The organism is Trinickia camelliae (assembly GCF_053525655.1).
In genome coordinates this window covers 1-112,414 of the sequence record NZ_JBCHAA010000023.1, presented here as the reverse complement: position 1 = coordinate 112,414, position 112,414 = coordinate 1, and the positions used below count along the sequence as shown (strand labels likewise).

At 63.8% G+C, this 112,414-nt stretch carries 107 protein-coding genes and 1 riboswitch (1 of these 108 cut by a window edge); of the genes, 48 read left to right on the top strand and 59 right to left on the bottom strand.

The features are described 5' to 3' along the window. On the top strand, positions 1-296 hold the end of the coding sequence (gene cobJ, locus AAHK20_RS30315; protein ID WP_449185194.1) for a precorrin-3B C(17)-methyltransferase. The gene continues 1,534 nt to the left of window position 1, outside the view; the window shows 296 of its 1,830 coding nt (coding positions 1,535-1,830); the start codon falls outside the window, past its left edge; it ends in the stop codon at positions 294-296. On the opposite strand, the gene AAHK20_RS30310 is transcribed toward cobJ, so the two are convergent. Beyond that, positions 297-695: a DUF427 domain-containing protein gene (locus AAHK20_RS30310; RefSeq protein WP_449185193.1), complete on the bottom strand. Its 399-nt coding sequence runs from the start codon at positions 693-695 to the stop codon at positions 297-299. Between the two features lie 363 nt (positions 696-1,058). Next, complete coding sequence (locus AAHK20_RS30305) at positions 1,059-1,424, bottom strand: BON domain-containing protein (protein ID WP_449185192.1); 366 nt, start codon at positions 1,422-1,424, stop codon at positions 1,059-1,061. 503 nt (positions 1,425-1,927) lie between these two features. Between AAHK20_RS30305 and AAHK20_RS30300 the strand changes: the two genes are divergently transcribed. Continuing rightward, positions 1,928-2,698, top strand: coding sequence for a ParA family protein (locus AAHK20_RS30300; RefSeq protein ID WP_449185191.1), 771 nt, complete (start codon positions 1,928-1,930; stop codon positions 2,696-2,698). A 41-nt stretch (positions 2,699-2,739) separates the two neighbouring features. On the opposite strand, the gene AAHK20_RS30295 is transcribed toward AAHK20_RS30300, so the two are convergent. From AAHK20_RS30295 to AAHK20_RS30275, 5 genes are all read right to left on the bottom strand, one after another. Beyond that, positions 2,740-3,045: a HigA family addiction module antitoxin gene (locus tag AAHK20_RS30295; protein WP_449185190.1), complete on the bottom strand. Its 306-nt coding sequence runs from the start codon at positions 3,043-3,045 to the stop codon at positions 2,740-2,742. A gap of 67 nt (positions 3,046-3,112) precedes the next feature. After that, complete coding sequence (locus tag AAHK20_RS30290) at positions 3,113-3,427, bottom strand: 4Fe-4S binding protein (RefSeq protein ID WP_449185189.1); 315 nt, start codon at positions 3,425-3,427, stop codon at positions 3,113-3,115. Continuing rightward, the gene (locus AAHK20_RS30285; RefSeq protein ID WP_449185188.1) at positions 3,415-3,738 is read right to left on the bottom strand and encodes a hypothetical protein; all 324 of its coding nucleotides are present in this window, start codon (positions 3,736-3,738) and stop codon (positions 3,415-3,417) included. Before AAHK20_RS30285 ends, AAHK20_RS30290 begins: the two co-directional genes overlap by 13 nt. A gap of 12 nt (positions 3,739-3,750) precedes the next feature. Next, entirely contained in the window at positions 3,751-4,323 is a 573-nt protein-coding gene (locus tag AAHK20_RS30280) for an RNA polymerase sigma factor (RefSeq protein WP_449185187.1), read from the bottom strand. A 122-nt stretch (positions 4,324-4,445) separates the two neighbouring features. Beyond that, positions 4,446-5,120: a peroxiredoxin-like family protein gene (locus AAHK20_RS30275; protein ID WP_449185186.1), complete on the bottom strand. Its 675-nt coding sequence runs from the start codon at positions 5,118-5,120 to the stop codon at positions 4,446-4,448. 334 nt (positions 5,121-5,454) lie between these two features. Here AAHK20_RS30275 and AAHK20_RS30270 point away from each other — a divergent pair, with 334 nt between their 5' ends. Then, positions 5,455-5,796 carry a superinfection immunity protein gene (locus AAHK20_RS30270; RefSeq protein WP_449185185.1) on the top strand — a complete coding sequence of 114 codons (342 nt, stop codon included), beginning with the start codon at positions 5,455-5,457 and terminating at the stop codon, positions 5,794-5,796. Positions 5,797-5,849: 53 nt separating this feature from the next. On the opposite strand, the gene AAHK20_RS30265 is transcribed toward AAHK20_RS30270, so the two are convergent. Both AAHK20_RS30265 and AAHK20_RS30260 read right to left on the bottom strand, forming a co-directional pair. Beyond that, complete coding sequence (locus AAHK20_RS30265; protein ID WP_449185184.1) at positions 5,850-6,683, bottom strand: NHL repeat-containing protein; 834 nt, start codon at positions 6,681-6,683, stop codon at positions 5,850-5,852. Positions 6,684-6,796: 113 nt separating this feature from the next. Continuing rightward, the gene (locus AAHK20_RS30260) at positions 6,797-7,711 is read right to left on the bottom strand and encodes a LysR family transcriptional regulator (protein WP_449185183.1); all 915 of its coding nucleotides are present in this window, start codon (positions 7,709-7,711) and stop codon (positions 6,797-6,799) included. Between the two features lie 122 nt (positions 7,712-7,833). On the opposite strand from AAHK20_RS30260, the gene AAHK20_RS30255 reads away from it, so the two are divergent. From AAHK20_RS30255 to AAHK20_RS30230, 6 genes are all read left to right on the top strand, one after another. Continuing rightward, the gene (locus AAHK20_RS30255) at positions 7,834-8,178 is read left to right on the top strand and encodes a hypothetical protein (RefSeq protein WP_449185182.1); all 345 of its coding nucleotides are present in this window, start codon (positions 7,834-7,836) and stop codon (positions 8,176-8,178) included. 147 nt (positions 8,179-8,325) lie between these two features. After that, entirely contained in the window at positions 8,326-9,234 is a 909-nt protein-coding gene (locus tag AAHK20_RS30250; protein ID WP_449185181.1) for a flagellar brake protein, read from the top strand. 413 nt (positions 9,235-9,647) lie between these two features. Then, positions 9,648-10,472 carry a transporter substrate-binding domain-containing protein gene (locus AAHK20_RS30245; protein ID WP_449185180.1) on the top strand — a complete coding sequence of 275 codons (825 nt, stop codon included), beginning with the start codon at positions 9,648-9,650 and terminating at the stop codon, positions 10,470-10,472. A 43-nt stretch (positions 10,473-10,515) separates the two neighbouring features. Beyond that, entirely contained in the window at positions 10,516-11,271 is a 756-nt protein-coding gene (locus AAHK20_RS30240) for an amino acid ABC transporter permease (protein ID WP_449185179.1), read from the top strand. Beyond that, positions 11,268-11,924, top strand: coding sequence for an amino acid ABC transporter permease (locus AAHK20_RS30235; RefSeq protein ID WP_449185178.1), 657 nt, complete (start codon positions 11,268-11,270; stop codon positions 11,922-11,924). The genes AAHK20_RS30240 and AAHK20_RS30235 overlap by 4 nt, the downstream gene beginning before the upstream one ends. A gap of 44 nt (positions 11,925-11,968) precedes the next feature. Continuing rightward, complete coding sequence (locus tag AAHK20_RS30230) at positions 11,969-12,694, top strand: amino acid ABC transporter ATP-binding protein (RefSeq protein WP_449185177.1); 726 nt, start codon at positions 11,969-11,971, stop codon at positions 12,692-12,694. Positions 12,695-12,726: 32 nt separating this feature from the next. Here the strand turns inward: AAHK20_RS30230 and AAHK20_RS30225 are convergent, their stop codons facing one another. The 7 genes from AAHK20_RS30225 to AAHK20_RS30195 all read right to left on the bottom strand — a co-directional run bounded on the left by AAHK20_RS30225 (position 12,727) and on the right by AAHK20_RS30195 (position 21,583). After that, a complete protein-coding gene (locus AAHK20_RS30225; RefSeq protein WP_449185176.1) occupies positions 12,727-13,341 on the bottom strand; it encodes a vWA domain-containing protein in 615 nt (204 codons plus the stop codon). Positions 13,342-13,397: 56 nt separating this feature from the next. After that, entirely contained in the window at positions 13,398-14,510 is a 1,113-nt protein-coding gene (locus tag AAHK20_RS30220; RefSeq protein ID WP_449185175.1) for a magnesium chelatase ATPase subunit I, read from the bottom strand. Next, positions 14,507-18,307 carry a cobaltochelatase subunit CobN gene (gene cobN / locus AAHK20_RS30215; RefSeq protein ID WP_449185174.1) on the bottom strand — a complete coding sequence of 1,267 codons (3,801 nt, stop codon included), beginning with the start codon at positions 18,305-18,307 and terminating at the stop codon, positions 14,507-14,509. Before cobN ends, AAHK20_RS30220 begins: the two co-directional genes overlap by 4 nt. Positions 18,308-18,342: 35 nt before the next feature. Then, the gene (cobW, locus tag AAHK20_RS30210; protein WP_449185173.1) at positions 18,343-19,419 is read right to left on the bottom strand and encodes a cobalamin biosynthesis protein CobW; all 1,077 of its coding nucleotides are present in this window, start codon (positions 19,417-19,419) and stop codon (positions 18,343-18,345) included. 15 nt (positions 19,420-19,434) lie between these two features. Next, positions 19,435-20,529 carry a HoxN/HupN/NixA family nickel/cobalt transporter gene (locus AAHK20_RS30205; RefSeq protein WP_449185205.1) on the bottom strand — a complete coding sequence of 365 codons (1,095 nt, stop codon included), beginning with the start codon at positions 20,527-20,529 and terminating at the stop codon, positions 19,435-19,437. A gap of 121 nt (positions 20,530-20,650) precedes the next feature. Next, a riboswitch (cobalamin riboswitch) is annotated at positions 20,651-20,918 on the bottom strand. 71 nt (positions 20,919-20,989) lie between these two features. Further along, positions 20,990-21,292 (bottom strand): HigA family addiction module antitoxin, encoded by a 303-nt coding sequence (locus AAHK20_RS30200; protein WP_449185172.1) that lies wholly within the window; start codon positions 21,290-21,292, stop codon positions 20,990-20,992. Between the two features lie 12 nt (positions 21,293-21,304). Beyond that, a complete protein-coding gene (locus AAHK20_RS30195) occupies positions 21,305-21,583 on the bottom strand; it encodes a type II toxin-antitoxin system RelE/ParE family toxin (RefSeq protein ID WP_449185204.1) in 279 nt (92 codons plus the stop codon). Positions 21,584-21,799: 216 nt separating this feature from the next. On the opposite strand from AAHK20_RS30195, the gene AAHK20_RS30190 reads away from it, so the two are divergent. Genes AAHK20_RS30190 through bluB form a run of 4 tightly spaced genes read left to right on the top strand, consistent with a single transcriptional unit; the run spans position 21,800 to position 24,763 of the window. Further along, positions 21,800-22,219: a cobalamin biosynthesis protein gene (locus AAHK20_RS30190; RefSeq protein WP_449185171.1), complete on the top strand. Its 420-nt coding sequence runs from the start codon at positions 21,800-21,802 to the stop codon at positions 22,217-22,219. Next, positions 22,216-22,818, top strand: coding sequence for a cob(I)yrinic acid a,c-diamide adenosyltransferase (cobO, locus tag AAHK20_RS30185; protein ID WP_449185170.1), 603 nt, complete (start codon positions 22,216-22,218; stop codon positions 22,816-22,818). The genes AAHK20_RS30190 and cobO overlap by 4 nt, the downstream gene beginning before the upstream one ends. 3 nt (positions 22,819-22,821) lie before the next feature. Further along, positions 22,822-24,123, top strand: coding sequence for a cobyrinic acid a,c-diamide synthase CobB (locus AAHK20_RS30180; protein ID WP_449185169.1), 1,302 nt, complete (start codon positions 22,822-22,824; stop codon positions 24,121-24,123). Next, positions 24,107-24,763 carry a 5,6-dimethylbenzimidazole synthase gene (bluB, locus tag AAHK20_RS30175; RefSeq protein WP_449185168.1) on the top strand — a complete coding sequence of 219 codons (657 nt, stop codon included), beginning with the start codon at positions 24,107-24,109 and terminating at the stop codon, positions 24,761-24,763. The genes AAHK20_RS30180 and bluB overlap by 17 nt, the downstream gene beginning before the upstream one ends. 183 nt (positions 24,764-24,946) lie before the next feature. On the opposite strand, the gene AAHK20_RS30170 is transcribed toward bluB, so the two are convergent. Further along, positions 24,947-25,192 carry an H-NS family nucleoid-associated regulatory protein gene (locus AAHK20_RS30170; protein ID WP_137335111.1) on the bottom strand — a complete coding sequence of 82 codons (246 nt, stop codon included), beginning with the start codon at positions 25,190-25,192 and terminating at the stop codon, positions 24,947-24,949. A 329-nt stretch (positions 25,193-25,521) separates the two neighbouring features. Between AAHK20_RS30170 and AAHK20_RS30165 the strand changes: the two genes are divergently transcribed. Further along, positions 25,522-26,322, top strand: a complete 801-nt coding sequence (locus AAHK20_RS30165) for a hypothetical protein (protein ID WP_449185167.1) — start codon at positions 25,522-25,524, stop codon at positions 26,320-26,322. A 208-nt stretch (positions 26,323-26,530) separates the two neighbouring features. Here AAHK20_RS30165 and AAHK20_RS30160 read toward each other — a convergent pair whose 3' ends face one another. After that, positions 26,531-27,457: a hypothetical protein gene (locus AAHK20_RS30160; protein WP_449185166.1), complete on the bottom strand. Its 927-nt coding sequence runs from the start codon at positions 27,455-27,457 to the stop codon at positions 26,531-26,533. Positions 27,458-27,582: 125 nt separating this feature from the next. Between AAHK20_RS30160 and AAHK20_RS30155 the strand changes: the two genes are divergently transcribed. The 6 genes from AAHK20_RS30155 to AAHK20_RS30130 all read left to right on the top strand — a co-directional run bounded on the left by AAHK20_RS30155 (position 27,583) and on the right by AAHK20_RS30130 (position 35,885). Next, positions 27,583-28,476 carry a M15 family metallopeptidase gene (locus AAHK20_RS30155; protein ID WP_449185165.1) on the top strand — a complete coding sequence of 298 codons (894 nt, stop codon included), beginning with the start codon at positions 27,583-27,585 and terminating at the stop codon, positions 28,474-28,476. Positions 28,477-28,581: 105 nt separating this feature from the next. Further along, positions 28,582-32,547: a type VI secretion system membrane subunit TssM gene (gene tssM / locus AAHK20_RS30150; RefSeq protein WP_449185164.1), complete on the top strand. Its 3,966-nt coding sequence runs from the start codon at positions 28,582-28,584 to the stop codon at positions 32,545-32,547. Further along, positions 32,544-33,533 carry a type VI secretion system-associated protein TagF gene (gene tagF / locus AAHK20_RS30145; RefSeq protein ID WP_449185163.1) on the top strand — a complete coding sequence of 330 codons (990 nt, stop codon included), beginning with the start codon at positions 32,544-32,546 and terminating at the stop codon, positions 33,531-33,533. The genes tssM and tagF overlap by 4 nt, the downstream gene beginning before the upstream one ends. A gap of 13 nt (positions 33,534-33,546) precedes the next feature. Further along, positions 33,547-34,488 carry an OmpA family protein gene (locus tag AAHK20_RS30140; protein ID WP_449185203.1) on the top strand — a complete coding sequence of 314 codons (942 nt, stop codon included), beginning with the start codon at positions 33,547-33,549 and terminating at the stop codon, positions 34,486-34,488. A 276-nt stretch (positions 34,489-34,764) separates the two neighbouring features. Then, positions 34,765-35,316 carry a hypothetical protein gene (locus AAHK20_RS30135; RefSeq protein WP_449185162.1) on the top strand — a complete coding sequence of 184 codons (552 nt, stop codon included), beginning with the start codon at positions 34,765-34,767 and terminating at the stop codon, positions 35,314-35,316. After that, positions 35,313-35,885 carry a hypothetical protein gene (locus AAHK20_RS30130; RefSeq protein WP_449185161.1) on the top strand — a complete coding sequence of 191 codons (573 nt, stop codon included), beginning with the start codon at positions 35,313-35,315 and terminating at the stop codon, positions 35,883-35,885. Before AAHK20_RS30135 ends, AAHK20_RS30130 begins: the two co-directional genes overlap by 4 nt. 179 nt (positions 35,886-36,064) lie before the next feature. Here the strand turns inward: AAHK20_RS30130 and AAHK20_RS30125 are convergent, their stop codons facing one another. From AAHK20_RS30125 to AAHK20_RS30060, 14 genes are all read right to left on the bottom strand, one after another. Beyond that, positions 36,065-36,322, bottom strand: coding sequence for a PAAR domain-containing protein (locus tag AAHK20_RS30125; protein WP_449185160.1), 258 nt, complete (start codon positions 36,320-36,322; stop codon positions 36,065-36,067). Positions 36,323-36,386: 64 nt separating this feature from the next. Continuing rightward, on the bottom strand, positions 36,387-37,022 hold the full coding sequence (locus AAHK20_RS30120; protein ID WP_449185159.1) for a hypothetical protein: 636 nt from the start codon (positions 37,020-37,022) through the stop codon (positions 36,387-36,389). Positions 37,023-37,032: 10 nt separating this feature from the next. Then, on the bottom strand, positions 37,033-38,796 hold the full coding sequence (locus tag AAHK20_RS30115; RefSeq protein WP_449185158.1) for a LysM peptidoglycan-binding domain-containing protein: 1,764 nt from the start codon (positions 38,794-38,796) through the stop codon (positions 37,033-37,035). 11 nt (positions 38,797-38,807) lie between these two features. Then, positions 38,808-39,347 carry a hypothetical protein gene (locus AAHK20_RS30110; protein WP_449185157.1) on the bottom strand — a complete coding sequence of 180 codons (540 nt, stop codon included), beginning with the start codon at positions 39,345-39,347 and terminating at the stop codon, positions 38,808-38,810. A gap of 4 nt (positions 39,348-39,351) precedes the next feature. Beyond that, positions 39,352-42,375: a type VI secretion system Vgr family protein gene (locus AAHK20_RS30105; RefSeq protein ID WP_449185156.1), complete on the bottom strand. Its 3,024-nt coding sequence runs from the start codon at positions 42,373-42,375 to the stop codon at positions 39,352-39,354. 91 nt (positions 42,376-42,466) lie between these two features. After that, complete coding sequence (gene tssA / locus AAHK20_RS30100) at positions 42,467-43,588, bottom strand: type VI secretion system protein TssA (RefSeq protein ID WP_449185155.1); 1,122 nt, start codon at positions 43,586-43,588, stop codon at positions 42,467-42,469. A 1-nt stretch (position 43,589) separates the two neighbouring features. Further along, on the bottom strand, positions 43,590-46,283 hold the full coding sequence (gene tssH / locus AAHK20_RS30095) for a type VI secretion system ATPase TssH (protein ID WP_449185154.1): 2,694 nt from the start codon (positions 46,281-46,283) through the stop codon (positions 43,590-43,592). A 40-nt stretch (positions 46,284-46,323) separates the two neighbouring features. After that, positions 46,324-47,418: a type VI secretion system baseplate subunit TssG gene (gene tssG, locus AAHK20_RS30090; protein ID WP_449185153.1), complete on the bottom strand. Its 1,095-nt coding sequence runs from the start codon at positions 47,416-47,418 to the stop codon at positions 46,324-46,326. Continuing rightward, on the bottom strand, positions 47,382-49,217 hold the full coding sequence (gene tssF, locus AAHK20_RS30085) for a type VI secretion system baseplate subunit TssF (protein WP_449185152.1): 1,836 nt from the start codon (positions 49,215-49,217) through the stop codon (positions 47,382-47,384). The genes tssG and tssF overlap by 37 nt, the downstream gene beginning before the upstream one ends. Before the next feature lie 44 nt (positions 49,218-49,261). Next, positions 49,262-49,741, bottom strand: coding sequence for a type VI secretion system baseplate subunit TssE (gene tssE, locus AAHK20_RS30080; RefSeq protein ID WP_449185151.1), 480 nt, complete (start codon positions 49,739-49,741; stop codon positions 49,262-49,264). A gap of 86 nt (positions 49,742-49,827) precedes the next feature. Next, positions 49,828-50,331: an Hcp family type VI secretion system effector gene (locus tag AAHK20_RS30075; RefSeq protein ID WP_449185150.1), complete on the bottom strand. Its 504-nt coding sequence runs from the start codon at positions 50,329-50,331 to the stop codon at positions 49,828-49,830. 138 nt (positions 50,332-50,469) lie between these two features. Further along, positions 50,470-51,960: a type VI secretion system contractile sheath large subunit gene (gene tssC, locus AAHK20_RS30070; RefSeq protein WP_449185149.1), complete on the bottom strand. Its 1,491-nt coding sequence runs from the start codon at positions 51,958-51,960 to the stop codon at positions 50,470-50,472. A gap of 22 nt (positions 51,961-51,982) precedes the next feature. After that, positions 51,983-52,519, bottom strand: a complete 537-nt coding sequence (tssB, locus tag AAHK20_RS30065; protein ID WP_449185148.1) for a type VI secretion system contractile sheath small subunit — start codon at positions 52,517-52,519, stop codon at positions 51,983-51,985. Between the two features lie 33 nt (positions 52,520-52,552). Next, on the bottom strand, positions 52,553-53,242 hold the full coding sequence (locus AAHK20_RS30060; protein ID WP_449185147.1) for a tetratricopeptide repeat protein: 690 nt from the start codon (positions 53,240-53,242) through the stop codon (positions 52,553-52,555). 359 nt (positions 53,243-53,601) lie between these two features. On the opposite strand from AAHK20_RS30060, the gene tssJ reads away from it, so the two are divergent. From tssJ to icmH, 3 genes are all read left to right on the top strand, one after another. Then, positions 53,602-54,216: a type VI secretion system lipoprotein TssJ gene (tssJ, locus tag AAHK20_RS30055; RefSeq protein ID WP_449185146.1), complete on the top strand. Its 615-nt coding sequence runs from the start codon at positions 53,602-53,604 to the stop codon at positions 54,214-54,216. A 195-nt stretch (positions 54,217-54,411) separates the two neighbouring features. Beyond that, positions 54,412-55,758, top strand: coding sequence for a type VI secretion system baseplate subunit TssK (tssK, locus tag AAHK20_RS30050; RefSeq protein ID WP_449185145.1), 1,347 nt, complete (start codon positions 54,412-54,414; stop codon positions 55,756-55,758). Beyond that, positions 55,755-56,534 (top strand): type IVB secretion system protein IcmH/DotU, encoded by a 780-nt coding sequence (gene icmH / locus AAHK20_RS30045; protein ID WP_449185144.1) that lies wholly within the window; start codon positions 55,755-55,757, stop codon positions 56,532-56,534. Before tssK ends, icmH begins: the two co-directional genes overlap by 4 nt. Positions 56,535-56,867: 333 nt before the next feature. Here the strand turns inward: icmH and AAHK20_RS30040 are convergent, their stop codons facing one another. After that, positions 56,868-57,137 (bottom strand): hypothetical protein, encoded by a 270-nt coding sequence (locus tag AAHK20_RS30040; protein WP_449185143.1) that lies wholly within the window; start codon positions 57,135-57,137, stop codon positions 56,868-56,870. 266 nt (positions 57,138-57,403) lie between these two features. Between AAHK20_RS30040 and AAHK20_RS30035 the strand changes: the two genes are divergently transcribed. Next, positions 57,404-58,069 (top strand): DUF3455 domain-containing protein, encoded by a 666-nt coding sequence (locus tag AAHK20_RS30035; protein ID WP_449185142.1) that lies wholly within the window; start codon positions 57,404-57,406, stop codon positions 58,067-58,069. Positions 58,070-58,140: 71 nt separating this feature from the next. Here AAHK20_RS30035 and AAHK20_RS30030 read toward each other — a convergent pair whose 3' ends face one another. Both AAHK20_RS30030 and AAHK20_RS30025 read right to left on the bottom strand, forming a co-directional pair. Then, a complete protein-coding gene (locus AAHK20_RS30030; protein ID WP_449185141.1) occupies positions 58,141-59,508 on the bottom strand; it encodes a polysaccharide pyruvyl transferase family protein in 1,368 nt (455 codons plus the stop codon). Beyond that, positions 59,508-60,626 carry an aromatic ring-hydroxylating dioxygenase subunit alpha gene (locus AAHK20_RS30025; protein WP_449185140.1) on the bottom strand — a complete coding sequence of 373 codons (1,119 nt, stop codon included), beginning with the start codon at positions 60,624-60,626 and terminating at the stop codon, positions 59,508-59,510. The genes AAHK20_RS30030 and AAHK20_RS30025 overlap by 1 nt, the downstream gene beginning before the upstream one ends. A gap of 489 nt (positions 60,627-61,115) precedes the next feature. On the opposite strand from AAHK20_RS30025, the gene AAHK20_RS30020 reads away from it, so the two are divergent. Continuing rightward, complete coding sequence (locus AAHK20_RS30020; protein ID WP_449185139.1) at positions 61,116-62,102, top strand: response regulator transcription factor; 987 nt, start codon at positions 61,116-61,118, stop codon at positions 62,100-62,102. 58 nt (positions 62,103-62,160) lie between these two features. Here the strand turns inward: AAHK20_RS30020 and sctC are convergent, their stop codons facing one another. The 3 genes from sctC to AAHK20_RS30005 all read right to left on the bottom strand — a co-directional run bounded on the left by sctC (position 62,161) and on the right by AAHK20_RS30005 (position 65,957). Beyond that, positions 62,161-63,957 (bottom strand): type III secretion system outer membrane ring subunit SctC, encoded by a 1,797-nt coding sequence (gene sctC / locus AAHK20_RS30015; RefSeq protein ID WP_449185138.1) that lies wholly within the window; start codon positions 63,955-63,957, stop codon positions 62,161-62,163. Positions 63,958-64,006: 49 nt separating this feature from the next. Further along, entirely contained in the window at positions 64,007-65,482 is a 1,476-nt protein-coding gene (locus tag AAHK20_RS30010; RefSeq protein ID WP_449185136.1) for a helix-turn-helix transcriptional regulator, read from the bottom strand. Positions 65,483-65,687: 205 nt separating this feature from the next. Then, positions 65,688-65,957, bottom strand: coding sequence for a hypothetical protein (locus AAHK20_RS30005; protein ID WP_449185135.1), 270 nt, complete (start codon positions 65,955-65,957; stop codon positions 65,688-65,690). 110 nt (positions 65,958-66,067) lie between these two features. Between AAHK20_RS30005 and AAHK20_RS30000 the strand changes: the two genes are divergently transcribed. Both AAHK20_RS30000 and AAHK20_RS29995 read left to right on the top strand, forming a co-directional pair. Further along, positions 66,068-66,946: a LysR family transcriptional regulator gene (locus AAHK20_RS30000; RefSeq protein WP_449185134.1), complete on the top strand. Its 879-nt coding sequence runs from the start codon at positions 66,068-66,070 to the stop codon at positions 66,944-66,946. Positions 66,947-66,983: 37 nt separating this feature from the next. Then, entirely contained in the window at positions 66,984-67,631 is a 648-nt protein-coding gene (locus AAHK20_RS29995; RefSeq protein ID WP_449185133.1) for a glutathione S-transferase family protein, read from the top strand. 39 nt (positions 67,632-67,670) lie between these two features. Here the strand turns inward: AAHK20_RS29995 and sctT are convergent, their stop codons facing one another. The 9 genes from sctT to AAHK20_RS29950 all read right to left on the bottom strand — a co-directional run bounded on the left by sctT (position 67,671) and on the right by AAHK20_RS29950 (position 74,809). Then, the gene (gene sctT / locus AAHK20_RS29990) at positions 67,671-68,492 is read right to left on the bottom strand and encodes a type III secretion system export apparatus subunit SctT (protein ID WP_449185132.1); all 822 of its coding nucleotides are present in this window, start codon (positions 68,490-68,492) and stop codon (positions 67,671-67,673) included. After that, positions 68,489-69,004 (bottom strand): type III secretion protein HrpB7, encoded by a 516-nt coding sequence (locus AAHK20_RS29985; RefSeq protein WP_449185131.1) that lies wholly within the window; start codon positions 69,002-69,004, stop codon positions 68,489-68,491. The genes sctT and AAHK20_RS29985 overlap by 4 nt, the downstream gene beginning before the upstream one ends. Positions 69,005-69,021: 17 nt before the next feature. After that, positions 69,022-70,371 carry a type III secretion system ATPase SctN gene (gene sctN / locus AAHK20_RS29980; RefSeq protein WP_449185130.1) on the bottom strand — a complete coding sequence of 450 codons (1,350 nt, stop codon included), beginning with the start codon at positions 70,369-70,371 and terminating at the stop codon, positions 69,022-69,024. Beyond that, positions 70,368-71,186: a type III secretion system stator protein SctL gene (sctL, locus tag AAHK20_RS29975; protein WP_449185129.1), complete on the bottom strand. Its 819-nt coding sequence runs from the start codon at positions 71,184-71,186 to the stop codon at positions 70,368-70,370. The genes sctN and sctL overlap by 4 nt, the downstream gene beginning before the upstream one ends. Beyond that, positions 71,171-72,004 carry a type III secretion protein HrpB4 gene (locus tag AAHK20_RS29970; RefSeq protein ID WP_449185128.1) on the bottom strand — a complete coding sequence of 278 codons (834 nt, stop codon included), beginning with the start codon at positions 72,002-72,004 and terminating at the stop codon, positions 71,171-71,173. The genes sctL and AAHK20_RS29970 overlap by 16 nt, the downstream gene beginning before the upstream one ends. 103 nt (positions 72,005-72,107) lie before the next feature. Then, entirely contained in the window at positions 72,108-72,941 is an 834-nt protein-coding gene (gene sctJ, locus AAHK20_RS29965; RefSeq protein ID WP_449185127.1) for a type III secretion system inner membrane ring lipoprotein SctJ, read from the bottom strand. 51 nt (positions 72,942-72,992) lie between these two features. After that, positions 72,993-73,391 (bottom strand): type III secretion protein HrpB2, encoded by a 399-nt coding sequence (locus AAHK20_RS29960; RefSeq protein WP_449185126.1) that lies wholly within the window; start codon positions 73,389-73,391, stop codon positions 72,993-72,995. Positions 73,392-73,430: 39 nt separating this feature from the next. Beyond that, a complete protein-coding gene (locus AAHK20_RS29955; protein WP_449185125.1) occupies positions 73,431-74,036 on the bottom strand; it encodes an HrpB1 family type III secretion system apparatus protein in 606 nt (201 codons plus the stop codon). A gap of 182 nt (positions 74,037-74,218) precedes the next feature. Further along, on the bottom strand, positions 74,219-74,809 hold the full coding sequence (locus AAHK20_RS29950) for a hypothetical protein (protein WP_449185124.1): 591 nt from the start codon (positions 74,807-74,809) through the stop codon (positions 74,219-74,221). 282 nt (positions 74,810-75,091) lie between these two features. Here AAHK20_RS29950 and sctU point away from each other — a divergent pair, with 282 nt between their 5' ends. The 11 genes from sctU (at position 75,092) to AAHK20_RS29895 (ending at position 85,067) form a co-directional block, all read left to right on the top strand. Continuing rightward, the gene (gene sctU / locus AAHK20_RS29945) at positions 75,092-76,210 is read left to right on the top strand and encodes a type III secretion system export apparatus subunit SctU (protein WP_449185123.1); all 1,119 of its coding nucleotides are present in this window, start codon (positions 75,092-75,094) and stop codon (positions 76,208-76,210) included. A gap of 21 nt (positions 76,211-76,231) precedes the next feature. Next, on the top strand, positions 76,232-78,328 hold the full coding sequence (gene sctV / locus AAHK20_RS29940; RefSeq protein WP_449185122.1) for a type III secretion system export apparatus subunit SctV: 2,097 nt from the start codon (positions 76,232-76,234) through the stop codon (positions 78,326-78,328). A gap of 14 nt (positions 78,329-78,342) precedes the next feature. Beyond that, positions 78,343-79,068, top strand: coding sequence for a type III secretion system protein SctP (gene sctP / locus AAHK20_RS29935; RefSeq protein ID WP_449185121.1), 726 nt, complete (start codon positions 78,343-78,345; stop codon positions 79,066-79,068). Positions 79,069-79,091: 23 nt separating this feature from the next. After that, positions 79,092-80,438, top strand: a complete 1,347-nt coding sequence (gene sctQ, locus AAHK20_RS29930; RefSeq protein WP_449185120.1) for a type III secretion system cytoplasmic ring protein SctQ — start codon at positions 79,092-79,094, stop codon at positions 80,436-80,438. Beyond that, positions 80,422-81,072 carry a type III secretion system export apparatus subunit SctR gene (gene sctR, locus AAHK20_RS29925; RefSeq protein ID WP_449185119.1) on the top strand — a complete coding sequence of 217 codons (651 nt, stop codon included), beginning with the start codon at positions 80,422-80,424 and terminating at the stop codon, positions 81,070-81,072. Before sctQ ends, sctR begins: the two co-directional genes overlap by 17 nt. A gap of 15 nt (positions 81,073-81,087) precedes the next feature. Beyond that, complete coding sequence (gene sctS / locus AAHK20_RS29920) at positions 81,088-81,351, top strand: type III secretion system export apparatus subunit SctS (protein ID WP_449185118.1); 264 nt, start codon at positions 81,088-81,090, stop codon at positions 81,349-81,351. 15 nt (positions 81,352-81,366) lie between these two features. Then, the gene (locus AAHK20_RS29915) at positions 81,367-82,359 is read left to right on the top strand and encodes a hypothetical protein (RefSeq protein ID WP_449185117.1); all 993 of its coding nucleotides are present in this window, start codon (positions 81,367-81,369) and stop codon (positions 82,357-82,359) included. A gap of 159 nt (positions 82,360-82,518) precedes the next feature. Further along, positions 82,519-83,772 (top strand): type III secretion protein, encoded by a 1,254-nt coding sequence (locus tag AAHK20_RS29910; RefSeq protein ID WP_449185116.1) that lies wholly within the window; start codon positions 82,519-82,521, stop codon positions 83,770-83,772. 77 nt (positions 83,773-83,849) lie between these two features. Continuing rightward, on the top strand, positions 83,850-84,098 hold the full coding sequence (locus AAHK20_RS29905) for a type III secretion protein (protein WP_449185115.1): 249 nt from the start codon (positions 83,850-83,852) through the stop codon (positions 84,096-84,098). 153 nt (positions 84,099-84,251) lie between these two features. After that, complete coding sequence (locus AAHK20_RS29900; protein ID WP_449185114.1) at positions 84,252-84,419, top strand: hypothetical protein; 168 nt, start codon at positions 84,252-84,254, stop codon at positions 84,417-84,419. A 192-nt stretch (positions 84,420-84,611) separates the two neighbouring features. Beyond that, the gene (locus AAHK20_RS29895) at positions 84,612-85,067 is read left to right on the top strand and encodes a CesT family type III secretion system chaperone (RefSeq protein ID WP_449185113.1); all 456 of its coding nucleotides are present in this window, start codon (positions 84,612-84,614) and stop codon (positions 85,065-85,067) included. A gap of 8 nt (positions 85,068-85,075) precedes the next feature. On the opposite strand, the gene AAHK20_RS29890 is transcribed toward AAHK20_RS29895, so the two are convergent. Beyond that, positions 85,076-85,495: a hypothetical protein gene (locus AAHK20_RS29890; protein ID WP_449185112.1), complete on the bottom strand. Its 420-nt coding sequence runs from the start codon at positions 85,493-85,495 to the stop codon at positions 85,076-85,078. 315 nt (positions 85,496-85,810) lie between these two features. Between AAHK20_RS29890 and AAHK20_RS29885 the strand changes: the two genes are divergently transcribed. The 3 genes from AAHK20_RS29885 to AAHK20_RS29875 all read left to right on the top strand — a co-directional run bounded on the left by AAHK20_RS29885 (position 85,811) and on the right by AAHK20_RS29875 (position 92,932). Then, positions 85,811-86,422, top strand: coding sequence for a GNAT family N-acetyltransferase (locus tag AAHK20_RS29885; protein ID WP_449185111.1), 612 nt, complete (start codon positions 85,811-85,813; stop codon positions 86,420-86,422). A 160-nt stretch (positions 86,423-86,582) separates the two neighbouring features. Beyond that, complete coding sequence (locus tag AAHK20_RS29880) at positions 86,583-89,591, top strand: ATP-binding protein (protein ID WP_449185110.1); 3,009 nt, start codon at positions 86,583-86,585, stop codon at positions 89,589-89,591. A gap of 80 nt (positions 89,592-89,671) precedes the next feature. Continuing rightward, a complete protein-coding gene (locus AAHK20_RS29875) occupies positions 89,672-92,932 on the top strand; it encodes an autotransporter (protein WP_449185109.1) in 3,261 nt (1,086 codons plus the stop codon). A 24-nt stretch (positions 92,933-92,956) separates the two neighbouring features. Here AAHK20_RS29875 and AAHK20_RS29870 read toward each other — a convergent pair whose 3' ends face one another. Then, on the bottom strand, positions 92,957-93,766 hold the full coding sequence (locus AAHK20_RS29870) for a hypothetical protein (RefSeq protein WP_449185108.1): 810 nt from the start codon (positions 93,764-93,766) through the stop codon (positions 92,957-92,959). Positions 93,767-94,114: 348 nt separating this feature from the next. On the opposite strand from AAHK20_RS29870, the gene AAHK20_RS29865 reads away from it, so the two are divergent. Further along, on the top strand, positions 94,115-94,534 hold the full coding sequence (locus tag AAHK20_RS29865) for a type II toxin-antitoxin system HicB family antitoxin (RefSeq protein ID WP_449185107.1): 420 nt from the start codon (positions 94,115-94,117) through the stop codon (positions 94,532-94,534). On the opposite strand, the gene AAHK20_RS29860 is transcribed toward AAHK20_RS29865, so the two are convergent. Next, entirely contained in the window at positions 94,531-96,033 is a 1,503-nt protein-coding gene (locus tag AAHK20_RS29860; RefSeq protein WP_449185106.1) for a PQQ-binding-like beta-propeller repeat protein, read from the bottom strand. The genes AAHK20_RS29865 and AAHK20_RS29860 overlap by 4 nt on opposite strands. Positions 96,034-96,284: 251 nt before the next feature. Between AAHK20_RS29860 and AAHK20_RS29855 the strand changes: the two genes are divergently transcribed. Beyond that, positions 96,285-96,557, top strand: coding sequence for a hypothetical protein (locus AAHK20_RS29855; RefSeq protein WP_449185105.1), 273 nt, complete (start codon positions 96,285-96,287; stop codon positions 96,555-96,557). A 97-nt stretch (positions 96,558-96,654) separates the two neighbouring features. On the opposite strand, the gene AAHK20_RS29850 is transcribed toward AAHK20_RS29855, so the two are convergent. Both AAHK20_RS29850 and AAHK20_RS29845 read right to left on the bottom strand, forming a co-directional pair. After that, the gene (locus AAHK20_RS29850) at positions 96,655-97,149 is read right to left on the bottom strand and encodes a cupin domain-containing protein (RefSeq protein WP_449185104.1); all 495 of its coding nucleotides are present in this window, start codon (positions 97,147-97,149) and stop codon (positions 96,655-96,657) included. 72 nt (positions 97,150-97,221) lie between these two features. After that, a complete protein-coding gene (locus AAHK20_RS29845) occupies positions 97,222-97,545 on the bottom strand; it encodes a thioredoxin family protein (RefSeq protein ID WP_449185103.1) in 324 nt (107 codons plus the stop codon). A gap of 469 nt (positions 97,546-98,014) precedes the next feature. On the opposite strand from AAHK20_RS29845, the gene AAHK20_RS29840 reads away from it, so the two are divergent. After that, the gene (locus tag AAHK20_RS29840) at positions 98,015-98,884 is read left to right on the top strand and encodes a DMT family transporter (protein WP_449185102.1); all 870 of its coding nucleotides are present in this window, start codon (positions 98,015-98,017) and stop codon (positions 98,882-98,884) included. Between the two features lie 93 nt (positions 98,885-98,977). Here AAHK20_RS29840 and AAHK20_RS29835 read toward each other — a convergent pair whose 3' ends face one another. From AAHK20_RS29835 to AAHK20_RS29825, 3 genes are all read right to left on the bottom strand, one after another. Beyond that, on the bottom strand, positions 98,978-99,208 hold the full coding sequence (locus AAHK20_RS29835; RefSeq protein ID WP_449185101.1) for a hypothetical protein: 231 nt from the start codon (positions 99,206-99,208) through the stop codon (positions 98,978-98,980). Positions 99,209-99,262: 54 nt separating this feature from the next. Then, positions 99,263-99,403, bottom strand: a complete 141-nt coding sequence (locus AAHK20_RS29830) for a hypothetical protein (RefSeq protein ID WP_449185100.1) — start codon at positions 99,401-99,403, stop codon at positions 99,263-99,265. Between the two features lie 765 nt (positions 99,404-100,168). Next, complete coding sequence (locus tag AAHK20_RS29825) at positions 100,169-101,380, bottom strand: MFS transporter (RefSeq protein WP_449185099.1); 1,212 nt, start codon at positions 101,378-101,380, stop codon at positions 100,169-100,171. A gap of 179 nt (positions 101,381-101,559) precedes the next feature. On the opposite strand from AAHK20_RS29825, the gene AAHK20_RS29820 reads away from it, so the two are divergent. The 4 genes from AAHK20_RS29820 (at position 101,560) to AAHK20_RS29805 (ending at position 106,872) form a co-directional block, all read left to right on the top strand. Next, positions 101,560-103,257, top strand: coding sequence for a VRR-NUC domain-containing protein (locus AAHK20_RS29820; protein WP_449185098.1), 1,698 nt, complete (start codon positions 101,560-101,562; stop codon positions 103,255-103,257). Then, complete coding sequence (locus AAHK20_RS29815; protein ID WP_449185097.1) at positions 103,254-105,536, top strand: ATP-dependent DNA helicase; 2,283 nt, start codon at positions 103,254-103,256, stop codon at positions 105,534-105,536. The genes AAHK20_RS29820 and AAHK20_RS29815 overlap by 4 nt, the downstream gene beginning before the upstream one ends. A 62-nt stretch (positions 105,537-105,598) precedes the next feature. Further along, positions 105,599-106,084: an SRPBCC family protein gene (locus AAHK20_RS29810; RefSeq protein WP_449185096.1), complete on the top strand. Its 486-nt coding sequence runs from the start codon at positions 105,599-105,601 to the stop codon at positions 106,082-106,084. Between the two features lie 515 nt (positions 106,085-106,599). After that, positions 106,600-106,872 carry a hypothetical protein gene (locus AAHK20_RS29805; protein ID WP_449185095.1) on the top strand — a complete coding sequence of 91 codons (273 nt, stop codon included), beginning with the start codon at positions 106,600-106,602 and terminating at the stop codon, positions 106,870-106,872. 454 nt (positions 106,873-107,326) lie between these two features. Here the strand turns inward: AAHK20_RS29805 and araH are convergent, their stop codons facing one another. The 4 genes from araH to AAHK20_RS29785 form a co-directional block, all read right to left on the bottom strand. Beyond that, the gene (araH, locus tag AAHK20_RS29800; protein WP_449185202.1) at positions 107,327-108,259 is read right to left on the bottom strand and encodes an L-arabinose ABC transporter permease AraH; all 933 of its coding nucleotides are present in this window, start codon (positions 108,257-108,259) and stop codon (positions 107,327-107,329) included. Positions 108,260-108,395: 136 nt separating this feature from the next. Beyond that, positions 108,396-109,940: an L-arabinose ABC transporter ATP-binding protein AraG gene (gene araG, locus AAHK20_RS29795; protein WP_449185094.1), complete on the bottom strand. Its 1,545-nt coding sequence runs from the start codon at positions 109,938-109,940 to the stop codon at positions 108,396-108,398. Positions 109,941-109,946: 6 nt separating this feature from the next. After that, complete coding sequence (locus AAHK20_RS29790; RefSeq protein ID WP_449185093.1) at positions 109,947-110,954, bottom strand: arabinose ABC transporter substrate-binding protein; 1,008 nt, start codon at positions 110,952-110,954, stop codon at positions 109,947-109,949. A 79-nt stretch (positions 110,955-111,033) separates the two neighbouring features. Beyond that, entirely contained in the window at positions 111,034-111,960 is a 927-nt protein-coding gene (locus tag AAHK20_RS29785) for a dihydrodipicolinate synthase family protein (protein ID WP_449185092.1), read from the bottom strand. Positions 111,961-112,414 lie beyond the last annotated feature (454 nt).

Here is a 112,414-nt window from a genome sequence, read left to right as displayed (position 1 = left end):
CCGATCTCGTGATGGCGTTCTACAACCCGATATCGCGGGCGCGTCCATGGCAACTCGATAAAGCGCTCGACATCGTGCGCGAACACCGGTCGCCCGCGACGAAGGTCGTGCTCGGACGCGACATCGGCCGCCCCGGCGCCGCGCTCACGACAACGACGCTCGGCGAACTGCGCTCCGAGCAAGTGGACATGCGAACGATGGTGATCGTCGGATCGTCGACGACGCGCGCGTTCGCGCGCCATGGCGGACTCGATGGGCGCGGCGAGTGGGTGTACACGCCGCGATGGTATGAGTGACTAGTCCGCGTGCTCCACAATCGCGTCGACGCGGTCCGGATAGAACGCCACATGATCCTTGATCGCCGCAACCGCTTCGTACGGGTGCTCATACGTCCACACTGCGTTCACCGAGCGCTCGCCACCTAACGGAATCGAGTAGTACGCGCATTCGCCTTTGTATGGGCAGTAGGTGGCATGCGCGGTGCGCTCCAGAAGCGCCATGTCCACGTCCTTTCTCGGGATATAGAAGACCGGCGGATAGGCCGCCTCACACAGCGTCAGCGCGTCGCGCGTATCGGCGATCACGGCCCCCGCCAGCGTGACCACCACGCGCGACGGATTGCGCTCGATCGAAATCGGATGATCCGGGCCCGGAATCCTGACGGTCCGGGTCGTCTTGGTGTCGTTGTCTGACATGGTCGAACTCCTGGTAGTTGACTCCATGATCCTGCAAACAGACGTTCCTTGCTCAGAGCTTGGAGCCGCCGTCGACGCGCACGCCTTTCGCGCGGAGCGTGGACGCGAAGTGCCGCGCGAGCGTATCGATTGCGCCCTTGGTAACGGCATAAGCCGTCAGCGTGCTCATCGACGCCTTGAGCCTTAATCTAACGATTGCTTACTCAAAGGGAAAAGACTTTTTAGGCTGGCTTGCATGCCTCGTAGGCATGGCCTTCAATTTGACGGCGTCTGTTCAGACAAAATCGCCGCGATCGGCGATGGGCGAGAAATGCAAAGGGGACGCAATGCGTCCCCTTCTTCTGCGTTCAGGTGCAGCCTGGCTCAGCCTCCGCCGCCGCCTTGCACGCCAAGCGTGATCTTGTTCGAGACCGAGGTCACACCCGGCACGCCCTTCGCGACTTCTTCGGCTTGGCCGATCTGCGAGCTGTCCGGCACCGTGCCGGTCAGCGTGACCGCGCCGCCGCGCGCGCGCACGAAGACGTTCGATACGTCGAAGCCTTGTGCATGAGCCAACGCTTTGCGCACGGCAAGGCCAAGCTTACGGTTGGCCTTCTTGACGTCCTTCGCAGACGGTGCGGCCATCGTGCCCGAAGCGGCCATGGCGTCACTCGACTGAGCATAGGCGCTCGATGCCACGGCAATACACACGACCACGCCCAGCGCTTTCAATAGATCGATTGCTTTCATGATTCTCCTTTTGCTTCGCTTGAAAACTACGCGTGTTGCAGATGGAAGAAACGAACAAACGACTGCCAGGCCGGGCATCAATATTTGCACTGCGACTCAAATATTGAAGCGGTGACATGCGCCCTGTCCTGCCCCGGCCTGTGAAATCAAAGCTTGTGCGCAAGGGCGCTGACCCTACTGCGGCGAAAGCCAATGTAATCCAGCCGGACGATAAGCGCAAAGAATTTAATGGGGCGCGCAACGCGCATGTAAATTGCGCGCGACACGGCACGGCATGGCGCAAGCGGTTGGCGTGCCGGCCTCGGGAGCCTCAGCTTAAGCGTTCACTTCATACGAATCGGCTTGCTATCGGGACGTGTAAAGCCACTTTGAATGCCGCTTGGGCTGAACGATCGACTGTCTTCGCACTGCGACCGAGTTAGCCACACGAACGTCCCAATTGCTAAGGTATGCTGCTGCCTTTAGCACGTTCATATTCAGCACGTTCATATCGAGAGGGACAGATGCGGCGCGTCGTATTCAATCAGAAGGGCGGTGTCGGCAAATCAACCATTGTCTGCAACCTCGCGGCCATCAGCGCCGTCGAGGGCCTGCGCACTTTGGTCATCGACCTCGATGCGCAAGGCAATTCGAGCCAATACCTGTTGGGTGCAGGCGCTAGCGAAGCGAACCCGAATGTCGCGACGTTCTTCGAAACGGCCTTGGGGTTCAGCTTTAAGCCGGTCGATGTCGCGTCGTTCGTGCATCCGACGCCGTTCGAGAATCTCGACGTGATGCCGGCGCATCCCGATCTCGACTCGCTGCACGGCAAGCTCGAATCGCGCTACAAGATCTACAAGCTGCGCGATGCGTTAAACGAACTCGACGAGATTTACGACGCGATCTACATCGATACGCCGCCCGCTTTGAATTTCTACACGCGCTCCGCATTGATTGCGGTGGAGCGCTGCCTGATTCCGTTCGACTGTGATGATTTTTCGCGCCGTGCTTTGTATGCGCTGCTCGATAACGTCAAAGAAATCCAACAGGACCACAACGCAGAGCTGGAAGTCGAGGGGATCGTCATCAATCAGTTCCAACCGCGCGCGAGCCTGCCGCAGCAACTGGTCGACGAGCTGGTTAGCGAGGGATTGCCTGTGCTGGATTCGCGGTTGTCGTCGTCAGTGAAGATTCGCGAGTCGCATCAGTATGCTAAGCCGATGATCCATCTGGAGCCGAAGCATAAGCTCGCTCAGGAGTATCTGGCTTTGCATCGGGAGTTGGTTGGGGCATAGGCCGGTTAAGCGGCCTTAATAAGCGTCCCCGATAAGCGGCCTTAAAACAGCGCCGCTTGCTGAGCGGGCACCATCGGCACGACATCGAGCTCGCGAAACCGCACGCGCGCCTTGGCAAGATCATGCAGTAGTTGTCTCTGCAACCACATTTCGGCGCCGCCGCCAAACGCTTTATCGAGTCGCAGCGCCATTTCCGGCGAGATTCCCGCCTTGCCGCTCAGCAAGTTCGTCAAAGCCTGACGGCTGACGCCAAGAATCTTCGCGCCTTCAGTGACGCTCAAGTGGAATCGAGCGAGACAGTTTTGCCGAACGGTCTCGCCGGGATGAATGAATTCGGAATCGGCCATGGGTCGAAACAATATCGGCGAAGGCTAGACCCGTCAAGCGACAAGGATCGCTTGTCGCTCCCTGGCTTCACACCCGCGCCAACGTAATCGCCCGCTCCGGACACGCCGTCACACACGCCCCGCACGCGCGGCACGCATCGGCATTCGGCGTATAAGCGACCTTCATCCCATGCACGCGCAGCTTCAGTTTCTGCAGCGGCCCGAATTGCTCATAGTCCGCAGCATCGATCCGGCGAACCTCGAAGACCTGCTCGGGGCACACCACTGCGCAATCGCCCTTGCCTTCGCATCGCTTCAAATTGACCACCGGGGCAAACACGCCGGGGTCCTGCTTGCATGCAGGCGTTGCTTGCGTCGTTGCTTGTGTCGTTAACCGGCCCATGGCTGATCCTCCGGTCGCTTGCCGCCGCTGGACGACGCGTCTTTCAGAAAGCGCTCGCGCTCTTCCGGCGTCATCCGTTCCCAGCGGCGCCAGTGCCGATGTCCGCGCCAGCCGCCATGTCCGCGAAATCCGCCGAACAGTATCCGGCTCAGGACCAGCAGACCCAACGCCTGCAAATAGCCGATTGCACGGCCGCCCGCGAATACCGCCGGCACGATCCAATTCCACAGCAGCATCACCACGAGCCCCAGCACGGCAACGCCCGCCAGAATCAACAGCACTTTGCCGAAACATCTCGCTTTGAATTTCATCCATCGACTCCTTCAGATTTCCAAATCGTCATAAACCGTCTGCAGACGTGCGCGCAGATGCAACACCGCATAGCGCTTGCGCGCGAGCAGCGTGTTCACGCTCAGGCCGCTTTCGGCCGCCAAATCTTTGAAGCTGCGCCCTTCGAGTTCGTGCGCGACGAAGACGTCGCGCTGATTCGCCGGCAATTCGTCGAGCGCCGCTTGCAGCGCTTCCAACAGCACGGATCTCGCATAAGCCGCTTCCGGGCCGGCAGCGGTGGCCGGCAGCGCGAGATCGAGCCGGTACTCGCCGTCGTCGTCGTGAGCCGGCTCGGGCAAGGGCTGCTCTCTCTTCTTTCGAAAGCGGTCGATGATGCGGTTGCGCGCCGCGCGAAACAGCCACGCCCCGACCTGTTCGATCGGCTCCGGAAGCCGGTACGCCTGCACGAAGTCGTAAAAGACATCCTGCAAGATGTCTTCCGCCTCGCCAGGATCGCGCACGCGGCGACGGATGAAATTGCCGAGCCTCGTGCGCTCGCGCAAGACGGTCTCAGCGATATCGCTGTCTCGTTCGATCATCCGGTTCGGGGTGTGCGGCGGTTCCATGCGTGTGATGACGATTCACATCCGCGAATATTGTCGCGAGCCGCAAAAAAATTGCTCGCGGTTCGCGAGCAATTCCAGATATCGAAGACGGGCGCTCATCCGGCGTGCATCCCGCCGCGCGATTACACCACGCGCGCTCCGGCGCTGCGCAGTGCCGGCAGCATATCCGCCGGTTCCGGCCGATGCGTGTAGTCGGGGTTCACTTCCGAATACAGAATCGTGCCGTCCTGGCCGATCACATAGCGCGCCGGCATCGGCAGCGTCCAGCTCGGGTCGCCGTTGAACGCCGGCAAGTCGTTCTTCAGGTTCTTGTAGAGCTCGACCAGATAGTCGGGCAGCGCGAAGCGCAGGCCGAAGGCGGCGGCGACGTCGTTGTGCGTATCGCTCAGGATCGGAAAGCCCAGTTGGTTCTGGCGCACCGACTTGCGGCTGTTCACGGCGTTCTGCGGCGAGATCGCGACGAGACTCGCGCCGAGCGCCTCGAACGACGGCAGCGCCTCCTGCAGCGCTTGCAACTCCATATTGCAGTACGGGCACCACACGCCGCGATAGAAGCTGATCACGAGCGGCCCTTTGGCCAGCAGTTCTTCCGACGATACCGGCGTGCCATTCGGATCGTTGAGCGTGAAGACCGGCGCCTTGTCGCCCGCCCGCAGCGCGCGCTCAGCTTGCCCGGATGCGATCAGTTCCGCGGTGGCCCGCTCCATGACCGGATGAATTTCCGGCGGCGCGAAAAACGGCGCTTTGCCGCCCTTGAAGTCTGCTTTAAAGGCGTCGAGTTTGTCTTGCAGTGACATGGTGTGGCTCCTTGGATGAGAGGGTCGTTTTGCGATGTCGAACATCACGGTGTTCAGGTTCTTGCAAAACGGCCTCGCACAGTAGGCGGCGCGCACGCGTAACTGTCATTCCCATGGGGAATATGGCATTGGCACAAAACGAAACACACTATTTCGGACTGGCCCCATTGTTCTCGAATCCGCGACTGTGTTTTCCGATTGCCGGCATGGATATTGTCGGAATAACGCCTAAATTGTTACCCACGGCCCAGCCCTTTCGGGTGAGGGCCATTCATCCAACTACGCGGCTAGGGCGCCAAGCGCCACGCCGGCGGTTCAAAGAAGGGGTAATGCCATGGATATCATGCGTCATGTGTTTGAAAGCGTCGCTTTGGTGGCCGCATTGATTGTGTATCTGATGCCGGCAATCGAAGCGGACGCGCGTGAGCACGAGCACGCGCTCGCGATCACGCTGGTCAACGTCTTTCTTGGCTGGACACTCGTAGGCTGGTTCGCCGCGATGCACGCGGCGCATTCCCGGTCGAACGAGAAGCGGGTCGCGCGCGTCGCCCTCCGCATTCGTCACGCGGCCGCGCACGCGACCGTCGACAAAATCGTTGCACACGCAACGAACTGCGCGCCGTTCGAGCGTCAGTCGAAGGAAGCGGGTCTCGCGCTGGCGGGCCGCTGCGTGTGATGTCGAATGCTTGACGCTCGCGACGATCCCATCGAAACGCGAGCGTCAAAGCGTCAAGCGAAGAACGCGATGGCTTGGGCGTTGAGCCTCGGCATGTCGATGATGGGACCGAGGCATCGTCCGTCGGCGAAGTCGAACGCAAGCACGTTGTCGCGCGCGACGCAGAACAAATGTCCGCCGGGACCGAAACGCAATCCCCTGGGTCTTTGAAAACGCGTGTCCGGGTCCGCAGCAAACACGCGGACCAGTCGGCCAGTCGTGCCGTCGTATTCGCGTATCGTGGCGACGGCGTCGGCGTTGCCGAACGGAAATTCGCTGGACACCAGCACGTTGCCGTTCGGCCCGACGATGAGATCGAGGGGGCTGACCGCATCGTCGGAGATGAAGCGAGGGTTCAGCAACTGGCCGCGCGCGTCGAACACCGCGATGGTGTTCTCTCCCTCGCCGCCCGGCCCGATGCCGGAAGCCAGAAAGAGCCTTCCATCCGCATCGAACGCAAATCCGCGAGGAAACGGCACGACGCCGCCCGGCAGGACCGGCTGCGGTTGACCGTCAAGCGCAGGGGAAAACGCCGCGATGCTGCGTGCGCTGCGCAACCCGACGTAGTAACGTCCGTCGGCCCCGAAAATACCGCCGCCCGCATTGAGCCCAGGCACGAGGCCGCTGTCGCGCGTAACGATTCCGCGCTCATCGAGTGCGAGCACACGATCGCTTCCGCTGTTCACGTAGAGATGCTGCCTATCGGGGCTCACGCTCAAGCCGCGCGGATCGGCGATACGCGGGTCGTCGCTGAACCGGCCAAGCGGCGTGCCGTCGAGTGCGAACGACAAAAGCGCGCCGTAGCCGTCGCCATTGGCGCCGGAGGCGCTGGTCACCAGAACACGCATGTCGAAACCTTCCAGATAGATCGAACGGGATGCGATCGAGTCTATCCATGCGGCAGGTCCCGCCCTACGTGCTTTAAGCGCATAACACTTATTGCTGGAAAGAATAGCGAGCGTTAAACGGCCGCTGCGGATTGCGCCGCGCTTGCCGACTCAAGCGTCTCTTCGACGAAGCCGACGAAGGCGCGAGCCTTTGCGCTCACCATGCGGCCCGCCGGAAACACCGCCCATAGTTCGATCGGCGGCAGGATCCAATCCTTGAGCACAGCGCACACCTTGCCGCTCTTCAGCTCGTCGGCAAACATCCATTCGGACGCCACCGCGACGCCAAGATCGGCCAGCACCGCCTCGCGCACGCCTTCGGCGGCGCTCACCGTCATGCGCCCCGATACCGCTACCGACACTTCCGAACTGTCGCGCCGGAACGTCCACGCCGTGCCGCCGTAGCGCTGGCCATAGACGATGGCCTGGTGCGTCGCGAGATCCGCGGGCGTGGCCGGCACGCCGGCCTTTTCGAAGTACGCCGGAGTCCCGACGACGACCCGGCGCGACTCGCTCAGCTTGCGCGCCGTCATGCCCGAATCGTCGAGCTTGCCCATGCGCAGCGCGACGTCGACGCCCTCTTCGAGCAAATCGACATTGCGATCGTCGAGCACGACGTCTAGCGTGAGATCCGGGTACTGTTCGAGAAAACGGCCCATGGCGGGCACGATATGCAATCTCGCGAACGTGACGGCCGCGCAGACTCGCAACCTGCCTGATAGATTCGCACCCGCGCCGCGTGCTGCAAGCTCGGCTTCATCCGTCTCTTCGATCGCGCGTTTTGCGCGTGCGTAGAAAGCGAGGCCCGCCTCGGTGGGCGTCAAACCGCGCGTGGAGCGCAGCAGCAATCGAACCGCGAGCCGTTCTTCGAGCAGCGCAATCGATTTCGAAACGGCGGGCTGCCCTACGTTGAGCAACCGCGCCGCCGCCGAGAAAGACCCCGACTCCACTACGCAAACAAACGTCTCCATCGCCGTCAGACGGTCCATGATCGCTCCTCCTTATGCGAATGATGGTAGCAGCCCGCGAATCTGCATGCCCCCACCCGCCTGCCCTACAATGCTCGGCGGAAACACCATAAGCACAAAAGGGCACAAGGAAGGACCCCATCATGCAGATTCGAACCACCGCGCTGGCTTTGCTTACGGCATGTTTCGCCGTCAACGCTCACGCCGAAATGACCGCGGCGCAGTACAAGCAATGGGCGCACGTCGATAACAACTCGGTGTACGCCGCCTACATCACCGGCACGATCAACGCGTTCGGCTGGGCCAACGGCGATTTGATCGCGAAGAAGCGTCCGCCGCTCTATTGCCAGCCGAAGGAGACGATCATCAGCAATCAGAACGTGTACCCGCTCTTGGACCAGTTCTTCCAGAACCACCCCGACCTTCCCGACACTTTCCCGATCGGTCTCGCGATCCTGCGCTCGCTGCAGTCGGCGTTTCCGTGTTGAGCCAGTCATGGCTAGGGTCAGCCCTAGCGCCAAGCCCCTAAACTTTCTTGTCATCCTGACGTAATACGTTCATAGCTAAGCATCCCCTTAAAAAGCGCCCGCCGAATTCGCGTGCGGCGCTTTCAAAAACACGGGAGCACCGAGAGCATGGATACACCAGGAATGAGCTTGAACCAGGAAGAGGTACCGGTCGGCGCGCCGCTCGAATGGGCGATCGTCGATGAAAACGGCGCACTGCTGTTCGATCGCGGCGTCGCGATCTCCGGCGAGCGCGATCTCGCGTTCTTGTTTGCGCATTTTCGACCGCGCCGAATGGCGCAAGAGGATGGCGACGCGCCATGCACGCCCCCTGACGAAGACGGCGAGTCCGACGCCTCGCAGCCCCCGACGCTCAAAGATATGCACCTGGCGATCGGCGGCCTGCTCGGCATCCGCTCGCGCGCGGGCGGCAGCGCGATGCAGCCGAGCCGGCTTATCGGCTTCTCGCCGAACCACGCGCTCTTCGTCACGCCGCCGCTCGCGGGCGGCCGTCCGGCGCCGTTGATGGCGGGCGAGAACGTCGACGTCGTCGCGATCGCGAGCCAGGCGGTATTCCGCTTCTCGTGTACGGTGGAAGCGCTGTGCAACCATCCGTTCGATTACGTGGTGCTGTCCGCGCCGGGCGCGATTCGCCGCCTGCGCGAACGCAAGTCCATCCGCGTTCGCACGCGGCTGCCGGTGCGCTACGCGACCAACGAGGCGGGCGACGTCTACGGCGGCCTCGCGCTGGCCAGCGGAATCAGCGCGTCCGGCATGTCGTTGATCGCCCCGCGCGTGCTCGGAGCGGTTGGCGAACGCGTGCAGCTGGCGTTCCAACTGTGCTCGCACGACCTCGACGCGCGCATCGAAACGGCCGCCGTCATTCGCAATGTGCAAAACACGCCGAATGCCGATCGGATGACCACGACGCATGGCCTCGAATTCGATCCGCTCGAGCCGGCCCAGCAAATGGCGCTGAAGTCGTTTGTGTTCGATCGTCAGGAAGACGCCGAATATTGGGCCGGCGCAGCGCGCTGACCTGACCTGACGGGGCTCCGCAAGGCGCCCCTCGCGCCCCAAGCGGCGCGTTTGCCCGGCGATTCGCGCCGCCTCGGGTTTTCCATAGGCCATGCATGAATGTCATGCGCGCCATGAAAACATATCGATTGCCGCTGGTTTTCTAGCCACCCAGAATTTGTCTCGTGGAAGCACGATTTCCGGCAACCGCGTCCGGGAATCGCCCCCGCGTTCCGAGATGGCTCAAGAAGCTCTATTTCGGATTCCCTATCAAATCGACAGGATCGCGCGACCTCTTCGTCATCCCCTGACCTGAGCGTCGACTTGCAAGCGTCCACCGATTTGCCCGCTCACGCGTGCAAGCGGATCGCCGCGCACCGATTCATCGATCCTTCACTTTCGACTGCATCTCGCAGATAGAGGAGACGTAGCAAATGAGCCACTCCACGCAAACCACTGGCGCAGTGCAGCGCTTGTTCGCCCATGCCGCTTTGGCGCTTGCCTTGACGGGCGTCGCCGGCCTGAGCGCCTTCGCACCGGCGGCGCATGCCGATGCGCTCGACGGGATCGCGAAGTCCGGCGTCGTGCGCGTCGGCGTCTTCGAAGACTATCCGCCCTTCGGCTCGATCGGCCCGGACATGAAGCCGCAAGGCTACGACATCGAAGTCGCGAACCTGATCGGCAAGGCGCTCAACGCCAAAGTCGAGCTGGTCCAGGTGACGGGCGACAACCGCATGGCTTACCTCGCCGATCACAAGACCGACATGCTGCTTTCCGTCGGCCAGACGCCGGAACGCGAGAAAGTGATCGACTTCTCGCAGCCCTATGCGCCGTACTACCTCGCGGTATTCGGGCCCAAGTCGCTGGCGGTGAAGAACGCCGGCGACCTCGCCAACAAGTCCGTCGCGGTCGCGCGCGGCACGCTGGAGGACTTGAGCGTCAGCAAGATCGCGCCGCCCTCGGCCACGATCAAGCGCTTCGACGATCCCAATGGCGCGATCTCGGCGTTCCTGTCCGGTCAGGCCCAGTTGCTGGTCGTCGGAAACGATGTGGGCGCAACGATCATGGCCCGCCATCCGGCGAACGATCCGGAGCAGAAATTCGAGCTCTTCAGCTCGCCCGACCACGTGGGCCTGAACAAGAACGAGCCGCGCCTGATGCAGAAGGTCAATGACGCCATTGCGACCGCGAAGAAGGACGGCACGATGAACGCGATTTCGCAGAAGTGGCTGCGCACGCCGCTGCCGGCCGATCTGTGATGCGAGTCGTCTTCCAGCCAACCACACGAAGGACGGCGCCGCGATGACCTATACATTCGATTTCAGCAGCTTCGGTCTGTATGCGGGCATGCTCGTTCGCGGCATCGAAGTGACGCTCGGGCTGACAGCGGTGTCGACGGTGCTCGGAGGCATCGTCGGTATCGCCGGCGCGAGCGTCGCCGTGGCGGGCCCGAAGTGGGTCCGCGCGCTGGTGGCGGCCTACGTCGAGCTGATTCGCAACACCCCGTTTCTCGTCCAGCTCTTCTTCGTGTTCTTCGGGCTGCCGAGCCTTGGCGTGCATATCGACGAAATGCAGGCGGCCGTCCTCGCGATGACCGTGAACCTCGGTGCGTACGCCGTGGAAATCGTCCGTGCGGGCATCGACTCGATTCCGCGCGGCCAGGTTCAGGCGGCGCTGGCGCTCGGTCTGCCGGGCCGGCAGGTGTTTCGCTACGTCGTGCTGCCGCAGGCGCTCGCGAACGTGTTTCCGGCATTGCTCGGGCAGGTGCTGATCGTGATGCTCGGCTCGGCCGTCGTGTCGCAGATCTCCGTCCCCGACTTGACCTACGCTGCGAACTTCATCCAGTCGCGCAACTTCCGCTCGTTCGAAAGCTACTTGATCATCACCGCGACGTATTTGCTGCTTTCGATCGCGTTGCGACTGTTGATCAACTGGCTCGGCAAGGGGCTCTTTGCGGGACGTGCAGCGCGTGGCAACAGCGTCGCGCCGCGCGGCAGGCTGCGCGCAATCTTTGCTTTCCGCGTTCGCGCGGCAGCGACAGAGGAGCCTTCACGATGATCGAGTTCACGCTTTGGGACATCGCGCGCAATCTGCTGCTCGCCGCGCGCTGGACCTTACTGCTTTCGCTGCTTGCGTTCCTCGGGGGCGGCGTCATGGGCCTCGTGCTGCTCGCGATGCGGGTCTCGCCGCTCGCGTGGCTGCGCCGGATCGTGATGTTGTACATCGAGTTGTTCCAGGGCACGCCGCTGCTGATGCAGCTCTTCCTCGGCTTCTTCGGCCTGCCGATGCTCGGTGTCGAAGTGTCGCCCTGGACGGCGGCAACCGTCACGCTCACGCTGTACACCAGCGCCTATCTAGCGGACATCTGGCGCGGCTGCGTCGAGGCCATACCGCGTGGCCAATGGGGTGCGGCGGCGAGCCTCGGCATGACCTGGACACAGCAGCTGCGCTACATCGTCTGGCCGCAAGCCTGGAAGATCGCCGTCCCGCCGACGGTGGGCTTTCTCGTGCAAGTGGTGAAAAGCACCGCGCTGACATCGATCATCGGTCTCACCGAATTGACCAAGACCGGCACGATGATCACGAACGCCGTGTTTCGCCCGTTCCCGATCTACGCGATGGTGGCGCTCCTCTACTTCGCGATGTGTTTTCCGCTGACGTGGTATGCGCGCGCGCTCGAGCGCCGGTATCGGTTCGGCCGGCATCGCTGAAATCGCACACTGGTACAACACTTTCAGAAGCTGCAAATCTCATCATGATTTCCATCAGCAACGTATCGAAGTGGTACGGCCACTTTCAAGTTCTCGCCGACTGCTCCACCGGCGTCAAGAAGGGCGAGGTGGTCGTCGTCTGCGGCCCTTCCGGTTCCGGAAAGTCGACCCTCATCAAGACGGTCAACGGGCTCGAGCCGTTCCAACAGGGCGAGATCACGATCAACGGCGAGTCGGTGGGCGACAAGAAAACGAACCTGTCCAAGTTGCGCTCGAAAGTCGGGATGGTGTTTCAGCACTTCGAGCTGTTCCCGCACATGTCCATCACCGACAATCTGACCCTCGCGCAAATCAAGGTGCTGGGCCGCTCCAAGGATGAAGCGGCGGACAAAGCGCTGAGCCTGCTCCATCGCGTCGGGCTTCGCGCGCATGCCGGGAAGTATCCGGGACAGTTGTCGGGCGGCCAGCAGCAGCGGGTGGCGATTGCTCGCGCGCTATCGATGGACCCGGTCGCCATGCTGTTCGACGAACCGACCTCGGCGCTCGATCCGGAGATGATCAACGAAGTGCTCGACGTGATGGTCGAACTGGCTCAAGAAGGGATGACGATGATGTGTGTCACGCACGAAATGGGCTTCGCCAAGAAAGTCGCGCATCGCGTGATCTTCATGGACCAGGGGCGCATCGTCGAGGATGACAGCAAGGAGGCGTTCTTCGCCAATCCGCGCTCAGAGCGGGCCAGAGATTTTCTGGGGAAGATTCTGCATTGATGGGCCCACCGGTTCACGCGGTGCGCCACATCTCAGCGCGCAATCAAATCCTCGGGACGGCAGAGCCTTGCTCCCCACTCGTTCGCAAGGCGCTCGCAGCGGTTGAGCCTGAGCGCGCCGGCTTCGAAGTCCACTACGACGATCTGATCGGCCGCGTCGGGGCGCGCCGGCCAATCGCGGCTGCGGCCGTCCGACAGTATCCATAGCCAGCGCGCCTGCGCAGGCTTGCGCCGCTTCGTCTGTTCGAGCAATTGCGCCGCGCGGCGCACGCCCAGCGCGAGCGGCGTGCCGCCCCCGCCGCCCACCGGCTGCAGCCAGCGCTCGTTCCACCAGCGCGGCACGAGCGGCCCGAAGCGCACGTCGGCGCGCGTGCCGCCGAAACATACGAGCGCGGCTTCGGCACGCGTCGTCGCGGCATGTTCGAACATCGAGAGCAGCATCCCTTTTGCGAGCGCGAGCCGCTGACCCGTCAGCATCGAGCCGGAACAATCGAGCACGAAGCAGTGCAGCGCGCTGTCTCGCGACGCTTCGCGCGCAAAACGTAGATGGTCGGCGCGCAAGCGTTCGGCGCGCTTGGCCGCGAGCGTTTGCGGCCACGCGATGCGCGTGCCCGCTACGCTGCCGCGTGCAACGTTGCCTGCGCCCATCAGCCATCGAAGACCGCTCGTCGAGTTCGAGCGAGCGGCGGCGCGTTTTCGATGGCTCAGCTTTTTTTTGCTTGGTGCGTGGGCAGCGGAATGACGCCTTTGACTTTGGTGAGCCCGGTGGGCTCGGGCGGCAGGTAGCCCCAGTCGCCGTCGTGTTCATCGGGCTCGGGTGGTTGTGAGTGGTTCGGCGAGTTGTTCGAAGAGTGAGCGTGGGATTGCGGCGGCTGTGTCGGTGCATGCGCCCGCGATTCATCGTGCTCGCGCCGTCGATGGCACAGCACCGCTTCGGCGACACGCTCCACATGCCCGGTCGTCACGGCAGCGCTTTGTTCGAGCGCGGCGAGCGCGCGCGCCGCGCGCAGCATCACGAGGTCGGCACGCAAGCCATCGACGGCCGCCGCGATGCAAAGCTCGCTCACGCGCGCGTGCACGGCATCGTCGAATGTCAGCAGCGGCAACGCGTCTCGCGCCGCACGAATGCGCTCGGCGCACGTGGCCTGCTGCGTCGCGTATTGCGCGCGCAACGAGTGCGGATCGATATCGAACGCGAGACGTGCCTTGACGATCTGCTGCCGCACGTTCGGCTCGAAACAATTCTGCAACTCGACGGCCAGACCGAAGCGATCGATCAGTTGCGGACGCAACTCGCCCTCTTCAGGATTCATCGTGCCGATCAGCACGAAGCGCGCGTCGTGGCTGTGCGAGACGCCATCGCGCTCGACGGTGTTCACGCCGCTCGCCGCCGCATCGAGCATCGCATCGACGAGCGCGTCGGGCAGCAGGTTGATTTCATCGACATACAGCACGCCGCGATGCGCATGCGCGAGCAGGCCCGGCGAGAATTTTACGGAGCCGTCGCGCAACACCGCTTCGATATCGAGCGTGCCGATCAAGCGGTCTTCGCTTGCGCCGAGCGGCAGCGTCACGAGCCGTCCGTCGGGCAGCAGCTCGGCGAGCGCACGCGCGGCCGTCGATTTCGCCGTGCCGCGCGGCCCGCTGACGAGCACGCCGCCGATGCCAGGGTCGATCGCCGCGAGCAGCAGCGCCTGCTGCAACGGCTGCTGGCCTACAAGAGCGGTAAAAGGAAATGCTGAGCGCTCAACCGATGCCATGTCTGCGTGATTCGCACGTTCGGCGTTCATCTCGCCCCGGCCATTCGATGTGTTCATTGCCTTGATCCTTCGATGTGCTGTTCACTCGCGAGCAGATGCTGCTCGACTTGCTCGCGATACGCGCCGGGCGCTTGCCACAGCCCGCGCTGCATCGCTTCGAGCAGCCGCTCGCAAACCGAATGCAGCGCGTGCGGATTATGGCGTTGCAGGAAGGCGCGCGTGTCGTCGTCGTTCAGATAAGCGTCGGTGACGAGCGCGTATTGATGGTCGGCGATCACGCGTGCGGTCGCGTCGTACCCGTACAGGTAGTCGACGGTCGCCGCGATCTCCGCCGCGCCCTTATAACCGTGGCGCTTCACGCCGTCGAGCCACTTCGGATTGACGACGCGCGAGCGGATCACGCGCGCGATCTCTTCCCGCAGCGTGCGGATGCGCGGCGCGGCCGGGTTCGCGTGATCCGCGTGATAAACGTGCGGCTGGCTGCCCGCGAGATGCCGGACCGCTGCCACCATGCCGCCTTGGAACTGGTAGTAGTCGTTCGAATCGAGCACGTCGTGCTCGCGGTTGTCCTGGTTCTGCAAGACCACGTCGAGCGTCGCGAGCCGCGTGCCGAACACCTGCCGCGCTTCGACACCCGCGCTTTGCTGCGCATATGCATAGCCGCCCCACGCCTGATACGCGCCGGAAAGATCGGCATCGGTCTGCCATTGCTTCGTGTCGATCAGTTCCTGCAGGCCCGCGCCGTATGCGCCGGGACGCGAGCTGAACACGCGCCAGCCCGCGCGGCGCCGCGCTTCGCCCGCTTCGATGCCGCGTGCGATCAGCGCGTCGCGCTCGCGCAGCACGCGGGCGCGTATCGGATTCAAGTGCTCGGGCTCGTCGAGTTCGGCGACCGCTTGCACGGCTGCGTCGAACAAATGCATGACGTTCGTGAACGCATCGCGGAAGAAGCCGGAGACGCGCAGCGTCACGTCGATGCGAGGCCGGTCGAACGCCTCGATCGGCATGATCTCGAAGTCGGTCACGCGATGGCTGCCCGGCGCCCATTTCGGCCGCACGCCGATCAGCGCCATCGCCTGCGCGATGTCGTCGCCGCCCGTGCGCATCGTCGCCGTCCCCCACACCGAGAGGCCGACCGCGCGCGGATAGTCGCCATGTTCCTGCACGTGCCGCTCGATCAACTGCTGCGCTGATTTCAAGCCGAGCACCCACGCGGATTGCGTCGGCACGGCGCGCGTGTCGACCGAATAGAAGTTGCGGCCGGTGGGCAGCACGTCGGGGCGACCGCGCGAGGGTGAGCCGCTCGGCCCTGGCGGCACGAAGCGTCCTTCGAGTCCGCGCTTCAAGTTGCGCATTTCGTGCGCGCCGCAAGCGTCGAGGCGCGGTAAGAGATCGTCGCGCACGCGTTCCAACACGCGTTCCGTGTGCGGCAGCGCGCCGGGAGCGGGCGTTACGGCGGTAGCCTCATCGCCGCATAAGTTCTTCAACAATTCGGCGGCCAGCAATTCGAGCCGTTCACGCGTGTCGCCGTTGTGGCGCCAAGGCGCGTCGCTCACTTGCCGCAGCGGCTCGGGATGCGGCCCCTCCCACTCAGCCGACCAATCCGGCGCCAGCGGATCGAAGATCGCATCGACCTGCAGGTCTTTCGCCAGCGCTTCGATCAACCCGGCATTCGCGCCCTGTCCGCCGCTCACCGGAAAGCGCGCGAGCGCGAGCAGCGTATCGCGCCGCTGCTCGCGCTCCGGCGACTCGCCGAACGTGTGCAAGCCATCGCGGATCTGCGCCTCTTTCAGCTCGCACAGGTAGGCATCGGCGCGCGTGAGCAACGCGTCTTCCGCGTCCTGATCGGCCGGCAAGCCGACGCTCAATTCCTCGTGCAGCCGATGCTCGACGATCGTCGCGAGGATCGTCTTGCGCAACAGCTTCGCTCGGCGCGGATCGACCATCAGCGCTTCGTAGTATTCGTCGACTTGCCGCTCGAGGTCCTGCAGCGGGCCATAGTTCTCGGCGCGCGTGAGCGGCGGCATCAGATGATCGATGATCACCGCCTGCGCGCGGCGCTTCGCTTGGCTGCCTTCGCCGGGATCGTTGACGATGAACGGATAGAGATGCGGCATCGGCCCAAGCACGAGATCGGGCCAGCACGTGTCGCTCAACGCGACGCTTTTGCCCGGCAGCCATTCGAGATTGCCGTGCTTGCCGACGTGGACCACCGCGTCGATGCCGAAGCGGTGCCGCAGCCAGAAATAGAACGCGATATACGAATGCGGCGGGACGAGTTCGGCATCGTGATAGCTCGCGTAGTCGCCCTCAGCGCGCGTGCGCGCCGGTTGAATGCCGACGAACACCTGAGCGCAGCGCCAGCCCGCGATCATGAAGCGGCCGTGGCGGATCGTCGGATCTTGCTCGGGCTGTCCCCAGCGCGCGTTCAACGCATCGCGCGTCTCGGCGGGAAGCTGCTGGAAGTACTGCAGGTAATCGTCGAGCGCGAGACTCTGCAGCGCGGGCCGCAAGTCGCGCACCACAGGATCGTTCGTCACGCCCTGCGTGAGCGTGCGCATCAGCGCGTCGCCATCGGCGGGCACATCGGCTACGCGATACCCCTCGTCGCGCAGCATCGCGAGAATGTTCACGACCGATGCCGGCGTATCGAGCCCCACGCCGTTGCCGATGCGCCCTTCGCTCATCGGATAGTTCGCGAGAATCAGTGCGAGCTTCTTGTCGGCGTTGTCGGTGCGCCTTAACCGGCACCAACGGCGGCTAAGCTCGGCGAGAAACGCGATCCGCTCGAGATCCGGCTGATAGCGAACGACATCGACTTCGGTATGCGGGCACCGGTACGCCAGCCCCTTGAAGCTGATCGCGCGCGTGATGATGCGGCCGTCGACTTCCGGCAGCGCGACATGCATCGCGATATCGCGCGAATTCAGGCCGTGGTTGTCCTTGAGCCAATCCTCGCGGTTGCCGCCGCTCAGGATCACCTGCATGACGGGCGCGTCGCCGGCGAGCGCGAGCGGCTCGGGATCGTCGATCGCCGATGCCGCGAAAGCCGTCGTGTTCAACACGAGCGCCGCATGATGCTGAGCACACAGCTGTTGGACCACGTCGCGGCTCAACGCATCCTTGAGCGAGGTGATCGCAATCGGCAGCGGGTTCATCCCTTCGTCGGCGAGTGCCTTCAAGAGCGCGTCGAAAACCGCCGTATTGGCCGCTTGCAAATGCGCCTTGTAAAACAGCACAGCAACGACCGGCGCGCCTGCGAGCCAATCCGCCTGCCAGTGCTCGATCGTCGCCAAGTCGTGCGCCGGATGATAGAGCGCCACCGCAGGCAGCGGACGCGGCGGCGCCGGTTCCTCGCCCCATCCGAGGCCACGGTACGCGATGCAACGCAGAAACGCCTCCGCGTTCTGCGCGCCGCCCTCGCGCAAGTAGCGCCATAGCTCGTGGCAAAGCCCGGCATCCGCCGTGCTCTTCACGAGCAGGTTCGGGTCTTCCTGCAAATCGCCGGAGAACATCGCCAGCAACTGCCCGTTACGCTCGGCAAGCGCGACCACCTGCTCGATCCCATACGGCCAATACGCCTCGCCGCCAAGGTGATCGACCACCACGACGCGCGCGTGCTTGAGCACGTCGTCGATGTAGAAATCCACCGACGCCGGCTGCCGCAGAAACGTCACGTTCGCGAGCCGCACGCTCGGAAAGCCCTCGCCCAAGCGCGGAAACACGCTTGCGAGCAGCGACAACGTCGTATCGGCAGAACTGAGCACGACGATGTCGGCGGGACGCTGATCGATGCGGATCACGCCCGCCGTGTCGTCGACGAAACCGCCGGGCGTGGTTCGCAGCAAGTGCATGGCGAGTTCTTTCCTGTGATGGCGGTTAGCGGTGGTTAGGCCTGTTGAGTCTCGGCCGCCGCGAGCGCGGCGCTGAACGCGGCCTGCAACGCCGGTTGATCGAGGTCTTCGCCAATCAGCACGAAGCGGCTCGTCACCGCCTCGCCGTCCTGCCAGCGACGGTCGAAGTAGCTGTCGAAGCGCCGCCCCACGCCTTGCACGACCAGACGCATCGGTGCGCCGGGCAGCGCCGCGAAACCCTTCACGCGATAGATCGTGTGCTGCTCGACGAGCGTCTGCAGCGCGGCGAGCGCCGCCTCGCGCGAACGCGTCTCGCCTTGCACGACGACCGAATCGAACTCGTCGTGGTGGTGATCGGCGTCGTCGGCGGAACCGTGATGATCGTGGCGCAAGTGAATCGTTTCTTCCGACGCTGAAGCGAGCCCAAGCAACGCGTGGACATCGAGCTGGCCCATTTGCGCGGGCACGATCTTCACCTGCGGCGGAATCTCTTCGCGAATCGCAGCGACGACCGCTTCGTGATGCGCGCCGTCGAGCAAATCGGTCTTGTTGAGAATCACGAGGTCCGCAGACGAAAGCTGATCGGCGAAAAGCTCGTGCAACGGCGATTCGTGATCGAGATTCGGATCGGCCTTGCGCTGCGCATCGACGGCTTGCGGATTCTCCGCGAACTGCCCGCTCGCGGCGGCGGGACCGTCGACCACCGTCACGACCGCATCGACCGTGAAGCTGTTCTTGATCGACGGCCAGTTGAACGCCTGCACGAGCGGTTTCGGCAACGCGAGGCCGGACGTTTCGATCAGCACGTGATCGATGTCGCCGCGCCGCTCGACCAACTCTTCCATCACAGGAAAGAACTCTTCCTGCACGGTGCAGCAGAGGCACCCATTGGCGAGCTCATAGAGCTGACCCGCTTGCTCGTTGCCTTCGTCATCGCAGCCGATGCCGCAACCCTTGAGGATCTCGCCATCGATGCCGAGCTCGCCGAACTCGTTGACGATCACGGCGATGCGCTTGCCGTCGGCATGTTTGAGGATGTGCCGCAGCAACGTGGTCTTGCCGCTGCCGAGAAAGCCCGTGACGACGGTTACGGGAATTTTGCGCGTTTGCATTCTGCTGACTCCAAATCAGGTGGACACCGTGACGTCGATCTCGTCGTAGCGTTTCAAGCGATACACGAGCGCGGACACAATCCAGCTCACGAAGAAAAGACCGATGACGATATAGCCGAGCGTGCCGAAGTGGTCGGACAGCATGCCCATGTAGTCCCAGAACGGCCCCTTCAAATTGAGCTGGTCGGCGAGCAGTGCGAGCGTTTCGATGCCGCCGATGACCACGGCCACGAGCACCGAGACGAATGTAATCGTCATGTTGTAGTAGATCTTGCGGATCGGCCGCACGAACGCCCATTTATAGGCGCCCATCATGAGGATGCCGTCGGTGGTGTCGACGAGCGACATGCCCGCGGTGAACAGCACCGGCAGCACCAACACCGACCAGAACGACACGCCGCTCGATATCTGCGTCGCAGAGATGCCGAACAGCGCGATCTCGGTGGCCGTATCGAAGCTGAGCCCGAACATGAAGCCGATCGGGTACATGTGCCAGCTGCGCGACGCGAGCTTGAACAGCGGCTTGAAGATGCGCGCGAGAAAGCCGCGATTGCCGAGCAGCAGATCGAGATCTTCCTCGACGAGCGGCTCGCCGCGCTGCACGGCGCGGAACGTGCGGTACACGCCTCGCAGCACGATGAGGTTCGCTGCGGCGAGCACGAAAAGGAAAAACGCGGATACGCAAGTGCTGATCACGCCACCGATATCTTTCAGATCGGAAAAGTGGGTCGAAAGCGAAGCCGTCGTCATCGCGACCACGACCGTCATCACGATCACCACCGTCGAATGCCCGAGCGAAAAGAAGAAGCCGACGCCGAGCGGATTGCGTTTTTCCTGCAGCAGCTTGCGCGTGACGTTGTCGATCGCGGCGATATGGTCCGCATCGACCGCATGGCGCAAGCCGAACGTATAGGCGAGCAGCGCGGTGCCGAGCAGCACCGGATGGCCGTGAAAGGCCGCGAAGGCCCAGATCCACGCACCGACATTGAACGCAACCAACAACATGTAGATCCCGACGATCTTGCCGCGCAATTCCGTCGGACTGTCATTGAACAACTGGGAAACAGACTTGAGCACGATTGCCCCTTGATGAACGGTCGACAAACCCATGATTGCCAACACGAACAGCACCGGCGAAAACCCCCGCGTGCGAAGCATCGTTCGTCACAATGTCGTCACGTAGTCGGGAAAGCGCGGTGCGGTTCGTGGCAGTAACGCCGCATCCCCGCGGCGCCAACCCCTTGCTCTGGCCGGTATCCGGGCTGGCGAAAGCGCCGCTTCACCTTCCCGCACGAGGAATTTCTCGCGCAGTGGCTAATGTGGGCACGGCCTTGCGTACACACATTGAAGTCGGCTCTGCATCGCGTGGTGCGATGCCTTCGCTTACCGTTGCGGGGGCAGCACAGGTTGGCTCGGCCGATGTGGCTTCGCGCCCTGTTTCCCGTTTAACTGCATGCGCGATGAGCGCGCATACGAGCACCAAAGTGCGTGGGAGTGTAGGCGGGCCATAACGGAGCGTCAAGGTGACGTCCGGGACAACGTCGTGACCAATCGATCAGGTCCGTCTCAATCAGGTATGCGCTGCCTCGCGAGGCTCGACCTTACGGTCAATCTCGGCCCGCGTCGATAGCGTCTTAAGGTCATACGCGGCTTGCAGATTCAGCCAGAATTCGGGCGTCGAATCGAAGTAACGCGCAAGCCGGTACGCAGTGTCGGCTGTGATGCCACGCCGTTCCTTCACGATCTCGTGAAGTCGCGTTGCCGGCACGTTCAGTGCCAGCGCGAGCGCATTCACGCTCATTTCCAGCGGAACCAGATACTCCTCCCGCAGGATTTCGCCCGGATGTACCGGACGCATTCCATTCTTGACCATATGAGCTCCTATTCAGTGGTAGTCGACGATTTCGATCTCGGTCGCACCGTCGTCCGTCCATACGAAGCACAAACGCCATTGACCGTTGATGCGGATGCTGCACTGGCCGCGCCGATCGCCTTTGAGCGCCTCGAGCTGGTTGCCAGGCGGCGAGCGCAGATCTTTCAATTCCTTGGCCGCCTCCAGCATCTGAAGCTTGCGTATCGCGGCGGCCTCGATTGCACGAAAGCGTTTCGGCGATTTACCGGCGTAAAGGGCTTCGGTGTCTTTGCATCGGAAGGACTTAATCATAACGCCCATGGTATTACGTAAAACGTAATACGTCAAGACGACGATTAGTGGGTGACGTAGGCGCTTTTAAATACGACGGCATGCCGCGCGACACGCGAGCCACCTCATGTAGTAACTGCCGAATAGGCATGTGCTATCGTATGCGCGCGTTTTTTGGCACCTTTCCCGCACCTTTCCACGCGTTAATTCCCGCCTTGCTCATCACCGCCACGTCTGATGCAATCGCATAAGCCGCTCACGCTCGGCATCGGCTGCCGGCGCTTCGCGTCGGTCGAACAGATCGACGCTGCCGTTCGCGCCGCGCTCGGCGCGCATTCGCTCGATGAAGTGCGCGCGGTCGCGACGATCGATGCGAAAGCGCAAGAGCCGGGGCTCGTGGCGTTTTGCGCGCGGTACGGTTTGCCGCTTGAGGTTTTCACGCGCGCGCAGATCGAGGGGCTTGCCGCGACACCAACGCTAACGCCCTCGCTCACGCCTTCGCCCGCGGCGCTCGCTCATCTCGGCGTGGAGGGCGTCTGCGAACCTTGCGCGCTACTCGCGTCGCAAGGCGGGCGTCTCCTCATCGGCAAGACCGTGCGCGACGGGGTGACGATAGCCGTTGCCAAGCACGAATCACACGACCAGGACATACGATGAAAACCGACCCCGAATCGCACCAACGCATGACCCAGCGCCGCCGCGAAGGCCATGAGAAGAAGCAGGCCTCCGCCACCGTCGAGAAAGGCCTCTTGATCGTCAACACCGGCACCGGCAAGGGCAAGAGCACGGCCGCTTTCGGCATGGCCGTGCGCGTGCTCGGACACGGCATGCGGCTCGGCGTCGTGCAATTCATCAAGGGCGCGCTGCACACCTCGGAGCGCGACTTCCTCGGCGCGCAAGCGAACTGCGATTTCGTCACGATGGGCGACGGCTACACGTGGAATACGCAAAACCGCGATGCCGACATCGCCACCGCGCGCAAAGGCTGGGACGAGGCGCGCCGGATGATCGATAGCGGCGAATACCAGATGGTCGTTCTCGACGAGCTCAATACGGTGCTGAAGTACGAATACCTGCCGCTCGACGAAGTGCTCGGCGTGCTCACGTCGCGGCCCGAGATGGTGCACGTCGTCGTGACGGGGCGACATGCGCCCGACGCGCTGATCGAAGCCGCCGATCTCGTCACCGAGATGCGGCTCGTCAAGCATCCGTATCGCGAGCAAGGCGTGAAGGCGCAGCGCGGCGTGGAGTTCTAAACGATGTCTGCGTGTCCCGCGCTTTTCATCAGCGCACCGGCGTCCGGCCAAGGCAAGACCACCATCACGGCAGGGCTCGCGCGGCTCCATCGGCGGCAAGGACGGCGCGTGCGCGTCTTCAAGACCGGCCCCGATTTTCTGGACCCGATGATCCTCGCACACGCGAGCGGCGCGCCGGTCGAATCGCTCGACCTGTGGATGGTCGGCGAGAACGCGTGCCGGCAATTGCTCGCCGAGGCCGCGCGCGAAGCGGATTTGATTCTGATCGAAGGCGTGATGGGGCTTTACGACGGCACGCCGTCGAGCGCCGATCTCGCGACCACGTTCGGCGTGCCCGTGGCCGCCGTGATCGGCGCGAAGGCGATGGCGCAGACGTTCGGCGCAATCGCGTTCGGCCTCGCGAATTTCCGGCCACAGGTGCCGTTTTTTGGCGTGTTCGCCAATCGCGTCGGCTCGGAACGCCACGCGCGCATGCTCGAAGAAGCGGTGCCGCAAGGCATGCGCTGGCTCGGCTATATCGCGAGCGCGAGCGAAATCGAATTGCCCGAGCGGCATCTCGGCTTGCATACGGCGGGCGAAATCGGCGACCTCGACGCGCGGCTCGAACGCGCCGCCGATGCGCTCGCCTCGACGCCGCTGGCCGAATTGCCCCCGGCGGTCGAATTCGCCGAGCCGCAAACGCCTGTGGCGTTGCCGCGCTTGCTGGACGGCATGCGGATCGCCGTCGCGCGCGACGCCGCGTTTTCGTTCATCTATCCGGCCAATATCCGGCTGCTCGAAACGCTCGGCGCGAGCGTGCGCTATTTCTCGCCGCTCGCCGACGAACCCGTGCCCGATGCCAGCGACGCGCTCTATCTACCGGGTGGTTATCCCGAGTTGCACGCGGCGGCGCTTGCCCGTCACACTCGTAGTGCCGATACGATCCGCGCGCACGCGGCATCCGCGAAGCCGATCTACGCGGAATGCGGCGGCATGCTGTATCTGCTCGATGCATTGACGGACAGCACCGGCGCGACGACGCCGATGCTCGGCCTCGTGCCTGGGCAAGCGGCGTTGCAAGCGCGTCTGTCGGCGCTCGGCATGCAGCAATTGAACGGACTGCACGGCGCGATGACCGGCCACACATTCCACTATTCGCGCGTGAGCACGCCGCTCGCGCCGGTGCTGACCGCCGTGCATCCGCATTCGGGTGCGGCGGGCGAAGGCGTGTTTCGCTCCGGCTCGATCGTCGCGACGTATATGCACGGCTATTGGCCCTCGAACCCGGCCTTCGCGGCCGCACTATTTCATGGCAATACAATTTGACGAATCCGAACGAGCCGCTGTCTACCGCGCCATCTACGAGCGGCGCGACATGCGGCACTTCGTACGCGAGCCGGTCGATGCGGACGTGCTGCGGCGCCTCATCGACGCGGCGCATCACGCGCCGAGCGTCGGTTTCATGCAGCCGTGGCGCATCCTGCGCGTGACCGAAGAGCGCTTGCGCGCCTCGTTGCAGGCGGCGGTCGAGCGCGAACGCGTCAAGACCGCCGAAGCGCTCGGCGAGCGGCACGACGAATTCATGAAGCTCAAAGTCGAAGGCATGCGCGACTGCGGCGAACTGCTCGTCATGGCGCTGATGGATGGCCGCGAGAAGCACGTCTTCGGGCGGCGCACGCTGCCGGAGATGGATTTGGCGTCCGTCGCCTGCGCGATTCAGAACATGTGGCTCGCGGCACGCGCGGAAGGGCTCGGGATGGGATGGGTGTCCCTATTCGACGTCGACGAAGTGCGTGATTTGCTCAAGATGCCGCCCGGCGCGAAGCCGGTTGCGATTCTCTGCCTCGGGCACGTGGAGCAGTTCTATCAAAAGCCGATGCTCGAAATGGAGCGCTGGGCACAAAGAATGCCCGTCGCCGAATGCGTCTTCGAGAACTATTGGCCGTGCGCGGAAAACGGTCCCTGACAGGCGCTATCCGTGTTGATAGGCGCTGCTGTACAAACGAAACAGGAAAAGAAAAGACCAGAACGATTGCCGTTTAGCCTGCGGCGGCGATGCGGATTGATCAGAACATTCCGGCTGCGCCGCTTGAACGCGCGGTCCGGCGATCCGGCATTCAATTCAAACCCTCGAAAACGCGACGATTTTCTAACCGCCGATTCGAAAATGTTCGACGTGCTGCCCGGCCGCAACGGCGCGGCGCAGCCAGTCCGGCAGATCGCCGTGACCGTCCCAGGTATTTCCATAGGCATCCCGGTAAAGCACTTCGCGCTCCGCCTGGCGGTCCGCCATCACGGATGCGGCGAGCGCCTCTTCGGTAATGCCATACTCTTCCATTCGGCGCCGCAGCCAGCGAATTAGCCGGTCGCGTGCTTCGCCATTGAGCTGTTCCATCGATGATTCCGATACGGTTGATGCGGGAGCGCGTGGGCCCCAACGGAGTAGAGCCGAATCATACTCGACGCGCGGCGAATGAGCGTTACCGATCATTTAATGCGACTCAAGACACTGGCGGCTGCCGTGCGCGCGCAAGCGAAGCGTCGCTTGGGAAATCCGCGCATGCGGCCGTTGGACTTTCTTAGCGGAGAATACCGAGGCGTTCTTTGGACGACGCCGCATTGCAGCACGCCAGCGCCCTCACGATCCCCGCAAATAGATAGACAATCTGAAACCGCAGTCGTGCCGCGATCATGCTATTTACACATTATGCGCGCCGAATTAGTTTGCTGCGCTTTCAGGTGCCAAAGCGTATATCGAATCGCCAAGGTTTCGCAACACGATGTTGCACATCTACATTCATAAAAATGCGCCCATCCGCAGATCAAAACCAACGCGCCAAGCTGACCAGCCGCGCCGTCATGTTGGCCACGTGCTTGTCGGCACTGTTTGCCTCTGTCACGTCCAACGCGCAGGTAGCCGCCGCTTCTGCCGCTTCCGCCTCGCCAGCGCCTCAGCAAAAATCGGTTCAAACGATCACGCCGATCTTCGGGCAACTGGTCGGATTTACGTTGCCGGCCGGTTTCAATGCGGCCGACTTCGAAAAGACTCAGGGCGATAACTACATTCGCGAATCGGTCCTGAAGGGTGAGACCGTCGATCGCTGGACGCAGATGATCACCGTAACGGGCATCAAGGGGCTCGCCAGCAACCCGAACGCGAACCCGCGCGTGCTGGCCGAAACCATCGCGGGTGGATTTCATCGGGCGTGTCCTGAGACGTTCACGGTCAACCCGTTCGGCGACGCGAAAGTTGCCGGCTTTTCGGGTTTTGTGGCGGTGATGCGCTGCGGTTCGATCGCCGATGGCGCCTCGACGCATAGCGAAACCGCCATCGTGCTGACGCTCAAAGGAACATCCGACTACTACACGATGCAGTGGGCAGAACGTGGACCGGTGGCGACGGACGATCTCGCATCGGAGAACAGCAAATGGCTGGACCGCTTACGCCAACTGAGCCCGATCAGGCTGTGTCCGATCGTGCCGGGCGAGCGCGCGCCCTACCCTAGCTGTCTGCAATCTCACTAGCTGGTGTTTGCGGGGCCGAACGCATACTCCCGAAAACGCTCACCTTTGGACGCGAGCGGCGCTTTTTCTGCCCTCGCAAACGCCCGTCCAGCAAGGGTTTGCGACACGGCTGGGAGCGCTGAACCACGCGCTCCCGAAAAACCTCACCTTAATTGACGATTCATCACGCGGCGCCGCGCATCACGCCTGCCGCGCACTTCGCGTCATGTCACGGCTGCTTGGCCTGCGCCGCATTCGGACAAGCCGGGTCCTTGCCCCAGTGACCGTCGCACACGCGCCAGCGGCACAACTGATCCTCGAAGAAGCCGCGCGTGCCGCAGTCCTTGACTTGATCGGCGAGGCTCGCTGACGGGCGCGCTTTCTCGCCGGCCTGGGTGGCCGGCACGGCCGGTTTCTTCGCGCTATACGGTGGCGTACGCGCGACCAGCGCGGCAAGTAGATCGGCATCCGAATCATTCTTGGATGCGACCTTCTTGGTCTCCGCGTGTTTGGCGGCGTGCGCGAGTTCGACCTTGCTCGCGTGACGATCGCTTGCCGCTTCGCGTTTGGCACGCGATGGCGAAGTGTTCGACGGCTTCGCGCTGTTGACCGGCTTCGCCGCCGCCACCACGGGCGCCGGAGCGACCGTTGGCGCCATGGCGGCCGGCGTTCCGCCGGGCGGCGTTCCGCTCGCAGGCTCCGCACCATCGGCAAGCGCACGCGACAAGCGATTGTCAGCGACCCCGCTCGCGCCCGCGAGCGTCCCGCCCTTGGTATCGGCGTCGCTGTTGTCTTCCGTGATGATGGTCGCGGCATGTGGGGCGCTGGCGGCAGCAGCAAGCGTGGCCGCACTGCCCGCAGCGGGCACGGCGGCCTTCTGCTCCGCATCGCCCGCCGCCGGCGCGACCGCCGCAAGCTCGTGATCCGTCTGCTTGACCTTCTGCACTTGCCACGCCGCGATGCCGCCGCCGGCGATCGCGATCAATCCCGCCAGCACGAACGGCAGCTTCGAGCGCTTCTTCGCAGGCGCAGGCTGCGCTGCGACTCGCCCTTCGAGATTGGCAAGAATGCGCGCATTGTTCGCTTGTGCGCCCTTGGCCGCATCGGCTAGCAAGCTAGGCGGCGCTTTTGAATTGGAACTGTCCGGCGCATTCATTCACTGCCTCATTGAATCCTTGTTTAATTCGCCGTGATAATACGCTTCGGCCTGCCTCTTAGCAGGCCCGATTCTAAGAGCAAGCATTACAAAATTCAATTATTTCGAATTTCCGGGGCTTACCCTTGTTTGTCGTCGCACTGATCGCCTATTTCGCCGTCGCCGTCACCGTGGCCGCAATGCTGCTATTGCCGCCGATACGCGCGTCAATATTGAATGCCGTGGCCGATTTGCACGGCCGTGTAAGCCGTCGCGCATCCAATAGCGCGTCGCGCGCTCGCGGACATTTAACAAAATCAGTAAAAACTTCGCAAAACATTTTAGTCGACGCGCAAAAATTACTGTTTCGCCGGCGCTTGCTGATTTTCATAACGGCAGGTATTCTTGCGACGCCGCCGTTAATCGCAATTGCATTACGCGGCCGTCAGCTTTTATTTCAGTATGACGACACGACCCGTGTTCCCGACGAGAAAATTGCCGCGCTGTTGAACGGCGAACAGCTGGTGCCGCCGCCACAGCTGCCGCCCGAGGTGTTTGCGACTCAGGAAGTGGAACAGGTCCGGCCTGCATTACAGGATGCAAGCCGCGACTGGAATTTGCTCGACGCCGACTTCAGAACACGATTGCTGCTCGTTTATAAAATCATGCGCGAGCAATACGGCTATCAAATGGCTTTGCTGGAAGGTTATCGCAGCCCGGCGCGGCAAAACCGGCTGTCGCAATTGGGGGGCGTCACCAATGCCGCAGCATTTCAGAGCTATCACCAATACGGGCTGGCCGCGGACAACGCCTTTTTGCGCGACGGCAAGCTCGTCATTTCCGAAAAAGACCCCTGGGCCATGCGCGGATATCAGCTATATGGGCAAACGGCCGAGCAATGCGGCCTGGTTTGGGGCGGACGATGGAAGTTGATGGATCTCGGACACGTCGAATTTCACAAGCCCGGTTTCGTAATGGGGAAGAGCCCGGTGCCTCCGCAATTGCAAAACATTGAAAACCGCGCCTCCTTACGCCAATAAACCAATCAGACGCAATTCCTAATGCGCACTTAATGCCACAAGCAGCCACAACTAGCCACGCTTAGCCGCAATTAGCCACGCCTAACATCAAGACCAGAACGCCTTATGCAACGCTTTCTCAGTTGGTTGACTCATAAACGCACGCTGACGGTGGTCGGCCTCATCGCGCTCGCGGCGGTGCTGTTCATCGGCGCCGATGCATTGCAGATCGATGTGGTCTGGCCGGCCGCGATCTTCGGCGCAGTCGTACTGCTGATGCTACTGGTCTGGCTATGGCGAAAGCTGCGCACGCGGCGGGCGAACAACAAGCTCGGCGAGATGCTCGAAGCGCAGGCCGAGCAAAGCAGCGGCGCGACGACGTCCGCGGCCGCCGCGCAAAAGCAGCCGGAGCTCGACGTGCTGCGCACCCGGCTCGTCGAGGCGGTCAAGACGATCAAGACGTCGAAGATCGGCCAGATGTCCGGCGGCTCCGCGCTTTACGAACTGCCTTGGTACATCGTCATCGGCAACCCGGCAGCCGGCAAGAGCAGCGCGGTGCTGAACTCGGGGCTGCAGTTCCCGTTCGCCGACAAGAGCAATGCGGTGGTCCACGGCATCGGCGGCACGCGTAATTGCGACTGGTTCTTCACGACCGAGGGCATTTTGCTCGATACCGCGGGCCGCTATTCGGTCCACGAGGAGGATCGCAGCGAATGGCTCGGCTTCCTGAACCTGCTCAAGCGTTACCGCCCGAAAGCGCCGATCAACGGCATCATCGTGACCGCGAGCATCGCCGAGCTGACCGGCAACCGCCCCGAAGCGACGATCAACCTTGCAAAAAACCTGCGCCAGCGCGTGCAGGAGCTGACTGAAAAGCTGGAAGTGTTCGCGCCGGTCTACGTGATGTTCACGAAGACCGACCTCATCACCGGCTTCACCGAATTCTTCAGCGGCAGCGACCGCACGGAATACGACCGCGTCTGGGGCGCCACGCTGCCTTACGAACCCGACGAGAAGCGCGACATCGTCGCCCTCTTCGACGAGCGCTTCGAAGAGCTTTACGACGGGCTCAAGGAGATCAGCGTCGCGCAGATGTCGATCAGCCGCGGCAATAAATTGTCGCCGGGGCAGCTGAGCTTCCCGCTCGAATTCTCGACGATCAAGCCCGCGCTGCGCGTCTTCCTCGCCACGCTGTTCGAGAACAACCCGTTCCAGTACAAGCCGATTTTCCGCGGCTTCTACTTCACGAGCGCCCTGCAGGAAGGCGAGACGAACAGCGCCGCCGCCGAGCGCATCGGCCACCGCTTCGGCCTGAACACCGACAGCATTCCCAAGCCGCAGAGCGCGTTCTCGAAGAACGGCTTCTTCCTGCGCGACCTGTTTTCCAAAGTCATCTTTGCCGACCGCCAAACGGTGCGCCAATTCGCGAGCCCCGCAAAAACGAGGCTGCGCTACGCGACGTTCTTCGGCTTCGTTGCCGTGCTCGCGCTCGCGCTCGGCGGCTGGACGTGGTCGACGATCGGCAACCAGCAGCTCGCCTCGAACGTGCAGGCCGATCTCGACAACGTCGTGCGTCTGCAGCAGAACCGCGAAGACCTGCAGTCGCGCCTGCAGGCGATGGACATCCTCGAAGACCGCATCGATCAGCTCGAGCAGTTCCGCCGCGACCGGCCGCTGTCCGTATCGCTTGGGCTCTATCAGGGCGATCAGATGGAGCAGCGCTTGCTCGCCGAGTATTACAGCGGCGTGAAGCAGCTGATGCTCGATCCGGTCTCGCAGAATCTCGTCTCGTTCCTGAAGGACGTGGACGCGCATCCGGACCAGCTCGCGCCGATGACGCACGCGCCCGATTCCGGCGCGATCCAGGTTGTCGCGAAGACGACGGGCGCATCGGGTACGCCGGCCGCCACGGCTTTGTCGAACGCAACGAGCAGCCAGGGCAGCCTCTATAGCGACGCGTCGCCGACCAACGTCGAAGACGCCTACAACGCGCTCAAGACCTACCTGATGCTCTCCGACAAGCGTCACGTCGAGCAGGCTCACCTGACCGACCAGATCGCCCGCTTCTGGCGCGGCTGGCTCGAATCGAATCGCGGCAACATGCCTCGCGACGAGATGATCCGCAGCGCCGAACGCATGATCACGTTCTATCTGGCGCGCGTGAACGACGACGATTGGCCGATGATCGAAGCGAACCTCTCGCTCGTCGACCAGACGCGCGAGAACCTGCGCCGCGTCGTGCGCGGCATGCCGGCGCGTCAGCGCGTGTATGAGGAGATCAAGGCGCGCGCTTCGACTCGCTTCGCGCCGATGACGATCGCACGCATCGTCGGCGATCAGAACACGAGCCTGGTCGGCGGCAGCTACGCGATTCCCGGCACCTTCACGCGCGAAGCGTGGTTCCAGTACGTGCAGCCTGCGATCCGCGATGCCGCGACCAAGGAACTGCAAGCGAAGGACTGGGTGCTCAACACGGCGTCGCAAGACGACCTGACGCTGGAAGGCAGCCCCGAGCAGATCCAAAAGGCGCTCGTCGGCATGTACAAGGACGAGTACGCGCAGCACTGGCAGAAGTTCATGCAGGGCATCGCCGTGCAGAGCTTCGGCAGCTTCAATCAGGCGGTCGATGCGATGAACCGCTTGGGCGACCCGCAGGATTCGCCGATCAAGAAGGTGCTGCAAACGGCCTACGACCAGACCTCGTGGGACAACCCCGCGCTCGCGAACTCGGCTCTGAAGAGCGTGCAGGGCGGCGTCACGAACTGGTTCAAGAACCTGTTCTCGCGCGCACCGTCGGGCACGGTTGCCGCGAACATCGACATCAACGGCAATCCGGTCGAGCTGGGCGTGGGTCCGATCGGCCAGCAGTTCTCGGGGCTCGCACGTGTGGTCGCGACGCAAGATGGCGGCAACTCGCTGTTGCGCGGCTACATGGATACGCTCTCGAAGGTCCGCACGCGCTTTAACGTGCTGAAGAACCAAGGCGATCCGGGACCGGGCGCGCGCGAGCTGATGCAGCAGACACTCGACGGCAATGGCTCCGAACTCGCCGATTCGCTCAAGTTCGTCGACGAGCAGATGCTCACGGGCCTCACCGATTCGCAACGCAAGGCGCTGCGACCGCTGCTCGTGCGGCCGCTGATGCAGGCGTTCGCGGTCGTGATCCAGCCGGCCAGCGCCGAAGTCAACAAGGTGTGGAACGCGCAGGTGTATCAGCCGTTCCAGGGCTCGCTCGCGAACAAGTATCCGTTTGACGGCGGCGCAAAGGTGGAAGCCGGTGCGAGCGAAATCGCGCAGGTGTTCGGGCCGGACGGCTCGGTCGCGAAGTTCGTCAATACGACGCTCGGGCCGCTCGCCGTGCGCCGCGGCGATACGCTGACCGCGCGCACCTGGGGCGACATGGGTCTCACGCTGACGCCCGACTTCACGACCGGCTTCGCACGCTGGGTCGCACCGCTCGCGGGCGGCGCGGCGGGCGGCGGCGGAGCGTCCGAGGCGCAAACCGTGTTCCAGATCCTGCCGCAGCCGAGCACGGGCACGACCGAGTACACGATCGCGATCGACGGCCAGCAACTGCGCTACCGCAATACGCCGCCGCAGTGGACCAACTTCGTGTGGCCGAATCCGCAAGGCGCGCCGGGCGCGACGCTGTCCGCGACGACGTTCGACGGCCGCACGATTCAGCTCGTCAACGAGCCGGGCCGCTACGGCTTGGAGAAGCTCATCAACTCGGCGCAGCGCAAGCGCCGCCCGGACGGCACGTTCGATCTGTCGTGGACGCAGGGCAACGTGACGGTCGCGCTGTCGATGCGGATCATCAGCACGTCGCAGCCGACCGGCGGCGGCAGCAGCGACCAGCCGCAACAGCAGAGCCTGCGCGGCTTGAAGCTGCCGTCGTCGGTGGCGGATATCGGCGCGGCGAATGCGGCGCTCGCGATCGCGAGCGGGAATGTCGGCGGGGCTTCGGCTTCCGCTGCCGGCGCGGGCGCCAGCACGGCGGCAAATGCACAAGCGGGCGCGCCGGTGAACGTCTCGGCGAATGCGAACGCGCCGGCCGCCCCGGCTGCCGGCAATACTGGAGGTGCGCAATGACGCAATCGGTTCAGGCGCAACTCGCCTACTTCGGCAAGCTCCCTTCGCGGGGCGATTTTGTGAAGAGCGCGCACAACCCGCAGCTCTTGCAAACGCTCGACCGCTGGGTCGCGCAAGCGATGGAACTGCTCGCCGACGATCCGCGCTGGAAGATCGTCTACGAGAACTCGAAGCCGATGCACTTTGCGTTCCTCGGCTCGCAAAGCAAACTCGCGATCGCGGGGCACATCATGGCGAGCCACGACGTGTCGTCGCGGCGCTTCCCGTTCCTCGCCGCAACCGCGCTCGAAGTCGACCGGCCGCTGCCATTCCTCGCGCGCAGCCCGCTCGCGTTCGCGCGGCTATGGGGGCGCGCCGCGACGCAGATGCGCTCGCTGCTCGATGAAGCCGAACCGACGGCGGCGCTGCAAGCGCTCGGCGAAACGCAGGTACCGATCGATGTGGGCGGTCCCGCCAATCCGCACGACGGCACGTTCGCCGATTTCGTCGATCATCAGACGATGGCGGGCCTCGAACAGATGCTGCTTGCGAGCGGCCATCCGGTGCGCTTGCGCGGTGCGATGCTCGCATTGGGTTCGTTGCTCAGGCCCGTGATGCAGAGCAAGTCCTCGCATCTCGAACGCGGCCTCACGCTGCCGCTGCCGAACGACACGTTCTATCGCAGCCTCGTCGCCGCGTTCTGGCTCGAGCTGATCGCGCCTTTCGTTTCGCAAGCCGACTTCGAGCTCGCGATCTTCATCGGCACGATCGCGGAGCGCGAACGGCTCGTCGTCGGCTTCAACGGCGCGTCCGCGAAAACGCTGCACAGCGTCCTCGATCCGCAAGCGTACGCCGCGCACAACATCGACATCGACGATCCCGAATGGATCGACGACCACGCACAGAATGATCATGGAATCAGCAAGCTCGTCAGCTACCTTGAACAACCGCAGCTTTCGTTGCGTGTCGGGATCGACACGTTTCGCGAAGCGTTTGTTGGGGCGTGAGGTGATGGCGATGATGAATTTTTCGCGGGTGGGTAAGCGGCATTCGGTAACGGTGGCGGTGTTGCTGGCTTGTTTTGCTGCGAATGAAGCGGCGCTTGCCGACAACGCTGGGCCTGCGACTGTGACGCCGATTGATAACAGTGGTGTCACGGTGAAGATGACGGTTCTGCCGGCGTCGGGGGGGGCGAATGTCGGTGCTGCTGCGCCTGCTGCGGGTAATCGCGCTGCGACTTCGTACACGCCGCCCACGGCCAATGCGACGCCTGGGCAGGTTGTCGTGAGCGGCAAGGTGCCCGATGAAGCGACTCGCGCTGCCGTGCTTCAACGTCTGCGCGATACGTATGGCGCCGCGAACGTGGTCGATCAGATCGAAGTGGGCAACGTCTCGACGCCCGCGAACTGGGCGGGGAACGTGCAGAAGCTGATCGGTCCGCAGCTCAAGCAGATCAGCAAGGGGCAGTTGAAAATCGACGGCACGTCGATCGATGTGAAGGGCGAAGTGAACAACGAAGCGCAGCGCCAGCAGATTGCGAGCGATATGGCGAATGCGTTGAACCCGACTTATACGATTCGCAATGGCTTGCGTGTGAGCGCTTCGGAACAGGGGCTGCTGGATCAGACGCTCGCGAATCGCACGATCGAGTTCGAAACCGGCAGCGCGACGCTGGCGCCGGAAGGCCGCGCGATTCTCAATCAAATGGCGACGGTGCTTTCGAAGATGCCGGGTAAGTCTGTCGAGATCATCGGGCATACCGACAACTCGGGGAACCGGTCTTCGAATATCGCGTTGAGTCAGGCGCGTGCGGATGCGGTGAAGGGGTATCTCGTCACGCAAGGGATTGCGCCGCAATCGATGGCGACGATGGGGGTCGGGCCGGATCAGCCGATTGCTTCGAATGATACGGCGGATGGACGGGCTAGGAATCGACGGATTGAGTTTCGGGTGGGGCAGTAGGCTCGATAGCTCGATGAAGGTACTAATTATCGGCTCGCTTCGGCGAGCCGATTTTTTTATAAGTACCCACAATCGGGCACTCGAGTGAATTGCAACGCCCCTAAAGATTTCCGTTAGCCCTGCCGTAATAAACGGCAATGCACCGCCCCGGGCCAGATGATCTGCTAATCAAACGGCGGCATGTAAAGACCAAGAATTGACAAAATAGAGGGGATTCTCGTGTACCTTACAAAAATAAGACGCCTGCTGGTTATCGCTTCGATCGCGATTGGCACCTTGCAACTTTCAGCGTGTATTTCCGCGCAACATTACGTCGACCCGACGCTAGGGGACACGCCCGCAACCGATCTGAAGAAGCCGGACAATCCGCAACCGATCCAGCTGCTTTTCGAATTCAGAACCAAGGGCGTCGCAAATGCCAACGTCACGACTTCGAGCAAGCCCTACGTTTCCGACCGCGTCGCGAAGTCCGGACTGTTCAGCACCGTATCGCCCGTACCGGTGCCGTCAGGTCGCAAGCTGTCGATCGTGATCGACAACGTTCCGCAAGCCGACGCGGCTAAGCGAGGCTTTACTACCGGGCTGACATTTGGCCTAGCCGGCGACACGGTCACTGACGATTACGTTTGCACGTTCACCTACATGGAACCGGGTCACGACCCAGTCACCAAGGAAATCCACCATGCAATCGTGACGACCATCGGCGTCACCAAGGGACCAGAAGGACTTAAACCCGTCCCGTTGCACGACGCTTTCACGACGGTCATCAAGCAGGTCGTCGACCGGGGACTCGAGAATCTCGAACAAGCGTCGGATATTGCCCAATGAGGAGCGTCGCCCTTCGCTATCGGCAAGCGATGCGTTGGTTCCTGGTGGCGATAGGTGCCACATGTGTGGTTACCGTTGCGGGTTGTGTCACGCGCCCCCTTCCACCATACCAGCCAAGCATTGCCAACCAGCAATCGCTGTCGAAATTGCCGCGTGGATCTGTTTACCGCGTCGACGTTGGAGACAATCCCGCCACCGTATCGAACCAAGTGCGCGCGTACTCCATTACAGCGCCGAATGGAGGTTCGTGGGCAACGTATCTCAGCGAAGGGCTCCGCAACGAGCTGATCACTGCCGGCAACTACGATGCGAACGCGGCGTCGACGATCAAGGCTTCACTGCTTACGGTACAGCTCGCCGACGGACACGCTGATGTAGCCGCCCGATTCGTCGTCGAACGCAACGGGGCAGTCCAATACGAAAAAGTGCTGTATGGGCATGGCCGCTGGCGCACGTCCATGGTTGGCGGCATTGCCATTCCGGCGGCCTATCGAGGCGCCGGCGCGGTCTTTCAGGATCTCGTGAGCCAATTCTTCAATGATCCGGAATTCGTGAAGATAGGCTCATAGATCGAAAGCCTTGCTCGAATAGACGCCAGTCAAGGCAACCATTCGGTATCGAGGTTCATCCGGGGGATGACGAGTTCTCGAGCTCACGCCGCAGGGCTGCAACGACGCGACGATACATGAGAGGCTTCGTCTGCGCGTAGGTTCGATCAGCCGCCGCCAGCTGGCGACATTCTCCCAAATTACTTAGGGCCACCCGAAGGCAAGGACGAAACAAGCGTGCACCCGCATTCGCATGTATCGCCATGCTGGGCTACTTCCCGTCCGTTATCGAGCGCTTGCGAAGTAGCACTCGAAATGTGGTTGTCGCCATGCTTCGGGCACGAAACCGGATCGCCGATTCTTGCCACGCCTTTACCCATGAAAAAACAGGTTTCTGATCCACGCAGCACTTCCCCATTCGAACTGGTGCGATCACCCACACGGATTACGCCTGGCATGTTTCGTCCTTGGTCAAACGCTCAATCTGCGGAGGCGAGCCTCCGCTTTCAAAAAATGTAGCTATCAATCAGGAAAGCCCACTTCAGTCAGCGTCACCGGCTTCCCGTTGATCAAGAATTTGTATGAAATGACACCAGTGTCCTGCGACGCTCGCATCGAATAGGTGACGTCCGTACCGCCCACCTTGAATTTCTTGTCGATTAGCGCAGCAGGAATCTTCCCCGTCATCACGGGAGCAGGAAGATTTCCGGAAATCACAGGAGCGGTGTACGGCGACAAATCCTGAGGATTGCTCAAGCTTCTGACCACATTCCGCATCCCCGCGTTTTGCTCACTCGAATCGACGACTCTCGCTTCGTATATATATTTCCAGCCAGTGATTTTCTTGAGATGATCAGCAGTATCTGGATCCCACGGATACTTCTTCAACAGATCAGGCAATGTAATCAAAGCGCTCTTGCTCACCTTGATACAACACAAAACCTCCGCTTTCGTACCTACATCGAAAAGACCGCTAAACCGGGTATCCTCGTCAATTTTTCGATCAACGAATACAACGTTAACGCGCTGAATATTGACTGGAGTACCACCCGTATCACCGGCAGCAAGTTGCTCCCACAAACCGACAACCGGGGGCTGCTCTGCAAAAGCAAGCTGGCATGTCGACGCCATCAAAATACATACCGCAATCTTTCTCATAGCACCCTTATTAAGAACCGTTGTCAGACCAATGCATATTTTCTTTTGGAAAATATATCACCCCATAGTCAATTCCAACCTTCTTCAAGTCCTCAAACGACTTGAGCTCGACATCATGCCCACTCGAGTCTTTCATCTTTTTCCCGGTGTAGCCAGTGATATTCAAGTCAACTGCCGCGCCCGAATTGTGCCGGGATTTTCCAGGCCGTCCTACTGCCTGCTTGGCCGAGTGAATGTTAATCCCATAGCCCGCACACATCTCTTTCGCGGCCTTGACTGAAGCATCGAGATCCATGCTGCCATCAGCTTTACGATGCACCCAGTCGATGTTGACGCCCGTATATGACGGTACTTTGTCCGGGCTTTCCTTTCCTTTGGCAATTTGGAACGCGTGATACATCAAGTACGAGCGTTGAACGGGGCGAAGCGCAGCATTGATCTTCACCGTGATATTGGCATCCTGCATTGCGCCGATAAATGCGCTCGCCGCTGCCTTGAACGATGCATTCAACGAATCGAGCGACGCACTACCCGGATAGCGATCACACCACGCCGCGCCGCTACACTCCAGCGCAGGCGAACTCACAACGGTCTGTGGGTGGCCGCTCGGTGCATGTTGATGCACGACGCCCGATGCACCCGAATTCGAACCCGCGCTGGATGACGGCGCTGAATTCGCATGGGTTTGCGCCGAATTCCCGGAAGACGCGTTCGCCGATGGCAATTTTTCCGTCGCAGGCGCGGGAGTCAAGGTGTTGCCTGATGACGCAGGCGCGGCCTTCGTGGCAGTTGCGTCCGCTGCACTCGTAGATTTCGGCGTAGTCGCTGCTTGCGTTTCCTGCGCCGACTGCGTTTCGGATGCCGCCGGAATCGTAAGATGCTGCCTTGCGTATATGTGGTTCGCGTCCTTCAATCCGTTTGCCGCGACCATCGCATCGACAGTCATGCCGTACTTCGCCGAGATCGTGGAAAGCGTCTCTCCAGACTGAACGATATGAACCCGTGGACGCGAGTGCTCGTTATTGTCGTGCAGCCGTGGGCGCGTAGGAACTCGATAGTATGGGGCGTTGAATGTGTAGGCTTTGGACGCATCGGATGATGTCACCTGACCAACGGGCTCGGCACCATCCTGACCACGCTTGTACTGAATGTTGACGCTTTCCCCCAGTAGTCCGCTATAAATCCAGGGCAACTCACCATTGGCGTTCGTACGCGCGTCGATGGTCGCGTGTTCGCCGCTGAGTTGCATCGTCTGGCCGGCAAAGGGCTGGTTCAGCTTGTCGAACATCTGAACCTGAACCGGCTTTCCGAGCGGTTTGATGATGCCTGGAACCCACCCCTCCTTTTGCTCCATCGCCGCGCTGACAGCTTTGAACTTGTCGTCGCTCAAAGAGCCGACGACGTCGGTCGACGAAACGCCCGCCTTCTTCGTTACGAAGTCGATGTACCCCTGCGTATCATTTTCTGACGGCGGCGCATATTCCGTGATCATGCCGTGGATAGTCTTGTCGCCGTAAATTTCCTTGAGCAGCTTTTGATGCGCCTGTTGGCCGGTTGCTCGATCCGGAAAGATGATGAAAGGGACTTTGGATTTACTGGTTCGCAATGCATAGCCAATCGCCGACTTCATGACGTAGCTACTCGGCTTGGTCAAATTGCCGGGGTTACTCGTGCGCCATGCAAACGATCCACCGATATAGAGCGTCTCGTTGTCTTCTTCATCGAAGTAGTGAACCGTCTTCTTTTCCTGGTCATAGGTCGCTCTCACGAACATACGCATTCCCTTTAGTGAGAAAAGAACTCTTTGGCGAGCGCATCCCCCGCGTTCATGTACGCCGCGTGGCTATGCGAAGTTTGCACGAGCTTGAAGCGCGCTACGTCGAGGTTGCCATTGAACCGATAAACCTTGAATGTGACCGTCTCCGGTTTCAGATAAAGATCTGGCGCTTCGGCTCCGCTTTTCGTAGCCTGGACAGCGTAAAGTGCATCACCAGATCGATACATTGCGATGGCCTGCACAGTCGAATCAGCAGACTCGACGGTCCTGAGTTCGGGATCGCTGCTGTCGGGCTGATCGACAAGAATCTGTAACCAGTTCCCACCTGCCGTCTTCGGCAATACGTAGCTCGTGAACGATTCGTAGCTATGTGCCGTCAAGGTCCCGACATAACCTTTCACAACGCGCACGGTCATGCCTGCAAAGGCAACATCGGTTGGCCCCTCAACCAATCTAAGCTCCGCACTAGCCGGAATATGTCCGGCGGCGTCCGCGGCATGCGCTCCTGAGAAGCAAAGCGCCAAGCACAGTCCTGCAATAATCTTCATCGCGTTAGTCCTCACCATCCTGAATCGCCTGTTCAACTTTGGGATCTTTGAATACCAAATGCTCGATCAAGCTCCGTTGAAATTGGATCGCTTCGGCATCGACGCTCGGTGCCATCGCCGGGTCGAACGTCGATTGAAGCGAACGCCCTTCATCATTTACCTCGTTGCCGTCTTGGGGCGAGTTATTAGCAAGTTGCGCAAAGCCCGGGGACGGCTGAGCGGCATGATCAATTCCGCAGCCACAACCATCGCCATCCGGATGCTCCGTCATGCTCCATTCACCTTTCTCGCCCAACAACACATCCATGGCTTCGGTATTGGGATGAAATACTCGTTGCGTTGCCCCGGTTTCATCGATCGCTCCCTTCGCTACCACATCGCCGCTCTCGCTGATGAACTGATATGGAATAGCGCCGGTAGCCCCAATTCGCTCCTGGAGTTGCTTATCGAGGACGACTTTCGCACTGTAATTTGCCGGAATTTGCCCCGGCCAGAGGTTTTCCGAATCGGCGAGTCGCGCGGGCCCCTCCCAGTGGAAGTTGCCAGACTTCAACGTGATGCTGCCCGGGCAACCTAGTTCGATGTTGCCATCCGCGATCTTCACATACGCATCGCCGCTGGTTAGCGTGATGCCTTGCTTTGCTGCGATAGTAATTTGACTTTGCACACTGGTGAGTTTGACATCCTTCGCCGCCGCAAGCGCCAACTGGGCGTTGGTGCTTCGAACCGTTACGTTTTTAAGAGCACTCAGTGCCATTTCGTCATTTTGGGCGTCGATATCAATCTTGCCGCCGGCAGCGAATATCTTGATGCCGGTTTTTTGCACAAACAGGCTTATCTTTTCCACCACACTCATTACGAGCGATTTGCCCGTCGCAAGATAGGTATCTTTACTGCTGATCACGTTGACGTGCTGGTCTGCACTGATATGGGCCGACTCCGGTGTTGACAGCGCGATACCCGAAGGGCTTGCCATCAACATGATCGGCGTAGAGAAGCCATTTGCGTTGCCGGTACCGCCGCCTGCGGTTCGCCCTCCCGTCCCTCCGGCGCCTGCGACGCTGTGCTGCGTCGCAGTGGCAAACTTTGTCAGCGCCTCCTGACCAGCTTTCAAACTTTCCGCCTGGCCAGCCACACTAGCTTCGGAGACCGCTTCAATGACACTTCCTGCGTTGCTTAGTTGATCAGTAGCGGGTTGTGTGCCTAAAGGTTGAGCCTCTGAGGTTGGATGCGTCGAAATATATAGGCCCTGTCCAGCACGAATGGCACCATACGCATCGGACTTCAGGTCAAAACCGCTGCCAAGATACGCCCCCCGCGTATTCCCGCTTTGATCGATCAGATACCCGAGATGCAGCAGCGTGTTGCCACTGCTGCTCATCAGCCGGACTCGGTTTTGCCCCGTTGCGTCATCCAACGCCAGTTCGTTAAAACCAGCCCCCGCATATTCCTTCGTCCGGTACCCAGACATAATCCCGTTGCTGTGCCATTGAGGCTGCACCGAGCCGTTGAAAACGCGATGTAAAACGATCGGCCGGTCGCAGTCTCCTCCGACGTACCCAATGATGACCTCTTCGCCGACGCGCGGAACGTGCACGCCGCCATATCCCCCGCCCGTATCCGATTGCGCAACACGGACCCAGCACGACGCACGCTCATTACCTGGATTCAAGCGATCCCAGATGTACTGCACCTTGATCCGGTTCAGCGAGTCCGTATAAACCTCTTCGCCCTGCGGGCCCACCACCATCGCAGTCTCGAGATGCATCTCGGGCTTCTCGTGCTCGAACGGGCTGCGATACGGAACGGTAATCCGCTGCGCTTCGACCTCGACCAGAAAGAAACCTTCGCTACCGTCGGAATGGCGCGCCTTGAGCGATGCATCACCCGAGTAGCTCGCCTTGGCTTCAGCAATGCGTCCATTCAGGCTATGCGGGAAATTCGCTTCTCGTCCGGTAAGCGGAAGATTGTTTTCGACGTACCGCGACACCTTGATCGCGGCGAATTCCCGCTGATTCGCCGGATCGCGATCGTGCTCGGGATGGTTCGCCAAGTTGAAACGCAGCCCGGCGTCGATGCCACGCACACCGCCCGCGCCGTGAAAACGCTTCGCGCGCGATTCCCATTCTTCGAGGTGGATTTGCGTCAAGTGGTCGCCGCGATCCTGATCCGAATAGGTGTATGCCCCCGTGTACGAGTAAATCTCAAGTTGGTTGGGCAAATCCCCTTGATTCGGCCGCGTCGGCAACGTCGTGCCTTTGGGATTGGACGATGACGCGGGCGCCTTGTAGTCGAACGATCGAGTCGTGTACGTCACGCTTTGCAGCGTGCGCGACGCCGACCACTGCGTGAACGCGTTGGCTTCGCTGGCTGCACCCGAGCGGTAGAAGTCCACCGTTTCCGGCGACATCTTGTCGAGCGTATGGAGATCGTCGGTGATGACGAACGTGTGCGATTTGCCGTCTTGCGCCTGTCGCCAGAAGCCGAAAAGCCCCTCCGACTCCAGCAGCCGATGCACGAAATTCCAGTCCGTTTCGCTTTGCCGGCAGTACGAGCGCGACGGCAGCGGCTTGGACAACGCGAACTGAAAGTGACCTTGTGCCTGGGGATGGATGTTGAATACGTCGGTGACGATCTGGTCGACCGGCTTGTCTTGCCAGATCCGCATATCGCTGCGGAACTTAAGGAAGTGCATCCATGAGGCGAAGCTCAGCTGATAGGCGGTCAAGCTGCCATCGGCGCCGAGTCGACGAGCCGTATGAATATAGCCGTTGATCGGCAGATAGGTCTTGTCCGCCTGCTGAATCCACAATGTGATTGGCTGTGCGATCAGCTTCTTTAGCTCGATGTCGGCAGCCGTCGATACCATGTCGAGATCGACGGCGAAATCTCGCCCCAACTCCGCATGCGTGATTGCCCTGCGAGGTATCAACGCATTGCCCGGTAAGCTCGGAATATCTGTTTTCAGCAACCGGTCCTGCTGAATCAAACCACCGCGAATGGCCTGTGCCAGTTCGGTCATGTCCATACGTTATCCGCTTTGTTTTCTCAGGTTCTTTATTGCGACTTTTTAGTACCGCATTTGCCAGCGTCCAAGCATCCAAATGTGCGGCCGACTCTCACTCCGCCTTCACCCCCAACAACTCCCTCAAATGCGCAAGCGACCCATCGTCCTTCACCACGGTCTCAAGCCACTGATGCAACGGCATATCCGCCCACTCCGCGGCCTTATCGGCGAGATAGGCAACCGGACTATGCGGCTCAGTCGCCCTAAAAAACTTCGCCACCGCACGCAATTGCGCAACCGCTTGCGCGCGGTTCTGAAGTCCGGCTACCGCTTGCGGCGTCGTAATCAGCATGGGTTCCTCGCGTTGCGTTTGCGTCGGCGTCTTGAACACCGGTTCGGCGCGTTCGCCGGCTTCGTTGTGCGTCGTTTGATCAGCCTGCTGCGCAGGCAAAGCCACAGGCTCAGCAGCACTCACCCCAAGCTCACGCGCAAACCGCTCGGCAAGCCGATACACCGCCTCATACGCGTCCTTCGCCTGACGGAAGCTCGGCGCCGAATCACCCGCGCGCTTATCCAGCTCCTTCTCCAGCGCAAGCATCGCCACTTCGAAGCGCGTTAAATCGCCTAAAAGCGCGCGATAAAACGCCACCGGTGTCGACCGCTTCGCCGCATCGATCTGTTCGATCGACGGCTTGCCGCGCGCAATGTCGTCCGCGTGTTCGGGATCGCGCTTCATCGCCTGCGCGACGTGCGTCGCCACTTCCAAATCGAGCGCCGTGAACGGCGCGCCGCCCGGCGCCTGCGCAAGCGGCACCTCGCGCAGCAATTGCGCGGTACGGCCGATGAGCCACGCGACGTTGCCGAGCCGGTACTCGGCGTCCTCGCCCTCGGGCAGCGGATGCAGGTGGTCCCAATAGCGCTCGCTCAATCCGCTGAGCAACGCGTAGCCTTGCGCGAGTCCCGGCAGGCCGTCTTCGATCGCCAACGCTTCCGTCAACCAAGCGGCAAGCCGCAAGTCCTTCGTCTGCGATTTCAAAAGCGCCGCGCTGCGCTCAATGACTAAATTCCAGTCGGCCTCTTTGATTTCGGTGATCCATTCGCCCTGGTCAAGCGATGGATCATCGAAGCGCCGTGCGTGCTGAATCGCGTCGAAATCCGACGAGAACAACAGGTCCTCGCCGCAAGGCGACGCGTCGGAAACCGGGGCCAGCAAGGTGTTCAGATCGATCGCCATATCAAGCCACCGTGTATTCGAATTCGCCCGCATCGTTCGCATGCACGGCAATCCTTCCGATCGACTCGCCTTCCGCGATCCGCTCCAGCACCTGCTCCGCGATCTCAGGCAGCAACGTGCCGCTCAGAATATGGTCGACGTTGCGCGCGCCCGAATCCACTTCGGTGCAGCGCGCAAGCACGGCATCGATGAGCGATTCGTCCCATTCGAACGCCGCTTTGTGATTCGCGGCGATGCGGTTCTTGATGCGATCGAGCTTGAGCTCGATGATCTCGGCCAGCACGTCGTCGGGAATCGGGTAGTACGGCACCACTTTCATGCGGCCGAGGAACGCGGGCTTGAACGCCTTGTATAGATGCGGACGCAACGTTTCGGCGAGCGCGTCGGCGTCGGGCAGTTCCTCGGCGCTCTTGTTCAAGCACGCCTGCATCACGGCCGACGATCCGACGTTCGACGTCAGGATGATCAGCGTATTGCGGAAGTCGATCTCGCGGCCTTCGGCGTCGTCCATCGCGCCTTTGTCGAACACTTGGAAGAACATTTCGAGCACGTCCGGGTGCGCTTTTTCGACTTCGTCGAGCAACACCACCGAGTACGGATTGCGCCGCACGGCCTCGGTCAGCACGCCGCCTTCGCCGTAGCCGACGTAGCCCGGAGGCGAGCCCTTCAAGCCGGAGACGCTGTGCGCCTCCTGGTATTCGCTCATGTTGATCGTGACGAGCTTGCGCTCGCCGCCGTACAGGATGTCGGCGAGCGCGAGCGCGGTTTCGGTCTTGCCGACGCCCGAAGGCCCGACGAACATGAACACGCCGCGCGGCTTGTTCGGGTCTTCGAGGCTCGCGCTCGCGGTCCGTACGCGCTGTGCGATCGCTTCGAGCGCGTGGTCCTGGCCGATCACGCGCGCGGTGAGCAGCGATTGCAGGTTCAGCACGGTCTGGATTTCGTCCTTGACCATGCGGCCCAACGGAATGCCGGTCCAGGCAGCGACGATTTCCGCGACCACGTGAGCGTCGACTTGCAGCGGCACCATCGGTTGCGTGCTTTGCAGCGCTTGCAGTTTCGAGGTCTCCGCGGCGAGCGCCTCGCGTACGTCAGCGGTTTTCGCGGTCTGCTCGACGTCGCCTGCCGTACCCGTCTCGCGCGCCTTGTCGATCTCTGCCCTTAGCGTTTCGATGCGCGTAACGATCGCGCGCTCTTCTTCGTATCGCGCTTCATCACGCGCAAGCGCGGCGAGGTCTTCTTCGCGCTCCGCTCGCAATTGCGCGAGACGCTCCTCGTGCGAAGCGCCCGTTGCCGCTTCCCGCTCCAGCGCAGCGACCTCGGCATCGATACGCTCGACACGCTTTCTCGTATCGTCGATCGCAGCAGGCGTCGAGCTATGTGCGAGCGCAACCTTCGCGCATGCGGTATCGAGCACGCCGATGGCCTTGTCCGGCAGCTGACGCCCCGTGATATAGCGATGCGACAGGCGCACCGCATCGACGATCGCCTCGTCGAGAATCCGCACGTTGAAGTGCTCCTCCATCTTCGTCGCCATGCCGCGCAGCATCGCGGCGGCGAGCGTCTCGCTCGGCTCCTCGATCTTCACGACCTGGAAGCGCCGCGCGAGCGCCGCGTCCTTCTCGAAGTACTTCTTGTATTCGCTCCAGGTGGTCGCAGCGATGGTGCGCAGCTCGCCGCGCGCGAGCGCCGGCTTCAAGAGGTTCGCCGCGTCGTTCTGCCCTGCCTGACCGCCCGCGCCGATGATCGTGTGCGCTTCGTCGATGAAGAGAATGATCGGATGGACGCTCTTCTTTACCTCGTCGATCACGTTTTTAAGGCGGTTCTCGAACTCGCCCTTCACGCTCGCGCCTGCCTGCAGCAAGCCCATGTCGAGCACGTGCAGCGCGACGCCGCGCAACGGCTCGGGCACGTCGCCCGCCGCGATACGCAGCGCGAACCCTTCGACCACCGCCGTCTTGCCGACGCCCGCCTCGCCCGTGAGGATCGGGTTGTTCTGGCGGCGGCGCATCAGAATGTCGATCGTCTGGCGGATTTCCGCTTCACGGCCGATCACGGGATCGATCGCGCCGTCGCGCGCGCGTTGCGTGAGATCGGTCGTGTAGGTGTCGAGCGCGGGTGTTTTCGAAGGACCCTTCTGCTGCGCTTGCGCCGCGCCGCTGTCTCCATTTGTCGCTGCATCATCGCTCGCGGCAGTTGCTGATGAACGCACACGCTCGCTTTCGCACGACCCTTCCGTCGTCTCATCGAACTTGTGCTTCAAGTCCGGCACCGAAATGCTCGCAAAGAGCGGCGACATGCGCTGCGCGAATTGCGCGAGGTCAGGTGCGCTCAGCAACGCCAGCAGCAAGTGCCCCGAGCGGATGCTGCCGATCTGCGAATCCAGCGACGCAATCAGCCACGCCTGCTCGAACAGCGCGATCAGATGCGGTGAGAACACAGGCGTGCGCGTATTGCCGGTCTTCAGGCGTTCGAGCTCGCGTTCGAGATCCGAGCGCACCGCGTTGGCGCTCACGCGATTCGCTTTCAGCACGACCGCGAAGTCGCTCGCCGTTTCGTCGAGCAGCGCGATGAACAGATGCTCCAGATCGACCTCGTAGTGGCCGCGCGCGAGGCAAATATTCGCGGCGCGCGACGCGGCGTCCCGGCAGGTGGCGTCGAGCTTCGCGATGAGGGTCTTGAGGGGCGTGCTCATATCGTGCGGTCCGGTTCTCGTGTTGTTGTGTTGTGGTCAGTCAGTGAATGACGTGAAGTTCGTAGCGAGCGTCCGAGCGGTCGAGTTCCGCATCGCGCGTGCAGAGGAAGGCGTCCCAGCCCAGGCGCGCGCCGCGCCCGAGGTGGATCGAGCCGACTTCCGAGCGGCGCAGCACGAGCTTCACTTCATATTCGAGCGTCACGCCCGCGAGCAGCGTCAGCATCCGTTCGAGCGCGACGGCGCGCTCGGCGCCGGGCAAGAACGCCTCGTAGTCAGCCATCTTGAGCGGACCGATGACGAGCCGCGCGCGCATGTCGCGCTGCCAGACGCGCGCACCGGCTAGCGCGGTCGCGCCCAACGTGGCGTTGACGTTGCCGAGCAACGTCACTTGATCGGGCGGCACGTCGTACCACTTGCCGACGAATTGCTCGACGCGCACCGGCACGTCGAAATACTCGGCCAGCGTGCGCTGCAAGTAAGCCGCCGACATCGGCCGATGCCGCGCCGCCATCGCATAGCCCGCGATCGCTTCGTCTTCGAGCGCACCGCGGCCCTGCTGAACGCTCGCGCGCGACGGCGAATCGGACACCCCCGCGAGCGCGAGCAACAGCGGCAGATAGCGCTCGTCCTTGTCGAGTTCGTAGTGGAACGGCAGCCGGTATTTCTTCCACGCCGCATAGAAGAGCGCGGTGGCGCGATTCGAAAAGATGTCGAAGAACTCGCGCGCCGCGTGGTCGCGCTTCATCTCGCGCGCAACCATCTGCTCTGTGTAGTGAAGCGGCAGCGCGCCTTGTCCGCCTAACAGGCCGAAGAACATCGGCGTGAGCTCGATGCGCGCCAACTCGCCTGCCTCGATCGCTTGGGCGCGCTTCGCGCTATCGGCAATGGCATCGCCCGCCTTGTCGTAAGGCGTGGCGTGGTGGAGTTCGCTCGCCGGAAACGAGAGCGACAGCGTGTTGCGAAACGCAATATGGCGCGCGAGCACGTCCCCGGGCCGCGCACTCGCGTGCTCGGGCGCCTGCTGCGTGAACCACTTCTCGAGCATCCGCACCGCCTGGAAAAATTCGAAGCGATACGGCTCGTCGAGCAAGCGTTCGACTACGCCAGGATCGATTCTCCGCTGCGCGGCTTGCATCGCATGATCTCCTCGCCAGTGCGCTTCGACACGACGACCAGTTGCACAAAGCTGTTCAAATGCACGTACAGCCCAAAAAACGTGTCGATGACCCGCACGAACGACGCGAGGCTCGTGCCGACGAAATGCTCCTCGTCGATCGTCAGCTGAATCTCGATGCCGCGCACGAAAGTCGCGAACGGCTTGCCGGGCAGCCACTGCACCGCGGCGCGCTGCTCGATGCCGACGAGCCCGTCGATATGCCGCGCCGATACCGCCGTGCGCCGCAAGTCGTAGAGCACGAGCATTTCCTTGAGCGCGGCCAAGCCGCTGCTCGCGAGCGACACGTGATTGAGCGCCAGATGCGAGACGAGCCGCCAATGCGCGGCGCGGCCGCGATCGAAGCGCACGGTCGGCGTCGGCCGGCGCAACAGCGCAATGCTGCCCGCGAGCGAGCCGCCTTCGTAGAAGAGGTCGCCGCCTTCGAGCCCCACCGCCATCGATTCGGGCAGGTCGCGGTTGGTGCACGTCAGGTCAAGCGACAAGGTATCGGTTTGCGGCGCAGCCGGCTCGAAGTCGATATCGACGACGGAGATTTCCGTCTCGTAGCCGGGGCTGTTCTGCGCGACCCAATCGTTGCGGCGCGCAAACCAGTAGTGCCCCTCGCGCGCCGCCTCGCCGTGATGCAGCGAATAGAACGGACGAAACTCCGTCACCGTTTCCTCATGCGCGCGCTGCTTGACGAGCTTGACCGAATCGATCGAGTAGATCTCGTACGCGAACGCACGGCGCGCGTCGGCCACGACCGGATACGACACCGCTTGATGATTCACGCGGATCGGCTCGCCGTGCTGCTGGAACAGGTTGACGACAGGCGTGCAGAACAGCCGCAAATGTTGCGCGGACAACGATTCGAGCAGGCGCGCGACGTGCGAATCGCTGCGCACGTCCTTGAGCACGACATGCAGCGTGACGCGCCGGCAGCGGCCGCTCGCACGCGTCATCGCGGCAAGATCGAAGTCGACGAAGTTGAATTTCTCGGGAAACGCGAAGTATTCGGTCAACAGGCGATACGCAGGGTGCGATTTCGCCGGGTAGTCGATCAGCGCGTCGGCCTCGTCGAAGCCCGCTTGCGCGAGCGGCGCGGTGCGCAGCAGCTTCCATTGGCCGCTGCGGTCCGCTTCGACGTAGGTGGCCATCGAGTTGATGAAGAGGCTGTCGGCGAGCGCCGCGATGAACGACTGCTCGCCGTGCATGTGGGCGCGCAGCGTGTTCAGTTTCAACGCGCCGACGTCGAGCTGTGGCGCGGTCGATTCGAACGTGATCGACACGATCGCCGTCGCGTTGTTCGGCAAAAGCGCGGCGCTCGGCGCCATCGAGATCGGCACGCACCGCGCCTCGGCGATGCGAATGGGCACGAGCGTCACGTCGTAGGCGGTGCGAAAGCGGCACTGCACGCCGCGCAATGCGCGGCTTCTGAGCTCGGTGCCGCGGGCGATCGTGGCCGGTTCGGTCAGCTGGTGCGCGTCGGCCGCGCCGAACTGCGCAATCGAGCACGACGGAAACGGCCGCAAATAATGCGGGTAAAGCACTTCGAGCAGTGCTTCGGTGAATTCGGGGTAGTCGTCGTCGAGCTTCTTGTTGATGCGCGCGCCGAGCAGCGCGAACGATTCGATCATCCGCTCGACATGCGGATCTTCGCAATGCTCGCCCGAGATCGCGAGGCGCGCGGCGATCTTCGGGTAACGATCGGCGAAATCGCGCGAGCCGCGCCGCAAGAAGGCCAGCTCGCGCTCGTAGTAAGGCAGCAATTCTTCCATCAATCGTTCCCCGGTACGGCTTGGTTACTGCCTTACGAGCGCGCTCAGAGTTTCGCTCGCGAGCGCGTCACCGAATACTGCAACGTCGAAGGTTGCAGCATCGCGTCAAAACTGACCGGCTCTTCGGCCGGATGCACGACGAGCAGCGCCGAGATCGCGAAATACAGCGCATTGGTCGACTGCTCGTTGAGCTCCAGCTCCACCGACACCCGTTGCAAGCGCGGCTCATGACGCGCAATCGCCTGCTGGATCGACTTGCAGATGAACGCGCGGTCATAGTGGCTCGCGAGGCTCAGGCCCGCGAAATCGTTCAGGCCGTAAGTGAGCACCGAACGCTGACACTCGGGCAGCGTCGCAAGCTCGCGTTCAGTCAGCGCGATCCGCGTGTTCAAGATGGCCTCGACATCGCGCGCGACGGTGCTCTTCAGCTCATCCAACGACAATTGCCGCATCGTGGCCGTGGCAGGCACGTGCGGTTCGTCATCGAACAGCTTGTCTAGGAAGCTCGGTTCGAAGCGTTTCATCAGCAGTGGCAATCCGCGATGCGAAGCAAAGAGCGGCCACGCCTTCAGGGTCAAGCTAAAGGCGCGCCGCTCTTTACGTCACAACGTCAGACCGCGTAGGTCTTGTCGTTCTTCGTCAGGCTCCATGCGCCTTGCGCATTGCCGCCTTGACCGCCGCCGACCTTCTGCTGCGTGTACTTCCACTGCACCGCGGCGTACTTCAGCGAGAAGCTTTCCGTCGGCAGGCCTTCACCCACGACGCTCGGCGCAACGCTCGAGATGATCACGTACTTGAGCTTCACTTCCAGGTACTTGACCCGGTTGCCTTCGCCGTCCGAGCGCATGAATTCGATCGTCGCTTCGTCGAACGTGGTGCCGCCCGAAGCGTGCTGGTACAGGAGCGGGCTCACGACGTCGATGTCCTTCGTGAACTGCATGTCGTCGTGCTCGCAACGCTCCGACGTGTGGCCGCCGGACGTCGACGCGGTCGCCGAGCGCGGCTGCGTGATCGCGTGGGTCCACGAATCGATTTCGATCCAGCCCTGATGGTCCTTGTCGGCGGATTCACCCTTGATGGCAGGGTTGCCAAACTTTAAATAGATGTCCTTCATAACTTCGTTACTCCCGAGCATTGCGGTTTGACAAGCTATCCGGGCGGCCCGCCCGGATGCACTGGCTTCATTTACTTCTTCTACCTCTCAGGCCCTGCTCGCTCTGATTGCAGAGCCCACCCTCAATCCAACCAAGTACTAAGCACCCGCCGGCTTCGGCAAGTCGGCGACGAGCCGCAGCGAGATCGACAGCTCGTCCAGCTGGAAGTGCGGACGCAGGAACGCGACCGAGCGGTACGAGCCCGGCTTGCCCGGAATCTCGGCGACCTGAATCGACGCTTCGCGCAGCGGGAATTGCGCCTTCTGCTCTTGCGTCGCGTTGTCGTCGAGCAGCACGTACTGCGAGATCCAGCGGTTCAGAAACACTTCGACGTTCTGCGCCGATGCGAAGCTGCCGATCTTGTCGCGCATCATCGCCTTCAAGTAGTGCGCCACGCGCGACACCGAGAAGATGTATTGCAGCTGCGCGGACAGCACGGCGTTCGCATTGGCGCTATCGGTGCTGTACTTTTTCGGCTTTTGCACCGATTGCGCGGCGAAGAACGCGGCGTAGTCCGAGTTCTTGCAATGCACGAGCGGGATGAAGCCGAGGTCCGACAGCTCTTTCTCGCGGCGGTCCGTGATCGCGATTTCGGTCGGGCATTTGAGCGCGATCTCGCCGTCGTCGGTCTTGAACGTGTGCGTCGGCAAGTCTTCGACCAAGCCGCCGCCTTCGACGCCGCGAATCGCCGCGCACCAGCCGAAGTCGTCGAACGCCGCCGTCAGGCGCGCGCCGAAAGCCCACGCCGCGTTGCACCACAGGTATTTCGAATGGTCGGTGCCGTCGACGTCTTCGAGGAAGTTGAAGTTTTCCGCAGTCGCGCCGTCCTTCGGATTGAACGGCAGGCGGCCGAGAAAGCGCGGCAGCGTGAGGCCGACATAGCGCGAATCTTCGGCGTCGCGGAACGACTTCCACTTCGCGTATTCGACGGTGTCGAACACCTTGCCGAGATCGCGCGGCTTGCCGAGATCGGCGAACGACTCGAGGCCGAGCAGCTCAGGCGAGGACGATGCGATGAACGGTGCGTGCGCGGCCGCGGCGACATGCGACATCTGCTCGATGAAGTACATGTCTTCCGGCTGGCGCGTCACTTCGAAGTCGCCGATCAGCGCGCCGAACGGCGCACCGCCGAACGTGCCGAATTCTTCTTCGTAGACCTTCTTGAAGAGCGCGCTCTGGTCGAATTCGCTCGCGCTCTTGAAGTCGCGCACGATGTCGCGCTTGGGCGCATGCAGGGCTTTGATCTTGATGGTCGAGCCGGTATTGCTCTCCATCACCAGATAGTTGAGGCCGCGCCAGGTGCTCTCCATGCGCTGGAATTCCGCCGCGTGCATCACCTCGGAAAGCTGCGCCGAAATCAGGCGGTCGAGCTCGGCGACACGCGCATCGATCGTCGCCGACAGATTGTCGGACACCACCACGGTGCCTTCGAGCACCTGATTCACGAGTTCGCCGATCAGACTTTTCGCGCGTGCATGCTCCGACTCGGACTTCGCCACCTTGCTCTTCTCGACGATCTGATCGAGCAAAGAAGGCTCAGCGTCCGACTGGACTTGCGTAAGTTGGGCCGCGGCTGTTTGCTGGTTCATCTCACACCCCCCGTCTTCGTTCTTATTCGCTTGGCTTGTCGTGATCCGGCGTTTCGCTGCCTGCGCCGGTGTTCTGCGCCAGCGTCTGCAGTTGCTGCGTGTTCGCGAGCACTTCGGAGAGCAGGTCCTCGAGCTTGTCGTTGCCGGCGAGCTTGTTGCGCAAGTCCGCGAGCTTCGAACGCGCTTCGAGCAGGCGCTGCAGCGGCTCGATTTGCGCGACCACTTCGTCGGGGCTGAAATCGGCCATCGAGCGGAACTTCAGATCGACGGCGAACTTGCCGCCCGCATCGCTCAAGCGGTTCGTCACCTGAAACGCGGCGCGCGGCTCGATGCCTCGCATCACGTCGTCGAAGTTGTCGCGGTCGATGCTGACGAACTTGCGATCGCGCAGCTTCGGCTGCTCGACTTCGGACTGCCCCGCGAGGTCGGCCATCACGCCGACGACGAACGGCAGCTCCTTCACCTCGATCGCATCGCCGCGCTCAACCTCGTACGTCAGTTGGACGCGCGGCGGGCGCACTTTTTGCAAACGCTTTTGGATGCTTTCTTTCTTAGCCATCACGGCCCTCGGATTTGGAATGTCAGCGTTTGCTCAGCGAAGTGCGCTGAACGGATCGGAAGCGCCACCGCTTTGCGCTGCCTTGGCCGGCGCGGCCGGCTGCGGCGCCGCCTGCGTTGCCGCAGGCTGGGCGGGTTTCGGTGCGGCCGCGTCAGCGCCCGCCGCCGCATCGCTCGACGCCTTGGCGACCGCCGCCGGACGGCGAACCCACTTCTTCTTTTTCACAACCGGCTTCTTCGCCTCGGCCTCGTCGGGGAAGAGCGTGTCCTCGCCGAGCGTGTCGCGCAGCTGCTTGGCGAGCACTTGTGCGTCGGACTTCGCGTCGCCCTGGAGCGCCGCGTCCTGACGCAACTGGCCGAGCGATTCGGTGGCGACACGCAGGCCGCTCACGGCCAGCACGCTCTTCGCGTTGCGGTCGGTGTTGTCGCGCTGCAGCGCTTCTTGCGCCGCGACGATCGCCTGACCGTAGTGCGTTTGCGAGAACTGGATTTGCGCAATGCGCGACCACGGCTCTTCGCGCGTCGGATCGGCCTTGGTCAATTGCTGATAAAGGCCGAGAGCGCGATCCTGATCGCCCGATTTCGCAACGGCATCGGCATCCGCCAGCGCCTTATTAAAGGCTTCAGGCGTGGCCGCCGGATTGGTGTTTTGCGTGGCGCAACCTGCGATGACGCCGCATGCAAGCACCACACCGGAGAGTCTAGAGATAAGTCGCTGTTTCATCGTTCTATTACCGGCGCGCGGTTTATTCAATTCATGGAGAAACTGGAGAAACCGCAGTTTTGCTTTGCGGCGAATGCGCGGGTATAGTACAGGCCAATTTTTGATAATTCAACTTTCACGTGAAAAACCGATTCCGAGTTGAATGTGTTTTGCAATTCGCCTAAAGAGCGAAGAAATTATTTCCGCATTAATTGTTAAATCGAGTGAATGCCCGGCAAAATTTTCCGGAGCAGAGCCTCGAATGACGGCACTGCGCAGCCGGTGCGCGGGATGCCCGAATATGTGCGTTTTTATGTGATTTTGTCGAAGGCTGCATTGTGCAAATTAAGGGGGCGGCAGGGTTTGGCTTGCCGAATTAAATGAAGCAGCAATTCATACGCTACGGGGTGCCGGTCTTGTTTTGCGGGCTGCTCGCGGGGTGCGCCGCGGGTGTCTCCGTGCTCGGCGCGGCCGCCTCCTCGGCCTTACAGGCCGCGGGTATCGGCAAGCCGGACGTGCCCGATGCACAAAAGCCGCCGCGCAATGTCAGCCTGACGCTCGCGGCCGCGCCGAACCTGAATGCCGCCACCGATCAAAAACCACTGGCGCTCGTGGTCCGGTTATATGCACTGAAAGACCCGACCTCATTCCAGCAGGCGCCATTTGATACTTTTACCGATCCGAATAAGGAAAAAAGTACTTTAGGTACCGATTTGCTCAGCGTGCGCGAAGTCACGCTGATACCGGGTCAGCGTTACAACGTCACCGAAAAAGTCTCGCGTGAAGCGCAGGCATTCGGCGTAGTCGCGCTATTTCGTGATCCGGCATTGCAGCGCTGGAAATTCGCATTCGATCCGGCCAAATCTGAGAAATCCGGCATAATGATCGGCCTGCATAACTGCGCAATGACCGTTACCAACGGCACGGTGATACCGGCCGATCCGAGTATGCCGCCGCAGCAGTTGAATATGCTCTCGTCGGTCAGTTGCGGCTAATCCGCCGGATTGAAAGCGTTTTGACACAATTTCATCACCCGGCCAAGACAACAACATGCGGCTATAGCACCGCAAGCGCACACAACCACTGAACGCATTTAACGGGTTTCTAATGGACTACCCCCACGCTCACTTACGTTCGCTGCCCCCCGAGGGGGCGGATGCCTCCCTTGGGGCGGCCCAGCGGGAGGCATCATGAGCTATTCGGCAAAGGTGCTCTGGGGAGAAGGGCTCTTTCTCAGACCGCAGCATTTCCAGCGGCAGGATGCCTATCACGAGGCGCGCCTCTTTGAATCGATCCAGGCGATCCAGCCGTACAACTGGGGCGTGCGTTCGGTGCGCTTCGATCGCGATGCGCTGGGCAGCAACGTACTGCGCTTGAGCGAGCTGTCGCTCGTGTTTCCCGACGGCGCGCTCTATGCCGCGCCGCAAGCGGACAACCTGCCGCCGCCGATCGCGCTCGACACCTTGCCCGACGGCATCAGCGAATTCACGTTCTATCTCGCGCTGCATCCGCTGCGCGAGGCCGGCGCGAACTACGCCGAGAACGCCGACGCCGGCTTCATCTCGCGCTACGTGAGCGAGCAGGCGCCAGTGGCCGACCACTTCACCGATGCCGCCGAAGCCGACATCACGTTCCTCAAGACGAGCGTCAAGCTGATCGCTCATACGGAGCCGCGCGATCAATTGCTGTCCGTGCCGCTCGTGCGCGTGCGCCGCACCGCCACCTCCGGCTTCGAGATCGACGACAGCTTCGTGCCGCCGTGCCTCGCGATCGAGGCGTCGCCGATTCTTCATCAGCGTCTGCGCCAGCTGATCGATGCGTTGCAGGCGAAGGTCAGCGCGCTCTACGGCTTTCATCGCGAGCCGACCAAGAACATCATCGAATTCCGTTCCGGCGACATCGCATCGTTCTGGCTGCTGCATACGGCCAGCGCCGCGTTCGCGACGCTCGCGCATTTGCATCAGCATGCGGCGCTGCATCCCGAGCGGCTCTTTCAGGAGTTGCTGCGCCTGGCCGGCCAGTTGATGACGTTCTCCAAGGGCTACGCGCTCGCCGACTTGCCCGCTTATCGTCACGACGATCCCGGGCCGGGCTTCGCGCGGCTCGATTCGATCCTGCGCGATCTGCTGGAGACGGTGATCTCGACGCGCTACTTCGCGATCGCGCTCGACGAAGTGCGTCCGTCGTTCCATGTCGGCCGCCTCGACTCCGGCAAGATCGACGACAAGACCACGTTCTATATCGCCGTCTCGGCCGACATGCCGACCGTCGAGCTGATCGACGCCGTGCCCGCGCGCTTCAAGGTCGGCGCGCCCGACGACGTCGACAAGCTGGTGCTGTCCGCGATGCCCGGCGTGCGCCTCGTCTATACGCCGCAGGTGCCGCCCGCGATTCCGGTGCGGCCCGGCGCGTGCTACTTCGCTTTCGAATCGCGCAGCGCGCTCTATGACCGCATGCTGCAGGCCCAGTCGGCGATGATCTACGCGCCGTCTGGCATCAACGACCTCAAACTCGAGCTGATCGCCGTCACATCATGAGCTACGCGCCTTCCCTCTTTGGCGGCAGCATGCCGTCCGCGCCGCCCGCGCCCGTCAGCGAGCCGAACTACCAGGCGCGCTCGCTGCTCGATTTGCTGTACGACGGGTTCTTCATGCTGTTCCTCTTGAAGAACGGTCACGAGCCGGGCGACGCCGGCGAATTCGGCGCGCGCATCCAGTCGTTCCTGGGCGACTTCGAGCGCGGCGCGAAGAAGCTCAACGTCGCGGCCGACGACGTGTACGCGGCCAAGTTCGCGTTTTGCGCGGCGGTCGACGAATCGGTGCTGTCTTCGACGTTCAAGATCCGCGCGGATTGGGAACGCAAGCCGCTGCAGCTCGTGCTGTTCGGCGAGCAGCTGGCGGGGGAGAAGTTCTACCAGCATCTCGAGGAATGCCGTGCGCAAGGCGCGGCTCGCCTGCAATCGCTCGAGGTGTTTCATATGTGCCTGCTGCTCGGCTTTCAGGGCAAGTATTTGCTCGAAGGGCCGGAAAAGCTCGCGTATCTGACGGCCCGCTTGGGCGATGAAATCGCGCACTTGAAAGGCAAGCGCGCGCCGTTCGCGCCGCATTGGCCGCTGCCCGATCAGGTCGCGCACCGTCTGAAGCATGAAGTGCCGATGTGGGCGGTCGGCGCGGTGTTCGCGCTCATCGCGCTCGGTGCGTTTATCGGGCTCAATGCGTATCTGCGCGACAGCACGGCGAAGACGCTCGCGCCGTATTCGCAGTTGATCAAGGCGGGCGCGGAGCAGGCGAATTTGACGATTTCGCTGCCGTAGTGTGATTGCTGAGGAGACGGCGACAGCGTTCGACTCTCGCGCCGTCACCTTCCGTTGACGAACTTATCCCCAAGAAATGTTCATGAGACTGTTGAAAAGTCTCTGATAACTAAAGCAACGCATTGACGCGATTGGATTTTTATCGCGCGACGCGAAAAGCGTCTTAAAGCGCCTTTACGCATCCGGTTAGCACACATTCCCACCGCGATTTGTCCACAGATTTTGTTCATAGCTCTGTGGACAACTCGCTGATAGACGAGCGAAGTCGTTGATCGAAAAGCAATCTTTCCTCGCGCAGCACGCGCGCGCACATCACCGGCCACCCGCGCCGGATCAATACGGCGGTTTCTGCCCCGACGCCTGCGCCTCGCAATAGGCCAAATACTTCGTGTAGACATCCTGCGGCGGCATCGACGCGTATTTGCCGTAGAGCTTGTCGATAAAGGCCGCCATTTCCGCGAGCGCGTATTCCTGCCGCCCGATCGGCATGGCCGCGGCCATCTCCCGCGACTTGCGTAGTTCGTCCTCTTTGCTCACACCGGCATCGCGGTCTTGCGCGACGAGCTTCGCGGTGTTCGCGCGCGCTTTGCAGATGTTCGTCATCGTGGTCGAGGCCTGAGCATACGAAGACTCGGGTGTCACCGCGCATGCCAGCGCCATGAGCGCAGCAGCGCAAGCCACGCGCTGGAGGAATCGGGGCTTCGATGCGTGAACAGCGTAGGCTGAATCGTTCATTGGGTCCTTTACGAGAGTTGATAGAGGCTTGGTACGTGTGCGTTTTCCCATGCAGCGTTTCGTATCGAATCGGGCGGCTTCGCGCGGAATCGGTTGTGATAGCGGTATCGTCCGTCATCTCTGTGTAGATACTCATGAAAGGCTTTCGCATACGCGCTGCTTTTCCGGTTCGCCGGTTCACCGCTCTCATCGGCATCGGCGGCATGCTGGCGCTTTGCGGGTGCGCCACGCCGTCCGCGCCGCCGCCCACCGCCAACGAGTCCCTCCCCGCAAACCTGCGCGCGAGCGACGACGAGGTGCTGCAGGAAGTCATGACCACGCACGGGGACGAAACCTACATCTGCCGCCGCGCCCCTTCGGACGCCAATGCAACGGAAGCCACCGCGCCAAGCGCCCAGCTTCTGTGGACGCAATCCGGCTCCGAAGCCACACTCATCGACACGGCCGGCACGAGCATCGGCACCGTTGCTCCCAACCACTACTTCCTGTCGTACGACGGCAGCTACGTGATCGTCAATCCCGCAGGCGAGAGCCAAGTCTCGGCCAACGCGCTGACGTGGGCCCGCTTCACCACGCGCTACATCGCCACGCCGCGTCCGCGCGAAGGCCGCTTTGCCGACGTCAGCTCGATCCAGCGCATCGATACGACGGGCGGGTTGCCTCCGCAACCGGATTGCGATCTCGAAGGCGCACATCTGCTCGTGCCGTATTCGGCGACTTACATGATCTATCGAACCAAAGGCAGCGCGCCTATCGCGTTGTCGGCAGGGATCACCTCCACACCCACGCCTGCGCATTGAAAGCGAAAGCGGACGACGCAAAACGTTGCGTCGTCGCAGAGACCCCGCCTTGATAACACTCAGATTAGCGCTCAGTTCTCGATCACCTTCAACAACCGCGCCCCCATCTCATCGAAACGCACGCGCTGCGCGTCCGCATACCGCGCGAACGCCGCGACGAGCGCGTCACGCTTAGCCGTTTCATCGAGGCTCCTGATCTTCGCCAACGCATGCTGCGCGCCATCTTGCGCATCGCAAGCCGCATACCATTGCGCGCAATCCGCTTCTTCAAGCAAGCGCGCGATCCGCGTATCCATCGACAAGCCGAACATCGGCACCCCATGCGACATCGCCAGCACGGCGGCGTGATAGCGCGTCGTCACGGCACACGCGGCGTGCGCGACGGCGGCCGCGACATCGGCGAGCCTGTCGGGCCCGCGCGCGACGATCTCGCACGCGAACGGCAGGCGAGCGGCCACATCGCGGCAAACCGCCAGATCGAGTTGCTCCATGCCGACGAGCACGGGCGTGTAGCCTTCGTCACGCAAACCCTCGGCAATCGCGGTGAAGCGCTCGACATAAGCGTCATAAGCCGCGGCACGCGCTTCATCCCAGCTATGAAAATGCAGCGGCCCATAACGAAACGGCGACGCCTCGCCACGCGCGTCAAGCGAGCGTGCGCGCGCAGCGTCGGCGCAAACCGGCCACCAGAATGGATTCGCGGGACACAACGCCGCGACGCGCGACCCCAGCGCCGCGATACGCGCGCTCGACGGCGCGCGATATGTCCACGCGGTATCGGCGCCTGGCTGCGCCGCAATGCCGAGCCCGGCGAGCTGCATGCGCGCGGCCTCGTTGCGCGCCATCACCAGCCCGCCTTGCGCATTGCGCTCGACAAAGCGAGTGAGCGCCCCAGTCATCGCGCCGCTATCGACACCGTAGGCGATCGCATGCCGTCCATGCGCGTGCGCGAGCGCGATCCCGCCGATCAACGTCCCCGCGAGGGAGTCCGAGAACTTCGACGTGTACGTGGAGCCTTCGACGTTGATCACGATGTCGGCGTCTTGGACCGCGGCGTCGAGCGCATCCGGCAGATACGGCAAAGCGGAGGCCAGCCGCGGCAGCGAGGCAAGCGAGGGATGATCGAAGCAGTCGCCGAGCGCGAACAACGTGATGCGCGGCTCGCGTGGTGCAAGAAGGCGCCTCAATTGGATCACCGTTTCGATCGCGCGCAGATCGGCGCCCGTGTTGCCCGCGCCGTTATAGCCGAGCAGCAGGACGCGCGGGTCGCGGTCCGCATCCGGCGCTCGCGGACGCGCACGAACGCTGCGCCGCCGCGCCGCGTCGATACGTTCTTGCAAATCGTCGAGAAAGACCTCATCGGGCGCGGCCGCGCTCGCGTATCGATGGAGCGCCGCGAGCGAACGCTGAACAGGACTTTCCGCAAGGGTCCAATCCATCAGCCGGCCCCTGACGTGTCCGTCACCGTCACACGGATGCCGCGCAACGTGCCCGACGAACTCGACGTACCCGCCGCCGTGCCCGCCGCCGCACGCTCCTCCACAATCCGCCGCTCCATCACACGACGCGCGCGAATCGCCCCGGCATCGATCGGCAAGAGCGCTGGCTGCGCCGCCCAGAAGTCGCTGTCGCCGAGGCTCTTTTGCTGCGCTTCGAGCATCGGCAGGTCTTCGTGCTCGAACGGCTGCATGAGCCCTTCGACCGCATAGCGCACGAGCTCGCGCCCCGCATCGCCCATTTCCTTCGGCAAGCCGAACGCAAAGAAGTAGTGCGTCGTGCGCTCGGTTTCGGGCGTGAGCCAATGCGCGGACGGCGAGATCAAGCCGGCTTCGCGCGGCATCCCCGCGCCGGTCACGCCGATCACGATCGACATGAGCCCGGGCGGCGTCCAGCGCACGTCCATCCAGCGATCCACGCGCGCGCCGGGCGGCACGCCGAAGCCCGTCGCGACGAACGGCGGCAACACCTCATCGTGCGTGGTGCGGCGTACCCAGACCGTGTCCTCGACGCTGCCCGACTGCATATTGCCGCGCGCAATCGCCTCGCTGCCGAGCGTGCCGGGATGCAGAAACTGGAAGTGGCTCAGATCGAGCAGGTTGTCCGCGCTCAGCTGGTAGTGCGCGCGCGTGAGCAGATAGCCGGTGTGCGTCAGGTTTTTGTCGGGATCGACAAAATCGAACGAGGGCACGAGCGATGCATCGGCCTGTTGAGGATCGCCCGGCCAGAACCAGACCGCGCCGTATCGTTCGAGCGACGGATAGGCCCGCGCCTTCGCGCCGGCCGGCACGCGCCCATCGCCGTGCGGGTTATGCACGCAGTGCCCCGTCGCGTCAAAACGCAACCCATGGTACGGACATTCGAGCATGCCCTCTACGATCCGCCCTTTTGAAAGCGGTGCGAAACGATGCGGGCAACGGTCATCGAGCACGACCGCGCGCTGTGCTGCATCGCGATAGAGCACGACGGGCCGGTCGAGCAAGGTGCGCGCAAGCGGCGCATCGGCGCGCACCTCGTGCGCAAAAGCGGCGACATACCACGCATTGAGAAGAAACGGCATGAGCGGACTCGGACGGAATAGATGGGCGAGTGAGGCGTTCTACGGACATTGCTCGACGATTTTAATGAGCCGCTCGCAATACAGATTCAATAAACCTCAGGTTCTCGCGAAGCGATGCACAACAACCCGTTAAACGAAACCTCAACAAAGCTGAACAAAGCTGAACCCCGCTTGCAACGCTGAAAGGTGCCGTAAAGCCTTGCGTCGCGCGCAATCTGGCGGGGCTCCGGTCGCTTTTACCTGGAGGCAAATCATGCTTGCAATTGATACCGCAATACCGAATTCGCACCCTTTTTTACCGCTATTTCGCATAACGCCTTTCTCAATTGCCGAACCAAACCCGTCTTAAACACGTAATCAACGATTAAGCATTTGCGTGGCATGCAACATCGAAACAATTGGTTACAGCCCTGATAAATCAAGAGCCGTAATTTTCGGTCAGCAACTTCGTTTCAGGAGCGAGACCTTCGGCCATCAGTCTTGGAGAGCATGTTGAAATTCGCCGTCATGACAAACAACAGCAGTCTGTTCAATCTGATTTGCCAATGCTTTTCCGATGACAGGATCGAGTGCCGCCGCTTTGACGACGACGTCGCCCTGTCGCGAGCGATCTATCGCGACGAGTACCACGCGATCCTCGTCGACGCCGCCACGGGAATCGATTCGACGCGAGCCGTCTTCGCGCGCCGCGAGTGCTACGGCGATCGGCGCGCACCGCTCGTCGTCGTCGGCGCCTTCGCCGATCGCGGCAGCATCGAGCGCGCATTCGAAGCGGGCGCGGACGACGTCGTGCGCGCGCCGATCGAGCGCAGCGAGCTGACCGCGCGCACCTGGCTCGCGCTGCGCCGCTTTCAAGCCGCGCCTGCTACGCAATCGGGGCAATCGGACGACTGGGCCACGCTCGGCCCCTACCGGCTCGACCGTCGCACGGGCGCGGTGTTGATCCACGATCGGCTCGTCAAGCTGACGGTGCGCGAATTCGCGATTGCGTGGCTGCTGTTCTCGCGCGCAGGCGAATATGTGAGCCGCCGGCAGATTGCGGCCACGATCTGGAGCAGCACCGAGGACATCGTGGGCCGCACGCTCGAACAGCACATCTACAAGCTGCGCAAGAAGCTGGGCCTGAATGGCGCGGACGGCGTGCAATTGCGCACGATGTATGCGCACGGCTATCGCGTCGAGTTGTGCGAGGCAGGCTTGGCCGAAGTCGAGCCCAGCGGCGAAACGCTCGTGCATGCCGACGACAGCGAAGCCGCGCGCAGCGCGCAGCCCTGGGAGAAGCATGCGGCCGTCAGCGTATGGAGCCTCGGCACGCTGAACGCGCCGAAGATCGTCGCGCACTTCGTCGAGCCCATCCTCGATACACCTGAAATGTCGCCTAAGGCGTCGCTTGAAAAAACAAAAGACAGCCCGACTGCGCTGCCTTCGTTCTCCTTCCCCGCCACGCTTCTCGGCGCGCCGCTTTGGCGGCGCTGATGAAGCGCTGACAACGACGCGGGCGGCGCTTGACTAGGCGCCGCCCATTGCACTCACTTCACAAATCCAGCACCCGCGGCGTCAACAGGAAGATCCGCTCCATATGCGAGCGCGAATCGCTGTTGTAGCGGAACAGCGCGCCGATGAGCGGTATCTTCGACAGCCCCGGCACGCCGGTCACGCCGTTCGCGTTGTTGTCGACGCTGTAGCCCGCTATCAAGAGGCCCTCGCCCTGGCCGACGAACGCCTGCGTATTGATATCGCTTTGCGTGATCACCGGAATGTTGTCCACCTGCTGACCGGTCAGCTGGCCGTCCTCGATGTGGACTTGCAGCTTGATGCTCGTCTGCCCGTTTTCCTGCACGACCATCGGCAGCACGCGCAGCGACACGCCGGTCGACACGCTGTACAAGTCCGCCGACGTGTAGCCCGACACGCGCACGAAGAATTGCGTCTTGTTGTCCATCACGGCTTCGACGTTGTCGAGCGTCGCGACTTTCGGCGATGCATCGATCTTCGCCTTGTTGGTCTGCTCCGACGCATTGATGCGCGCCATCAGGTAGCGCCCCGCATCGCCGAGCACCGCCGTGATCGCGCCGCCGACCGGTGTCGTACTGACGACCGTCGTGCCGTCGGCAAGCGTGGTGGTGCCGAAGTTCGGGTTGATCTGGCCGGTCGAGTAGTCGTTCTGCTGATACGTGCCCGACCCCGTCTGCAGATCGAAGTGGCTGTTGTGCGCGCGCCAGTCGATGCCGATCTGCTTGAGGAAGTTGTCGTCGATCTCGATGATGTGCGCCTCGATTTCGATGAGCTTGGGCCGCGTGTCGAGCTGATCGATCAGCGACGCATATTGCGCGATGCGCTGCGGCGTATCGCGGATCAGCACCGAGTTGGTCGTCGGATCGGGCTGAATGACCGGCAACGACACGTCGCCGCCGCCGACCGTACCGGACGACTGCGCGCCGCCGCCCGGCGACGCGCTCGCGTAGCCGACGTTGCCGCCGCCCCCCGGGTAAGGCGGGCTGCCGCTGATCAAGCCGCCCAGGGTCGCGCCCTGCCCTTCGGGCATGTTCTCCGGCAACGGCGGATTCAGTTGCGGGCCGCCGCCGAGCGAGCTGCCGTTCACATCGTTCATCGGCGCGACGCGCTGCATGTTCGGCGTCGACGTCGCCGTCGATGGCGCATCGCCGTTCTGCTTGTCCTTCTTCGCGTGATACATGCTCGCCAGCACGTTCGCGACGCCCGGCACCGTGATCGTGTTGCCGTCGATCTGCACCTTGTGATCGGCGGCCCACGCGTGCTTGAGCTTGAACACGCGGATCACCGAGCCGGTCTTGCTGCCCGCGTTGTCGTCGAGCCGCCGAGCCACTTCGGTCACGAGCTGCACGTATTGCGGCGGCCCGTTGACGAGCGCCGTGCCCGCGTTTTCGTCGTAGACCACGGGAAAGCGCGGATCGTCGATGTTCATCGTGCGCAGCGTCGCGCGCAGATCCTCGGGCGACGCGTGATCGAGCCGGATCACTTGATGCGTGACGTCGTTCGCGCCGCTGATCGACAGCACGCTGCCGTCGTAAAACCAGACGAAGCCGAACGTCGACGCGAGCGTATCGAGGAAGCGTTGCGGCGACATATCGAAGTGCCCCGTCACGGTGCCCTGCACGTCGCTTGCGATCGACGCGGGCACGCCCTGGCTCGCGGTGAAATCGCGCAATACGTCTTTGAGATCCTTGCCTTCGACGGCGATATGCACGGCCGAGCTTCGCCAGCGAACTGTGGCCGCGTCCGCCGGAACGAGCGCCGCGCACGTGAGGGACGCCGCGAGCCACGCGGCGCAGAACAGCGTCTTCGGTTTCATGGTGTCGTGTGGATGAAAGGTAGCGAAGTGGTGAAGAAATCGATGGGTGTCAGCGTTCGAGCGTTTCCGAAGGCGCTTCATGAAACTGCTTGCGATAGCCATTGACGAGCGTCGAGCGGTTCAGCACGCCCCATTTGCTCGCCGCGCCCAGCACGCCGCGCTCGCTCGCATAGGACTTGTCGGTCAGCTCCGCGCGAATGCGCTCCATGCGCTGCCGGCGAATCAGCTCGGTGGGCGACAGGCCGAGGAAGTTCTTGAACGCGCTCTGCAGCGCGCGCTCGGTCACGCCGATTTCCGCGGCGACTTCGCGCACCGACAAATCGCGGCGGTCGAGGTTCTCGAGCACATAGCTATACGCGCGGCGATACTTGGCCGGCAGGCGCGCGCCGACATCGTCGAGCTGGGGCGACGCCTTCGCCGCGCGCTGCAGGAACGGCGTGCGCACCTGCGAGTTCTCGCGCAGGCATTGCATCGCGACGAGCGCATAGCGGCTATACAGTTGCAGCGACTCCTGCGCGCGGCCCTGTGCCTGACGCGTCTTCGCGGTGCAATAGAGGTACTCGAGCTGACGGTGTCCGGTCGTGCCGTTGCGGCCGATCTGATGCAGCGGCTCGAGCATCGAGTGCGCGAGATTCGGCGCCGCGCCCGCGAGCGTCGCGAGCGCGATCTCGAGGCGCAGCGTGCGCTGATAGTCGTTGAGACCTTGCTCGCGCGCCCAGAGCAGATGCTCTTGCAAGCCGCCGATCGCATCGCGGTCCGCGCACGCCGCGAGCCGCAGGCGGCGCAGGTAGTCGATGCGCGCGCGCAGAAGCGGCGAACGCACGCTTTGCACCGCGCGGTTGAGGCCGTCGACCGTGATATCGGCGGTGGTGGCGCCTGCCGGCAGGCGGTCGGTCGAAAGGCCCGACTGCCAGTAGACGTGGTCGCTCAATGCGGGCGCGCCGCGCAGTTCGTATTGCACGGCCAGCTCGAAGCGCAGCGTCGCGACGACGTCGCGCCAATGACCGAACGGATCGGCGAGGCCGTTTTCGAGCTGCGCGGCGAGTTCGTCGAGCGCCTCGCACGCTTCGCTCGCGCGGCCGAGTTCATGCAACACGAGGACGATGCCGAATTGCGCCTCCGCCGCGCGCTCGGCTTCGTTCTCGGATTCGTCGGCAATGCGCGAGAAACAGGCGAGCGCGGTGCCGAGACGGTGCCGGAAGAACGCCTGCCACGCGGCGTTGCGGCACGACGCCGTGCGAATCGCTTGCTTGGACGAGCGGATCAGCTTTTGCGAGCGGCGGTAGTTTTCTTCGGCCTCGACTTCGATGCCAAGCATCAATTGCAAATCGGCGTGCAGCTGCAAGCCGTAGGCGGCGCTTTCGTCGCCGCCTGCCTCGTCGGCCCAGCGGCTCGCCTGCTGGCTTGCGGCAGTCAGCTTGCCGCCCAGCAACGCGTCGAGAAAACGGATCGAGAGCGCCCGCTCGCCGGACGGAGCCGGCGTGGCGAGTGCGGCGACAACGGGGAAGTACAGCATCGAGAACATGGATCGACTCCTTTGAGTGCGCGCCGCGGGGTTCGCTGTTTGAAGCGCGCTTGATCGGCTGGAGTCAATGTAGTCAAACGTTTGCTGCGAACTCTCAATTAATCTGATGAACGGGCGGGATTTGAGGAGGATTGAGGTTTGCGTGAGCGGGGGCGCGCGGAGGCGGGTTTCTCAACCAAAGCTCAACGGCATGCGTTGGCTTACGTCAGTGCGAACAGGCACGAATGGCCTGCTGTATAGCGTTCTGATCGGGCGGACTCTGGAAGAACGCCTCGTCTAAGGTGTGTGCGTCGCTCATCTTGTTCTTCAAACATGCCCGGTCCACGCCACGGGGTGTCGGTTCAAGATACAGCCAGAGCAGCGTCAGCAGCAGCCCGTTGAGCACCAGCATACAGACCCACCATTTCGTGTGCGCCTTACCGTCCAGCAATTGAGCGTTCTTGTTGCTCTGAACACCTTCCGTGATATTTGTCATTTTCGATCCCTGGTGAGCATTGCGAATGCCGATTCTCGGACCGAGAGTGAAATACGAAAAGTTGAATTTAAAAAAGCGTATATTCAGCTTTTCTGAATCATGGTGCGGCAATGAGAGAGATCAGCCTGGACCGTCTGCGTACGTTGGTGACGATCGCCGATCACCGCTCTTTTGCCGAAGCCGCACGCATCCTGCACTTGGCCGCGCCGACCGTCAGCCTTCATATTCAGGAACTGGAGGACCGCATCGGCGCCCCGCTGCTATCGCGCAAGCGAGGCCACGTCCGCCCTACGGCAATTGGCGAAACGCTACTCGCACGTGCGCGGCGTCTTCTGGCAGATACGGAACTCGCGCTGGACGACATCCAGAGGCAAGTTCAAGGGCTGGAGGGACGTGTCCGTCTTGGCGCATCGACCGGCGCGTTTGCGCATCTGTTGCCGCAGGCGCTGGAAGTGCTGGAGCAGCAACATCCGTCGATCGACGTTCAGATCGCGGTGCTCACCTCGCAAGAGACGCTGACCCGGTTAAAAGAAGGGACGCTCGATATAGGGCTGGTTGCGCTGCCGCAACCAGCCACGACAGGCCTCGTCATCAAGCCCTGGCGGCGGGATCCCGTCATGGCGTTCCTGCCGGCGAAATGGCAATGCCCGGCTCGCGTGACGCCGAAGTGGCTGTCCGGGCGGCCGCTCATCCTCAACGATTCGACGACGCAGCTCTCGCGGTTGACCACGGAATGGTTCGCCGCAGACGGACAACGGCCCGCTGCCCGAATTGAACTCAACTATAACGACGCGATCCGAAGTCTCGTTGCGGCGGGCTACGGCGCGGCGCTGCTTCCGCACGAAGGCGGCGTCAACGCAGCGCAAGACACGCGTATGGTCGTGCGACCGCTTCGTCCGGCCCTTTGGCGTCAACTTGGCATCGCGCACGCCGCACAGGTAGATCGCTCGACGCAACTCGCGCTCGATGTGTTATCGAAGCTACGATAGTGAACTTTACTTTTTCGTTTTCTATAGGACCCGACCCATGCCCTACATTCTGTATTACTCCCCGGGCGCGGCAAGCATGGCCGTGCACTGGATGCTGATCGAACTGGGCGTGCCCTTTGAAGCAAGGCTCGTCGACATCGACGCAGGCGCACAGCACGCCCCGGAGTATCTGCGCCTGAATCCCGCCGGCCGCGTGCCAACCCTTGTCGTCGACGGCATACCCCGGAGAGAATCGACTGCCCTGTTGATGCTGCTTGCGGAACGACATCCCGAGGCCGGGCTTGCACCGCAGCCGGGTACGCCCGAGCGTTCCGAGTGGTTCGAGCTGATGATCTATTTCGCGAACGGTTTGTTGCCGGCCATGCGCAACTGGTTCTATGCAGACGAAGATGGCGCACCGGCAAACGCCGCGGCAGTGAAAGAGTTTTCACGCGAACAAATCGAAGCCGACATGGAGCGCCTCGATCAACGGCTTAGCGATGGCCGCACCTATTTGATCGGCAATCGCTTGAGCACCGCTGACTTCCTCGCAGTCATGCTCTTGCGCTGGACCCGCAATATGCCGCGTCCCGCGACAACGTGGCCAAATCTTGCACGCTATATCCAGACGCTTCGCGCCACGCCGGCATTCCTGGAGCTCAATGCGCGGGAAGGCTTGACCGAGTGGCTCAATCCGGCTGCCTGAGCATGCCGGACACGATGCGTTCGAGCATTGGGAGCGATCTCACGGCTTGCCTTGATGCTCGCTCGTCAACGCCCGCATCTCCGCCGTCAAACCGCTCAGCGTGATCTGCTCTTTGACCTGATCCACGAACACGCCGACAAACAGCGCCAGCATCAGCACCGTCACCGCTCCTTTCACCGGCTGGCTCAAGGTCATCAAATCGAGCTTCGACGCCGACTTCGCCGCAAACCCGAACCCGAAGTCGATCAACAGCAGAATGAACATCATCGGCGCGGCGAGCTTGGCGATGGTCTGCATCAGCGAATCGGTCTGATGCAGCACGAACGATTCGAGCACGTTCGACATGCTCGGCCCCGACGACGTCAGCGGCCACCAGTGATACGACTCATATAGCGTGCCGAGCAGGAACGTCATGCCGCCGAGCGCCCAGAACGCCACCGAGGCAATCTGCATGAGCAGCGTCGCGGTTGGCGTCGCTTGCTCGGAGCGCGACGGATTCATGACCTGCACGTTGTTGTAGCCGGTCAGGTCGTCGATATACGTGCCCGCGCCTTCGGCCACCCAAAACACGATCGACGCGGCATAGCCGAGCGCGACGCCGATCAACGCCTCGCGCAAACCCACCTCGATCAGCGTGACGCCGCGCAGCGTCTGGATGAACGCGATCGGCTGGCCGTACGCGATGTACGAGCTGAACAGCACGACGATCGCGTTGCGCGTGACGCCTTGCAGCAAGCCGTCCGCGGTCGGCGGAAAAATGAACATGACCATGAACAGCCGCAGCGAGCAGACGCCTGTCAGCGTCACGTAGCCGACGAGGAAATTCCCGAGGTCGGGCAGTGCCGAAAAAATGTCGTTCATGCGCTCGCTCTGCGATCCTGGAAGCGCCGGGCGAGCGCGATTTCTTCGGCTTCGTCGTCGCCGGCGATGGCGGCGGCTTCTTCCTGTTGGCGGTGGATCTGCTTCACGCGGTCATCGCAGAGATCGATGCGGCCGAGATTGAGCGCGATCTCGCGTTGCGTCTTCGCGATCGCGTCGAGGCTCGCCTGTACCGCGTGTTCGGCTTGCGCCAATTGCGCCTCGCTCGCGCGCAGGCGTTCGGCGACGATGTCGGCGTAAGTGCGGCAGCCGTTGAGATCGTTCAGCGAAAACGCTTCGGTGCCGGTCATCATCGCGTCGATGCGGTCCTCGTAGTGCTGCAGGACGCCCGCTTCGTGCTCGACCTGCTGCGCCTTCGCGTCGCGCGCTGCTTCAAGCGCCGTGTGTTCATCACGCTGTGCGGCGAGTGCCGCGCGCAGCGACTCGTCGAGGCGCCGCCGCCGCGCCGTCGAACGTTCAAGCGCGACGATGCGGCGCTTCGCCGTTGCGTTCATGCCGCCGCCCGAGCCCATCAGCCAAGCCCGCTCAGTGCGTACAACTGCGCTTCGGTGTCGCCCGGCGCCGCGTATTCGCTCGTGCGCTGCGAGAGAAACGCCTTGATCGCATCGGCTTTCGCAATCGCTTCGTCGGCGACCGCATTCATGCCCGCCTGATACTCGCCGATCTGCAAAAGCATCTCCACTTCGCGGTGCTTCGCCATCAATTCGCGGATGCGCGCCGACGCCTGCACGTAGGTATCGGGCACCACTTGCGACATCACGCGCGAGAGGCTCGCGAGCACGTCGATGGCCGGGTACTGGTTCTTCGCAGCGATCTCGCGCGACAGGATCATGTGACCGTCGAGTATCCCGCGTACCTCCTCGGCGATCGGATCGCTGCCGCTGTCGTCTTCGGCGAGTACCGTGTAGAGCGCCGTGATCGAGCCGGTCGCGCCCATGCCCGCGCGTTCGAGCAGGCGCGGCAGCTCCGCGAAAATCGACGGAGGAAAGCCGCGCCGCGCAGGCGGCTCGCCGGCGGCGAGGCCGATCTCGCGGCCGGCGCGCGCGAAGCGCGTCAGCGAATCCATCATAAGCAGCACGCGCTGGCCGCGGTCGCGGAAATACTCGGCGATCGCGGTTGCCACGTAGGCGGCCTTCGCGCGCTCCATCGACGAGCGGTCCGACGTCGCGCACACCACCACCGAACGCGCCATACCCTCCGGCCCGAGGATCAATTCGACGAACTCGCGCACTTCGCGTCCGCGCTCGCCGATCAGCGCGATCACGTTGACGTCGCACGACGCGCCGCGCGCGAACATGCCGAGCAGCGTGCTCTTGCCGACGCCCGCCGGCGCGAAGATGCCCATGCGCTGCCCTTCGGCGAGCGTCATCATCGCGTCGACCACGCGCACGCCCGTCGGCAGCGGCGCCTCGATCATGCGGCGGCTCATCGGGTCGGGGGGCGCGGCGAAGATCGGACGCAGCGTGTCGGATTCGATCGGCGGACCGCCGTCGACGGGCTCGCCGAGGCTGTCGATCACGCGGCCCAGCAGCATATCGCCGACTTTCACGGAGAGCGGGCGCCCGAGCCCGATCACTTGCGTCGAGCGCGAGACGTTTTCCAAACGCGAGAACGGCGAGAGCAAGGCCACGTCGCGCGTGAAGCCGATCACCTCGGCGTGCTGCAACAGCGCGCCGTTCGGCCCGCGCAGTTCGCACAGTTCGCCGAGCGACACGTCGAGGCCGGCGACCTTGATCAGCGTGCCGATCACTTCGAGCACCTTGCCCGCGCGCGCGACGTTCGGCACCGCGAGCAGCTCGCGCTCGATCTCGTCGGTGAGCCGGTCGAAGTCGGTGGTCTGGGCGAGCCAAGGTGAGCTCATACGGGAGCCTCGGTCGTGCTGGGGTCGGAGTTGAGGTTGGCGCCGAAATCCGCGTTGCCGTCCGGCGTCTGCGCCTCTTCGACCGAGCGCTTCAGCGCGCGCGACACCGCGTTCTTCATCGCGCGCAATTGCGTGTCGAGGCCCGCGTCGATGGTGCCGAAGTCCGACTCGCAGAAGCAGCTGCCCGGGTCGAGCCGCTTGTCGGCGACGACGGATAGCGGAATGCGCTGGCCCAGCTCGCGCCAGCGCACGGCGAGTCGGTCGAAGGCGGCCTTCGCTTCGTCGTAGTCGTCCGGATGAACCGCCACGCGCAGATAGGTCGCGCCGTCGACGATCCGGTCGACGGTTGCGAGCGCGCGCTCGAACAGCGCCTCGGGGCGCTCGACGCGCACGATCTGCTCGACCGCCGACGACACGATGCCCGCAAGCCGCTCGCGCATGCGGACCTGCAATTGGTTCTGCGCGTTGGCGACGTCGGCAAGGCGCTCCATCCAGTCGGAGAGCGCGCGGTCGCAGCCGTCGCGGTAGCCGCTCTCGCGGGCCGCATCGTATTCCTGCTGTGCCGCTTCGACGATCTGCGCCGCTTGCTCGCGGCCCGCTTCGGCGATGCGCTCGGCTTCTTCGCGGGCGGCGGCGAGGATCGCGTCGCGTTCCTCCGCAAGCGCCGCGTACGCCTGATCGATCGACATCATCGCGCCGAAGGTCTCGCGCGGGATCACATCGCCGGCCGCGCCGATGCGCGCGATTGCGGCGCTTGCGTCGCCCGCGTCGATTTCGCCCGTGGCCGAGCGCGCGCCTCTCAACCAAATAACCATGCGGACTCCGGTAACAGTTCGGACAAGCGCGCAAAGAGCCGGGCGGTGCCGAGCGCGTCGGTGGTGCCGGGCACGGCGGCGAGCCATGCGGGCGTCGGCAGCACGCGCGGCAGCGCGAGGCGCAACAGCGGAAACGGCACGCGGGTCGCGGTTGTGTTCGCCGCAGTGTTCGGCACTTGCGCGACCGGTGCAGCCAATGCCCCTTGCGCCGTGCCGAGATCGCGCAGGAGCAACGCGCAACCCTCGACCGCGAGCACATCGGCATCGAGCGCGGTCAGCGGCGGCAGCGCGGCGCGCGCGGCAAGCAGCGCGATATTGGGCGCGTCGGCGAGGTGAGCGTCCTGCGTCAGACGATCGACGCCAACGCCCGTCCATTCGGAAAGCTGCGAGCGCGTGCGCTTGTCGATCAAGCGCCGCACTTCGGCTCGGCGGAACGACAGCGCACGCATGCGCAACACTTGCAAGCCGGTGGCGGCGGGCAGCACGTCGAGCAGCGCGGCGTTCGGCCTTGCCGAAACGTTCTGCGAAGCGTTTTGCAAAGCGCCAGCGGCCGGACGCAGCGCCGGTTGCGTGAGCACATCGAGCGCGGGCGGCTGCACGCCTGCCGCGCGCACCAGCGCGTGCGAGCACGCTTCGAGCGCGGACTCGCTCGCGCTCGCCACAGCAGCCCGCCAGAACGCCAGCTGCGCCGCGTCGGCGCCCAGCAGCGCCGCGCACCACGATGGGTCAACCCAGCGCGCCGCTTGCGCCACGTTGCGTCCATACGCATTGAGCGCCGCGGCCGCGCGCATGAACGGCAGATCGGCGGGCGCGTTCATGATGCCTCCCGCCGGGCCGCCCCAAGGGAGGCATCCGCCCCCTCGGGGGGCAGCGAACGATAGTGAGCGTGGGGGTCGTCATTCATTGTTCGAGCATCGGCCGTCAGCCTGCGGTGCGCATGCGCCGCAAGCGCGCGAGCAGCGCGCCGAGCTTGCCGCCGGGCGCATCGTCGCCGCCTGCTGCACCATCAGCGGAAGGCTTCAGATGCACGGCAAGCACACCGCGCCGCGCGAGCACATAAAGGGCTGTGCCCACCAACAGCGCCACGCCCGCGAACACGCCATACAGCCAAGCCGGAATGCCGCGCGCCGGCGCCAGTTGCGCGATCTCGACCGGATCGGCCGGGACCGCCGTTACGCTGACCTGGTCATAGGTGAGCCCTTCGACGCTGTGCATGACGAGCGTCTTGATCTGCGGCACGAGCGCGCCGATGTCGGAATCGGGCCGGTACTTGATGAACACCGCCGCCGACGACGGCTTGATCGTCTGCGCGAGCGGATCGTTGTTGGGCAGCACGATCTGCACGCGCGCGACGAGCACGCCGTCGATCTTCGAGAGCGTCGACGACAGCTCCTGCTGCATCCCGTAGACGAAGCGCACGCGCTCTTCCGTGGGCGTCGAAACCAGGCCGTCCTTCTTGAAGAGGTCGCCGAGGTCGTCGAACTTGTTGTGCGGCAGGCCCCGCGCGCGCAGCACTTGCATCGCGCGCACCATTTGGCCGTCGTCGACGTCGAGCGACCAGGTCTTGCCGGCGTCGGGCGAATCCTTCGACGCGTCGACGCCACGCTCCAGGAGCGCGACGAGCATCTCGTTGACGTCCTGCTCGGACAGGTTGCCGTACAGCTCCTTCTTGCAGCCGGCGAGCAGCACGCAAAGAACGAGCGCGCACAGCAAGGGGCCGCGGCCGCGGCGGATCGACAGGCGTCGCTCAAGCATCGGTAAGCCTCATGCGGTATCGCAAAACGACGCGCGGCACGGCGGCGTACGTCATTGGTTCTTCATCAGCGTTTCGATGGCCGATTTCGACGAGTCCACCACGCCCATCTTCGCTTCGAGATCGAGCTGCGTGCTCGCGAGCTCGAGCGTCATATGGATGGTCTGCGCGGTCATCTCGTTCATCGTCAGCGTGGGGGCTTGGTTGGCGAGATCGAGCGCGTCGTTGACCGTGTGCTGCAGTTCGGCGTCCTGCGAGGCGACGAGCTTCGACGCGACCGCCGTGCCGTCGTCGGCCGGCGCCGCGGGCGCGGCCATCGGCGCTTTCTGCATCAGGGACTGAAACTTGTCGGCAAGCTGCGTCGGCGTTTCCGCCGGATTCGCCGCGCCCTTGGAAAGCTGGTCGAGCGAAGCCTGCATGGCGGAAGCGGATGTGCTGACGGGATCGGTCATGAACGGCTCCTTGAGCTACGAAACGACGAGAGCGGCGCGTTACGCGCGCAGGAACGTGCCCATCGGCATTGCCGCGGCGACCGGGGCCGATGCAGGCGATGCAGCGGTCGACTGAGCAGCAGCCGGCGCGGCCTCTTCGGTCTCGTCCGCCGGCACGTCGAATTCCGCGAGCTTGTCGCACGAAGCCGGCGTCACGAATTTGCCGCTGCTGCGCGCCGCGCGCATCGCGTTGAGCAGGTCCTCGCGCGCTTCGAGCGCGGCCACGAGCTGCTTCGTGTCGCGGTTCGGATTGATCTCCATGGCTTCGGCCGCGCACTGCTTCCAGTCCGGGTCGCCCTTCGCCGAGAGGCAGAACGCGAGCAACGCTTTCGCGTAGCCGAAGCGCGGCACGTTCTCGCCGACCTGGCGCAGCACGTGGATCGCGTCGTCCCAGTGGCCGCGCACCATGTGCAGGATGCCGTCGAGCGTGTCGATCTCAGCGACGCGCGGACGCAGCACGCGCAGCGCGTCGAGCACGAGCTCGATGTCGTACGGATCGGCTTGCACCTTCGGGAACGTGCCGAGCAAGGCGGTCGACACGGTTTCGATCAAGCCGCCGACGAGATCGGGGCTGCAATTCAGGTATTCCGGCGTGCTGGCGGTCATCTCGTTGGGCTCCTCGATGAGACGGTGGACGCGGCCGCGCCGCACGGTCGAGCACGCGGCGGGCCACGATGAGATGGCTGAACCATAGCAACCGGTATGAGGGCGCGAGACGCGCGATGCGAAGCGAGCGCGACGGATGCGAAGATGCTGGCGCACAGCGCCAGCGATACGATTTTAGTGACTCAGCGCCTGCCGAACAGCCGCCGCGCAGCGCCTAACCAACCGGCTGCACCCGGCGAGCGAGTACGGTCTTGCTCCGGTACGGATAAACCGTCTACGCGGATCTGCATCAAGCGACCGTCCGTTGCCAATCCAATCGATAGGTTGGCGGCGAGCAAGTGCCAATCATTCACAGTGCCCCATGACAGGCAAATCGTCCCTGTTCTTGCGTCATAGAACACGTCGGCCTCCCTCGCTTCGCCCACTCGCCCGAACTCGTCGAAAGGTGCGGAAAAGCGAAGCACACTTTGGGAAGCCTCCACCGGCTCGAGCGCAGCGGCACGCCAATCGGATGCGTTCGTGTAGAAGTCGAATGCGACGAGTTTATTGTCTGCATCGAGCGACAAACTCAACGTACCCGCGGTAATCAGGAAGGACTGCGGACTCAGGCCAAACTGATCGTCGATCGCGTCGCGCAGTGGCGCTTGAGGTTGCTGCGGTAACTTGCGCGGATAGCTCACCGCGCACGTCATCGTGAATCCTTCGCCATCCCAGTTCGGGCAAGCGGTCGCCAGCGTGTCGGCGGGTGTCGAACGAACAAAAACGGTTTCCATGCCTAGCGCCGATAGACAAAGTGCAACACTGTGTAGTCGCGCTCTCGAACCACGACTTCGAGCTTGTAGGACACACCCCTGCGCGTGAGGGGCACAGTGTACTGGAACACTCCTGGATGCCCCTGAGGGTCTGCGGTGCGCTTACCGTTTTCCGCGCCGCAGCCGCTCAGTTACGTGTCGACACACTTCGCTCCGCGTTCGCCCACTTCGCCTCCCACAACGCTCGCGCGGAACTCCCGCGCTATCGTCAAACGAGGTGACGCAAGCGAACCGGGCGAGAGCATGAGCGACGACAAAACCGAAGAGCCAACAGACAAAAAGCTGCGCGACGCCCGCAAGGAAGGCCAGGTGTCGAAGAGCAGCGATCTCGTCGACGCGATCTCGATGTCGGCGGTGATGCTGCTGTTGATCGGCGGCGCGAGCAAATTCAGCGACGCCATGCGCGAAGTGGTCAACATCGCCACGGGCTTCGTCGACGGCGACCATTCGCTGACCAACATGAATACGCAGCTTTACAAGCTCGGCGGCGTCGCGCTGTCGGTGGTGGTGCCGTGCGTGTGCGCGGCCGCGCTCGCGGCGATCGCGGCGTCGATCGGCCAGGTCGGCTTTCAGATCGCGACCAAGCCCGTCACGCCGGACCCGAAAGCCGTGAGTCCGATGGCCGGCCTGAAGCGCATCTTCTCGATCAAGACGCTGATCGACATGGCGAAGATGATCGTCAAAGCAGCGATCGTGTTCAGCGTGATGTGGGTGACGATCAAGTGGCTGTTTCCGCTGATCGTCGGCTCGCTCTATCAGCCGCTGCCCGAACTCGCGAAGATGTTCTGGGAGATGCTGGGGAAGCTCTTCATGGTGGCCGCCGCCGTGTTCGTCCTCGCGGGCGCCGCCGACGTCAAGCTGCAAAGCTTCATGTTCTTGAAGAAGATGAAGATGTCCAAGGACGAAGTGAAGCGCGAACACAAGAACCAGGAAGGCGACCCGCACATCAAGGGCGAGCGCAAGCGGCTCGCGCGCGAGCTCGCCACCGCGCCGCCGCCCGCGAAGGTCGGGCTCGCGAACATGATGGTGGTGAACCCGACGCACTACGCGGTCGCGGTGCGCTACGCGCCTGACGAGCACCCGCTGCCGCGCGTGATCGCGAAGGGCATGGACGAAAGCGCCGCGCAATTGCGGCGCGCCGCGCGCGACGCGGGCGTGCCGATCATCGGCAATCCGCCCGTGGCGCGCGCGCTTTACAAGGTCGGCGTCGATCAGCCGATTCCCGAGGAGCTGTTCGAGACGGTGGCCGCGATCCTGCGCTGGGTCGATGCGATCGGTGCGCGGCGCGATGCTACCTCGCCACAAACCCAGCTCGATAACGGCAGCGGCAATGACAGCGCCGCGCCTCCGACGCTTCACTGACATCCGCTGCCCAGGACCTCCATGTTCAAGACGCTGAAACTGCCCGCCGGCGGCGAATTCGGGATCGCCGCGCTGATCGTCGCGATCATCTCGCTGATGATCCTGCCGCTGCCGCCCTGGCTCATCGACATACTGCTCAGCATCAACATCACGATCAGCGTGACGCTCTTGATGGTGACGATGTATGTGCCCAACGCGGTGTCGCTGTCGGCGTTTCCCTCGCTGCTGTTGTTCACCACGTTGTACCGGCTGTCGCTGAACATCGCGTCGACCAAATCGATCCTGCTGCACGCCGAGGCCGGCAACATCATCGAGAGCTTCGGCAAGCTCGTGGTGGGCGGCAATCTCGTCGTCGGGCTCGTGGTGTTCGTCATCATCACGACCGTGCAGTTCATCGTGATCGCGAAGGGCTCGGAGCGCGTGGCCGAAGTCGGCGCGCGCTTCACGCTCGACGCGCTGCCCGGCAAGCAGATGAGCATCGACGCCGACTTGCGCGCGAATCTGCTCACCGCCGAGGAAGCCAAGAAGAAGCGCGCGACGCTCGCAGTCGAGAGCCAGCTGCACGGCAGCATGGACGGCGCGATGAAGTTCGTCAAAGGCGATGCGATCGCGGGCCTCATCATCACGGCGATCAACATCGTCGCCGGTATCGCGGTGGGCGTGGCGTACCACGGCATGAGCGCGGGCGACGCGGCGAACCGCTTTTCGATTCTGTCGATCGGCGATGCGATGGTGTCGCAGATTCCGTCGCTGCTGTTGTCGGTGGCGGCCGGCGTGATGATCACGCGCGTGTCCGATGAACGGCAGGCCAAGCAGGGATCGCTTGGCGACGAGATCGGCCGCCAGCTCGGCTCCAGCTCGCGCGCGCTGTACTTCGCGGCGGTGCTGCTGCTCGGCTTCGCCGCGGTGCCCGGCTTTCCGGCCGCGCTGTTCGCGCTGCTCTCGGCCTCGCTCGCCTTCGCCGCCTATCGCTTGAACGTGAAGCGGCCGCAGCAGCAAAGTCACGAGCGCGAATCGCTGCATGCGATGCAGCGCTCGGGCGCGAAGATCGACGTGCCGGCCATTCTCACGCGCGCGCCGCAGTTCGCGTGCCCGCTCGGCGTGCGGATCGCGCCGGATCTCGTCGCGCGGCTCACGATGCCCGCTCTCGACAAGTCGTTCGAAGCCGAACGCGCGCGTCTTCAGGAAGAACTCGGCTTGCCGTTTCCGGGCATCACGATGTGGACGCATGGCGCGCTGCCGCCCGCGACCTGCGAAATCCTCGTGCACGACGTGCCGCAGCGATCGTTCGAATTGCCCGTGGGCAAGGTGATGGTGCCGTTGACCGCCGCCTCTCGCGCCGGCACGGCGCCTTCGAGCGAAGAAGCCGACGCGCTGGCCGCGCTCATCGCGCAAAGCGAAGCGGGCGCATCGATCGACGCCAGCGGCGCCCCGACACATTGGCTCGAAGAACGCTCCGTGCCCGCCAAAACACCCGTGTGGCGTGCCGAACAGGTGATCGCACACGCGTCGGTCTCGCTGATGCGCCAGCACGCGCCGCTCTTTCTCGGCATTCAGGAAGTGCAGTGGATTCTCGATCAGTTGGCGAGCGACTACCCGGGCCTCGTCGCCGAAGTGCAGAAGGTGCTGCCGCCGCAGCGGATCGCCGACGTGCTGCGGCGTCTCCTCGAAGAACAGATCTCGATCCGCAACGTCCGCACGATCATGGAAAGCCTCATCACGTGGGGCCCGAAAGAGAAGGACATGCTGATGCTCACGGAGTACGTGCGCGGCGACCTCTCGCGCTTTCTCGCGCATCGCGCCGCGCGCGGCGAGCGCACGCTGTCGGCGGTGCTGTTCGACATGCCCGTCGAGCAGCACATCCGGCAGGCGATCAAGCAGACGCCCACTGGCAACTTCCTCGCCCTGCCGCCCGACGAGTCGACGCTGTTGATCGACAAGATCCAGTCGTTCGTCGGCGCGTCGCCGCGCGAGGGCGTCGCGCTCGTCACGTCGATGGATATTCGGCGCTACGTGCGGCGAATGATCGAAGCGCGGCTCGGCTGGCTCGCCGTGTATTCGTATCAGGAGCTAGGCGAGCATGTCGAACTGCGGCCGCTTGGCCGCGTGTCGATCTGAGGCCGGTTCACGCCATGACGCACATCGGTTCGCGCCATCTGCGCATCATCCCGAACGAAAACGACGGCGATGCCCAAGCCGATGCCGCATCGAACGCGCGGTCACGCGGACGCAAATTCGACTACGCGTCGCTGCTCGGACGCCGCCGCGCACCACATCGCCTGACGAGCGACGCCGAGCACCAAGGCGGCGGCGGTTCGAACTCGCACGCCGCGGAGGCTTCGCACGACGAAGACGATGAGTCCGCCGCCGCTTCGTCGCCCGGCGCGGGCGATGCCGCTTCGAACGGCATCGCGATGTGGGACAGCGAACCGGAACCCAGCGCGCAATCCGATGCGGCGAGCGAAGCCGCAGCCGCCGCCGCATCGCCCGAGCGTCAAGCACTGCGCGCCCGTGTCACCCACGCGGCAGCGCCGGTCGTCTCGGCGGTCTATCAGCAGCAACAGCGCTTCTTGCAATTGCTCGGCTCGCTCGCGCGCGAGATCGGCGGCTTCTGCGGCGACCCGTCGATTGCCGAAGCGGGCAATTGGGAAGTGCAGTTGCCGCTCGACCCGAAGCTGCTGCCGCACACGACGCTCTATCTGACGCTTTCGCGTTTCAGTCTCCAGCTTCGGTTCGACACGCCGGATATCGCGACCAAGCAACTACTCTTGGACCATAGTGCTTTGCTCGAGCGGGAGCTCGACACCATGCTGCGTGCGTGGGGCGAAGCGCGCGATATCGAACTCACCGTCTGGTGAGCTACGTAAACAGACCCTGACGCATGATCTATCCGATCGCCGAACCGACGACCGCAGACGATGCACGCACCGAGCCGCTCGCGCGGCTCGCGCGATTGGTCGTGCCGCTGCGCCCGCGCGCGATCGATCGCACGGCCGCGCGCATCGCGCGAACGATCGGCGATACGCGGCTTGCGGCGCATGCGCACGCCACGCTAGGCATCGAGGATTTCCGCGTCGAACTCGTCGATACGCGGGGCAGCCAACCGTCCGCGCTCGACGCGGCAGACCCGGCCGTGGTCGAACTGTCCATTGCCATGCCCACGGGCACGAGCCGCGGCACGCTTCATCTCGCGCTCGACTTGGACGCGTATCCGTCGCTCGCGATTGCCGCGTGGCCCGAAAGGAATGCGCCGGCGTCGCCCGGGAATGCACCGCAGCCCGCCGCGAGCATGACCTCCGCGGACATCGCCTTGCGCAACGCCGTGGCCGGCGTGCTGCTCGAACCGTTGCTCGAACAGCTCGCCCGCTTCGGCTTCAAGGACCCGCGCGTCATCTCCGTGCGGCGTCGCCGCCTCAACGAATTGCAGCACGATCCGCAGCGCGCGAAACACGCTCAGCCGCACAACGCGCCGTTCGTCGCGCTGTCGTTCACCCTTCAAGCACGCCACCACGCCTTCACGCTGCTCGCCGAGCCGCCGTGCTACGACGCGCTCGACGCCCTGCTGCGCGCCGGCCCTGCCGCCGCCGTCGCGGCCAAGCGCCGCGAATGGCAAGCGTGGCAGCCTGGTCTCGTCGTGCCCGGCCGCCTGATCGTCGGCACGAAAGCAATCGCGGTCGACACGCTCGCCGCACTCGAACCCGGCGACGTGCTGCTGCGCGGCGTCTTTCCATCATTCGACACCACGCTGTTGTCGAGCGCCGGTGCTTCCCCGGAAGCACGGCCGCGCGCCGTCGCCGCGTGGGGAACGCCCGGTCTCACACGTCTTTACGCCGCGGTGGAAATCGACGGGCACTCGCTCGTCATCGTCAAGGAGCCGAACATGTCCGAAGAGCTGGACCCGGTGAGCGCCGACGCCGGGCTCGCCACCGATCAATCCGGAGACCCCGGCGGCGCGTCAGATGACGCGGCCGGCGACGGGTACCCCATCCACGTCGGCGAACTCGAACTCCCGGTGCAGTTCGAGATCGACACCGTCGCGCTGCCGCTCGCGCAGCTCTCGGCGCTCGGCCCGGGCTACGTCGTCGAATTGCCCGTGCCCGTCGCCGAAGCGCAGCTCAAGCTCGTCGCGCACGGACAGACCATCGGCTATGGCGAACTCGTCACGGTCGGCGAACACCTCGGCATCCGCATCATCCGCATGGCGCACAGGCATGGTCCAGTTCAATGACATTACCGGGCTGCTGCTCGTCGTCGTCGCGATCAGCCTGTTGCCGTTCGTCGCGATGGTGGTGACGTCGTACGCGAAGATCGTCGTGGTGCTCGGGCTGTTGCGCAACGCGCTCGGCGTGCAGCAGGTGCCGCCGAACATGGTGCTCAACGGCATCGCCGTGCTCGTGTCGATCTACGTGATGGCGCCGATCGGCATGCAGGCCGGCAAGACGCTCGAAGGCCAGCAGCTCGCTTCGCAGCCGTCGCAGGCGCTGATCCAGGCGTTCGGCGCGGCGCGCGAGCCGTTCCGCGCGTTCCTCGTCAAGCACACGCAGGAGCGCGAGAAGCGCTTCTTCCTGCGCTCGGCGTCGGTGGTGTGGCCGAAGGAGCAAGCGAGCGAACTGAAGGAAAACGACCTGATCGTGCTCGCACCCGCTTTCACGCTGACCGAGCTCACCGAGGCGTTCAAGATCGGCTTTCTGCTCTACATCGCGTTCATCGTCGTCGACCTGATCATCGCGAACGTGCTGCTCGCGATGGGCCTCAACCAAGTCACGCCGACCAACGTCGCGATTCCGTTCAAGCTGCTGCTGTTCGTCGTGATGGACGGCTGGTCGACGCTGATCCACGGCCTCGTGATGACCTACAAATAACGGGGGAACATTGCGATGGATGTCGATACGCTGGTCCGCTTCACCACGCAAGGCATGCTGCTGTGCCTGACCGTGTCGCTGCCGATCGTGATCGTCGCGGCGGTGGTCGGGCTCGGCGTGTCGTTCCTGCAGGCGATCACGTCGATGCAGGATCAGACGCTCTCGCACGCGGTCAAGCTCATCGCCGTGACGGTCGCGCTCGTGATCGCCGCGCCGTTCTCGTGCGCCGCGATCCTGCACTTCGCGAACGAAATCATGCAGGCGGCGGTGCCGTTGTGATGCTCCAGGACTGACATGAGCCGCATCTCGCACTCCGCAGGCGATACCGCCGCCGCCAACGCGCAACGGACCGCCCAGGCCCAGCAAAAGAGCGCCAACGCGCAAGGCGCGCGCAACGGCGCGCAGTTCGCGGCACTCTATCGCGGCACGACCAACTTCACGTACGGCAACAGCGGTCAAAGCGGTCCGACGGTCGGCTCGATCCGCGCGAAGCGGATGGCCGAGCAGCTCGCGCGCAAGCGTCAGGCCGCGAAGAAGCAGCGCAGGAACGGCGCGTCGATGCAGGACGACGGTCCCGACGAAGCCGACGCGCAACACGCCGAGCATCAGCGCGTGACGCGCGACGGCGGCGGACGCGGCGGCGGGCAGTCGCACGACGATCATTCGGACGACCACGCGGACAGCGCCGTTCCGTCCGTCAAAGCGCGTGCGAGCGGCACGGTCGTGCCGCCGCCGGCGGGGCGTCTCGATGCGGTCGCCGCGCAGTATTCGGAGCCGGGGCAGGAAGGCGCGCGCGGCGCGGCGGTGCGCGACGCATGGTGCGGCGACATGCTCGCGCTGCTCGACAAGCTCGCGGCGAATCCGCAGATGCCGCTCGATGCGCAGGTGTTCGAGCAGTCGATCGATTTGCTCTCGGTGCAGCAGCGCATCGGGCCGTTACCCCCGGTCGGGCTATCGCCGCTGCGCGAGCGGCGCACGGAGGGTCAAAGCGGCGGCGGCGTGGCGCGTCTGCCGCCGCCCGAGCGTGTGCAGCGCTTCAACCTGCTCTTTCCGCTGCTATGGCTGCATGGCGATAAGCCGTCGACGGCGCCGCAGCGCACGCGTGCGATCGACACGCTCTTCACGCTGCGCGGCGGCGTGCTCGGGCGCGCAGCGGCTGCGGCGGCCTCCGGTTCGGGTGTGACGGCGAGCGGTGAATCGACGTCATCGGACGCTTCCGGCCACGCCGCCGCTCCTCAATCCGCCCTCGCGCCGAAGAGCGCGTTCTCCGGCAGCCCGCGCCGCTAGCGCCGCAAACGCCACGGCGCAAGGCTTCGCATGCCACGCGCCGCCTTCGCATCCTCACAGAAACGCCATCGATCGAACACCTACAGTAAGCAAACCGGCAAAAGCGCGCGAGAAGCGCTGCTTGCCGGCGGGCCTTTCCTTCCACTTTCGGCGAGCACGATGAAACTGCTGCGGATACTGACGGGCATGCATGCGGGAGCGCAATTGCAACTTGCGCCCGGCACGCATCGCATCGGCGCCGACGATGACGCCGACATCCGCCTCACCGACTGGCGCGGCACGCATGCGCTGCTGCACATCGATGCGAGCGGCGTCGTGAGCGCGCAGCGCGCGGCCGCGCCGGCAGCGCCGGAAACCGTGCCGGCAGCGGCGGAAGGCCAGGCGGACGCGCAGGACACACAAAGCGCGCAGCACGAAGGCGACGAAGTCGTGCTGCTCGTCGACTTCGTGCCGATGCAGTTCGACGAGACCATCCTGTGCGTCGGCCCCGACGACGCCGTGTGGCCGTCCGACCTCGATCTGCTGTCGACCTTGCTCACGCGGCCCGCCGAAGCGCGCGTCGCTGAAGAGCGCAAGAAGCGCAAACGCTACGTGGGCGCGGTGGCGGTCTGCTTTGCGGTCGGCGCGCTGATCGTCGCCGGCTCGCTTCTGACGACGATGCAAATGAGCCGCGCCGCGCTCCCGCGCAACGCCGACGACCGCGCGCAGCGCGTCACCGAAGCGCTCGCCGCCGCGCACGTGGGCGGCTTGCACGCGCAGGCGCTGGGCGGCACCGTCGTCGTGACGGGCATGCTCGCGAGCCGCGCCGAAGACCAAGCCGTGCGCACGCTGCTCGACCGCATCTCGCCGACGGGCATCACGCGCAACTACGACATCGCGCAGGACGACGCGCGCAGCATCGAAGATTCGCTCGGCGTCGCGGGCGCGCACGTCAGCTATCTCGGCGGCGGCGCGTTCGCCGTGACGGGCACCGTGTCGAGCCGCACCGACCTCGACAACGCGCTCGCACGCGTGCGCGCCGACCTCGACGCGAACGTCAAGACCATCGCTGTGCAGGCGAAGGAGGCGAGCTCGAGCAGCGATACGCCGCCTGGCGGCGGCGCTGGGTCGACGTACTCGGAAATGATCTCGTCGGACGACGTGCGCTATGCGCAGACGCCCGACGGCGTCAAACATATCTACGCCGTCGATCCGCCTGCGGCTGCGTCCGATGCCGCCGCGAGCGGGGCGGCGCAGGCGAACGGTGCGTCGGGTGCATCCGGCGCAGCGAGCGCAAACGCGAGTCCGAGCGCAGCACCCGCCAACGCGGCGAGCGCCGATCGCGCAACCGTCAGCCGCAGCGCCGGCATCGACGGCGGCGTGCCGCTCCCCGACCCGGCGACGCTGCCGCCCGGCGCGCGCGCCGGCGGCTGATCCGCGAAAGCGCAGGCCACTCGCAAGGCACCCGAGGCATCCCGAACCGAGCCATCCCCTACAACGAGGAGATCACCATGTACGAGCAACTCGAACCCTACGCGAAGGACTTCAACGATCTGCAAAAGACGCTCGCCGATCCGCACGGCGCGGCGCGCGTCGACGCGATCCGCGCGGCGCTCGACGCCACCGCTCAGACGATCAGCGAAACGCAAGGCACGAACGAGACCGCCCGCAACGATCTGGCGAAGCTGTATCGCGGCTTTCTCGCGGCGTCGCGCGTGATCGTCCGTCTTCAGGAACAACAGGCCGCATCGCGCGTGTAACGCGCGCGCGGCACTCGGTGCGCGGCATGCGAAACAACAGCGCGCCGCCGCCGGACCACGAGGCTCTTTTGGCGGCTATTTCACCCTGACGGCCGGCGAAGCGGCAGGCCTCGCGAGAGGCCAACTTTTATCAACCCCCGATTGGAGATCGATATGACTTCAGGTGCAGCAATGGCGCAGATGCAGAGTCTCACGAGCGAAATGGATCAGATGACGCAAGCGAGCGCGCAGATGCAAGTCGAACAGAGCATGTACGCGTCGGTTGCGAACATCGCGAAGAGCGGCGCCAGCAACGTGAAGGACGCTTCGCGCGGCAGCTAAGCGCGTAAAGCACCCGCCGCTCGCCGGCGGCAACGGCAAGCGGCGCGGCCGGCACCTGCTTCAACGCAAGATCGAGGCCGGGGCCGGTCGCACTTTCTTCGGCATGCAGCATGCATGCGCGCGTGCGTTCGCGTCAGTGCGAATCCAACGTATGCACCTGCGCCAACGTACTTGCGTCAACCCAAGCCGAGCATGAGCAGCGAGCGCTATACCCAACTGATCACGGAGCTTTGCGCAACCGTCGGACTCGCCGACGTCGAGCACGTGCTGAGCACGCGCTCGATCGAAGTCGAGGGCTTCGACGTGCGCCTCGACTACTTCGAGCGCGACCTCGACGCGATGTACGCGAACTTTCACTTCGGCACGGTGACGGCGGGCCGCACGCTGGTCGTGTTCCGCCTGATGCTCGAAGCGAATTTGCTGATCTACGCGCAGGACCAGGCGCAACTGGGCGTCGACACCGATACCGGCGGCATCGTGCTGGTGCTGCGCCTGCCGTTCGACAGCGACCTCTCGGGCGAGTCGCTCGCCGACTTGCTCGCGCACTACGCCGAGCATGGCCGCTACTGGCGGCAGAACATCGTCGAATCGAATGACGAGATGTTCGACGGGATCGCGTCGGGGGAATATATGTGGCTGCGGGCGTGAGCTGACGCTCAGCCCTTCGATGCTTCTTCGATATTCTTGGCGCCGTTCTTCATCAGCTCGGCCAACGCGTTGGCGCGCGCCTGTTCGAGTTGCATCAGACCGCTGAACGCGTTCTCGACGGCTGATGCCACGCCGGTCGTGTCCTTGAACGCCTCGGACGCGACCTGACCGAGCCTGCCGAGCCGGCTGGACTGCGACGCCGAGGTGCCCGACGTGCCATCAGCCGGTTTCGACGTCGCAAACGACGCGCGCTTAGCGCCGCCGCTTTCATTTTTCGAGGCCAGCCCATCGAGCGCCGCATCGGCTTTGGGCCCGGCGTGCGCCGTGGCCGTGGTGGACGTTTTCGTGTCCGCGCTCGTCGACGATGTCGTACCGGTGCTCGTCACCGGCGAAGTGGTGGGACGGCTGATCGACGAGGGACCGGTCATGGCGAGGGACTCCTGGGTTGAGCGCGGGGCGGCAAGGCGAGACGCCGAGCGCGACGACGAAGTAGCGGTGTTACGGCTCGACGTTACTCCATGCGGTTGAAGGAACCGCGTCGCGATACGAACGCGTGTCATGCGAACCGAAAATCGGCTTAGGTCAACTTTGAGGCGATTAAGTGCGTAATCGACTCAAACCATGAGTCGATTACGCACTCGCCCTGCCCGCTTCGCTCGCGCACCCGCCGATTCGCACCCCATCGCGCTACCTACGCGGCGATAAGGCACGCTACCCAAACTCGCCGCCACTCCCGCCCCGCCATGTTCTTCAAACCCCTCGATACGATGGAAACGCCGGACCTCCTGCTGCGCCCGTTCACTGCAGCCGACGCCCCGGCGCTCTTTGAGCAGATGCTCAACGATCCCGAGACCATGCGCGACCTGCCGTTCGTGCGCCACGTGACGCTCGATCAGACCGCCGCCTATATCGAAGACGCCGAGCGCGGCTGGCGCGACGGCACGCTGATCCGCTACGCGCTCGAATGCCGCAAGACGGGCCAGCTCACCGGCACGATCGAATTGAAGCCCGCGCTGCCGCGCATCGAGATCGGCGCCATCATCAGCCGGCGCGGCGGCGCGCGGCGGCGGCGCGCCGGCGTGTTCGCGCTGCAGGATCTCGTCGATTGGCTGATCGAGCAGCCCGGCGTGTTTCGCGTGTTCGCGTATTGCGCGGTCGACGGCGCGTCGCACAGCAGCATGAAGCGCCTCGGCTTCGTCTGCGAGGGTCTCGTCAAAAGCTACGAGCCGCGCCCCAACCGCGGTCTGCCCGCCGGCGACAGCTATCTGTTTTCGAAGACGCGCATCGCGCCGGAAATGCCGGTGCCGCAAAACGACGGCGTCGCGTGGCTCCACTCGACGCTCGAGTGGCAATAGCGATTCCGAGCGCCAAACTTCTGTCTCGCTCTCGGGCGATAATGGATAAATCAGACGAATACTGGACGACAGCCATTCGTTATGCCAGTCCGGCACCCACCGTTGCCGGCTGACCGAAATCCATCCGAAGCCATCCTTCTAATCGCCGGAGATCCCCTCCATGTCGTTACCGCGGCTCACGGGACGCATGATCGCGTTTTCGCGTTTCTGGCTCGCACGCGAAGTCGGTCTTCTGATCGCCGACGGCGCCGTGATCGAGCTCGGCGCGCGCGCGTTCGCGATGCTCGCGGCGCTGCTCGACGCGAACGGCCGCGTCGTGTCGACGGCCGAGCTGCGCGAGATCGTCTGGCCCGGTTCGACGGTCGACGCGAACACTGTGCAGGCGCAGATCTCGGCGATCCGGCGCGCGCTCGACGCCGACCGCGACCTGATCGTCACCGTCCCCGGCCGCGGCTACCGGTTCGCGGGCGAGATCCGTTTCGTCGAGACGCCGGAGACCGCGCTCGCGCCCACCGCGCCGGCAAGCAACATGCCGGCAACGACCGCCGCGCTCCCTACGCTCGCACCGGCCGGCGCCGCCGCCTCGCTGCGCGCACACGCGATCGATCCGTCACCGTTCATCGGCCGTCATGCCGAGCTGTCCGAGCTGCTGGCACTCGTACCGACGCGCCGTCTCGTCACGCTGACGGGCGCGACGGGCATCGGCAAGACGCGGCTCGCGATCGAGGCCGCCGCCAGGCTCGCCGCGCAATTCCCCGACGGCTGCGTGTGCGCGGCGCTGGGCTCGCTCGCGCATCCGGACCGCGTCGCGCGCGCGATCGCGGCGGCGGTCGGCCTGGAGCCGAACGCCCGGCTCGCCGAGCTGGCAAGCCTCGCCGCGCAGATCGGCGAGCGCCGCATCCTGCTGATCGCCGACCATTGCGATCAGTTGAACGAAGCCGCGGCCCGAACCCTGGACGCACTCGTCGCCGCCACCGGTGGCGTGCACGTGATCGTCACGTGCGAAACGCCGCTCTTCGTCCCGGGCGAAGCGTGCGTGCCGCTCGCGCCGTTACCCGTGCCGCCCGAGCGCGGCGGCGACATCGCCGCGACGCTGGATTGCGACGCGATGCGCCTCCTCCTCGCGCGGCTCGACCAACTGCTCATGCGCGCCGGACTCCACGAAGCGCGGCTCTACGTGCCCGGGCTCGCGGAGGGCACGATCGCGGCCGCCGCGCTCGTCTGCCGGCGTCTCGACGGCGTGCCGTTCGCGATCGAACTCGCCGCGGCGGCGATCGCCTCGCGCGTGCGGCAGGGCCTAACGGTCGAAAGGGCCGAAAGGGCTGAAAGCGCGATCGCGTCGTTCGCGCACGATCTCGACGCGATGATGACGCGCCGCACCGGCGCGCGCCGCATCGTGCTGCCACGCGCCGCGATCGTCGCAGCGATGCTCGATCTGCCCTACGACGCGCTCGACGATGCGACGCGCGCCATGCTGCGCCGGCTCGGCGTCTTCACGGGCGCATTCACACGCGAAGCGGCGCAAGACGTGCTGGGCGCGTTCGAACATGACGAAAACGACGACGCCGAGCTCGGCGGCCACCTCTATGGCCCGCTCAAGCCATCGGAATCGCACTCGTTCCATGGCCGGCTGCGCATGCTGATCGATGCCGGTCTCGTCAACGAGGTCGATTGCGACGGCGAGCTGCGTATGCGGCTGCCCGAGAGCGTGCGGCGCTTCGCGCTCGACGCACTCGACCGCCACCGCGAAAGCGCCGCGGCAGCGGCGCACCATGCGCAGTTCGTCGCGCGCGACATGGAGCGCCGCTTCGGCGCGGGCCTGGCCGCCGCGACCTCGCACACCCGCCACGACATCGACGCCTTGCGCGCCGCGCTCGAATGGGCGGTCGCGGCCGACAAGGCCGAGCTCGCCGCCGAGCTGCTCGATCACTCGGCGACGGTGTGGGTCGCGCTGTCGCTGGTCGACGAATACGTGCGCTGGGCGCGCGCGGCGCTCGCCTGCGTGGCGGGCGGCGCCATCACCCTGGCGGTGAGGCGCATCCGCGACGAAATGCGCCTCACGGCCGTGCTCGCGCGAGCGCTGATGTACGAACAGGGCGCGTCGGCGGAAATCGTCGAAAGCTGGCAGCGCACCTATGAACTCGCGAACATCTGCGCCGACATGCCGTATCGCGTGCGCGCCCTGTTCTGTCTCGTCACCTGCGCGCTCGACGCAGGCGAGATCCGCCGCTGCCGGCAATTGAGCGACGCCTTCAGCGAGATCGCGTCGGCATCCCTTTGGCCCGCGGTGCAAGTCAACGCGCGACGGATCGACGGCATCGTCACCGCCTACGAAGGCCGCTTCGACCACGCGATCCGCCTGTTGTCGCCGGTCTCGGGGCTCGCCCACGACGCAGCGGGCCGGGTCGACAAAGACGCCGCGCGCGAAGCCAATGCGATGGCGACGAGCTACGGCCTCTCGCTGCATGTCATCGCGGGGGCGGTGCTGGACGCTTCGCGCTGGTTCGCCGGCGAGCCGTTGGTGGCGCCGCTGCCCGCCATGCGGCGCGAGCCCGCCAACGACAGCGAACCGCTCGCCTATTGCGTCTCGCTCAGCTTCGCCTGTGCGCTCGCGGCCGTCGACGACGACGTCGCGCTCGCTGAATCGTGCGCGGCGGCGCTCGTCAGCCGCGCGCGAGTGGCGGGTCTGCGGCGCTGGCTGCGCTATGGGCTCGACGTCCAGCTTTGGCTCGACGCGCGGCGCGGCGACGATGAAGCGGCGCGAAGGCTCGTCGGCAGCGCGGCAAAGCGCATTGCGCGCGAGCGCGTCTATCTGCTCGATATCGCGTTCTTGACGACGCTCTTGCCGCGCATCGATTTGACCGACAAGCCGGATTTCACGGCGTCGCTCGGCGCGACCCTGCGCGGCGCGTTGAGCCGCGCGGAGCGGACCGGCGAGCGCTGGCCCGTCGGCCCGCTGCTGCGCCTCATCGCGATGCTCGCGCGCTCGGGCGGGGAGGATGTCGAGACCGTGCGCGCGACGCTCGCCGGCGCGATGCAGTTGGCGCGCGAGCAAGGCGCGCGGCGCTTCGAAGCGCGCGTGCGTGCCGATCTCAACAGCCTGAATGGTCCCGAAGCACTCGACACGACGTCCGCGCCGCCGCGCGCGGGCCTGCTTCGCGTTCGCTGACCTCGCTTCGCACGACGCTTTGGGGCGTCACATTCGGTTTTTACCGTGGACTCAACTGCCGCTCGTTGAATCCCCACGCCATGTCGGATATCCACGCCGTACCGAATCACGGGATCGTCCCCACGACGCAGCCCGACCCGCAGCAACCCGCGACGCAAAACACGCCGCCCCAACCGCCGGCCCCGCAGCCGACCGGACCGCTCGTCGAGCAGTCGGCGCTCGGACGCTTGGCGAACGCGATGTCACGCACCGGCGAGCGTTTGCGCACGCGCAAGTTCGACGTGAGCACGGCGGTGTCGCAATCGAGCCTGCACGGCAAGCCGTTCGCACCGGCCGATTTCAAATCGGGCGGCGAGCGTTACGAAGCAAAGCCCGTCGCGATATCGACGGCTGCCGCGACGCCGCTCAAGAAGACCGAGAACGAGGCGCGCGCGGCGCTCTCGAAGACCGCGCGCACGAGCACGGAAGCGGACAAGACCGCAACGCCGACGGCGACCCAAGTCACGCCCCACGTCCCGCTCGACGCGATGAGCGGCAACCAGGCGCTCGCCGACTACGTCTCCCATCAGTTCCCCGACACGCCCAACACTCCGCCCGCCGCCGATGCGCTCTCGCAACGCCTCGCCGCGCTCGGCGCGCAAGCGGGCTCGCCGCCGACCACGCGCGGCGCGCTGATCGGACAGGCGTTGCATGCAGCGAACGTCGGCAACGCGCACGAAGCCACCCAGGTCCTCGACGCGCTCGAACAGCTCGACCTCGCGCACATGGACACGGCGCGCTCGAACTCGCCCATCGACGCTCATGCGTGGCTCGTCGCCCGCACGCTCGCGCGCACCGACGCCGGCTACGACGCGCTCGAACATCTGCGCAACCACGGGCAGCCGTCGAACGAGAGCGCGTCGGTGCTGCTGTCGCGGCAGATGATGCTGCAAACCGCCGACGCGCTCGACCCCGCGCCGGTCGGCCAGGGCGCGCGTCCCGATCCGTCGCCGGGCGCGGTCGCCGCGCGCCACGAGCCGCCGCCCAACGCGTCGCTGAGCCAAGCGCCGCTCGCCTGGCAGGCGTACCACGCCGCCGCGACGCTCACGACGCACGGCCGCAACGCGCTGACGCCCGACCAGCGAGGCGCATTCTTCGCGTGGCGCCAGAACTTCCGCGAAGACGGACGCGGCACCGAACTCTCGCTCGCCCGCGAGCGTTTGAACAAGTTCTCGGCGAAGACGATCAACCGCGTCGGCGAGAACCGCTGGAAATCGTTCCTGCCGCGCCTGTTCGGCAAGGAGCGCTCGCCGCTCTCGGCGCTGCGCTACGGCACGCAAGGCGTGCCGCGCAAGACGATCGGCAGCGAAAAGGCCGCGCTCGAACAAGCGATGCGCGACGCACTGCCGCCGCTCCTCGAGCGTCCCGAGATGCGGCCGGCGGCGGCGCTGTCGCATGCGCGTCCCGAGCAGTCGATCGCGGAACTGGCGGCGATGCACGTGTGGCTGGAGACCGGCGGCTTCCCGAACGGCAAGCTAGAGCCCGAACACCTACAGGCGATCGCGCAGCGCGCACAGCAGCTTTGCGATCAGACCGAGGCGCGCGACGTCGGCTCGCCGGCCACGCTGCAGCGCATGCGCGAGCAGAGTGCGCGCTGGGCGCAGACCGATCCGCACACGCTCGCCAAGAGCAAGCCGTTCAAATCGATTGCCAAGCATTCGTTCGATCTGGAGCGGCTCGCGTCGTGGGGCAAGGTCGCCAAGGTGCCCGCCGATTCGCCGTTCTGGACGCAGGTCAATGCGCTGAAGCAACGGGCGCGGCCCGATAACGCCAAAGTGCAAGCCGACGATGTCGACACCGTGCGTCAGTCGCTCAAGGACGTAGCGCACGACCTGCAATCGAGTTCGCGGCTGCGGCTCGCCGACGGCACGCGCGTCGGTTTCAGCACGCGCGGTTTGTCGGCGAATCTCTCGAAGGTGCTGCACACCGGCGCCGTGCCGATCGCCCCGCGCCTCGACTTGCGCGCCTCGAAGACTCGTGAAGCCGTCGTCGAACTGAGCCGCGGGACGCACGGCGTCGAGATGTTCGTCGGCACCGCGAAAACCAACGTGCTCCACGCGGGCGCCGGCGTGCTGGTCGGCTACGACTTCGACGTCGGCCTGACCAAGCTGCGCGCCGGCGTCACGACGCAGGCCGTATTGCATTCGCGGGAGCTCTCGGAGCCGAGCGGCGTGTCGCTGCGCGTCGCGCGCCGCGTGAACCAGAACGGCACCGGCTACGACGACACGGCGATGCGCACGAAGCTCGAAGGCATCATCGACCACGTCTTCGACGAGTCCACCCAGGCGCACACCGGCACCTCGCGCGACACCTGGAACCGCCTCGCCGATCGCTACTTCGACGACCCCGACGTATCGATCAGCTGGACCGACACCGTCGCGCGCACCGTGAAGCGCGGCGTGTCGGCCGACGCGGGCGTCTCGGCGCTCGTGCCGACAGCCAGCTCGCCGGTTCGCGCGGGTGTCAACATCGGCATCGGCTACGAGAAGACGGCGAAGCAAACCCTCGATTCCGACGACAAGAGCGGCCGGCTGCGCGTCGAGCAGCATCGCGTGGGCGCGGGCTCGCGTCTGCTCGGGCGTCTGAGCGGCACGGCCAGCTTGACGGAGTCGATCGGGTCGCATGATTCGTCGGTGGGGGTCGGCGTGACGTCGCTCGATGCGCCGTCCGTGACGGCGACGTTCAAGGACGACAGCCGCCTCGCGAAAGTGACGCTCATCCGCGAGGGCAACACGCTCGCCCATCGAGCGTGCTTGTTCGATACCGAGTACACGAGCGCCGAGACCTACACGCATGCGGTCGACGCGAGCCGCGAGCAATGGATCGACCTCTTCTCGCAGCAGGTGCTCGACGAGCAGCGCGCCGAGCGTCAGCAAGCGACGCTCAACAACCAGCCGTGGCCGCAGCAGAAGGATGCGCGCCTGCTCGCGGCGGAGCGGCTCGACAAACACCTCGGCGACGTGAAGGCGAACCGGCGTCCGAACCAGACCTACTTCCACCGCTACCGCATGAAGAAGAGCGCGGCCAAGCAGATCGACGCGCTCTCGGCGATGGCGGCGCAATTGCCGGCGCAGGGTGCGAGCGCCGAGCGCGCGCAGATCGACGGCAGGATCGATCGCATTCTGAACGACGCGGGCTCGTGGATGCCGGTCGAGCTGAAGGTCAAGGAACGCACGACGACCACGCACAGCCCCGGCATCAACTTCGCGCTGCAGCTCAACGCGCAGACGAGCGCGACGGGGGATCGCGAGTTGTTTGCGGAGAGTGTGCCGTTTGCGCTGGCGGAGAGGTTGGATCAGTGACGCTAGGCGCGGCGCGAAGGGGGCTCAGCTGGCTTTCGAGTCGGACTCTGCGGCAGATGCGCTCGACGGCGCGTTGTTGCCCCAGGCGCTGACGCGCGCGGGGCGCGGGGTTTCGATGTCGCTGGTCGTGGCTGGGTGTGCCGACGACGGCTCAGCTGACGCGTCCGATTCGCCCTCCTCCTCCCGCGGCTCCCACGCCGATGCGAATTTCTGCGCGTAGTCGCCCTGCGGTCCCTCGTCCGGCTCGGACGACGTCCGCGACGCGCCGAGGCGGCGGCCCGCTGCGTAGGCGATGCCACCCGACATCGCCATCCCGAGCAGACCCGACATCAGACCGAACCCGCCGAGGCCGCCGACGCTCGCAAGACTCGCCATCATCATCGCCGTGTTCACGCCGGACATGAGCGGATACAGATAGAGCAGCGACGATGGGCGCGGGCGCATGAATGACGAGTAATCCTGAGCGTAGCCGCCTTTGCCGTAATCCCAACCCGTCTTTAAACGCGTGCCCAACGGTCGAGGAAAGCCGAAAAAGCGCTTCACCGCCGAGCGAGCGTGCGTGACGCGCGGCTTCGCGCCCATGCGCGCGCGCTTGAATGCGTCGAGCAGCTTGGCGTCGACCTGCGCGAGCTTCGCGCCCGCTTGCGCGCGAACCTTCGCCAGACCACTGGAAAGACCGGCGAACGCGGCGCTCTGCGGTTCGCTGCGCGGCCCTTCGTGCGTGGCGGAATTGGCGGACGCGGCGGACGTGCTGGACGCCGGCGTTTCGACGCTGTCGCCGGAACGATCGAACGCGGCGGCGTCTGGCGGACGCTGGGACACTCTATTCGTCATCGCTCTCCTCCTCGCCGGCGGGTTCGTTCGATAGCGCGCCGACACGCGGCCATTCACGCGCGGCGCGCCACTCGACCGGACATTTTGCGGATTCGACAAGGGCGAAGCGGTTCCGATGCGAACCGGAGACATAGAAGGCGAAGGGTCGCGAGCGAGGCCAACATTCGCGCGGTTTGCAGGCTCGATGGAGGCTCCCGAAAAACCTCACCGTTGCAATGCCCGACTTCCCGGGGACACACAAAAGCACACACGCTCGTTGCAGATCACGCGACAAGTGTGTAAAAATACACACCACGTCAGTATTCGCAATACCGCGATGCGAGACCAACAAGGAGCAGAGGTCTGGTCATGGATTTCCCGATTGCCATTCATCGAGACGAAGGAAGCGTCTACGGCGTCATCGTTCCCGATATCCCGGGCTGCCACTCGTGGGGCGACACGCTCGACGATGCAATCAGGAATGCAAAGGAGGCAATCATTGGTCACGTTTCGACCTTGCTGGAACTCGGCGAAGACGTCGGGTTTACATGCTCGACTGTCGAAGAACTGGCAGGAAAGCCCGAATTTGCGGGCGTCGTGTGGGCACTGGTCGACGTCGATTTATCGAAGCTCGATTCAAAGCCCGAGCGCATCAATATCAGCATCCCGCGCTTTGTTCTGCGCAAAATCGACGCCTACGTCGAAGGCCGTCATGAGACTCGTAGCGGTTTTCTGGCAAGGGTGGCACTGGAAGCGTTGGCGCACGCGGCGAAACCACAGGCCGCCTAGTTCGCCGTAAACGCATAAACCCTCCCGTCCCCCGCCACATAAAGCCGCCGCCCCGCCGCCATCACGGTCACGAAGTGCCGCAGCCCCGGCATGCGTTCGTCCGCGCCGCCGCCGCCGAACACAGGCTGACCATTGTCGGCGCGAAAGCCATGCAGGCGGTTGTCGCCCTCCGCGCCCGCGATCCACACGATGCGATCGGCGCTGCCGTCGCTGGTCGTCGAGATGGGGCTGCCGGCGCCGTCCACCTGCGCGCACCACGCAGTGCCAATCCCACCGCGAGCCTCCGTGCGGACTTCGAGCGCAATTAGGCCATCTGTCCTCGCGCCGCCTGGACACGCGGCGCCCTCGCCTTGGAACACGACGAATACGCCGTCCTGCGCGGGGAAGGACGCCGGCCCGGTACGGATCGACCGGCTCGCGACCAGAGCGACATCAAGCGCGCCGCCAATGCCGCCGAGGTTGTCGCGGTCGAGCAGATACGCCTTACCGTCTTTGCCCAGCGCGACGATCAAGCGTCTTCCGTGCAGCTCGACCGGCATGGGATTCGCGCCGCCAAGGTCGAGATCGCGGTCGTCGAGTTCGAGCCAGTCGCGCGGCGCGAACGCGTCTCGCGTGTTCGCTGACCGGTGCAGATCGGGAGCGAGCCGGATCACCGCTTCGCCGTCGCTCCACGTCGAGGCGCCCTCGGTGTTGCCGGTCGAGACGAACAGCGCGCCATCGGCGGCGGAGATTCCGCCCGGCGCCCAGATACCGCCCTTGCTCGCGCGAGTCCGCCACGCGCCGAACACGCCAGGCTGGTCGAGCCGCAGACCGACCACCCAGCCGTGATAGTCCCCGCAATCGCCCCAATGGCCGCCGTAGGGCACGAAGAGCCGGCCATCGGCGAGCATCAGCGCGCCGCGCTGGTTATGCACGTCCGACGCGAACGGCATGCCGCGCGCCCGCAGGCCCGCAGCGACGTCGACCGGCCAGCCCGGCAGCACTGATCCGTCCTTTAACGACAACGCGTACACGAGATGCGCGAGTCCGTTCTGGCGAACCACCAACGCGTCGAGATACAGCACGCCGCTCGCCGGATCGATGACCGGCGTCCCCGTGATGCCGAGCGGATCGATGTTTCCGCACGGCAACGCGGAGCGCGGCGCCGGCGTGCCGAGCGCGGTGCGCCAGACAGGGCGGCCGGTCACGGCATCGAGCGCATAGACGACGTTCGCCTCCGTCGCGACGATCAAGAGCCCGTTCGCGGAGCCTGGCGGGCGCCAGTAGAGGGGCTGGGCGTAGACATGGCCGTCGACCCGGCCGTCGAAGCCCTCGTCGCGGTGCAGGTGCGTTGCACTTTCCCACGTCAGGCCCGGCACGACGTATTGGCCGCTACGGTCGTCAGAGCGGTGATAGCCAAGGACGGCGTCGGCGCCCTGCGCGTATACCGTGCCGTACAGCGCGCACGTCAGCCATCCGCACAGCGCGAGAAGACGGGAAATCGGTCTGCCGATCGACATGAGCACCTCCGTTCAGAACGCCCATTCGCCCCCATTTTTGGCATCGCCGGCGGATGTCCGGAGAGCCTGAAAGCCCCGTCCGGCGGGGCTCTCACGATTATTCGAGTCTGGATAAAAGTCATTTCCAGCTATCGATACAATAGTTTGATAGCGCGGGTATACACTGCCTCCCATCGACGTTGCGGACACACCCTTGATAGGTCAACAACGTCATCCCAGAACTGAAGTGTTAATGATCATTGGAGTCCGTCATGAAGACCAAACTGCTCGCCGCTCTGCTCGTCGCTGTTTCCGCCTCGATCGCTGCCCCCGCTTTCGCGAGCGGCTACGGTCCGGCACCGTTCTACAAGCCGCAAGACGGCGCACCGACTTCGCAACGCGGCCAAAGCGCGCAAACCCTCGCAGTCGAACAGCGTGACAGCTCCGCAAACGTCGCCTACGGCGGTGTGAAGGATGCGTCGTCGCAATCGGGCGCTCGTGCACAAGTGTCGGGCCCGAGCTCGATCTACTTCGGCCAGCATTAATTGCCGCAACAAGCGCGGCGCGGCCGCGCTTGGCTACACCGTGGTGTACCGCCGGGCGTTCTTGATGAACGCCCGGCGTCGTTTTATCGACGCGCGGTCATGACCCATTGCGCGCCGGCTTGCCGTCGTGCGGCCCGAGCGGGCGTGCCGGCCAATCCACCCAGCGATCCGCGCGCGTCGCCTCATACGCTTCGTTCTTCGGATAGCGGATGCGGTTTTCGTCCTTCGGCCTTTCACCGATCACGAGCAGCCGGGCCTCTTGATCCGTGTTGTTCAGAAACGTGTGGCAAATGCCGGTGCCTGCCGGAAACGCGACCGAATCGCCGGGCGCGAGGCGATGCAGATGGCCATCGATCCATACGTCCGGCGTGCCTTCGAGCACGAACGCGAACTCTTCTTCCGCGCTTTCCGCATGCGGGTACGACGTGCGGCGCCCAGGCAAGAGCCGCACGTGGTGAATGCCGATGCGCGTCAGCCCGAGTTTGGCCGCGAGCGGAGCGCCGATGCCCTGCAGCTCGGTATCGCCCGGATAGTGCTTGTTGTCTTCACCTTCGAGTTCGGTCCAGTGCCGGATGAAATCAGGTCGTTCCATTCGTTTTCCTGTGATTTGAGGTTGCCGGAAAGCAATCGGATCAGTACGTGCGTCCGTTGAAAACGCGCGAAGTTATCCGAGTGCAGCGATGCCATCGTCAATCGCGGCGACGTCCACGGGACGCACCACGCGCGCCACTTCCGCGCCGTCGCGCAGAAAAATCAGCGTGGGCCACAGCTTGACCTTGAACGAGCGGCCAAGCGGCCGTCCCGGGCCGTCTTCGATCTTCAGGTGCCGTGCGTGCGCGAGCTTGGCCAACGCCCGCCCGATGATGGGCTGCGCACCTCGGCAATAGCCGCACCAGTCGGTGCCGAATTCGAGCACTGTCGTACCGGCGAGTGCGTCGACTTCTGCGCGGGTGGGTGCGGTCTTTGAATAGGCGGTGTCGTTTTGCATCTGGGCTCCGAATGGGTCACGGCATGCGTTCGATTATTGTGACGCAAAGACGCCGGCGCTTCAGAGGCTCGGAAAAGAACCGGCGTCGCGCGCGGTTGCGCAATGGGTCCGATACGCGTAACCTCGCCAAAGGCTTTTTCCGACATCGCCGAATTCGCTTCCCCTCACATGACACACCTTGCGCGCCTTTGCTCTGCCAGTGGCAACGCCGACGTGAACCACGTCGGTGGCGGCGCGCGTGTTTGCGGCCTTGCCGCTTTTCCTCCACCTGTCGCTTCCCCTCCGAGCCTCGTCGGCGCCGGCACTGCGCCGCCGCCCTGTTCGACGGCTCTTGGCTGATTCTTCAGCCACCCCGAAAGTCTCCCGCAACTCGAAGTCGTGCAACTGCGCATGAGCGCAGCCGTGTGAACGCGCGTGCGTCGCCGTTCGAGTTCGCCGGAGTCCGCGTGTTTTCGACAGGTGACTTCACATGACTTCTTTACGAGCCGCATTTGCGGCCTATGGCGCGACCTCGCTCTTCATCTTGCTTTGGAGCAGCGGCGCGATCTTCGCGGAACTGGGTGTGCAGCACGCGCCCGCATTCGCGTTTCTGGTGCTGCGCTTCGCGCTTGCATCGTCGGTGCTGGCGGTTTTCGGCGTATGGCGGCGGCGCTGGCTGCCCGCTCCCGGCACGCGGCTGCAAGTGGCCGGCACCGGCGCACTGATTACCGGCGGCTACTCGATCTGCTATCTGCTCTCGCTCGCGCGCGGCCTCACGCCCGGCGTGCTCGCAACGATCCTCGGCGTGCAACCGATTCTCACGTTGCTGCTCGTGGAGCGCCGTTACTCGGCGGCGCGCGTCGCCGGGCTCTGCATTGCGTTGGGCGGGCTCGCGCTCGTCGTCTATCGCGGCGCCGACGACGTGCGGCTGCCGGCCAGCGGCGTACTGTTCGCGCTGGCCTCGCTCGCGTGCATGACGCTCGGCGCGATCTTCCAAAAGGGCTTGAAACAGGCGCCGATCGACGTCCTGCCGTTGCAAAACGCGGTGAGCCTCGTGCTGTGCCTGTTGTTTGCGCCGTTCGAGCCGCTCGCGTTCAAGCCGAGCGTGAGCGTGCTGGTGCCGCTGCTGTGGCTGGGCATCGTGATCTCGGTGTTCGCGCAACTGTTGTTCTATCGGCTCGTGCGAAGCGGCAATCTGGTCAACGTGACGAGCCTCTTTTATCTGGTGCCCGTCGTGACCGCGCTGATGGACTACGTGTTTCTCGGCAACCGGTTGTTGCCGTTGGGGATCGCCGGTATGGGCGCGATTCTGCTCGGACTCGCGCTCGCGCTGGGAGCCGCGCCCGAGCGAGCACGCTGAGCGACATCGCAAGTCGATTGGAGATTAGGGATGTTCGCGCGGCCTCCGTTTCGCGCGGACATCCCCTTCGAAACGCGCTCCATGCCTTCGACCCTACCGGCTGCGAAGCGTATCGCCGAGGCAATACTTTCCGTAGATCAGGCAGTGGGAAGGCTTGCTGTTCGTCTCGGCACGTTTGACGACAGCGTCAGACGTGGGGCGCAGATCGTCGGTTGCGCGGGGCACGCAGGCCGGGTTGATGGACTCCAGCGTGACAAAGAGCATCAATGCACCCAGTAAGAGCGGCACCAACGCCGCCCAGTGATGGATATGCAAGCGATTCATGGCAGTCGCTCCTACCTACCGGATTCGCACACTCCGTAGAGCGCGCGCCGAGGCTTACGAAATGAGCGCCTTGAGGCGGCGCCAGAGAGCAGCGAGCCGGTGCGTTTCGCGGGTTTGCAGCGACAGCATCGCGTCGTATTGGGCGCGCGATTCGTTGACGTGCGGCAGGTTCGAAAGAAGAAGGCCGAAGTTCATGGTGTAGCTCCGTGCGTCTGGCTTGACGCGTTGCGCGAAAAGCCAGCAGACACGGAAGACCACGCGCGTCATGCGCGCAGTGGCAGAGGTCTACTCGCTTTTCACAGTGAATGGCAAAAATGGTGTTGCGCGGCGTATGGGATAACTGTCACTGTCCGGCATTTCGGCTCCTTTACGGTGTGGGTACGCGCGTTTCTTAGGCACGTGTTTATCCACGCGCTCGCGTGAGAATGAATCGCACGAGCGCGAACGAACGCCGCGATGGGTCGATCGCGACGCAGTGCCAAACAGACAGACGCGCGCAAGCGCGGCGTCCAAATGGCGCTAGTCAGGGTGCACGGGGAGTGTGGCTACGGCGCGCACCGGCTGCCTGCTGGCAGAACGGTGGCTAATAAACAAAAGCGCAGACGTCCTGCCGGTCAGGCAGCGAAACGATTCGAAGGTCGACAACTACAACTGTCCAAGGCAGAGGCCCCTTTTGTGAAGACACTTAAATTCTAGGCGTCGGGATATTCGCGAGTCAACACGATTTTCTAAGCAGAACCAATATATTTTCGAGGCTTCGTTCGATATGCCTCGCAGCCCCGTCATATCAGGCTCAAGTCTTTCAGAACTACAACGGAGAATATGATCGAAAGTGCCATGCTCGTTCGATAATGCTAAGCAGTTGCATTCACCACAACGCTTCTTTCAACGTTCTCCTCACGATCCCATTTGTCCGCTTTTATTTTTACTTTATATAGACATCGATTATTTGAACAACATTTAGACGACCCGTGAGTTTCGCGTCGACGCTTGCCCAACCAACACGAGCAGCGCGATCGCGCAAAACCCCGCTCCCGCATAGAAGGTCGTTGCCGCGCCGAACCGGTCCCACAACCCGCCGGCGACGACGCTTGCAATCAGCGTCGCCAATCCGCTTATCAGGTTGAAGAAACCGAACGCCGTCCCCTTCAATTCGGCGGGCGCGGCATGCGCGACCATCGTCGCCAGCAGCCCTTGTGTCAGGCCCATATGCAGCCCCCAGAGCGCGACGCCAAGCAACACGATCGGCCAGCTGTTGCCGTGCGCAAGCACGATGTCGGACCCGATCAGCACGACCAGGCCCATCGCCAGCAGCCGCGCATGGCTCATCGAATCGGCCAGTTTTCCGAACGGATAGGCCGACAGCGAATACACGACGTTCATCGCGACCATGACGAGCGGCACGAGCGCGATCGGCACGCCGCCTTGCATCGCGCGCAGCACGAGAAACGCCTCGCTGAAGCGCGCCAGCGTGATGACCGCGCCAGCGACGACGACCCACCAATACGTGCGGCTGAGTTGCTTCAAGCTATCGATCCGTACCGGATTGACGCGCTTCGCACCCGGCTGCCACGCGGGCTCCCGGATACCGAAGGCCAATAGCGCAACAGCGACGAGCCCCGGGATGACGGCCACCCAGAAGACCCAGCGGAAGCGGTCCGCCCACAACAGCATCAGCGCGACGGCGATCAAAGGGCCGATAAAAGCGCCGACCGTGTCGAGCGCTTGCCGCAAGCCGTAGGCGGCGCCGCGCAAGTGCGCGGGTGTGATGTCGGCGACGAGCGCGTCCCGCGGCGCCCCGCGGATGCCCTTGCCGATCCGGTCGACGACGCGCGCGGTCAGGACGATGCCCGCAGTCGGCGCAATCGCGAACAGCGGCTTGCTCAGCGTGCCCATGCCGTAGCCGATCACCGCCAGCCATTTCCGGTTGCCGAGGTAGTCGCTCAACGCGCCGGAGAACATTTTGACGATCGGCGCGGCCGCCTCGGCGATGCCTTCGATCAGCCCGACCGTCATGGCGCTCGCACCGAGGCTCGTCACGAGAAACATCGGCAAGAGGCTGTGAATGGTTTCCGATGAGATGTCCATGAACATGCTCACGAAACCGAGAACCCAGACGCCGCGCGGAATCTGGCTCAGCGTTTTGGGGCGCTGGATGGAATCGGTCTGCACGGCGTGGGTCCTTGTCGGCGTCCGGATTCCAATCATAGAAACGCGCGGCGTGATTGGAAACGTCGGAAACGTCGAAAACGTCGAGAAATGCCGGCTCCCGAAAAAGCTCACCTGACGCTGCGCGCCGCCTGGTTTGCTATCATTCATCCCTGTATAAATATACAGTCCCGTCGCTCCCCGTGCCGACCGATCCTCCCTATTACCTGCTGAACTTCGAGCGCGCGCTCGCGTGGATCGCCGAACGTTACGACGACCTGTTCAGCACCGGCGAGCGTGCGTTTTTCGAGGCGTTCGCCGCGTTGCCGCAAGACTCCCGCGCGCTGCTCGTGCGGATGCTGATGCGCAAGGGCACGCTGTTTCGGGCGAGCCGTCTGTCGTATGAGGAGATCGGGTGTCCGTTGGCGGCGGCGCAGCCGCTCGTTGAGCTTGGCTGGCTCGATTCCGAACCGGAGCTCACGCTTGACGAAGTGTTCGCGCTGACGACGCGGCCCGAGCTGCTGCAGATGTTTCCCTCCACCGTCACGGCGCTCGGCAAGCAGGCCCGCAAATCCGATTGGCTCGACGCGCTGCGGCCCACCCACGTCGACGCGCGCAGCTACGCCGCCTGGGGCGCGCCGCCCGGCGACCCGGTGTTCCGCGTCGCGATCGCGCCGCTTTGCGATCGGTGGCGGCTCATGTTCTTCGGCAACCTGCATCAAGATTGGTCGGAGTTCGTGCTCGCGGATCTTGGCGTGTTCAAGTACGAAAGCGTGTCGTTCTCGCGGTCGTCGCGCGCGTTTCAGCGGCGCGCGGATATCGACGGCTATCTCGCGCTGCAGGCGTACCGCGAAGCGCTCGATGTGGTCGATGCACTCGACGATGACGAAGCACTCGACGCGCTCGCCGCCGCCGTCCTCGCCATCGATATCGACAACGCGTGGCTCGAAACGCGCCGCGCGAAGCTGCTGTTCCGCATCGGCCAGCACGCCGAGCGCCGGCAGAACTGGGACGCGGCCCTTGCTGTCTTCGCGCGGTGCGCGTGGCCCGGCGCGCGTCACCGGCGTATGCGGGTGTTGGAGCGCTGCGGCCGCTTCGACGATGCGTTGGCGCTCGCTTTGCAAGCGGCCGAGGCGCCGGAAAGCGAGGAGGAAAGCCAACGCATCGCGCGGATGCTGCCGCGCTTGCAACGCCAAACGGGGCAGCCGGCAAAACGCACCGTAGCAGCCGCGCAGCCGATCGCGCGCAGCACCCTCGAACTCACGCGGCCCGCTGCGCCGATCACGGTCGAGTACGCCGCGCGCGACGCGCTCAGCGCCGCCGATGCGCCCGTTCACTACGTCGAGAACGCGCTGATCAATTCACTGTTCGGCCTGCTGTGCTGGGAGCCCGTGTTCGCGGCCATTCCGGGCGCGTTCTTTCACCCGTTCCAGCGCGGCCCCGCCGATCTGCACGCGCCCGATTTCCGCGCGCGCCGCGCCGAGACGTTCAACCGGTGCTTGGCCCAACTCGAAGACGGGACCTATCGCGAGACGATCCTGCGCCATCTCGAGAGCAAGGCCGGTGTGCAATCGCCGTTCGTGTTCTGGGGGGTGCTGAGCCCCGAACTGATTGCGCAGGCGCTCGATTGCCTCCCCGCCGCGCATCTGAAGCTCTGGTTCGAGCGGCTGCTCGGCGACATTCGCAGCAACCGGTCGGGGCTGCCCGACCTGATCCGCTTTTGGCCCGCCGAGCGCCGCTATGAGCTGATCGAAGTGAAAGGCCCGGGCGACCGTCTGCAGGACAATCAGATCCGCTGGCTGCAGTATTGCGTGCAGCACGGCATGCCGGTGCGCGTGCTCGACGTGCGCTGGACCGAAGACGCGGGCGTTGGCGCAACACAAACGGCCGAGGCAACGTGACCTACGTCATCGCCGTCCGCGCCCTCTGCGAGTTCACGGCCAAGCGCGGCGATCTCGACCTGCGCTTCACGCCGGCCCCCACCGCGCTCGAAGGGATCGCCGGTCACGCAACCGTCGCCGCGCGCCGAGCGAGCGGTTACGAAGCGGAGATCACCCTCACCGGCACCTATCGCGATCTCACCGTGCGCGGCCGCGCCGACGGCTACGACGCCGCGCTCAACCGGCTCGAAGAAGTGAAGACCTATCGCGGCGATCTCGATGCGATGCCGGACAATCATCGTGCGTTGCATTGGGCGCAAGCCCTCGTCTACGGACATCTGCTTTGCCAGACGCGCGCTCTCTCGCAGCTCGACGTCGCGCTCGTGTACTTCGATATCCATAGCCAGAAGGAAACGGTGCTGACGCAGACGCACGACGCTGCTTCGCTGGAAGCGTTTTTCGTCGAACAATGCGAGCGCTTTCTCGATTGGGCCGCGCAGGAAGCGGCCCACCGCGACGCACGCAACGCCGCGCTCACTGCGCTCAAATTTCCGCATGAGCGCTTTCGCAGCGGCCAGCGTGAACTGGCGGTCGCGGTTTATCGAGCCGCACGCGACGGGCACGCCTTGATGGCGCAGGCGCCCACCGGCATCGGCAAGACGCTCGCGACGATCTTCCCGATGCTGAAAGCGTGCGGCGAGGATCGTGTCGAGCGAGTCTTCTTTCTGACCGCGAAGACCCCTGGCCGCGCATTGGCGCTCGACGCGATCGATACGCTGCACGCAAGCGCAAGCACTGGCGAAGGCTTGCCGCTGCCCTTGCGCACGCTCGAACTCGTCGCGCGCGATAAAGCCTGCGAGCATCCCGACAAGTCCTGCCATGGCGAATCGTGCCCGCTCGCGCGCGGCTTCTACGATCGTCTCCATGACGCGCGCAGCGCAGCGCTCAACGGCTCGCGACGGCTCGATCGCGAGGCCGTGCGCGCCGCCGCCCTCGCGCACGACGTCTGCCCGTACTACCTCGCGCAAGAACTCGCGCGCTGGAGCGACGTGGTCGTCGGCGACTACAACTACTTCTACGACAGCAGCGCCCTGCTCTTCGCGCTCACGCGGTTGAATCAATGGCGCGTCGCCGTGCTGGTCGACGAGGCGCACAACCTGCTCGAACGCGCACGCAAGATGTACACGGCGTCGCTCGAACAAAACGACTTTCGCGCCGCGCGCAAGAGCGCGCCGGACACGCTGAAGAAGCCGCTCGAACGGCTGCAGCGCGAATGGAACGTGTTGAATCGCACACAAGACGACGCGTACCACGTGCACACCGAAGTGCCCGCGCGGTTGCTGTCGGCAGCCCAGAATCTGATCGGCGCGGTCACGGACCAGCTCGTCGACGCACCGCTCTCGATCGACGACTCGCTGCTGCGCGTGTTCTTCGACGCGATGCACTTCGTCGCGCTTGCCGAGCAGTTCGGCGAGCACTCGATCTTCGATGTCACGCGCGACGAGAGCGCACGCGGGGCGCGCGGCCAAGCCGCTTCGACGCTATGCGTGCGCAACGTCATTCCGGCGCCGTACCTCGCGCCTCGCTACGACGCCGCGCACACGACGGTGATGTTTTCCGGGACGCTGCACCCCTCGCACTTCTACCGCGACACGCTCGGCTTGCCGGAAGCGACGAACTGGCTGGAGGTCGACGGGCCGTTTCGCGCGCAGCAATTGAAAGTGCACGTGGCCGCTCATGTCTCGACGCGCTGGCGCGACCGCGAACGCTCGCTCGCGCCGATCGTCGAGCTGATCGCGCAACAGTACGCCGCGCAGCCTGGCAACTATCTCGGCTTCCTGAGCAGCTTCGATTATCTCGAGCGCGTCGCGGCGTTGTTGCGCGAGCGCCATCCCACGCTGCCGATCTGGACGCAAGCACCCGGCATGGACGAAGCCGCGCGCGACGCCTTCCTCGCGCGCTTTCGCGACACGCGCTGCGGCATCGGCTTTGCTGTTCTGGGAGGCGCGTTTTCCGAAGGCGTCGATCTCGTCGGCGAGCAGTTGATCGGCGCATTCATCGCCACGCTCGGCTTACCGCAGCTAAACGCCGTCAATGAGCAGATGCGCCGCACGATGGAGGCGAAGTTCGGCAACGGCTACGATTACGTGTACCTGTACCCTGGCTTGCAGAAAGTCGTGCAGGCAGCGGGGCGCGTGATTCGCACCGAACACGATACGGGCGTCGTGCATCTGATCGACGATCGCTACCGGCGCCCCGAAGTCCGCCGCCTGTTGCCGGGCTGGTGGCAATTGCCCTGAGCGAGCCGAAATGCGAAGTCTGGGGGCGCTAGCTAATAACAAGCCCTGAAACGGGAGACCCTATGCGCGTGGCCGAATTTCAGTTCGTCACGATCTGGCGCATTGACGCGCCGGTGGCCGCCGTATGGGCGGCGATCCACGACTCGGCGCACTGGCCCGAGTGGTGGAAGAACGTCGAAGGTGTGGCAGAGATCGAAGCGGGTTCTGGCGAAGGTATCGGCGCGATCCAACGCTATACGTGGAAAGGCCGCCTGCCGTACCGGCTCGTGTTCGATATGCGTGTGACGCGCATCGAGCCGCTTGTCGCGCTCGAAGGTGAAGCGAGCGGCGATGTGGAAGGCACCGGTTGCTGGCGCTTCTCGACGGAGCGCGACATCAGCGTGATTCACTACGACTGGCGTGTGCGGACCACCCGCGCGTGGATGAATGCATTGGCGCCGTTGGCAAGACCCGTGTTCCAGTGGAATCACGATGCTGTGATGCGCGAAGGCGGAGCCGGCTTGGCAAGACGGCTCGACGCGCGGTTGATCAGCGTCGAGCATGGGTGAGGTGCGGGCGCCCTACGATCCGAACTCACCCTGACCGCTAATGCGAGGCGCTCCCGAAAAGCCTCACCTTAAGCTGGTTACGTGCTCAGCACGTTTAGGCAAAATCGCTTTTCCCCGGCACGGTGCATCTATAAACAATGCGGTTATCCGCACACATTCGCCTTTGCAATTTCTGCTGCGAATCAATTGCCGCGTCAGACAAAATTTCAAAAGTCGAAAGCGCTTTATCGGCGTTCGTCAATTAGTGTCAATCGGGTTATGGGTTGACGCGACAATCGCCTATAAAACTAAGCACGTCCCCCACTCCACACGATCTTGCATAACGGCCGCTGCAATTCCAATCAGTAAATACAGCGGTGCGTCGCTTTCGCAACACGTGGTGAAAGTCACACAAGCCAAGTCTAGTTTTTGATAGCCTTAATCAAGCTGATGTTCCAGACCGGTTGCCGAGCGATTGCGGCGAGAAACCGTTTTCACATCAGAACAAGCGCATCTGCGCACAGGAGGGCTTCATCATGCTGCGGTGGGTCGCAAACTGGGCATCAAATCACGCGCCAACTCCCGAGAAGCAAGCGGAACGAGCGTTGAACGAGCTGCGCATGGAACTGTTTCAGGCCGAGCAGCGCGTCCTCGACGCGCAGATGCACGCGGATTACTACCGCGCCCGCTTGACCTTCCTCGAAGAAGTCACGAAGAAAGGCATCGAGCAGGTGTCCGATCAGCGCAAGGGAACGCAAGAAACTTCCCAAGCGTTGCGGCCCGGCATGAAGCTCGCGGCGGCGCAGTAGTTGGCGCAGTTGGCAACGCCGTTGCGAAACAAGGCAGGCCGGTGAGATCGGCGCGTCGTCGCGCGATTTCATTGCGGCACGATGCTGTCGGCGCACGCCGAACGCAGCACGGTCATCATGTTTTGACCGCGCTGCGTTCGGCGTGCGCGTCAACACGTCCATCCCATTCCTGAGAACTGCATAACGACAGTGCGCCGCGCTGCGGCCGCATTCGCGCTCGACCATCGCGCCATCGAATCGCAAAGCCGCCAAAACCGCATCTTTCAGCACACTCCCGAAAAAACTCACCTTTCGCTCCGTGTGGCGACGCACATCGATTCGCCGCGCATGATTTTATGCCTGAAAACAAGGGGTTTTTCGATTTCCGCTGCGAATCGGGAGCGCTGCAAAACGCGGCTCCCGAAAAGCCTCACCTTTCGCACTGATCCCGCAGCGAAGGGCGCGCATCGCTCGACTACACCCGCGCCGCGCTGCGCCGCCGCGTGCGGCGGTAGTGATCGAACAGCACGGCGAGCAGCAGAATGCCGCCACGAATCAGGTACTGATAGAAGGTCGGCACGTTCATGAGGCTCATGGCGTCCTGCACCGAGCCCATGATCAGCACGCCCACCAGCACGCCCGAGATCGTCGCCACTCCGCCTGTCAGCGACACGCCACCGAGCACGCACGCCGAAATCACGCCGAGTTCGAGGCCGACCGACGTCTTCGGATCGCCCAAGCTCATCCGCGACGCGAGCATCACGCCAGCAAAGCCGGTTACGAGACCCTGCAGCACGAACACGGCGATTTTGATGCGCGTCACTGGTAGCCCCGCGAGCCGTGCGGCGTCGCTATTGCCGCCCACGGCGAGCACGTTCTTGCCGAACACCGTCTTCCTGAGAAGAAAGCCGAATACGACAAAGCCGACGATGTTGCTCCAGATCGGATACGAAATGCCGAGGAACGAACCGCCGCCGAGATCGAAGAAGCGCTCTTCGGTAATCATCACGGCGTCGCCGTTCGACACGATAAAGGCCAGACCGCGCACGACTTCCATCATCGCGAGCGTCACGATCAAGGAGTTGATGCGATACCGGCCGACGAGCACGCCGTTGACGAGCCCAACCGCGCCGCCCGCCAGGATGCCGCCCACGACACCGAGCCATACGCTGTGCGTGGCCGTGATCAGCATCGATGCCACCACGCCCGACAGCGCCACGATCGACGCCACCGACAAATCGACCTCGCCTAGCGCGAGCACGAACATCATCGTCACCGCGATCGAGCCGATCAGCGTGACCGATAGCAGCAGGCCCTGCAAATTGCGGCTCGTCAGGAAGTCGGGGACGGTGAACGACAGGATCGCGAACAGGATCACGAACACCATGACGATGCCGGACTTGTTCATGACGCGCCACGCCTTCGCCGCCTGGGAAGTGGAGCCGGGCTGCCCGGACTGCGCGGTTTTCGGAAGGGATTGAGGTTGTTGCATGGTTTCTCTCATTCGTTGCGGTACGCCGGCATCCAGAGCGGCCTGAGTCCGATTACTGCGGCAAAGCCAGCTTGATCAGCTGATCCGGCGTGGCCTCGGCCTTCGGCAGATCGCCGACGATCCGGCCTTCCTTCATCACGAGCACACGGTCGGCGACGCCGATCACCTCGGCGAGATCGCTCGACACCATCAGCACCGTGCGCCCCGCCTCGGCCAAGCCGTAAAGCAGCTCGTAGATCTGCGCGCGGGCGCCGACGTCGATGCCGCGCGTCGGTTCATCCATCACGAAGACGTCGATTTTTTCGGCGAGCCAGCGCGAGAGGATCACCTTCTGCTGATTGCCGCCCGAGAGCGTGCCGATCGCCGTGTCGCCGTCGCGCGTCTTGATCGACAGCTTCGCGACGTATTCGCCGGTCAGCTCGCGTTCACGACGCCCGTTCAGCAGAAAGCGCGCGACGCTGAAATGGCGGCGTGCGCTGATGTTGAGGTTGTCGGCGACCGACGCGATCGCGACGATGCCGTCCTGCTTGCGGTCTTCCGGGCACATCGCGATGCCGGCGCGCACCGCGTCGCGCGGCGTGCCGAAGCTCACGCGGCGTCCGTCGAGTTCGACATGCCCCGCGCTCGGCCGCACCGCGCCGCAGATCAGCTTCATCAGCTCGGAACGCCCCGCGCCGACGAGCCCGAAGAAGCCGACGATCTCCCCACGCCGCGCGCTGAACGTCGCCGGCTCCGACAAGCCCGGCCCCATCAGCGCTTTCGCTTCGATCCGCACGTCGCCCGGCGGGCGCGGGCGATAGTTGTACACGTCGCTGATCGAGCGCCCGACCATGCAACTGATCAGGCGATCGCGTTCGAGACCCTCGACCGCTTCGAACGTCTCGATCGAGCGTCCGTCGCGAAACACCGTGACGCGGTCGCACAGCTCGTAGACCTCGTCCATTCGATGCGTCACGTAGATGATCGCGCGGCCCTCGGCGCGCAACGCGTCGATGATCTCGAACAGCTGCTTCGTCTCACGCGACGAGAGCGAGCTGGTCGGTTCGTCGAAGGCGATCACGCGCGCGTCGCGCATCAGCGCCTTGCCGATCTCGATCATCTGGCGCTGTCCGATCGACAAGTTCTTGACCTGCGCATTCGGATCGATGTGCTCGCCGAGACGCGCGAGCGTGGCCATCGCCCGCTCCACGAGCAAGCGCTCGTCGAGCACGCCGAAGCGGCTCGGCAACTGCCCGAGCATCAGGTTCTCCGCCACCGTCAGCTCGGGCACCAGGTGCAGCTCCTGGTAGATGATCGCGATGCCGGCATCGATCGCCGCCTTGGTGTTCGCGAAGCGCCGCTCGACGCCGGCGAGGCGCAGCGCGCCCGCCTGCGGATCGTTGACGCCCGAGAGCACCTTGAGCAGCGTCGACTTGCCCGCGCCGTTCTCGCCCATGAGGCCATGCACTTCGCCCGCGCGCACCTCGAACGACACGCGGTCGAGCGCGAGCACCCCCGGGAAGCTGACGGTGATGCCGTCGAGCTGCAGGTAAGGGGGCTCGGCGTCGTGACGCGTTGCGTTCGGCGCGGCTTCGGCGATTTCGTTCGCGTCACGCATGCTCGTTCAGATCCCGAGCTCGTCGCGCACTTGCTTCCAGTTGTCGCGCGTCATCAGCTTGCCCGTGGTCTGCGTATCGGCCGGCGGTTGCTTGCCCGTCTTGATCCAGTCGACCAGGTTCTCGGTGCTCTGCTTGCCGTGGTTCGTCGAGCTGACCGCGATCGTGCCGTAGAAGCCCGTCGGTTCCTTGCGCTGCAGTTCGGCGAACGCTTCGCCCGCGCCGTTGATGCCGACGCCGATCACGTCCGCGGACGGAATGTGCAACTGCTCCGACGCGCGCACGCCGCCGATCACCGTTTCCTCGTTCAGCGCGAAGATCACCCACTTCTTGATGTTCGGGTGCTTGGCGAACACCGGCGAGGCCGCGTTGAAGCCGCCTTCGTCGTCGGTGGTCTTTTGCGGCGCATCGAACATGTTGTCCTTCTTGAAGCCGTTCGCGAGCAGCGTCTGCGTGGCGCCGTCCGTGCGCAGCTTGGCCGTCGGCAGCTCGTAGTCGGAGATGCGCACGGCGCCCACTTCATCCGGGTTCCAGCCGCGGCGCTTCATCTCGTCGGAGATCGCCTGGCCGACCTGGTTGCCGATCTTGAACGCCGACATGCCGAGGTGCGGCACGTCGCCGAGCGGCTTACCCGACGAATCGACGAGCTGATCGTCCACCGTCACGAACTTCATGTTGTAGCGCTTCGCGCGCGCCTCGATGGCCGGTCCGAGCCGCACGTCCGGCGCGCAGATCACGAAGCCCTTCGCGCCTTGCGCGCCGAGGTTGTCGATCGCAGCGAGCACCTTTTCGCCATCGGGCGTGCCGATGTTGACGACCGAGAAGCCTTGCTTCTGGCCGAGCGCCGTCGCCGCCTTCTGCTCGTTGATGAACCATGCCTGCTCGGGCATCTTCACGAGGAAGCCGACCTTGAGCGGCTCGTCGGCGTGCGCGATCGATTGCGTCATTGCCAAGGGCGCCGCGAACAGCGTGGCCATGGCGGCACACAGCGTCAGGCGTCGAAGTTTGCTGGTCATACTCGTCTCCTTTGATGCGATCGGGTCTTTAGCGACCACGTGTGGTTAAGGCGTTGTTCAAGGGAACTCGATCCCGCTCTTAGCGGCCCCAGCGCAGCGCGAGCGGATTCGCTTCGCGTGCGAGTTCGAGCAGTTCAGCGCGGGTGGCGGGCGCAAGCGCTTCGAGCGGATGACGCACGGCGTCGCTCTTGATCACGCCGCCTTCTTTCATGACCGTCTTCGCCGCACGCAAGCCGCACTGGCGGTTTTCGTAGTTGATGAGCGGCAGGATGCGCGCGTAGCCTTCGCGCGCTTTGTCGCGTTCGCCGGCGTGATACGCGTCGAACACTTGGCGAATCAGGTCGGGCAGCAGCGCGCTCGACATCGTGCCCCTCGCGCCCGCGTCGAGATCGGGCATCAGCGTGATCGCCTCTTCGCCGTCGAACGGGCCTTCGATCGTGTCGCCGCCGGCTGCGATCAACGCGCGCAATTTCGCCGCGGCTTGCGGCACTTCGATCTTGAAGTAGCGCACGAGCGGCAACTCGCGAGCGAGCCGCGCGAGAAACGGCACGGACAGCGTGACGCCGGACAGCGGCGCGTCCTGAACCATGACCGGCACGCCCGCCGCTTCGGCCACGCGCGCGAAGTGATCGAACATCGACGCCTCGTCGGCGCGCAGCGCCACGCCGTGATACGGCGGCATCAGCATGACGAGGCTCGCGCCCGCGGCCGCCGCGCGCTTGGCCCGCGCGCTCGCGATGGCGGTGCTGAAGTGGCTGCACGTCACCATCACCGGCACGCGGCCCGCGGTCTGTTCGAGACACAGATCGACGAGGGTGTCGCGCTCGGCGTCGCTCAGGACGAACTGCTCGGAGTAGTTCGCAAGGATGCAGATGCCGTCGACCTGCTGGTCGACCATGCAGTCGATCACGCGCCGCTGACCGTCCAGATCGAGCTCGCCCGAATCGGTGAACGGCGTCGGCGCGACGGGAAAGACGCCTGAGAACGGACGGGCGAAGGTGGTCACAGCACGGGCTCCTGATGGTCGGTTGATCGGTCTGCCGGATCGCGTCGGCGGCGACCCGTGACGCGAAATAGCCATACTATATTCATCGCGATAAGCGGTATCGATTAGCGTTTTCCCCAAATCACCGCCTCGAATAGTAATGCTATTTCTATGCGACCCGGGCACAGATGCCCTGTAATTTCAACGAATTTCCCGGTATTTGAGCGAAGAGCCGATTAAGTACTCCCTTTTTAAGTTTGCCTTTTACCCAGATACCCACATTCTGAGTTTGTCGATTTAGTTTTACTATTTAAGAATTTCAGTGCCTTCAAGATGACCAACAAATCTCGCAAGCTCCGCTCCGCCCAATGGTTCGGCACCGCCGATAAAAACGGCTTCATGTACCGCAGCTGGATGAAGAACCAGGGCATCCCCGATCACGCGTTCGATGGGCGTCCGATCATCGGCATCTGCA

Bases quoted from the DNA above. Each gene is read 5' to 3' on its own strand.
- AAHK20_RS30310 (WP_449185193.1), bottom strand. From the start codon at position 695: ATGTCAGACAACGACACCAAGACGACCCGGACCGTCAGGATTCCGGGC.
- AAHK20_RS30305 (WP_449185192.1), bottom strand. From the start codon at position 1,424: ATGAAAGCAATCGATCTATTGAAAGCGCTGGGCGTGGTCGTGTGTATT.
- AAHK20_RS30300 (WP_449185191.1), top strand. From the start codon at position 1,928: ATGCGGCGCGTCGTATTCAATCAGAAGGGCGGTGTCGGCAAATCAACC.
- AAHK20_RS30295 (WP_449185190.1), bottom strand. From the start codon at position 3,045: ATGGCCGATTCCGAATTCATTCATCCCGGCGAGACCGTTCGGCAAAAC.
- AAHK20_RS30290 (WP_449185189.1), bottom strand. From the start codon at position 3,427: ATGGGCCGGTTAACGACACAAGCAACGACGCAAGCAACGCCTGCATGC.
- AAHK20_RS30285 (WP_449185188.1), bottom strand. From the start codon at position 3,738: ATGAAATTCAAAGCGAGATGTTTCGGCAAAGTGCTGTTGATTCTGGCG.
- AAHK20_RS30280 (WP_449185187.1), bottom strand. From the start codon at position 4,323: ATGGAACCGCCGCACACCCCGAACCGGATGATCGAACGAGACAGCGAT.
- AAHK20_RS30275 (WP_449185186.1), bottom strand. From the start codon at position 5,120: ATGTCACTGCAAGACAAACTCGACGCCTTTAAAGCAGACTTCAAGGGC.
- AAHK20_RS30270 (WP_449185185.1), top strand. From the start codon at position 5,455: ATGGATATCATGCGTCATGTGTTTGAAAGCGTCGCTTTGGTGGCCGCA.
- AAHK20_RS30265 (WP_449185184.1), bottom strand. From the start codon at position 6,683: ATGCGTGTTCTGGTGACCAGCGCCTCCGGCGCCAATGGCGACGGCTAC.
- AAHK20_RS30260 (WP_449185183.1), bottom strand. From the start codon at position 7,711: ATGGACCGTCTGACGGCGATGGAGACGTTTGTTTGCGTAGTGGAGTCG.
- AAHK20_RS30255 (WP_449185182.1), top strand. From the start codon at position 7,834: ATGCAGATTCGAACCACCGCGCTGGCTTTGCTTACGGCATGTTTCGCC.
- AAHK20_RS30250 (WP_449185181.1), top strand. From the start codon at position 8,326: ATGGATACACCAGGAATGAGCTTGAACCAGGAAGAGGTACCGGTCGGC.
- AAHK20_RS30245 (WP_449185180.1), top strand. From the start codon at position 9,648: ATGAGCCACTCCACGCAAACCACTGGCGCAGTGCAGCGCTTGTTCGCC.
- AAHK20_RS30240 (WP_449185179.1), top strand. From the start codon at position 10,516: ATGACCTATACATTCGATTTCAGCAGCTTCGGTCTGTATGCGGGCATG.
- AAHK20_RS30235 (WP_449185178.1), top strand. From the start codon at position 11,268: ATGATCGAGTTCACGCTTTGGGACATCGCGCGCAATCTGCTGCTCGCC.
- AAHK20_RS30230 (WP_449185177.1), top strand. From the start codon at position 11,969: ATGATTTCCATCAGCAACGTATCGAAGTGGTACGGCCACTTTCAAGTT.
- AAHK20_RS30225 (WP_449185176.1), bottom strand. From the start codon at position 13,341: ATGGGCGCAGGCAACGTTGCACGCGGCAGCGTAGCGGGCACGCGCATC.
- AAHK20_RS30220 (WP_449185175.1), bottom strand. From the start codon at position 14,510: ATGAACACATCGAATGGCCGGGGCGAGATGAACGCCGAACGTGCGAAT.
- cobN (WP_449185174.1), bottom strand. From the start codon at position 18,307: ATGCACTTGCTGCGAACCACGCCCGGCGGTTTCGTCGACGACACGGCG.
- cobW (WP_449185173.1), bottom strand. From the start codon at position 19,419: ATGCAAACGCGCAAAATTCCCGTAACCGTCGTCACGGGCTTTCTCGGC.
- AAHK20_RS30205 (WP_449185205.1), bottom strand. From the start codon at position 20,529: ATGGGTTTGTCGACCGTTCATCAAGGGGCAATCGTGCTCAAGTCTGTT.
- AAHK20_RS30200 (WP_449185172.1), bottom strand. From the start codon at position 21,292: ATGGTCAAGAATGGAATGCGTCCGGTACATCCGGGCGAAATCCTGCGG.
- AAHK20_RS30195 (WP_449185204.1), bottom strand. From the start codon at position 21,583: ATGATTAAGTCCTTCCGATGCAAAGACACCGAAGCCCTTTACGCCGGT.
- AAHK20_RS30190 (WP_449185171.1), top strand. From the start codon at position 21,800: ATGCAATCGCATAAGCCGCTCACGCTCGGCATCGGCTGCCGGCGCTTC.
- cobO (WP_449185170.1), top strand. From the start codon at position 22,216: ATGAAAACCGACCCCGAATCGCACCAACGCATGACCCAGCGCCGCCGC.
- AAHK20_RS30180 (WP_449185169.1), top strand. From the start codon at position 22,822: ATGTCTGCGTGTCCCGCGCTTTTCATCAGCGCACCGGCGTCCGGCCAA.
- bluB (WP_449185168.1), top strand. From the start codon at position 24,107: ATGGCAATACAATTTGACGAATCCGAACGAGCCGCTGTCTACCGCGCC.
- AAHK20_RS30170 (WP_137335111.1), bottom strand. From the start codon at position 25,192: ATGGAACAGCTCAATGGCGAAGCACGCGACCGGCTAATTCGCTGGCTG.
- AAHK20_RS30160 (WP_449185166.1), bottom strand. From the start codon at position 27,457: ATGAATGCGCCGGACAGTTCCAATTCAAAAGCGCCGCCTAGCTTGCTA.
- tssM (WP_449185164.1), top strand. From the start codon at position 28,582: ATGCAACGCTTTCTCAGTTGGTTGACTCATAAACGCACGCTGACGGTG.
- tagF (WP_449185163.1), top strand. From the start codon at position 32,544: ATGACGCAATCGGTTCAGGCGCAACTCGCCTACTTCGGCAAGCTCCCT.
- AAHK20_RS30140 (WP_449185203.1), top strand. From the start codon at position 33,547: ATGAATTTTTCGCGGGTGGGTAAGCGGCATTCGGTAACGGTGGCGGTG.
- AAHK20_RS30130 (WP_449185161.1), top strand. From the start codon at position 35,313: ATGAGGAGCGTCGCCCTTCGCTATCGGCAAGCGATGCGTTGGTTCCTG.
- AAHK20_RS30125 (WP_449185160.1), bottom strand. From the start codon at position 36,322: ATGCCAGGCGTAATCCGTGTGGGTGATCGCACCAGTTCGAATGGGGAA.
- AAHK20_RS30120 (WP_449185159.1), bottom strand. From the start codon at position 37,022: ATGAGAAAGATTGCGGTATGTATTTTGATGGCGTCGACATGCCAGCTT.
- AAHK20_RS30115 (WP_449185158.1), bottom strand. From the start codon at position 38,796: ATGTTCGTGAGAGCGACCTATGACCAGGAAAAGAAGACGGTTCACTAC.
- AAHK20_RS30110 (WP_449185157.1), bottom strand. From the start codon at position 39,347: ATGAAGATTATTGCAGGACTGTGCTTGGCGCTTTGCTTCTCAGGAGCG.
- AAHK20_RS30105 (WP_449185156.1), bottom strand. From the start codon at position 42,375: ATGGACATGACCGAACTGGCACAGGCCATTCGCGGTGGTTTGATTCAG.
- tssA (WP_449185155.1), bottom strand. From the start codon at position 43,588: ATGGCGATCGATCTGAACACCTTGCTGGCCCCGGTTTCCGACGCGTCG.
- tssH (WP_449185154.1), bottom strand. From the start codon at position 46,283: ATGAGCACGCCCCTCAAGACCCTCATCGCGAAGCTCGACGCCACCTGC.
- tssG (WP_449185153.1), bottom strand. From the start codon at position 47,418: ATGCAAGCCGCGCAGCGGAGAATCGATCCTGGCGTAGTCGAACGCTTG.
- tssF (WP_449185152.1), bottom strand. From the start codon at position 49,217: ATGGAAGAATTGCTGCCTTACTACGAGCGCGAGCTGGCCTTCTTGCGG.
- tssE (WP_449185151.1), bottom strand. From the start codon at position 49,741: ATGAAACGCTTCGAACCGAGCTTCCTAGACAAGCTGTTCGATGACGAA.
- AAHK20_RS30075 (WP_449185150.1), bottom strand. From the start codon at position 50,331: ATGAAGGACATCTATTTAAAGTTTGGCAACCCTGCCATCAAGGGTGAA.
- tssC (WP_449185149.1), bottom strand. From the start codon at position 51,960: ATGAACCAGCAAACAGCCGCGGCCCAACTTACGCAAGTCCAGTCGGAC.
- tssB (WP_449185148.1), bottom strand. From the start codon at position 52,519: ATGGCTAAGAAAGAAAGCATCCAAAAGCGTTTGCAAAAAGTGCGCCCG.
- AAHK20_RS30060 (WP_449185147.1), bottom strand. From the start codon at position 53,242: ATGAAACAGCGACTTATCTCTAGACTCTCCGGTGTGGTGCTTGCATGC.
- tssJ (WP_449185146.1), top strand. From the start codon at position 53,602: ATGAAGCAGCAATTCATACGCTACGGGGTGCCGGTCTTGTTTTGCGGG.
- tssK (WP_449185145.1), top strand. From the start codon at position 54,412: ATGAGCTATTCGGCAAAGGTGCTCTGGGGAGAAGGGCTCTTTCTCAGA.
- icmH (WP_449185144.1), top strand. From the start codon at position 55,755: ATGAGCTACGCGCCTTCCCTCTTTGGCGGCAGCATGCCGTCCGCGCCG.
- AAHK20_RS30040 (WP_449185143.1), bottom strand. From the start codon at position 57,137: ATGACGAACATCTGCAAAGCGCGCGCGAACACCGCGAAGCTCGTCGCG.
- AAHK20_RS30035 (WP_449185142.1), top strand. From the start codon at position 57,404: ATGAAAGGCTTTCGCATACGCGCTGCTTTTCCGGTTCGCCGGTTCACC.
- AAHK20_RS30030 (WP_449185141.1), bottom strand. From the start codon at position 59,508: ATGGATTGGACCCTTGCGGAAAGTCCTGTTCAGCGTTCGCTCGCGGCG.
- AAHK20_RS30025 (WP_449185140.1), bottom strand. From the start codon at position 60,626: ATGCCGTTTCTTCTCAATGCGTGGTATGTCGCCGCTTTTGCGCACGAG.
- AAHK20_RS30020 (WP_449185139.1), top strand. From the start codon at position 61,116: ATGTTGAAATTCGCCGTCATGACAAACAACAGCAGTCTGTTCAATCTG.
- sctC (WP_449185138.1), bottom strand. From the start codon at position 63,957: ATGAAACCGAAGACGCTGTTCTGCGCCGCGTGGCTCGCGGCGTCCCTC.
- AAHK20_RS30010 (WP_449185136.1), bottom strand. From the start codon at position 65,482: ATGTTCTCGATGCTGTACTTCCCCGTTGTCGCCGCACTCGCCACGCCG.
- AAHK20_RS30005 (WP_449185135.1), bottom strand. From the start codon at position 65,957: ATGACAAATATCACGGAAGGTGTTCAGAGCAACAAGAACGCTCAATTG.
- AAHK20_RS30000 (WP_449185134.1), top strand. From the start codon at position 66,068: ATGAGAGAGATCAGCCTGGACCGTCTGCGTACGTTGGTGACGATCGCC.
- AAHK20_RS29995 (WP_449185133.1), top strand. From the start codon at position 66,984: ATGCCCTACATTCTGTATTACTCCCCGGGCGCGGCAAGCATGGCCGTG.
- sctT (WP_449185132.1), bottom strand. From the start codon at position 68,492: ATGAACGACATTTTTTCGGCACTGCCCGACCTCGGGAATTTCCTCGTC.
- AAHK20_RS29985 (WP_449185131.1), bottom strand. From the start codon at position 69,004: ATGAACGCAACGGCGAAGCGCCGCATCGTCGCGCTTGAACGTTCGACG.
- sctN (WP_449185130.1), bottom strand. From the start codon at position 70,371: ATGAGCTCACCTTGGCTCGCCCAGACCACCGACTTCGACCGGCTCACC.
- sctL (WP_449185129.1), bottom strand. From the start codon at position 71,186: ATGGTTATTTGGTTGAGAGGCGCGCGCTCGGCCACGGGCGAAATCGAC.
- AAHK20_RS29970 (WP_449185128.1), bottom strand. From the start codon at position 72,004: ATGAACGCGCCCGCCGATCTGCCGTTCATGCGCGCGGCCGCGGCGCTC.
- sctJ (WP_449185127.1), bottom strand. From the start codon at position 72,941: ATGCTTGAGCGACGCCTGTCGATCCGCCGCGGCCGCGGCCCCTTGCTG.
- AAHK20_RS29960 (WP_449185126.1), bottom strand. From the start codon at position 73,391: ATGACCGATCCCGTCAGCACATCCGCTTCCGCCATGCAGGCTTCGCTC.
- AAHK20_RS29955 (WP_449185125.1), bottom strand. From the start codon at position 74,036: ATGACCGCCAGCACGCCGGAATACCTGAATTGCAGCCCCGATCTCGTC.
- AAHK20_RS29950 (WP_449185124.1), bottom strand. From the start codon at position 74,809: ATGGAAACCGTTTTTGTTCGTTCGACACCCGCCGACACGCTGGCGACC.
- sctU (WP_449185123.1), top strand. From the start codon at position 75,092: ATGAGCGACGACAAAACCGAAGAGCCAACAGACAAAAAGCTGCGCGAC.
- sctV (WP_449185122.1), top strand. From the start codon at position 76,232: ATGTTCAAGACGCTGAAACTGCCCGCCGGCGGCGAATTCGGGATCGCC.
- sctP (WP_449185121.1), top strand. From the start codon at position 78,343: ATGACGCACATCGGTTCGCGCCATCTGCGCATCATCCCGAACGAAAAC.
- sctQ (WP_449185120.1), top strand. From the start codon at position 79,092: ATGATCTATCCGATCGCCGAACCGACGACCGCAGACGATGCACGCACC.
- sctR (WP_449185119.1), top strand. From the start codon at position 80,422: ATGGTCCAGTTCAATGACATTACCGGGCTGCTGCTCGTCGTCGTCGCG.
- sctS (WP_449185118.1), top strand. From the start codon at position 81,088: ATGGATGTCGATACGCTGGTCCGCTTCACCACGCAAGGCATGCTGCTG.
- AAHK20_RS29915 (WP_449185117.1), top strand. From the start codon at position 81,367: ATGAGCCGCATCTCGCACTCCGCAGGCGATACCGCCGCCGCCAACGCG.
- AAHK20_RS29910 (WP_449185116.1), top strand. From the start codon at position 82,519: ATGAAACTGCTGCGGATACTGACGGGCATGCATGCGGGAGCGCAATTG.
- AAHK20_RS29905 (WP_449185115.1), top strand. From the start codon at position 83,850: ATGTACGAGCAACTCGAACCCTACGCGAAGGACTTCAACGATCTGCAA.
- AAHK20_RS29900 (WP_449185114.1), top strand. From the start codon at position 84,252: ATGACTTCAGGTGCAGCAATGGCGCAGATGCAGAGTCTCACGAGCGAA.
- AAHK20_RS29895 (WP_449185113.1), top strand. From the start codon at position 84,612: ATGAGCAGCGAGCGCTATACCCAACTGATCACGGAGCTTTGCGCAACC.
- AAHK20_RS29890 (WP_449185112.1), bottom strand. From the start codon at position 85,495: ATGACCGGTCCCTCGTCGATCAGCCGTCCCACCACTTCGCCGGTGACG.
- AAHK20_RS29885 (WP_449185111.1), top strand. From the start codon at position 85,811: ATGTTCTTCAAACCCCTCGATACGATGGAAACGCCGGACCTCCTGCTG.
- AAHK20_RS29880 (WP_449185110.1), top strand. From the start codon at position 86,583: ATGTCGTTACCGCGGCTCACGGGACGCATGATCGCGTTTTCGCGTTTC.
- AAHK20_RS29875 (WP_449185109.1), top strand. From the start codon at position 89,672: ATGTCGGATATCCACGCCGTACCGAATCACGGGATCGTCCCCACGACG.
- AAHK20_RS29870 (WP_449185108.1), bottom strand. From the start codon at position 93,766: ATGACGAATAGAGTGTCCCAGCGTCCGCCAGACGCCGCCGCGTTCGAT.
- AAHK20_RS29865 (WP_449185107.1), top strand. From the start codon at position 94,115: ATGGATTTCCCGATTGCCATTCATCGAGACGAAGGAAGCGTCTACGGC.
- AAHK20_RS29860 (WP_449185106.1), bottom strand. From the start codon at position 96,033: ATGTCGATCGGCAGACCGATTTCCCGTCTTCTCGCGCTGTGCGGATGG.
- AAHK20_RS29855 (WP_449185105.1), top strand. From the start codon at position 96,285: ATGAAGACCAAACTGCTCGCCGCTCTGCTCGTCGCTGTTTCCGCCTCG.
- AAHK20_RS29850 (WP_449185104.1), bottom strand. From the start codon at position 97,149: ATGGAACGACCTGATTTCATCCGGCACTGGACCGAACTCGAAGGTGAA.
- AAHK20_RS29845 (WP_449185103.1), bottom strand. From the start codon at position 97,545: ATGCAAAACGACACCGCCTATTCAAAGACCGCACCCACCCGCGCAGAA.
- AAHK20_RS29840 (WP_449185102.1), top strand. From the start codon at position 98,015: ATGACTTCTTTACGAGCCGCATTTGCGGCCTATGGCGCGACCTCGCTC.
- AAHK20_RS29835 (WP_449185101.1), bottom strand. From the start codon at position 99,208: ATGAATCGCTTGCATATCCATCACTGGGCGGCGTTGGTGCCGCTCTTA.
- AAHK20_RS29830 (WP_449185100.1), bottom strand. From the start codon at position 99,403: ATGAACTTCGGCCTTCTTCTTTCGAACCTGCCGCACGTCAACGAATCG.
- AAHK20_RS29810 (WP_449185096.1), top strand. From the start codon at position 105,599: ATGCGCGTGGCCGAATTTCAGTTCGTCACGATCTGGCGCATTGACGCG.
- AAHK20_RS29805 (WP_449185095.1), top strand. From the start codon at position 106,600: ATGCTGCGGTGGGTCGCAAACTGGGCATCAAATCACGCGCCAACTCCC.
- araH (WP_449185202.1), bottom strand. From the start codon at position 108,259: ATGAACAAGTCCGGCATCGTCATGGTGTTCGTGATCCTGTTCGCGATC.
- araG (WP_449185094.1), bottom strand. From the start codon at position 109,940: ATGCGTGACGCGAACGAAATCGCCGAAGCCGCGCCGAACGCAACGCGT.
- AAHK20_RS29790 (WP_449185093.1), bottom strand. From the start codon at position 110,954: ATGACCAGCAAACTTCGACGCCTGACGCTGTGTGCCGCCATGGCCACG.